The organism is Nocardia sp. NPDC050378, from assembly GCF_040655675.1.
In the GTDB taxonomy this organism is placed as follows: domain Bacteria; phylum Actinomycetota; class Actinomycetes; order Mycobacteriales; family Mycobacteriaceae; genus Nocardia; species Nocardia coubleae.
In genome coordinates, this window is sequence record NZ_JBFAKI010000003.1 from 57,672 (window position 1) to 172,091 (window position 114,420).

105 protein-coding genes, 2 tRNA genes, 2 pseudogenes and 1 riboswitch (1 of these 110 cut by a window edge) are annotated in these 114,420 nt (G+C 68.1%); of the genes and pseudogenes, 69 read left to right on the forward strand and 40 right to left on the reverse strand.

Features of this window, described 5'->3' with window-relative positions; translation table 11 throughout:
• The first annotated feature begins 224 nt into the window (after positions 1–224).
• The 3 genes from AB0I35_RS07965 (at position 225) to AB0I35_RS07975 (ending at position 3,655) form a co-directional block, all read left to right on the forward strand.
• Positions 225–989 carry a sulfite exporter TauE/SafE family protein gene (locus tag AB0I35_RS07965; RefSeq protein WP_357395092.1) on the forward strand — a complete coding sequence of 255 codons (765 nt, stop codon included), beginning with the start codon at positions 225–227 and terminating at the stop codon, positions 987–989.
• 107 nt (positions 990–1,096) lie between these two features.
• Entirely contained in the window at positions 1,097–2,707 is a 1,611-nt protein-coding gene (locus AB0I35_RS07970) for a GMC oxidoreductase (protein ID WP_357395093.1), read from the forward strand.
• 42 nt (positions 2,708–2,749) lie between these two features.
• On the forward strand, positions 2,750–3,655 hold the full coding sequence (locus tag AB0I35_RS07975; protein ID WP_357395094.1) for an ion transporter: 906 nt from the start codon (positions 2,750–2,752) through the stop codon (positions 3,653–3,655).
• On the opposite strand, the gene AB0I35_RS07980 is transcribed toward AB0I35_RS07975, so the two are convergent.
• The 3 genes from AB0I35_RS07980 to AB0I35_RS07990 form a co-directional block, all read right to left on the reverse strand.
• The gene (locus AB0I35_RS07980) at positions 3,642–4,844 is read right to left on the reverse strand and encodes a low temperature requirement protein A (RefSeq protein ID WP_357395095.1); all 1,203 of its coding nucleotides are present in this window, start codon (positions 4,842–4,844) and stop codon (positions 3,642–3,644) included. The two genes, AB0I35_RS07975 and AB0I35_RS07980, sit on opposite strands and share 14 nt — an antisense overlap.
• A 40-nt stretch (positions 4,845–4,884) precedes the next feature.
• Complete coding sequence (locus AB0I35_RS07985) at positions 4,885–5,343, reverse strand: SRPBCC family protein (protein ID WP_357395097.1); 459 nt, start codon at positions 5,341–5,343, stop codon at positions 4,885–4,887.
• Between the two features lie 98 nt (positions 5,344–5,441).
• Positions 5,442–6,014 (reverse strand): TetR/AcrR family transcriptional regulator, encoded by a 573-nt coding sequence (locus AB0I35_RS07990; protein ID WP_067494545.1) that lies wholly within the window; start codon positions 6,012–6,014, stop codon positions 5,442–5,444.
• Between the two features lie 72 nt (positions 6,015–6,086).
• Between AB0I35_RS07990 and AB0I35_RS07995 the strand changes: the two genes are divergently transcribed.
• From AB0I35_RS07995 to AB0I35_RS08005, 3 genes are all read left to right on the forward strand, one after another.
• On the forward strand, positions 6,087–6,659 hold the full coding sequence (locus AB0I35_RS07995) for a dihydrofolate reductase family protein (RefSeq protein ID WP_357395098.1): 573 nt from the start codon (positions 6,087–6,089) through the stop codon (positions 6,657–6,659).
• 136 nt (positions 6,660–6,795) lie between these two features.
• Complete coding sequence (locus AB0I35_RS08000) at positions 6,796–8,061, forward strand: aspartate kinase (protein ID WP_067494539.1); 1,266 nt, start codon at positions 6,796–6,798, stop codon at positions 8,059–8,061.
• Positions 8,062–8,063: 2 nt separating this feature from the next.
• On the forward strand, positions 8,064–9,098 hold the full coding sequence (locus AB0I35_RS08005; RefSeq protein ID WP_357395100.1) for an aspartate-semialdehyde dehydrogenase: 1,035 nt from the start codon (positions 8,064–8,066) through the stop codon (positions 9,096–9,098).
• A gap of 47 nt (positions 9,099–9,145) precedes the next feature.
• Here AB0I35_RS08005 and AB0I35_RS08010 read toward each other — a convergent pair whose 3' ends face one another.
• Positions 9,146–10,486 carry a serine hydrolase gene (locus tag AB0I35_RS08010; protein ID WP_357395101.1) on the reverse strand — a complete coding sequence of 447 codons (1,341 nt, stop codon included), beginning with the start codon at positions 10,484–10,486 and terminating at the stop codon, positions 9,146–9,148.
• A 49-nt stretch (positions 10,487–10,535) separates the two neighbouring features.
• Positions 10,536–11,774: an amino acid permease gene (locus AB0I35_RS08015; protein WP_357395102.1), complete on the reverse strand. Its 1,239-nt coding sequence runs from the start codon at positions 11,772–11,774 to the stop codon at positions 10,536–10,538.
• 710 nt (positions 11,775–12,484) lie between these two features.
• Here AB0I35_RS08015 and AB0I35_RS08020 point away from each other — a divergent pair.
• Positions 12,485–13,147, forward strand: coding sequence for an arsenate reductase ArsC (locus tag AB0I35_RS08020; RefSeq protein ID WP_067640448.1), 663 nt, complete (start codon positions 12,485–12,487; stop codon positions 13,145–13,147).
• On the opposite strand, the gene atzF is transcribed toward AB0I35_RS08020, so the two are convergent.
• The gene (gene atzF / locus AB0I35_RS08025) at positions 13,104–14,789 is read right to left on the reverse strand and encodes an allophanate hydrolase (RefSeq protein ID WP_357395103.1); all 1,686 of its coding nucleotides are present in this window, start codon (positions 14,787–14,789) and stop codon (positions 13,104–13,106) included. The genes AB0I35_RS08020 and atzF overlap by 44 nt on opposite strands.
• Before the next feature lie 8 nt (positions 14,790–14,797).
• Positions 14,798–15,490 (reverse strand): GntR family transcriptional regulator, encoded by a 693-nt coding sequence (locus AB0I35_RS08030; RefSeq protein WP_357395104.1) that lies wholly within the window; start codon positions 15,488–15,490, stop codon positions 14,798–14,800.
• A gap of 182 nt (positions 15,491–15,672) precedes the next feature.
• Here AB0I35_RS08030 and AB0I35_RS08035 point away from each other — a divergent pair, with 182 nt between their 5' ends.
• Entirely contained in the window at positions 15,673–15,798 is a 126-nt protein-coding gene (locus AB0I35_RS08035; protein WP_357395105.1) for a hypothetical protein, read from the forward strand.
• 45 nt (positions 15,799–15,843) lie between these two features.
• Here the strand turns inward: AB0I35_RS08035 and AB0I35_RS08040 are convergent, their stop codons facing one another.
• Positions 15,844–16,338, reverse strand: a complete 495-nt coding sequence (locus AB0I35_RS08040; protein ID WP_357395106.1) for a hypothetical protein — start codon at positions 16,336–16,338, stop codon at positions 15,844–15,846.
• A 243-nt stretch (positions 16,339–16,581) separates the two neighbouring features.
• On the opposite strand from AB0I35_RS08040, the gene AB0I35_RS08045 reads away from it, so the two are divergent.
• Entirely contained in the window at positions 16,582–16,902 is a 321-nt protein-coding gene (locus AB0I35_RS08045) for a hypothetical protein (protein WP_357395107.1), read from the forward strand.
• 94 nt (positions 16,903–16,996) lie between these two features.
• Here the strand turns inward: AB0I35_RS08045 and AB0I35_RS08050 are convergent.
• The 3 genes from AB0I35_RS08050 to AB0I35_RS08060 all read right to left on the reverse strand — a co-directional run bounded on the left by AB0I35_RS08050 (position 16,997) and on the right by AB0I35_RS08060 (position 19,452).
• Positions 16,997–17,070 (reverse strand) — tRNA-Pro (locus tag AB0I35_RS08050).
• 66 nt (positions 17,071–17,136) lie between these two features.
• Complete coding sequence (locus AB0I35_RS08055) at positions 17,137–18,135, reverse strand: hypothetical protein (protein WP_357395108.1); 999 nt, start codon at positions 18,133–18,135, stop codon at positions 17,137–17,139.
• A gap of 354 nt (positions 18,136–18,489) precedes the next feature.
• On the reverse strand, positions 18,490–19,452 hold the full coding sequence (locus tag AB0I35_RS08060; RefSeq protein ID WP_357395109.1) for a metallophosphoesterase: 963 nt from the start codon (positions 19,450–19,452) through the stop codon (positions 18,490–18,492).
• Between the two features lie 133 nt (positions 19,453–19,585).
• On the opposite strand from AB0I35_RS08060, the gene AB0I35_RS08065 reads away from it, so the two are divergent.
• Complete coding sequence (locus AB0I35_RS08065; RefSeq protein WP_067494932.1) at positions 19,586–20,050, forward strand: GatB/YqeY domain-containing protein; 465 nt, start codon at positions 19,586–19,588, stop codon at positions 20,048–20,050.
• A gap of 52 nt (positions 20,051–20,102) precedes the next feature.
• Here AB0I35_RS08065 and AB0I35_RS08070 read toward each other — a convergent pair whose 3' ends face one another.
• Positions 20,103–22,481 carry a transglycosylase domain-containing protein gene (locus tag AB0I35_RS08070; protein ID WP_357395110.1) on the reverse strand — a complete coding sequence of 793 codons (2,379 nt, stop codon included), beginning with the start codon at positions 22,479–22,481 and terminating at the stop codon, positions 20,103–20,105.
• A gap of 371 nt (positions 22,482–22,852) precedes the next feature.
• Between AB0I35_RS08070 and AB0I35_RS08075 the strand changes: the two genes are divergently transcribed.
• The gene (locus tag AB0I35_RS08075; RefSeq protein WP_019044565.1) at positions 22,853–23,176 is read left to right on the forward strand and encodes a WhiB family transcriptional regulator; all 324 of its coding nucleotides are present in this window, start codon (positions 22,853–22,855) and stop codon (positions 23,174–23,176) included.
• Between the two features lie 99 nt (positions 23,177–23,275).
• Here the strand turns inward: AB0I35_RS08075 and AB0I35_RS08080 are convergent, their stop codons facing one another.
• Both AB0I35_RS08080 and AB0I35_RS08085 read right to left on the reverse strand, forming a co-directional pair.
• The gene (locus AB0I35_RS08080) at positions 23,276–24,406 is read right to left on the reverse strand and encodes an ArsA family ATPase (protein WP_357395111.1); all 1,131 of its coding nucleotides are present in this window, start codon (positions 24,404–24,406) and stop codon (positions 23,276–23,278) included.
• Positions 24,403–25,440: an ArsA-related P-loop ATPase gene (locus tag AB0I35_RS08085; RefSeq protein ID WP_357395112.1), complete on the reverse strand. Its 1,038-nt coding sequence runs from the start codon at positions 25,438–25,440 to the stop codon at positions 24,403–24,405. Before AB0I35_RS08085 ends, AB0I35_RS08080 begins: the two co-directional genes overlap by 4 nt.
• A 59-nt stretch (positions 25,441–25,499) precedes the next feature.
• Between AB0I35_RS08085 and AB0I35_RS08090 the strand changes: the two genes are divergently transcribed.
• Genes AB0I35_RS08090 through AB0I35_RS08100 form a run of 3 tightly spaced genes read left to right on the forward strand, consistent with a single transcriptional unit; the run spans position 25,500 to position 26,929 of the window.
• Positions 25,500–25,661: a DUF4177 domain-containing protein gene (locus AB0I35_RS08090; protein WP_110038224.1), complete on the forward strand. Its 162-nt coding sequence runs from the start codon at positions 25,500–25,502 to the stop codon at positions 25,659–25,661.
• 2 nt (positions 25,662–25,663) lie between these two features.
• Entirely contained in the window at positions 25,664–26,125 is a 462-nt protein-coding gene (locus AB0I35_RS08095) for a RidA family protein (protein WP_067494498.1), read from the forward strand.
• A 9-nt stretch (positions 26,126–26,134) separates the two neighbouring features.
• A complete protein-coding gene (locus AB0I35_RS08100; protein WP_357395113.1) occupies positions 26,135–26,929 on the forward strand; it encodes an MBL fold metallo-hydrolase in 795 nt (264 codons plus the stop codon).
• A 187-nt stretch (positions 26,930–27,116) separates the two neighbouring features.
• On the opposite strand, the gene AB0I35_RS08105 is transcribed toward AB0I35_RS08100, so the two are convergent.
• Positions 27,117–27,791 carry a Crp/Fnr family transcriptional regulator gene (locus tag AB0I35_RS08105; protein WP_040703546.1) on the reverse strand — a complete coding sequence of 225 codons (675 nt, stop codon included), beginning with the start codon at positions 27,789–27,791 and terminating at the stop codon, positions 27,117–27,119.
• 155 nt (positions 27,792–27,946) lie between these two features.
• Entirely contained in the window at positions 27,947–28,174 is a 228-nt protein-coding gene (locus AB0I35_RS08110) for a hypothetical protein (protein WP_084457709.1), read from the reverse strand.
• A 249-nt stretch (positions 28,175–28,423) separates the two neighbouring features.
• Here AB0I35_RS08110 and nth point away from each other — a divergent pair, with 249 nt between their 5' ends.
• The 4 genes from nth (at position 28,424) to AB0I35_RS08130 (ending at position 31,766) form a co-directional block, all read left to right on the forward strand.
• Entirely contained in the window at positions 28,424–29,104 is a 681-nt protein-coding gene (gene nth, locus AB0I35_RS08115; RefSeq protein WP_157101786.1) for an endonuclease III, read from the forward strand.
• Positions 29,101–29,745: a TlpA disulfide reductase family protein gene (locus AB0I35_RS08120; RefSeq protein WP_357395114.1), complete on the forward strand. Its 645-nt coding sequence runs from the start codon at positions 29,101–29,103 to the stop codon at positions 29,743–29,745. The genes nth and AB0I35_RS08120 overlap by 4 nt, the downstream gene beginning before the upstream one ends.
• Before the next feature lie 58 nt (positions 29,746–29,803).
• Entirely contained in the window at positions 29,804–30,505 is a 702-nt protein-coding gene (locus AB0I35_RS08125; RefSeq protein WP_357395454.1) for a CoA pyrophosphatase, read from the forward strand.
• Positions 30,506–30,572: 67 nt separating this feature from the next.
• Positions 30,573–31,766 carry a MarP family serine protease gene (locus tag AB0I35_RS08130; RefSeq protein WP_357395116.1) on the forward strand — a complete coding sequence of 398 codons (1,194 nt, stop codon included), beginning with the start codon at positions 30,573–30,575 and terminating at the stop codon, positions 31,764–31,766.
• A gap of 444 nt (positions 31,767–32,210) precedes the next feature.
• Here the strand turns inward: AB0I35_RS08130 and AB0I35_RS08135 are convergent, their stop codons facing one another.
• The 3 genes from AB0I35_RS08135 to acs all read right to left on the reverse strand — a co-directional run bounded on the left by AB0I35_RS08135 (position 32,211) and on the right by acs (position 35,849).
• On the reverse strand, positions 32,211–33,197 hold the full coding sequence (locus tag AB0I35_RS08135) for an alpha/beta hydrolase (protein ID WP_357395117.1): 987 nt from the start codon (positions 33,195–33,197) through the stop codon (positions 32,211–32,213).
• Between the two features lie 60 nt (positions 33,198–33,257).
• Positions 33,258–33,743 carry a phage holin family protein gene (locus AB0I35_RS08140; RefSeq protein WP_357395118.1) on the reverse strand — a complete coding sequence of 162 codons (486 nt, stop codon included), beginning with the start codon at positions 33,741–33,743 and terminating at the stop codon, positions 33,258–33,260.
• Positions 33,744–33,896: 153 nt separating this feature from the next.
• Positions 33,897–35,849 carry an acetate--CoA ligase gene (acs, locus tag AB0I35_RS08145; RefSeq protein WP_357395119.1) on the reverse strand — a complete coding sequence of 651 codons (1,953 nt, stop codon included), beginning with the start codon at positions 35,847–35,849 and terminating at the stop codon, positions 33,897–33,899.
• 331 nt (positions 35,850–36,180) lie between these two features.
• Here acs and AB0I35_RS08150 point away from each other — a divergent pair, with 331 nt between their 5' ends.
• The 6 genes from AB0I35_RS08150 to AB0I35_RS08175 all read left to right on the forward strand — a co-directional run bounded on the left by AB0I35_RS08150 (position 36,181) and on the right by AB0I35_RS08175 (position 42,446).
• Complete coding sequence (locus AB0I35_RS08150; RefSeq protein WP_357395120.1) at positions 36,181–37,806, forward strand: ABC transporter substrate-binding protein; 1,626 nt, start codon at positions 36,181–36,183, stop codon at positions 37,804–37,806.
• Between the two features lie 60 nt (positions 37,807–37,866).
• Complete coding sequence (locus tag AB0I35_RS08155) at positions 37,867–38,793, forward strand: ABC transporter permease (protein ID WP_067495936.1); 927 nt, start codon at positions 37,867–37,869, stop codon at positions 38,791–38,793.
• Positions 38,786–39,715, forward strand: coding sequence for an ABC transporter permease (locus AB0I35_RS08160; protein ID WP_225281427.1), 930 nt, complete (start codon positions 38,786–38,788; stop codon positions 39,713–39,715). The genes AB0I35_RS08155 and AB0I35_RS08160 overlap by 8 nt, the downstream gene beginning before the upstream one ends.
• On the forward strand, positions 39,712–41,379 hold the full coding sequence (locus AB0I35_RS08165) for an ABC transporter ATP-binding protein (RefSeq protein ID WP_357395121.1): 1,668 nt from the start codon (positions 39,712–39,714) through the stop codon (positions 41,377–41,379). The genes AB0I35_RS08160 and AB0I35_RS08165 overlap by 4 nt, the downstream gene beginning before the upstream one ends.
• 144 nt (positions 41,380–41,523) lie before the next feature.
• A complete protein-coding gene (locus AB0I35_RS08170) occupies positions 41,524–41,688 on the forward strand; it encodes a hypothetical protein (RefSeq protein ID WP_157104681.1) in 165 nt (54 codons plus the stop codon).
• 11 nt (positions 41,689–41,699) lie between these two features.
• Complete coding sequence (locus AB0I35_RS08175; protein ID WP_357395122.1) at positions 41,700–42,446, forward strand: oxidoreductase; 747 nt, start codon at positions 41,700–41,702, stop codon at positions 42,444–42,446.
• Positions 42,447–42,879: 433 nt separating this feature from the next.
• Here AB0I35_RS08175 and AB0I35_RS08180 read toward each other — a convergent pair whose 3' ends face one another.
• Entirely contained in the window at positions 42,880–43,740 is an 861-nt protein-coding gene (locus tag AB0I35_RS08180; protein ID WP_067495865.1) for an HAD-IB family hydrolase, read from the reverse strand.
• Between the two features lie 370 nt (positions 43,741–44,110).
• Here AB0I35_RS08180 and ssd point away from each other — a divergent pair, with 370 nt between their 5' ends.
• The 7 genes from ssd to AB0I35_RS08215 all read left to right on the forward strand — a co-directional run bounded on the left by ssd (position 44,111) and on the right by AB0I35_RS08215 (position 49,237).
• The gene (ssd, locus tag AB0I35_RS08185) at positions 44,111–45,196 is read left to right on the forward strand and encodes a septum site-determining protein Ssd (protein WP_357395123.1); all 1,086 of its coding nucleotides are present in this window, start codon (positions 44,111–44,113) and stop codon (positions 45,194–45,196) included.
• Positions 45,196–46,377, forward strand: a complete 1,182-nt coding sequence (locus tag AB0I35_RS08190; protein ID WP_357395124.1) for a TadA family conjugal transfer-associated ATPase — start codon at positions 45,196–45,198, stop codon at positions 46,375–46,377. The genes ssd and AB0I35_RS08190 overlap by 1 nt, the downstream gene beginning before the upstream one ends.
• Positions 46,378–46,632: 255 nt before the next feature.
• Positions 46,633–47,289 carry a type II secretion system F family protein gene (locus tag AB0I35_RS08195; RefSeq protein WP_357395125.1) on the forward strand — a complete coding sequence of 219 codons (657 nt, stop codon included), beginning with the start codon at positions 46,633–46,635 and terminating at the stop codon, positions 47,287–47,289.
• A 132-nt stretch (positions 47,290–47,421) separates the two neighbouring features.
• The gene (locus AB0I35_RS08200) at positions 47,422–48,045 is read left to right on the forward strand and encodes a type II secretion system F family protein (protein ID WP_357395126.1); all 624 of its coding nucleotides are present in this window, start codon (positions 47,422–47,424) and stop codon (positions 48,043–48,045) included.
• Positions 48,046–48,117: 72 nt separating this feature from the next.
• Positions 48,118–48,327: a DUF4244 domain-containing protein gene (locus tag AB0I35_RS08205; RefSeq protein ID WP_357395127.1), complete on the forward strand. Its 210-nt coding sequence runs from the start codon at positions 48,118–48,120 to the stop codon at positions 48,325–48,327.
• A 41-nt stretch (positions 48,328–48,368) separates the two neighbouring features.
• Positions 48,369–48,683 carry a TadE family type IV pilus minor pilin gene (locus AB0I35_RS08210; protein WP_357395128.1) on the forward strand — a complete coding sequence of 105 codons (315 nt, stop codon included), beginning with the start codon at positions 48,369–48,371 and terminating at the stop codon, positions 48,681–48,683.
• An 80-nt stretch (positions 48,684–48,763) separates the two neighbouring features.
• Positions 48,764–49,237, forward strand: coding sequence for an Rv3654c family TadE-like protein (locus AB0I35_RS08215; protein ID WP_357395129.1), 474 nt, complete (start codon positions 48,764–48,766; stop codon positions 49,235–49,237).
• 297 nt (positions 49,238–49,534) lie between these two features.
• Here the strand turns inward: AB0I35_RS08215 and AB0I35_RS08220 are convergent, their stop codons facing one another.
• The gene (locus AB0I35_RS08220) at positions 49,535–51,925 is read right to left on the reverse strand and encodes a DEAD/DEAH box helicase (protein WP_357395130.1); all 2,391 of its coding nucleotides are present in this window, start codon (positions 51,923–51,925) and stop codon (positions 49,535–49,537) included.
• 434 nt (positions 51,926–52,359) lie between these two features.
• Here AB0I35_RS08220 and AB0I35_RS08225 point away from each other — a divergent pair, with 434 nt between their 5' ends.
• From AB0I35_RS08225 to AB0I35_RS08250, 6 genes are all read left to right on the forward strand, one after another.
• On the forward strand, positions 52,360–52,566 hold the full coding sequence (locus AB0I35_RS08225) for a cold-shock protein (RefSeq protein ID WP_019044597.1): 207 nt from the start codon (positions 52,360–52,362) through the stop codon (positions 52,564–52,566).
• A 322-nt stretch (positions 52,567–52,888) separates the two neighbouring features.
• Positions 52,889–55,768 carry a type I DNA topoisomerase gene (gene topA / locus AB0I35_RS08230; protein WP_357395456.1) on the forward strand — a complete coding sequence of 960 codons (2,880 nt, stop codon included), beginning with the start codon at positions 52,889–52,891 and terminating at the stop codon, positions 55,766–55,768.
• A 320-nt stretch (positions 55,769–56,088) separates the two neighbouring features.
• Positions 56,089–57,288 carry a DNA polymerase III subunit delta' gene (locus AB0I35_RS08235; protein ID WP_357395131.1) on the forward strand — a complete coding sequence of 400 codons (1,200 nt, stop codon included), beginning with the start codon at positions 56,089–56,091 and terminating at the stop codon, positions 57,286–57,288.
• Between the two features lie 57 nt (positions 57,289–57,345).
• A tRNA-Thr gene (locus AB0I35_RS08240) sits at positions 57,346–57,418 on the forward strand.
• A 311-nt stretch (positions 57,419–57,729) separates the two neighbouring features.
• Complete coding sequence (locus tag AB0I35_RS08245; protein ID WP_357395132.1) at positions 57,730–58,062, forward strand: hypothetical protein; 333 nt, start codon at positions 57,730–57,732, stop codon at positions 58,060–58,062.
• Between the two features lie 870 nt (positions 58,063–58,932).
• Positions 58,933–59,301 (forward strand): hypothetical protein, encoded by a 369-nt coding sequence (locus AB0I35_RS08250; RefSeq protein WP_357395133.1) that lies wholly within the window; start codon positions 58,933–58,935, stop codon positions 59,299–59,301.
• Between the two features lie 110 nt (positions 59,302–59,411).
• Here AB0I35_RS08250 and AB0I35_RS08255 read toward each other — a convergent pair whose 3' ends face one another.
• A complete protein-coding gene (locus AB0I35_RS08255; protein WP_357395134.1) occupies positions 59,412–60,497 on the reverse strand; it encodes an alpha/beta hydrolase in 1,086 nt (361 codons plus the stop codon).
• 190 nt (positions 60,498–60,687) lie between these two features.
• Here AB0I35_RS08255 and AB0I35_RS08260 point away from each other — a divergent pair, with 190 nt between their 5' ends.
• Both AB0I35_RS08260 and AB0I35_RS08265 read left to right on the forward strand, forming a co-directional pair.
• Positions 60,688–61,143, forward strand: a complete 456-nt coding sequence (locus tag AB0I35_RS08260) for a DUF2752 domain-containing protein (protein ID WP_357395135.1) — start codon at positions 60,688–60,690, stop codon at positions 61,141–61,143.
• Positions 61,144–61,181: 38 nt separating this feature from the next.
• Complete coding sequence (locus AB0I35_RS08265; RefSeq protein WP_067495829.1) at positions 61,182–61,367, forward strand: hypothetical protein; 186 nt, start codon at positions 61,182–61,184, stop codon at positions 61,365–61,367.
• Here the strand turns inward: AB0I35_RS08265 and AB0I35_RS08270 are convergent.
• The 3 genes from AB0I35_RS08270 to AB0I35_RS08280 form a co-directional block, all read right to left on the reverse strand.
• Complete coding sequence (locus tag AB0I35_RS08270; RefSeq protein WP_357395457.1) at positions 61,352–62,683, reverse strand: M1 family metallopeptidase; 1,332 nt, start codon at positions 62,681–62,683, stop codon at positions 61,352–61,354. The two genes, AB0I35_RS08265 and AB0I35_RS08270, sit on opposite strands and share 16 nt — an antisense overlap.
• A complete protein-coding gene (locus AB0I35_RS08275; protein WP_357395136.1) occupies positions 62,683–66,564 on the reverse strand; it encodes a Pls/PosA family non-ribosomal peptide synthetase in 3,882 nt (1,293 codons plus the stop codon). Before AB0I35_RS08275 ends, AB0I35_RS08270 begins: the two co-directional genes overlap by 1 nt.
• Before the next feature lie 129 nt (positions 66,565–66,693).
• Positions 66,694–67,131 (reverse strand): MarR family transcriptional regulator, encoded by a 438-nt coding sequence (locus AB0I35_RS08280; RefSeq protein WP_357395137.1) that lies wholly within the window; start codon positions 67,129–67,131, stop codon positions 66,694–66,696.
• A gap of 171 nt (positions 67,132–67,302) precedes the next feature.
• Positions 67,303–67,417, forward strand: a riboswitch (SAM riboswitch).
• Positions 67,418–67,458: 41 nt separating this feature from the next.
• Here AB0I35_RS08280 and AB0I35_RS08285 point away from each other — a divergent pair.
• The gene (locus AB0I35_RS08285; protein ID WP_357395138.1) at positions 67,459–68,772 is read left to right on the forward strand and encodes an aminotransferase class V-fold PLP-dependent enzyme; all 1,314 of its coding nucleotides are present in this window, start codon (positions 67,459–67,461) and stop codon (positions 68,770–68,772) included.
• An 11-nt stretch (positions 68,773–68,783) separates the two neighbouring features.
• Here the strand turns inward: AB0I35_RS08285 and AB0I35_RS08290 are convergent, their stop codons facing one another.
• The 4 genes from AB0I35_RS08290 to AB0I35_RS08305 all read right to left on the reverse strand — a co-directional run bounded on the left by AB0I35_RS08290 (position 68,784) and on the right by AB0I35_RS08305 (position 70,462).
• Positions 68,784–69,053 carry a Txe/YoeB family addiction module toxin gene (locus AB0I35_RS08290; RefSeq protein WP_357395139.1) on the reverse strand — a complete coding sequence of 90 codons (270 nt, stop codon included), beginning with the start codon at positions 69,051–69,053 and terminating at the stop codon, positions 68,784–68,786.
• Positions 69,046–69,303, reverse strand: a complete 258-nt coding sequence (locus AB0I35_RS08295) for a type II toxin-antitoxin system Phd/YefM family antitoxin (RefSeq protein ID WP_357395140.1) — start codon at positions 69,301–69,303, stop codon at positions 69,046–69,048. Before AB0I35_RS08295 ends, AB0I35_RS08290 begins: the two co-directional genes overlap by 8 nt.
• Positions 69,304–69,370: 67 nt before the next feature.
• The gene (locus tag AB0I35_RS08300) at positions 69,371–69,913 is read right to left on the reverse strand and encodes a flavin reductase family protein (protein ID WP_357395141.1); all 543 of its coding nucleotides are present in this window, start codon (positions 69,911–69,913) and stop codon (positions 69,371–69,373) included.
• 72 nt (positions 69,914–69,985) lie between these two features.
• Positions 69,986–70,462 (reverse strand): YbaK/EbsC family protein, encoded by a 477-nt coding sequence (locus AB0I35_RS08305; protein WP_357395142.1) that lies wholly within the window; start codon positions 70,460–70,462, stop codon positions 69,986–69,988.
• A 119-nt stretch (positions 70,463–70,581) separates the two neighbouring features.
• On the opposite strand from AB0I35_RS08305, the gene AB0I35_RS08310 reads away from it, so the two are divergent.
• The 4 genes from AB0I35_RS08310 to AB0I35_RS08325 all read left to right on the forward strand — a co-directional run bounded on the left by AB0I35_RS08310 (position 70,582) and on the right by AB0I35_RS08325 (position 74,023).
• Positions 70,582–71,403, forward strand: coding sequence for a crotonase/enoyl-CoA hydratase family protein (locus tag AB0I35_RS08310; protein WP_357395143.1), 822 nt, complete (start codon positions 70,582–70,584; stop codon positions 71,401–71,403).
• Between the two features lie 89 nt (positions 71,404–71,492).
• Positions 71,493–71,978, forward strand: a complete 486-nt coding sequence (locus AB0I35_RS08315) for a MarR family winged helix-turn-helix transcriptional regulator (protein WP_357395144.1) — start codon at positions 71,493–71,495, stop codon at positions 71,976–71,978.
• The gene (locus AB0I35_RS08320; RefSeq protein ID WP_357395145.1) at positions 71,975–73,702 is read left to right on the forward strand and encodes a DHA2 family efflux MFS transporter permease subunit; all 1,728 of its coding nucleotides are present in this window, start codon (positions 71,975–71,977) and stop codon (positions 73,700–73,702) included. Before AB0I35_RS08315 ends, AB0I35_RS08320 begins: the two co-directional genes overlap by 4 nt.
• A 90-nt stretch (positions 73,703–73,792) precedes the next feature.
• Positions 73,793–74,023: a hypothetical protein gene (locus tag AB0I35_RS08325; RefSeq protein ID WP_067495806.1), complete on the forward strand. Its 231-nt coding sequence runs from the start codon at positions 73,793–73,795 to the stop codon at positions 74,021–74,023.
• 64 nt (positions 74,024–74,087) lie between these two features.
• Here AB0I35_RS08325 and AB0I35_RS08330 read toward each other — a convergent pair whose 3' ends face one another.
• Positions 74,088–74,576, reverse strand: a complete 489-nt coding sequence (locus tag AB0I35_RS08330; protein ID WP_357395146.1) for an inorganic diphosphatase — start codon at positions 74,574–74,576, stop codon at positions 74,088–74,090.
• 157 nt (positions 74,577–74,733) lie between these two features.
• On the opposite strand from AB0I35_RS08330, the gene dacB reads away from it, so the two are divergent.
• The 5 genes and pseudogenes from dacB (at position 74,734) to hpt (ending at position 79,214) form a co-directional block, all read left to right on the forward strand.
• Complete coding sequence (dacB, locus tag AB0I35_RS08335; protein WP_357395147.1) at positions 74,734–76,191, forward strand: D-alanyl-D-alanine carboxypeptidase/D-alanyl-D-alanine-endopeptidase; 1,458 nt, start codon at positions 74,734–74,736, stop codon at positions 76,189–76,191.
• Between the two features lie 12 nt (positions 76,192–76,203).
• Positions 76,204–77,262: a zinc-dependent metalloprotease gene (locus tag AB0I35_RS08340; RefSeq protein ID WP_357395148.1), complete on the forward strand. Its 1,059-nt coding sequence runs from the start codon at positions 76,204–76,206 to the stop codon at positions 77,260–77,262.
• Between the two features lie 129 nt (positions 77,263–77,391).
• A pseudogene (gene tilS / locus AB0I35_RS08345) lies at positions 77,392–78,099 on the forward strand (tRNA lysidine(34) synthetase TilS); the annotation flags it as partial.
• Between the two features lie 75 nt (positions 78,100–78,174).
• Complete coding sequence (locus tag AB0I35_RS08350) at positions 78,175–78,615, forward strand: TilS substrate-binding domain-containing protein (protein WP_357395458.1); 441 nt, start codon at positions 78,175–78,177, stop codon at positions 78,613–78,615.
• 47 nt (positions 78,616–78,662) lie between these two features.
• Positions 78,663–79,214, forward strand: coding sequence for a hypoxanthine phosphoribosyltransferase (gene hpt, locus AB0I35_RS08355; protein ID WP_067495798.1), 552 nt, complete (start codon positions 78,663–78,665; stop codon positions 79,212–79,214).
• On the opposite strand, the gene AB0I35_RS08360 is transcribed toward hpt, so the two are convergent.
• On the reverse strand, positions 79,205–81,037 hold the full coding sequence (locus AB0I35_RS08360) for a serine/threonine-protein kinase (protein ID WP_357395149.1): 1,833 nt from the start codon (positions 81,035–81,037) through the stop codon (positions 79,205–79,207). The two genes, hpt and AB0I35_RS08360, sit on opposite strands and share 10 nt — an antisense overlap.
• A 32-nt stretch (positions 81,038–81,069) precedes the next feature.
• Complete coding sequence (locus tag AB0I35_RS08365) at positions 81,070–83,478, reverse strand: protein kinase (RefSeq protein WP_357395150.1); 2,409 nt, start codon at positions 83,476–83,478, stop codon at positions 81,070–81,072.
• Positions 83,479–83,701: 223 nt separating this feature from the next.
• Between AB0I35_RS08365 and AB0I35_RS08370 the strand changes: the two genes are divergently transcribed.
• Complete coding sequence (locus tag AB0I35_RS08370; protein WP_357395459.1) at positions 83,702–85,051, forward strand: amidase family protein; 1,350 nt, start codon at positions 83,702–83,704, stop codon at positions 85,049–85,051.
• On the opposite strand, the gene AB0I35_RS08375 is transcribed toward AB0I35_RS08370, so the two are convergent.
• The 3 genes from AB0I35_RS08375 to AB0I35_RS08385 form a co-directional block, all read right to left on the reverse strand.
• Positions 85,048–85,944 (reverse strand): LysR substrate-binding domain-containing protein, encoded by an 897-nt coding sequence (locus AB0I35_RS08375; protein WP_357395151.1) that lies wholly within the window; start codon positions 85,942–85,944, stop codon positions 85,048–85,050. The two genes, AB0I35_RS08370 and AB0I35_RS08375, sit on opposite strands and share 4 nt — an antisense overlap.
• Positions 85,945–86,267: 323 nt before the next feature.
• A complete protein-coding gene (locus tag AB0I35_RS08380) occupies positions 86,268–87,809 on the reverse strand; it encodes an aldehyde dehydrogenase family protein (protein ID WP_357395152.1) in 1,542 nt (513 codons plus the stop codon).
• Between the two features lie 113 nt (positions 87,810–87,922).
• Positions 87,923–88,195, reverse strand: coding sequence for a DUF2277 domain-containing protein (locus AB0I35_RS08385; RefSeq protein ID WP_067495790.1), 273 nt, complete (start codon positions 88,193–88,195; stop codon positions 87,923–87,925).
• 62 nt (positions 88,196–88,257) lie between these two features.
• Between AB0I35_RS08385 and AB0I35_RS08390 the strand changes: the two genes are divergently transcribed.
• Positions 88,258–89,115 carry a DUF1266 domain-containing protein gene (locus AB0I35_RS08390; RefSeq protein ID WP_067495788.1) on the forward strand — a complete coding sequence of 286 codons (858 nt, stop codon included), beginning with the start codon at positions 88,258–88,260 and terminating at the stop codon, positions 89,113–89,115.
• Positions 89,116–89,120: 5 nt separating this feature from the next.
• Here AB0I35_RS08390 and AB0I35_RS08395 read toward each other — a convergent pair whose 3' ends face one another.
• Positions 89,121–90,101 (reverse strand): hypothetical protein, encoded by a 981-nt coding sequence (locus tag AB0I35_RS08395; protein ID WP_357395153.1) that lies wholly within the window; start codon positions 90,099–90,101, stop codon positions 89,121–89,123.
• Between the two features lie 226 nt (positions 90,102–90,327).
• Here AB0I35_RS08395 and ftsH point away from each other — a divergent pair, with 226 nt between their 5' ends.
• From ftsH to AB0I35_RS08470, 15 genes are all read left to right on the forward strand, one after another.
• Positions 90,328–92,685 carry an ATP-dependent zinc metalloprotease FtsH gene (gene ftsH / locus AB0I35_RS08400; protein ID WP_357395154.1) on the forward strand — a complete coding sequence of 786 codons (2,358 nt, stop codon included), beginning with the start codon at positions 90,328–90,330 and terminating at the stop codon, positions 92,683–92,685.
• 417 nt (positions 92,686–93,102) lie between these two features.
• On the forward strand, positions 93,103–93,693 hold the full coding sequence (folE, locus tag AB0I35_RS08405; protein WP_067495894.1) for a GTP cyclohydrolase I FolE: 591 nt from the start codon (positions 93,103–93,105) through the stop codon (positions 93,691–93,693).
• Positions 93,690–94,559 carry a dihydropteroate synthase gene (gene folP, locus AB0I35_RS08410; protein WP_357395155.1) on the forward strand — a complete coding sequence of 290 codons (870 nt, stop codon included), beginning with the start codon at positions 93,690–93,692 and terminating at the stop codon, positions 94,557–94,559. The genes folE and folP overlap by 4 nt, the downstream gene beginning before the upstream one ends.
• Complete coding sequence (gene folB / locus AB0I35_RS08415) at positions 94,556–94,978, forward strand: dihydroneopterin aldolase (RefSeq protein WP_357395156.1); 423 nt, start codon at positions 94,556–94,558, stop codon at positions 94,976–94,978. Before folP ends, folB begins: the two co-directional genes overlap by 4 nt.
• Complete coding sequence (gene folK, locus AB0I35_RS08420) at positions 94,975–95,508, forward strand: 2-amino-4-hydroxy-6-hydroxymethyldihydropteridine diphosphokinase (RefSeq protein ID WP_357395157.1); 534 nt, start codon at positions 94,975–94,977, stop codon at positions 95,506–95,508. The genes folB and folK overlap by 4 nt, the downstream gene beginning before the upstream one ends.
• Positions 95,502–95,975 (forward strand): DUF3180 domain-containing protein, encoded by a 474-nt coding sequence (locus AB0I35_RS08425; RefSeq protein ID WP_357395158.1) that lies wholly within the window; start codon positions 95,502–95,504, stop codon positions 95,973–95,975. Before folK ends, AB0I35_RS08425 begins: the two co-directional genes overlap by 7 nt.
• Positions 95,976–96,043: 68 nt before the next feature.
• On the forward strand, positions 96,044–97,174 hold the full coding sequence (locus AB0I35_RS08430) for a DUF6779 domain-containing protein (protein WP_357395159.1): 1,131 nt from the start codon (positions 96,044–96,046) through the stop codon (positions 97,172–97,174).
• A 301-nt stretch (positions 97,175–97,475) separates the two neighbouring features.
• Positions 97,476–98,429, forward strand: a complete 954-nt coding sequence (locus AB0I35_RS08435; protein ID WP_357395160.1) for a DUF2520 domain-containing protein — start codon at positions 97,476–97,478, stop codon at positions 98,427–98,429.
• Positions 98,429–99,385 (forward strand): pantoate--beta-alanine ligase, encoded by a 957-nt coding sequence (gene panC / locus AB0I35_RS08440; RefSeq protein WP_357395161.1) that lies wholly within the window; start codon positions 98,429–98,431, stop codon positions 99,383–99,385. Before AB0I35_RS08435 ends, panC begins: the two co-directional genes overlap by 1 nt.
• A 14-nt stretch (positions 99,386–99,399) precedes the next feature.
• Positions 99,400–99,819: an aspartate 1-decarboxylase gene (gene panD, locus AB0I35_RS08445; protein ID WP_067640553.1), complete on the forward strand. Its 420-nt coding sequence runs from the start codon at positions 99,400–99,402 to the stop codon at positions 99,817–99,819.
• 19 nt (positions 99,820–99,838) lie between these two features.
• Complete coding sequence (locus AB0I35_RS08450) at positions 99,839–100,621, forward strand: type III pantothenate kinase (protein WP_357395162.1); 783 nt, start codon at positions 99,839–99,841, stop codon at positions 100,619–100,621.
• 154 nt (positions 100,622–100,775) lie between these two features.
• A complete protein-coding gene (locus tag AB0I35_RS08455; RefSeq protein ID WP_357395163.1) occupies positions 100,776–101,366 on the forward strand; it encodes a cysteine dioxygenase family protein in 591 nt (196 codons plus the stop codon).
• Positions 101,366–101,797, forward strand: coding sequence for a rhodanese-like domain-containing protein (locus tag AB0I35_RS08460; RefSeq protein ID WP_357395164.1), 432 nt, complete (start codon positions 101,366–101,368; stop codon positions 101,795–101,797). Before AB0I35_RS08455 ends, AB0I35_RS08460 begins: the two co-directional genes overlap by 1 nt.
• A 118-nt stretch (positions 101,798–101,915) precedes the next feature.
• Positions 101,916–103,382 (forward strand): lysine--tRNA ligase, encoded by a 1,467-nt coding sequence (gene lysS / locus AB0I35_RS08465; RefSeq protein WP_357395460.1) that lies wholly within the window; start codon positions 101,916–101,918, stop codon positions 103,380–103,382.
• 115 nt (positions 103,383–103,497) lie between these two features.
• On the forward strand, positions 103,498–103,860 hold the full coding sequence (locus tag AB0I35_RS08470) for an Lsr2 family protein (RefSeq protein ID WP_067495754.1): 363 nt from the start codon (positions 103,498–103,500) through the stop codon (positions 103,858–103,860).
• Positions 103,861–104,043: 183 nt separating this feature from the next.
• On the opposite strand, the gene AB0I35_RS08475 is transcribed toward AB0I35_RS08470, so the two are convergent.
• From AB0I35_RS08475 to AB0I35_RS08485, 3 genes are all read right to left on the reverse strand, one after another.
• On the reverse strand, positions 104,044–104,562 hold the full coding sequence (locus AB0I35_RS08475) for a DUF2771 family protein (protein ID WP_357395165.1): 519 nt from the start codon (positions 104,560–104,562) through the stop codon (positions 104,044–104,046).
• The gene (locus tag AB0I35_RS08480) at positions 104,559–106,343 is read right to left on the reverse strand and encodes an MFS transporter (protein WP_357395166.1); all 1,785 of its coding nucleotides are present in this window, start codon (positions 106,341–106,343) and stop codon (positions 104,559–104,561) included. The genes AB0I35_RS08475 and AB0I35_RS08480 overlap by 4 nt, the downstream gene beginning before the upstream one ends.
• 67 nt (positions 106,344–106,410) lie before the next feature.
• Positions 106,411–107,187 (reverse strand): glutaminyl-peptide cyclotransferase, encoded by a 777-nt coding sequence (locus AB0I35_RS08485; RefSeq protein ID WP_357395167.1) that lies wholly within the window; start codon positions 107,185–107,187, stop codon positions 106,411–106,413.
• An 8-nt stretch (positions 107,188–107,195) separates the two neighbouring features.
• On the opposite strand from AB0I35_RS08485, the pseudogene AB0I35_RS08490 reads away from it, so the two are divergent.
• Together AB0I35_RS08490 and AB0I35_RS08495 are read left to right on the forward strand one after the other, a co-directional pair.
• A pseudogene (locus tag AB0I35_RS08490) lies at positions 107,196–107,945 on the forward strand (DUF3027 domain-containing protein); the annotation flags it as partial.
• A gap of 836 nt (positions 107,946–108,781) precedes the next feature.
• The gene (locus AB0I35_RS08495; RefSeq protein ID WP_357395461.1) at positions 108,782–111,784 is read left to right on the forward strand and encodes an ATP-binding protein; all 3,003 of its coding nucleotides are present in this window, start codon (positions 108,782–108,784) and stop codon (positions 111,782–111,784) included.
• Here AB0I35_RS08495 and AB0I35_RS08500 read toward each other — a convergent pair.
• The gene (locus AB0I35_RS08500; protein WP_357395168.1) at positions 111,781–112,407 is read right to left on the reverse strand and encodes a TetR family transcriptional regulator; all 627 of its coding nucleotides are present in this window, start codon (positions 112,405–112,407) and stop codon (positions 111,781–111,783) included. The two genes, AB0I35_RS08495 and AB0I35_RS08500, sit on opposite strands and share 4 nt — an antisense overlap.
• Before the next feature lie 119 nt (positions 112,408–112,526).
• On the opposite strand from AB0I35_RS08500, the gene AB0I35_RS08505 reads away from it, so the two are divergent.
• On the forward strand, positions 112,527–114,420 hold the 5' portion of the coding sequence (locus AB0I35_RS08505; protein WP_357395169.1) for a neutral/alkaline ceramidase. Its footprint extends 140 nt past the window's final position; 1,894 of the gene's 2,034 nt are visible here — the first part of the coding sequence; it begins with the start codon at positions 112,527–112,529; its stop codon lies beyond the right edge, outside the window.

The following is a 114,420-nucleotide window of genomic DNA, read 5'->3' on the forward strand; positions in this document are numbered from 1 at the left end:
AACCCCGCGACGGGAGCCGGTCCGTATCAGAACCCGTCGCGGCGGCCGAGAAGAAGTGCCCGCTGCATGATTCCCCGAGCTTACCGTGTGTGAAGGCGCGCTGGTAAGCGGCCTGCGGAATTGGGTACGCCGATATCTACCGCACCGTCCGACCGGTACGGTTTCCAGGGACAGCAACGCTTGTACGTGCCCGGCGCACGACGAGACGTCCCAAAGGAATTCGCATGACTTGGTTCGAGCAACTGGCCGTCTTCGTGGCCGGAATCGCGGCGGGTGGCATCAACACCATCGTCGGGTCCGGCACACTCATCACCTTCCCCGCGCTGTTGGCCTTCGGTTTGCCACCGGTGACGGCGAACGTCTCCAACACCATCGGTCTGGTCCCCGGCTCGGTGAGCGGGGTGATCGGCTACCGCCGCGAACTGGTCGGCCAGCGCGAGCGGCTGCTGCAACTCGGCACCGCCTCGCTGCTCGGCGGCATCACCGGCGCGGTACTGCTGCTGACCACGCCCGAGGCGGCGTTCAAGGCGGTGGTCCCGGTGCTCATCATCGCGGCCCTGATCCTGGTGATCGTGCAGCCGCGCCTGGCGGCCTGGGTGAAACGTCGCCGCGGCGAGGACACCCCGGCACCCGCGCACGGGGGGCCGATCCTGCTCGTCGCGGTGTTCGGCACCGGCATCTACGGCGGCTACTTCGGCGCGGCCCAGGGCGTCCTTCTCGTCGGGCTGCTCGGTGTGTTCGTGCACGAGGACATCCAGCGGCTCAACGCGGTGAAGAACGTGCTCGCGCTGATCGTGAACGCGGTGTCGGCGGTGATCTTCATCGTGATCGCCGACGTGAACTGGCAGGCGGTGGCGCTGATCGCGGTCGGCTCGATCATCGGCGGTCAGCTCGGTGCGAAGGTCGGCCGCAAGTTGCCGCCGAATGTGCTGCGCGCGGTGATCGTCGTCGTCGGTTCCATCGCGGTCGTCCGCCTGCTGACGACCTGACGTGGGCGCCTACTGGTGATCGGTGACAAATCCGGCCACTAGCGGGGCCGATTCCGAAGTTGCGCGGTATTCTGCGCTCGGCCATGCGTGATGAGGGAGGTGGCCTGGTGCACAGACGTGCCTTCTTCAAGGCGGCGGGACTGGCGACGCTCGCCGGGACTGTCGGATCGACCCTGACGGGTACGTCCGCGCACGCCGACCCGCGATCGGCGATGTTCGAAGCGTGGGTTCCCGAGATCTTCACCCCGGTTCCGGACGCGCCCGCGCACACCAGCGCCATCGTCATCGGCTCCGGCTTCGGCGCGGCCGTCACCGCGTTGCGCCTGGCCGAGGCGGGCATCGACAACACCGTGCTCGAGCGCGGTTCGCGCTGGCCCAACGACCCGTGGCGCGAGATCTTCACCGGCGACGACCTGCCCGACGGGCGCGGGTTCTGGCACCGCACCAGCTTCACCGGGGTCACCAAGGTGCCGATGAGTTTCGGCGCCTTCGGTGGTGTCCTCGACGTCACCGAGTACGCGGGTATCGATGTGTGGCGGGCGGCGGCCGTCGGCGGTGGTTCGGTGATCTTCACCGGCGCGATGGTCGCTCCCGAGCGCAGGCTCTTCGACCAGGTCTTCGGCGGTGTCGTCGACTACGGCGAGCTGGAACGGGTGTACTTCCCGAGGGTGCGCCAGATGCTGCGTCTCGACCCGATGCCCGGTGACATCTACCAGTCCCAGCCGTTCACGCACTCCCGCGCCTGGGACGACCAGGTGCGCGCGGCCGGGTACCAGCCGGTGCCCAACGACTCGATCTTCACCTGGGACGTGCTGCGCGCCGAGCTGGCAGGCGGCTCGCGTCCGTCGGCCACCGTCGCCCGGTCCAACCTGGGCAATTCCAACGGCGCCAAGTTCGACCTGAACCAGAACTACCTGCGCTACGCCGAGCAGACCGGCCGTTCCCGGGTGTACTCGGGTCACCGGGTGGACAGCATCGCCCAGGAACCCGGCGGCAAGTTCGTGGTCACCGTGACGAAACTGGCCCCGACCGGCGCGCAGCTCGGTACCCGCACCCTGACCTGCGACAAGTTGTTCCTCGGCGCCGGTTCCGTCGGCACCTCCGAACTGCTGGTTCGCGCCCAGGCCACCGGCGCGCTGCCCAACCTCAACGAGCACATCGGCGACGGCTGGGGCACCAACGGTGACGTGGTCCTGGCCCGCGGCGCCAGCGGCCTGGCCGGTTTCGGTCAGGGCGTGCCGAGCGCGAGCCGCATCTACGACGAGTCGACCATGCCGCTGACGCTCGAGAACTGGTACATCCCCGGCATCCCCTTCGAAACCGGCGCGCTCGCCTCACTCGGCATGGTGCTCGACCCGACCCGCGCCCGCTTCGGTTACCACCCCGCCACCGGCGGCGTCGGCCTGACGTGGCCCGCGGCCGCCCAGGACGCGGTGGTGCACGCGGCACGCGCGGTCGACCGCCGGATCGCCGACCGGGCCGGCGCGCTGGCCGAATACGGCGCCCTCGGCTACGACGCCAACGCCGAGTTCACCGCACACCCGCTGGGCGGCGCCGTGCTCGGCAAGGCCACCGACGCGTACGGTCGGGTGCACGGACACCCTGGGCTGTACGTGATGGACGGTGCCGCGATTCCCGGCAGCACCGCGACCGTCAACCCGTCGCTGACCATCACGGCGCTGGCCGAACGCAATATCGAGGCGATCCTGCGCGGCTGACACGCGCCGAAGCCCACTCGGACGGCGCCGCAACCAATTAGCGTGGGCAAAGTACTGGCCGCCGACCGGGCGGGCCGAGTAGCGGCGTCAGCCGCCGGAACCACAGGAGCGGTCGAGTTGGCGTCACCGGGGATCGAACCGGTCGAGGTACAGGACGTGCGGACCAAAACACCGTCGCTGCGCCTCGACATCTTCATGCTCGTCCTGGCGGTCGTGTCGGTGGTGCTGGTCGCCTGGATCACCTTCTTCCCGGTGTCGGGCACGACCTATCACGCGATCGTGGTGACCGACTGGACCATCTGCGGCATCTTCGCGATCGAGTTCCTGTGGCGCTGGCGGCGAGCGGGCTGGCCGTGGACGTTCCCGTTCGTGTACTGGTACGAAGTGCTCGGCATGATCCCGGTGACCAGCCCGATCTTCCGTGGCTTCCGGTTGCTGCGGATCGTGGTGATCCTGATCCGGCTCGGCCGGGTGGCCGACCGGGCGTTCGGTGAGCGGGTGACGGCCAAGATCGTCAATCGGTTCGTCGGCACCATCGTCGACGTGATCCGCCGCCCGATGACCGTCGCGATCCTCGACGAGGTCTCCAATGTGCTGCGCGCGGGCCACTACACCAAGAACATCGCGGCCGCGCTCGAGGAGAACCACGCCGAGATCGACCAGCTCATCGTCGATCTCATCAAGAACGATCCGCAGACCGGCAAGCTGCGCTATGTGCCGTTCCACGACGACATCATCCGGCTCGTCGCCGACACCGTGTACCGCATGCTCAACCAGCTGCTCGACGATCCGCGCACCGACGAACTGGTCGCCGACATGCTGCGCGAGAACCTCGACCAGATCAACGAGGCCGTGCGCGCCGGCGTGCGGGTGCCGCCCTCACAGCGCGGCGCGACACCGGCCGAACACGGTGTGCGCCATCATCTCTCGCAGATCAAGCGTGCCTGATCTCGTCGCGCCTGCGCGCATAGTGCACCGTCTCCCAGATCACCGGCGCGGCGAGGACCGCGCACAGCAGGCCGAGGGAGACGAGTGCGGGCAGCTGCGCGGCGACCGGGATCAAGGCGAACAGTAGGGCCGCCACCAGCACTCGGGCGGTCGAGAACTGCCGCACCGCGGCGTATTTCGCGCCGACGACCGCCAGCAGGAACACGGCAGGTCCGGCATAGAGCGCGCCGAGCGGAATGCCGTACAGCGGATCGGTGAGTTGATGGTGCGAGGAGTCGCCCACGTAGTACAGCACCTTCTTCAGCCCCAGCGAGAGCGCGATGACACCGGCGATCATCGGAAAGTGCCCGTAGGTGTAGCTGAACTGGGCGATCTTGATTTGCGCCGAACCCTTCGCGTTCGCCAGCCCCTCTTCCATCGAGATGGCCGCCACGTCGAAGTACAGCCACCACAGCAGACCCGACACCGTCAGCCCGAGCATCGAGGCCACCGTGATCGGCCACGAGATCGGCAACCCGGCCACGCCGATACCGATGGACACGATCGACTCACCCAGCGCGACGATGACGATCAGCCCGTACCGTTCGGCGAAATGCTTGGCCGAGTTGATCCGCCAATCGGTGCCGGCCACCGCCGTCCAGGCCATGTCGCCGACGATCGCGGCGAGCCACAGCAGCATCTGCGCGAGACCGGAGGTGGTCGCGGCGATCACCAGCAGTGCGGTGCCGACCGTGATCGACCCGAGCGCCCAGCGCAGCAACTGCCCGCGCAGCTTGGGGTCGTCGCGGCTCACCGTCCAGAAGATGACGACATGCACCAACCGCACGACCAGGTAGGCGATGGCGAAGACGAGCGGTCCGTACCAGCCGCCGGGCAGGTCGACGAACGCCTCGGGAATGGTGAGCGCGGCCAGGAACGCCCCACCCATCGCAATGAAGATCCCCACTCGGGCGATGCCCTCGTCGGCGCGCACCACGTTGCCCAGCCACGAATAGGCGATCCACAACCACCACATGAGCGCGAGCACCAGCAGGGCGCGCAGCATGTTCGCGGCCGAGGTGTTGTCGGCGGCCAGGTCGGTGACCATCGTGAACGCGAAGACGATCACCAGGTCGAAGAACAGCTCGAGCTGGGTGACCGAGCTGCCCTCGGTCACGGGCTGGAATCTGGCCCGTGGTTTTCCGATCATGGGCCTATCGTGTCACCTCGGAGCCGAGGCGGCGCGCTACTCAGCCGACGGCGTAACCCTCGTTCTCCGGGAATCGCTCGGCGAAGTCGATGAAGTTCGCGACCGCTTCCTCGTTCTGCTTACGCAAGGTGCGGTTGAACAGGATGCCGGGGATGGGTAGCGGATAGCGCAGCTCGACGTGCAGATCGACCTCGGTGGCCTCGCCCCCTTCGAACAGCTCGAACGAGCCGCCACCCTTGGAACCGCGACTGCTGTCGACGACCTCCCAGGACACCCGGTTCGGTTCCCAGTGATACTCCAGCACCTGGGTGTCGGAATCACCCATGAAGTGGGCGGTGACGAACACCCGCCGCGGTCTGCCTTCGGCATCGGGCGGGCCCATCCGCACATCGCTGTAGGACGGCGACCACTCCGCTAGGCGATCGACTGCCAGGAGGGCATCCATGACCTGGTCGATATGAGCATCAACGGTGAAACGGATGTCGATCTTCGAGCGCATCTTGCCTGTCCTCCGAACCCCCGCTGTCTCTCGCGCCCGATTGTGCACAGTTGTACCAGTGATCGTCAACACGTCTATGGTCTGGACAAACGACCGGGTCAGCCGCGAATTGCCCGCTCGACGGCGATTTCGATCAGCTGTGAACTCTGTTGCTCGGTGAACACCCCTGGGAGGGTGAGGTGTTCGAGGATCAGCCAGTTCAGCGCCAGGTACAGCAGTAGTACGGAAGCTTCGTCGCCCGGCTGACCCGACGCCAGGTGATTGCGGACATTGAATTCCAGATCCGCGCCGACCCGCTCGGTGAGCACCTTGCGCAGCTCCGGACGACGGGTCGCTTCGAGACGTAATTCGAGCAGCGCGAGGTAGGCGGTGCGGTGCGATTCGAGCCTGCCGACGACCTCTTTCATCAACGCGGTGATGTTCTCGACCGTTTTGGGGCCCTCGCTGACCAGGGCGAGCGTCTCCTCGGTCGGTTGGACCACCTCGTAGAAGCGGCTGCCCGCCTGGGTGAGCAGTTCGTCGCGGTTGGCGAAGTAGTTGGAGGCGGTTCCGGCGGGCACGTTCGCCTGCTTGTCGACGGCGCGGAAGGTGAGGCCGCGGGCGCCCTCGGCGGCGAGTACCTCGATGGCGGCGTCGAGCAGGGCTTGTCGACGTTCGGGATTCTTTCGCACTTGACACCACTCTGTCTGTAGTACTACGTTTTAACCACTTCACACATAGTACAACAACTGAGGCGGTACCCCATGCGAAAGCTCGTCTACTACATCGGCGTCTCCCTCGACGGCTACATCGCAGGTCCCGGCGGTGAGGTCGACTTCTATCCGACGCCACCCGAGTACGTGGAGTGGATGATGAACGAGTTCCCCGACTCCATCCCCACCCACTTGCGCGCCCACTTCGGCATGGACCCCGAGCTACCGGCGAAGCACTGGGACACCGTGCTGATGGGGCGCGGCACCTATGTACTGCCGGAGGGGCACATCGAGAGCCCGTTCTCGCATTTGAAGCAGTACGTCGTCTCGTCCTCGCTCGATCAGGGCGAGCATTCCGGTGTCGAGATCTTCTCCGGCGATCCCGTCGAGCTGGTGCGCGAGCTGAAGAAGGAGGACGGCGGGGACATCTGGCTGTGCGGCGGCGGCAAGCTGGCCGGTCAGCTCATCGACGAGATCGATGAAATGGTCGTCAAGAGCTACCCGGTGATCGCGGGCTCCGGAGTTCCGGTGTTCACCGGCGTCTTCAAACCGACAAACTTCCGTCCTGTCCGGCGCCGGGAATTCGGCAACGGCACGCAGGTCACCTGGTTCGAACGGGCCTGATCGCCGAGATCGTGCACAGGTGACGAGCCTGTGTCGTTTTGCACAGGTCAGGGAGGTAGCGGCAGATCACGGGACCGGCGGCCGGTACTCTAGGTCCCTGATACCGAACTGATACCCGATCGCGAAGGACCTTGCTGTGGCTCTCGTTGTTCAGAAGTACGGAGGATCCTCGGTGGCCACCGCCGAGCGGATCCGGCGCGTCGCTGAACGGATCGTGGAGACCAAGAAGCAGGGCCACGACGTGGTCGTGGTCTGCTCGGCGATGGGTGACACCACCGACGAACTCCTCGATCTCGCCGAGCAGGTGGCCCCCGCGCCACCCGCTCGCGAGATGGACATGCTGCTCACCTCCGGTGAGCGCATCTCGAACGCGTTGGTGGCCATGGCCATTCACACCCTCGGCGCCGAGGCGCGCTCGTTCACCGGCTCGCAGGCCGGTGTCATCACCACGGGCGCGCACGGCAACGCCAAGATCATCGACGTCACCCCCGGCCGGCTGCAGGAAGCCCTCGACGAAGGCCAGATCGTGCTGGTCGCAGGCTTCCAGGGCGTGAGCCAGGACAGCAAAGACGTCACCACCCTTGGCCGCGGTGGTTCCGACACCACCGCCGTCGCCCTGGCCGCGGCGCTGAAAGCCGATGTCTGCGAGATCTACACCGACGTCGACGGCATCTTCAGCGCCGACCCGCGCATCGTCAAAGACGCGCAGAAGCTCGACAACATCTCCTACGAGGAAATGCTCGAGATGGCGGCCTGCGGCTCGAAGGTGCTCATGTTGCGCTGCGTCGAGTACGCGCGCCGCTACAACGTGCCCGTTCATGTCCGGTCGTCCTACACCGACAAGATCGGCACCACTGTTTTCGGATCGATGGAGGACATTCCCGTGGAGCAGGCAATCCTGACCGGCGTCGCGCACGACCGCAGCGAAGCCAAGGTGACCGTCGTGGCACTGCCGGACGAGCCGGGCTACGCGGCCAAGGTGTTCCGCGCGGTCGCCGACGCCGAGATCAACATCGACATGGTGCTGCAGAACATCTCCAAGGTCGACACGGGCAAGACCGACATCACCTTCACCCTGCCCAAGACCGACGGCGCGCGTGCGGTGGAGATGCTCACCAAGCGTCAGGACGAGATCGGTTTCGCGCAGGTCCTCTACGACGACCACATCGGCAAGGTGTCCCTGGTCGGTGCGGGCATGAAGTCGCACCCGGGCGTCACCGCGACCTTCTGTGAGGCGCTGGCCAATGCGGGCGTCAACATCGATCTGATCTCCACCTCGGAGATCCGGATCTCGGTGCTCGTGCGCGACACCGAACTCGACGAGGCCGTGCAGGTGCTGCACAAGGCCTTCGATCTCGGCGGCGACGAAGACGCTGTCGTCCACGGCGGAACGGGGCGCTGATCATGGGTGTACGTGTAGGTGTTGTCGGCGCGACCGGTCAGGTCGGCGCCGTCATGCGCAAACTGCTCGAGGAGCGCGACTTCCCGGCCGACGAGGTGCGCTTCTTCGCCTCCGCGCGCTCGGCCGGTAAGACGCTGCCGTGGCGCGGCGGCGAGATCGTCGTCGAAGACACCGAGACCGCCGATCCGTCGGGTCTCGACATCGCGCTGTTCTCCGCCGGGGCGACCATGTCGCGGGTGCAGGCGCCGCGCTTCGCCGCCGCCGGTGTCACCGTCATCGACAACTCGTCGGCCTGGCGCAAGGATCCCGATGTGCCGCTGGTGGTCTCGGAGGTCAACCCCGAAGTCACCCGCTCGCTGCCCAAGGGCATCATCGCCAACCCGAACTGCACGACCATGGCCGCGATGCCGGTGCTCAAGCCGCTGCACGACGTGGCGGGGCTGCAGCGTCTGATCGTGTCGTCGTACCAGGCGGTGTCGGGTTCCGGGCTGGCCGGTGTCGAGGAGCTCGCCTCGCAGGTGCGCGCGGTGGCCGCCGACGCCGAGAAGCTGGTGCACGACGGTTCGGCCGTCGACTTCCCCGCCCCGAACAAGTACGTCGCGCCCATCGCCTTCGACGTGATCCCGCTCGCGGGCGCGCTCGTCGACGACGGCTCGGGTGAGACCGACGAAGACCAGAAGCTGCGCAACGAGAGCCGCAAGATCCTCGGCCTGCCCGACCTGCTGGTGAGCGGCACCTGTGTGCGCGTGCCGGTGTTCACCGGGCACTCGCTGTCGATCAACGCCGAATTCGCCGAACCGATTTCGGTGCGGCAGGCGCAGGAGTTGCTGGCGAAGGCACCGGGCGTGCGGTTGGTCGACGTGCCGACTCCGCTGGCTGCCGCGGGTCAGGACGATTCGCTCGTCGGTCGCATTCGTCAGGATCCGGGTGTGCCGAACGGCCGGGGCCTCGCCCTGTTCATCTCGGGCGACAACCTGCGAAAGGGCGCCGCGCTCAACACGATTCAGATCGCGGAAGTGTTGCTGAACAACCGCTGACAGGTACTTTCCGAAGCCGGGTCACCCTGCGGGGTGGCCCGGCTTTGTCAGCGGATGCCCGGGGTACGCGGGTCGTTGCCTACGCAGGCGAGGATGGCGCAGCCAGGGGGGATGCTGGCGAAGGGGGCGGCAAGGGGTTGGTTGAGGCAGTTGAAGACTGTGCAGCCGGGGTAGGCGCCGGGACCGATGCCGAAGACGGCCAGCAGGATTTCGGCGTCTACCAGGGATTTCGGGTCGAAGTTCAGGGGTGGTTCGACGTAGGGGGCGGGCGTCGGGACGGGGGCGTCGGTGACGGCGGCGAAGAGGCGGCGGAAGAATTCGTGGGGGAGTTCCTCGGCGTGGGCGAGGATGCCGCTCGGGCCGTAGGCGGAGATGTTGCCGAAGGCGCCGGTCCACATCACCATCATGTCCAGCTCGGGCAGGAAGAAGACGTTCTGCAGGGCCAGGCCCGACATGAAAAACGTGTTGTCCGGCAGGAATTCGGGTGACTCGTTGCACCCGGCGCCCACCCAGAAAAGGTAGCCGTAGCAGGGGTTCTGTTTCGACGGCGTGCGCGCTCTGCGCAGATAGTCGGCCGAGATCACCTGCTCGGCGCCCCAGCGGCCGTCGTTGGCGACGAGCAGGCCCACCTTGGCGAGGTCGTCGGGCGGCAGCATCAGGTGGGCGTAGCCGTAGGTGTGCCCGGAACGGTCACGTGCCCAGTAGTAGTCGGTGGCGGGGATGCCGAGCGGGTCGAACAGCTCGCGCTGCGCGAACTGCTGCAGCGGTTCGCCGACCGCCAATTCGATGACATAGGACAGCAAGTCGACATTGCGCTGGCTGTAGCTGAACGCCGTGCCCGGCGGGTTCGCCAGCGGGACGGCCAGCGCCTGCACCGCACTGTTCGGGTCGACGGGCACCACGGCGGTGATGCCCTCGGTGAGCACACCGACCTTCATCCCGGAGGTTTCGGTCAGCAGGTGTTCCACGGTGATCGACCGGTGCGTCGCATCGCCGAGACCAGGTGGCAGGTAGCGGTCGATAGGGGCGTCGATGGCGAGTTTTCCCTCGTCCGAAGCGATTCCGGCGAGCATGGACGTCACCGATTTGGTGACACTCCAGATGTTCCACGCCACCTTCCCCGTCTCGTGATTGCGCAGGCCCTCGCCGACGAGGCAGTTGTGCCGGAACACCTGCACATTGAGCCGGTTGCGGGTGGCCGCGAACTGCAGTGCCTCCGTGAGTTTCGCCGAATCGAGGCCGACCGCTTCGGGTTCGGCGCGTTCCAGGTCGCGGGCAGAGGTCACCTCGCAAGTGGTCGACGGTGCGCTCTGGGCGGGGGCGACGAACAGCGTCGCCGATACCAGCGCCGTGACGAATACCCCTGCGAGAACACCCCTGATTCGCATAATTCGAGGTTAGTTCGCTCGCGGCGCCGTAACCCGTAAAGCGAGGCCCCTAACCCGCGGGTATGTTCCGCCGCACTCCGTATACCGCCGCGCCGAGGCCGAGAACCGCGAGTCCGGCCAGCACCGAGCCGATCGGCAGCGAGAAGCCGACCACCACACAGCCGAGCGCGCCGACGACCGGAACCCACCGCGCCGGACGGTTTTCGGCGCTGCTCAGGGTCGCGGCCGAGAGGTTGGCGACGAGGTAGTAGGCGAGGACCGCGAACGAGGAGAATCCGATGGCGGCGCGCAGGTCGACGGTCGCCGCGAGCACGGCGACCACCACACCGACGGCGAGTTCGGCGTGGTGTGGCACCGAATAGCGCGGATGGACGGCGGCCAAGGTGGCGGGCAGGTGCCCGTCACGCGCCATCGCCAGCGTGGTGCGCGAGACGCCGAGGATCAACGCCATCAGCGAACCGGCCGCCGCGAGCACCGCGCCCACCCGCACCACCGGCGCCAGCCACCCGGCGCCTGCGGCCTCGACGACCCGGGCGAGCGGGTCGTGAGCGGCGGCCAGTCCGCCGGAACCGAGCGTCAGCAGGGCGGCCACCGCGACCAGCGTGTACACCGCGAAGGCACCGGCGAGTGCCAGCATGATCGCACGCGGAATGGTTCGTTGTGGGTCGCGCACTTCCTCGCCGAGGGTCGCGATGCGCGCGTATCCGGCGAAGGCGAAGAACAGCAGCCCGGCCGCCTGCAGCACGCCGTACGGGCCGATCTCGTCATCGAGAACGATTGCCGCCGAATGATCTCCACTCACCCCGGCCACCACGACAGCCGCGAGCACGGCGAGTACCGACCCCACGATCACCCGCGTGGCCAGCGCGGACTTCTGCACCCCCACGTAGTTGATGCCCGTGATGACGACCACCGCCGCCACCGCGACCACGTGCGCGTGTTCGGGCCACGCGTAGCTGCCGACCGTCAACGCCATCGCCGCGCACGAGGCGGTCTTCCCGACCACGAACCCCCAGCCGGCCAGGTACCCCCAGAACGGACCGAGCCGCTCCCGTCCGTACACGTACGTCCCACCCGACACGGGATAGAGCGCGGCCAGCCGGGCCGAGGACTGGGCATTGCAATAGGCGACGACGGCCGCGATGCCCAAGGCGAGCAGCATCCACGACCCGGCCGCACCGGCGGCGGGACCGAGCGCGGCGAACACCCCGGCACCGATCATGGCGCCGAGCCCGATCACCACACAGTCGCGCAGACCGAGACCCCGCGTCAGCTCCATGGACCCCATCGTCGAGCATCGCGATCACCGGCGCGACCCGAGAAACGACGAACGCCGCCAGGTCGATGAGGGTGACCTGGCGGCGTTCGCGAGTCGAGCGGATCGCGTGGGGCGATCCGGTCTCCGGTGTCGACGCCCCACAAGCGCCTCTCGGCGAGTGGTCGCTCGTAGCGACAAAGGGGTGAGGCCCGGGGCTGTTCGGACGCCGACAGTGGTGTTCAACCGGTGAGCCCCGCGGACTATTCCGGGATCCGGGTGGTGACGCTGCTCACTGCCCGAGCAGGTCGGGGCGCGGAGCTGTCCGGCTCCGCGCCGTTGTGCGGTGTCAGAAGTTGCTGAACCAGTACAGCAGGCTCGCCAGCAACCAGACGATCATCGTCTCCATCGTCGTACTCCATCTCTTCGGTCCTTCCATTCTCGCCGAGAACCGACAAGTTGTTCTTAAGAACCTCTAGAGACCCAGGTCGCATTCTTTTCTCGGGCACCGGGAGCAACCGGGTCCGGCAGGTCTCGAGGGGTGATCAGCCGGACCCGGCGGTGTAGCCGGAGGGTGGCTCTTCCAGACGCTGAAGACGAACTGCCGACGGTAACCACACCGAGGACTACAACCGAAGCCGCTTCCGATGGGGTGTCACAGGAGGATATCGGCCGGGCCGGTCGACGAGGGGTGAGCGGCCCGGTCGTTTGCGTTACGTGGAGCGTGCGGTAAGGGTTGAGGAGTGGTCGACATAACCGAGCACTCCGATGCCCTTGATCGTGCCGAAGAACGGTTGCGTGAAGAGTTCGCGACAATGTTCGATCCGGCGACGATCCACCAGTTCCTCCATAGTTCCTACGAGGATTTCGCGGCGCGAGCGACGGTGACGTTGTATCTGCCGTTGCTGGCCGAGCGGTTCGCCGCCCAGCGCCTGAACGCCGTCGCCAAGATCGAAGGCAAGGTGGCCAAGCCGCGGCCGACCGTGCTGTTCCTGTGTACACACAACGCCGGCCGTTCCCAGATGGCGCTCGGCTACTTCGAGGCGCTCGCCCTGAACCGTGCCGTGGCCTGGTCGGGCGGATCGGTGCCCGGCGGGCAGCTCAATCCGGCGGCGGTCGCCGCGATGGCCGAGGTGGGGATCGACATCTCCCGCGAATACCCCAAGCCGTGGACCGACGAGATCATCCGCGCCGCCGACGTGATCGTCACCATGGGCTGCGGTGACACCTGCCCGCTGGTTCCCGGCGTGCGCTACGAGGAATGGATCATCGAGGACCCCGCCGGTCTCGAGGTGGAGCAGGTACGACCCATCCGCGACGATATCGGCCGCCGCGTGACCGGTCTGCTCGCCGAACTCGGGATCAGTGTTCCCGCAGATACCGTGGCCAAGATCCATAGCGCGTGATGTCGGTGGCTGCCACGGCGGCGTCATAGGTGCAGGCGAAGCCCACAACTGTTGTGCCGCCGGACAATTCGATACTCGTCAGCGCCATGGGTGCGGGTAGGTCGGCGAGGAAGCGGCCGAGTGCGCCGGGGGAGAGCAGGAACAGTTCGCCTGCGATGGGGGCGCCGAGGCCGTCGCCGTGGCGGACCAGGCCCGGTTTCGGCGGGGTCGTGTCCATGGCAGTGAGGCGGTAGGCGTCGCTGGTCGTGATCTCGCCTGCGAAGCGGGCGCCCAGGTCTTCCAGTTGCCGGTGCAGGGGCTGGCCGCGCAGGTGGGCGCCGAAAACCGCCAGCGGCACACCGGTTTTCACCAGCAGGGGTGCTGGGGTGCCGGTGACGAGTGCGGCGAGGTCGACGGCGATCTGGTCGGCGAAGGTGGGGACAACCACCATCACGCCGAAGGGTAGGCCGTCGGCTGTCGTGGCGCCGGGGACGGCGACGGCGGCGAGGTCGAGGAGGTTGCAGAAGTTGGTGTAGGTGCCGAGGCGGCGGTTGATCGTCAGCGGATCGGCCTGCACTGCCGCGATGGTTGGGTGTTCAGTGGTTGTCGGCAGGAGCAGACCGTCGTAGTCGGCGAGGAGGGCTTTGGCCTGTGCGCGGGCGTTCGCGAGGGTGTCGAGGTCTGTGGCGAAGGTATGGGCATCCAGATGCTTTGCCGCGCTGATGATTCCGGCGACGGTCTTGTCGAGCCCCTTCGCACCTTTGTCGACGAATTCACCGACCGCCGCATAGCGTTCGGCGACGACGGCGCCGTCGTAGAGGAGGCGGGCGGCGTCGAGTAGGGGGGTGATGTCCACCTCGGTGATCTGGACGCCCTGATCGCTCAGGGCCGCAACTGTTTCGGCGAAAGCGGCGCGGTATTCGACGCTCAGCGGGCTGAGGTCGTGGGGGATGGCAAGTTTTCGGGTGCCCGCCAGGGGGACATCCGCGGGCCAGGTACGGCTGCGTGGGTCGCGCGCGTCCGGGCCCGCCATGATCGCGGCGGCCGTGACGGCGAGGTCGAGCGTGCCGGCGAAGACGGTGACGGCGTCGTAGTCGGCGCAGGCCGGAACCACACCGTGGGCCGGGATGATGCCCAGGCTGGCCTTGATCCCGACAATGCCGTGGAAGGCGGCCGGGACACGCCCCGAACCGGCCGTATCGGTGCCGATCGCGATATCGGCGATGCCAAGGGCGACCGCTACGGCGGAACCGGAACTCGAACCGCCGGAGACCATTTCGGGATGTCGGGCGTGGCGGACCGCGCCGTACGGGCTGCGGGTGCCGACGAGGCCGGTGGCGAACTGATCGAGGTTGGTTTTGCCGAGGATCAGTGCGCCCGCGTCTGTCAATCGCTGCACAGCCGAGGCGGTTTCGGTCGGCGTATAGGCGAACTCGGGGCACGCGGCGGTGGTCGGCAGGCCCGCGACATCGACATTGTCCTTCACCGCGAGGAGCAGGCCCGCCAACGGAAGTTCGGCGCCGTCGACGAGCCTTCGCTCCAATTCGCGTGCCTCGGTGTCGAGTTCGCTCTGCGGGCGCAAAGTGATCCAGACTTCCGGCCTGTCGACCTCGGCGATCCGCTGATAGGCGGCGGCGACCCGGGTGGTGGGGGATTCGGGCATCGGTTCCTCTATTCGCTCATGGACATGGCGGCGATCGCCCGCGAGATCCGCTCGAGCACGACATCGAGCGAAGCACCGATGTGGGTGTGCAGCAGCCGATGTGCGCGGGGGAGGTCCCGCGCGAACACGGCGTCGAGGATGCCCAGATGTTCGCTGATCGTCGTCTCGATCCGGTTGTTGATCATGAAGTCGTACATCCGCACATGCCGGATCCGGGAGTTCACCGCCACCAGCGCGCGCACCAGCTCCGCATTGCCCGCCGCCGTCAGCAGGGCGACATGGAATTCCTCGTCGACCACGACGAACCCCGGTTCCTTGGCGGGCGGGTCGGCCCGCAAGGCCAGCCAGCGCTGCTGTTCGGCCCGCAAGCCCTCCTCGTCGTGGGTGATCTGCGGGTTGTCCATGATCCGGGTCATCCCACCGAGTTCGAGGGTGAGCCGCAGCTCGTACAGATCGCGAATCCGAGCGACACTCGGCCGCACCGGACTGAACCCGAACTCCTCCCGCTGGAGCAATCCGTCCGAGCACAGCATCGTCAACGCTTCCCGCACAGGCGTCCGCGACATCGCGAACCGCGCCGAAAGCTTCGGTTCGGTGAGCCGTTCCCCGAACCGGATATCGCCGTTCATCAACTCACCACGCAAGGTGGAATACACTACGTCACGTAGGGATTCCCCCGCAGTACCCACCCTTGTCGACATGCCTGTATACGCTAGGCACCCCGAATTTCTATCAAGTGACAGAAAGTAAGCACCACGTTATCCCTTCCTCACACCTCACCACCCGCCCCACCCCACCGAGAGCACTTCTCAACCACCCCTCAACACTCGGGCGCCCCCTACCGACACACACCGAGCGCACCCTTCTCTACAGAGGAGGGCCCATGAACAACTCGACCGCGATCCTGGCACTCATCCTGTGCCTGCTCGCCATCACCGCCATCACGGTCTGGTGGCCCAACCCCGCCGACCGCCGAGGTCGCGGCGATGCTGATTCACCACCCCCGTAACCGACGCGGATCCCGCGACGGCCGCAACCGATGGGGCGCGGCCGCTCACGAGAACCCCTGTATCTCCAGGTACCAGATCGTTTGGTCACCGCCGATGCCCTTGGTGACCATGGACGTCGGGCTCACGGTGGAATCGGGAGTGGCGTAAGACCGCCGCTCGACAATCGGGCCTCGTTCGCTGTCGTCATAGGCAAGAACGACTTTGCCATCACGTACGAAGACCTGCGTTGTCGAGTCGGAGTGAGTGTGCAGCCCGGTCCATTTTGCGCCGTCCGTCCCCAGTGCTCGATTCAGTTCGTCACTCGTATTCGGGGAACTGAAGCTGTACATGCGGTCCCATGGGCCGATCTCGGCTCCGGACGATGCGACGACGTCGCCCAACCGGGCAGTACCCCTTTCCGCCAACAGTCGATTGAACGCTGCTGTCAACGCGGGGTTCCCATCCTGAACGGTGATCTGGTCACCACTCGACAGAGAACCGCATGCCACGACCGGGGCGGAGGCTGCTGTGACAACGACGGCCAGCAATGCGACGCTCATTCGTTTCCGAGTATCCACCGATATCCTCGAGATTCCGATATTGGCCAAGCGGAGGTCACTTGGGCGAAGGCTTGTTGTCCGGGATCAGTGAGCCGGGCAGGCTCGGCTGTTCATCGATTCGCGCGGTAGGTGGTGTGTACCCGAACAACAATGACATCGACCCGATCACCGAGCGAATGAGTGCCGTGCGGCGTGCACTGCTCACTGACCGGTTCACCGAGTCTCGGTACGGTGTCGCGGTCGATGTCCGAGCCGGATGGACCGCTCGAAGCGGTCCGCATCGATAACAGCGTCACGCCCTACGGGGCCGAGCTCGGCAAGCTCATCACAACCCTTGTGCACGATGCCTTGGACAAGGCTCGTGGGAATGTGCGTGATCGCCTCGATGAACTGACTGCGGACCCACGCATAGCCGCGGCAGTCGAGTCGATCGAAATCGCTGCCGAACAGCCCGCACCTAAACCGGCACGGATGCCTGCGCAGGAGCGTATTCCTGAAGACGACCTCACCGAGGAAGAGCTCATCGAGCTCGACGAGCAGCGCAACCGCGGGTGGTTTCGTTAGCCGTCTCGGAAAGAGGGCAACCCGGCTGCGGACATGCAAAAAGCCTCTGACCAGGAAACCAGGTCAGAGGCTTTTTGGTGTCTCAACCAACACGTCGGGGTGACAGGATTTGAACCTGCGACCTCTTCGTCCCGAACGAAGCGCGCTACCAAGCTGCGCCACACCCCGTGAGGCGAACCTGAAGTAGCTTACAACGTGGGGGTGTGAAACGTTAAATTGGCTGGTCAGGTGGGGTTAGAGGGCGCGGATGGAGCTGAAGATGCGTTTGGCGGTCGCGGGGTCTATGGCGTCGGGGACGCCGGTGTCGGCGATCATGACCATGACGAAGCTGCCGTCTTTGGTGCCCTTGAAGGCGTAGGTGTAGATGGAGAAGGTGGGGGCGCAGCCGGGTTTGGGGCTGGGGACGGTGCCGGTGGTTTCGGTGAACATGCCGGTGGTTGTGCCGTCGATCGAGGTGAGAGGTTCGGCGGGGCGGGGCGTGCCGGTGGCGCCACCGTAGGCGAGGCGGGCCGCCTTGGTGCCGAGTTCGGTGCCTGCCGCGGCGTGGTCGGTCTGTTTGGAGCCGGTGAGCAGGGACATGGTCCGGGTGGAGCCGGGGCAGTAGTCGCGGCCGTCGGTGGCGTAGCCCTTGCCGATCACCGTGTCGCCGGGCGGTTCGCCGACACCGCCGATGGTTGTCTCGGTCGCGACCTTCCAGCCGGGTGGGACGTCGTAGGCGGCGCCGCGGTCGGGGGCGGCGACGACCTGGTAGCCCTCGATGAGCGGGGTCTTGCCGGCTGCCGCACCCGTCGGCGAGGGGGTGGTGGACTTCGGCTTGGTCGACGACGGGGCCGGTGAGGTGGTCAGGGCGCTGACCATCGATGGGGTGCTGGTGCCTGCCGTCGAGGCTGCCTCGTCGCCGGACAACGCGACGGCCGTGATCGCGACTCCGCCCAGCAGCAGCGCCGCCACACCCGCAGCCACCCAAACCCAAGCCTTTCCACCGGATTTCGGCCCGCCGGGAAGGGGCTGCCCGTAAGGCTGCACCCCGTAATGCTCGAGCGGCGGAACCTCACCGTACTTCTGCACGGGCTGCTGCCCCCACGAGCCGGCCTGTCCCGCACCGTAATTCCACTGCGCGTTCGGCTGCACCCCGAATCCCGGTGCGCCCCATTGCGACTGCGCGGGCGGCTGCCCGGGGCCCCAATGCTGCCCGCCGGGCCCTGCTTGGTTCTGGCCCGGGTTGCCGGGCACTGCCCATGGAGTCGGCTGCCCGCCCGCCCCCGCCTGGTTCGGAAACGGCTGTCCCTGACTGCCGGACCCCGCCCACTGCCCTTGGCTCGCCTGTGTGGCGGGTCCTGCCTGGTTCGGCAGAGCGCCAGAATCCTGCCAGACCTGCGGCCCCGCTGGATTCCACGGCGTCGGATCCGGCAGCCCGGGCGGCGGCCCGGACCCGTCCCACCGCAGAGTCGGCGGAAGACCCGTGCCGCCAGGCGTCCACACCGCCGTGGGATCGGCTGGTCGCGCGTTGGGATCGCCGGACAGGTTCGGATCGTCGGATGCACTCACGGCCGCCCCCTCGAGACAAGAATCGTTCGGGGGACGACCTTAGCGGGCGACGGCCTCCGAGGCCGAGATGCCGTGTCCCGCATCGGCGGCCGGACGCTTCGGGGGCGCACCGACCAGTGTGAGCAGGGTGGCTTCGGGGCGACAGCAGAAGCGGTAGGGCGCCCAGGGGGAGGTGCCGATGCCGGCGGACACGTGCAGCTGAGTGTGCGCACCCCACTGCGACGGACCCTTCACCCGCGACTTGTCGATCCCGCAGTTGGTGACCAGCGCGCCGTAACCGGGCACGACCAGCTGACCGCCGTGGGTGTGACCGGCGAGCACCAGGTCGTAACCGTCCTCGGCGAAACGGTCGAGCACGCGGGGCTCGGGGGAGTGAGTGAGGCCGATGCTCAACTGCGCCAACTGGTTCGGCGCGCCTGCCACGGTGTCGTAGCGGTCGCGCTGCAGGTGCGGGTCGTCGACGCCCGCGGTGGCGATGCGGATGCCGGCGACTTCGAGGTCGCGGCGGGTGTGGGTGAGGTCGAGCCAGCCGCGTTCGGTGAACGCGGCGCGCAGATCCTGCCAGGGCAGCGGGTCACCGTAGACGCGGCGGTGGTCCTTGTCGAAATACTTCAGCGGATTCTTCGGAACCGGCGCGAAATAGTCGTTGGAACCGAACACGAACAAGCCGGGACGGGCCAGCAGCGCACCGAGGGATTGCACAACGGCGGGCACGGCCTTGGGGTGGGAAAGATTGTCACCGGTATTCACGACCAGGTCGGGTTCGAGGCGGTCGAGTTCGCGCAGCCACTGCTGTTTGAGTTGCTGACCCGGCATCATGTGCAGGTCGCTGAGGTGCAGAATGCGCAGGGTCGGCGACCCGGGTGCGAGCACCGGCATCGTGGCCTCACGCAGGACGAACGCGTTCCGTTCGATCAGAGTGGCGTAACCGATGCCTGCGACGGCGGCCCCGGCGGCTCCCAACGCGGTTCGGCGGACAGCGGTCGTCGAGATAACGGGCATTTGCCCAGCATAGGTGACCTCCTCCCGGATCGGCGCGTGTGTTTCCGCACAAGAGTCGCCGAATTCACCCGGATGTATCTGTCGGTGTCGAAATGTGATGGGAGTTTTCGGGTGTTCGGGCTACCGTGACCCCATGTCGGAACTGAAAGCACAGCTGCGCGCGGATATGACTTCCGCGATGAAAGCCAAGGACAAACTGCGTCTGTCGACCCTGCGGATGCTGCTCGCCGCGATCCAGAACGCCGAGGTCTCCGGAACGCAGGCGCGCGAACTGTCCGATACCGATGTGGTGGCCGTCCTGCAGAAGGAAGCCAAGAAGCGCAACGAGTCGGCGACGGTCTACGAGCAGAACGGCCGTGGTGAACTGGCCGCGAACGAGCGCGCCGAGGAAGCGATCATCGAGGAGTACCTGCCCACGCAGCTGACCGAGGCGGAGCTGGCCGAGGTGGCCGATACCGCCATCGCCCAGGTCGCCGAGGAACTCGGCGAGCGGCCCGGAATGCGGCAGATGGGTCAGGTCATGAAGGCCGCGACGGCGCTGGCGAACGGCCGGGCCGACGGCTCGCGGCTGTCGGCGGCGGTCAAGTCGCGCCTGTAGAACCGAACGACAAGGGCCGCCGTCCGGACTGGACGGCGGCCCTTGTCGTGTTCTAACGCGGCACCGGGATCGGGATCGGTGGCAGACGCGGAATCTGCGGCAGACCCGGGATGGCCGGCGGCGGCGCGGCGGGCGGCGGCGTGGTCGGCACCGGCACCCGGACCGACCCGTCGCTGATGTAGATCGTGACGACCGAACCCGGGATGGCCGAACCGTTCGGCGAGCTACCCATCACCGTGCCCTTGGGCTGCGAGCCGGGGCTGGTCACCGCCGACACCTGGAAACCGGCGCCGACCAGGATCGAGGTGGCCTCGCCCTGCGACTTGCCCGCCACATCCGGCACCTGGGAGTTGTTCGCGCCGCGCACGTACTTGTCGTCCAGCGGCGGCAGGGCGGGCGGCGGGAACCGGTCCATCACCGGCTTGATGGCGCCGAACCAGGTGCGGGCGGGCTCGTTACCACCGAACAGGCCGTTGGCGTCGCTCGCGCCGCAGTTGCGCAGGGGGAACGAGCAGATCTCGCCGGGGGTCGGGCTGTCGCCGTACACGTAGACCGACGACGCCAGCGAGTTGGTGAAACCGAGGAAGGCCGAGGAACGGTGGCTTTCGGTGGTTCCGGTCTTGCCCGACATCGGCGCGTTCCAGCCGTTGGCCCGGGCCGCCGCGGCGGCGGTACCGGAGATGTCGTCCTTGCTCATGGCGTTGGCGAGGGTGTTGGCCAGACCGGGGTCGACCACCTGCTCGCAGGCCTGCTGGGTGAGCGGCACGGTCTTGCCATACCGGTCGATCACCTCGCGGATCGGCGAGGGCGGGCACCACTTGCCGCCCGAGGCGAGCGTGGCGGCCACGTTCGACAGTTCGAGCGGGTTGATCGCGAACGGGCCGAGGGTGAACGAACCCATGTTGTTGTTCTTGATGTGGTCGGCCAGGCTCGTGTTGCCGTGCCCGGAGGTGCCGGGCTGGGTGTAGGCGCGCATGCCGAGGCGCACGGCCATGTCGACCGCGGCGGAGACGCCGACGTCCTGGATCATCTTGACGAACGTGGTGTTCGGCGAGGTGGCCAGCGCATCGGTGACCGACATCGAACCCGGGTAGTTGCCCGCGTTCTTCACACACCAGGAGTCGGCGGGGCAGCCGGGCGAGTTGCTGTAACCCATGCCCTTGGCCGCGTATACGCTCGGCACGTCGACCTGGGCGTTGATGCCGAGGCCCTTCTCCATGGCGGCGGCGGTGGTGAACAGCTTGAAGATCGAGCCCGCGCCGTCACCGGCCAGCGAGTACGGCTGGCCGAGCAGCGTCTCGTTGGCGTCGCGGTTGAGCCCGTAGGTACGGCTCGACGCCATCGCCAGCACATGGTGGGCGTCCTGACCGGGGGAGACCACCGACATGACCTCGGCGATGTTCTCGAGATCCGGCGGTGCGTGCTCGGTGACCGACCGCTTCACCGATTCCTGCAGCACCGGGTCGAGGGTGGTCCTGATCAGGTAGCCGCCCTTGTCGATCTGTTCGCGGCTGATGCCCGACTCGGCCAGGTACTGCAGGGCGTAATCGCAGAAGAAACCCTTGTCCTGGGCGGCGATGCAGCCACGCGGCAGACCCTTGGGCTCGGGCAGCACGCCGAGTGGTTCGGCCTTGGCCTTGCGGAACTCCTCGGCCCGGCTCGGGATGTTCTGGATGAGCGTGTCGAGCACGGTGTTGCGGCGGTCGGTGACGCCTTGGACGTTGGTGTAGGGGTTCAGCTTCGAGCTGGACTGCACCATGCCCGCCAGCATCGCCGACTGGGTGATGTTCAGGTCGGCCGCGTCGACACCGAAGTAGGTCTGAGCGGCGTCCTGGATGCCGTAGGAACCGTTGCCGAAGGGCACCAGGTTCAGATAGCGGGTGAGGATCTCGTCCTTGGACAGCTCGCGGTCGAGGGTGAGCGCCATCCGGATCTCGCGCAGCTTGCGCGCGGGGGTGGTCTCGATGGCGGCGCGGCGTTCGGCGTCGGTCTTGGCGACGACGAGCAGGTTGAAGTTCTTCACGTACTGCTGATCCAGCGTCGAGGCGCCCTGCTGCACCTCACCGGAGGACGTGTTGGTCAGGAACGCGCGCAGCGTGCCCTGCCAGTCGACGCCCTTGTGGTCGGCGAAGCGCTTGTCCTCGATGGACACGATCGCCAGCTTCATGTTGTTCGAGATCCGATCGCTCGGCACCTCGAACCGTCTCTGCTCGTAGAGCCAGGCGATGGGTGTCCCGCTGGCGTCGACCATCGTCGACACCGCCGGGACGGTGCCCTCCACCAGCTCGGCTGACACGTTGTCGACGGCATCGGCGGCCCGGTTGGAGATGAACCCGAACCCACCGGCCAAGGGGAACAACAGCCCGGCGACTAGCACGGCGGCCAGCGCGCAGCTGCCGGCCAGCCTCGCAAGCGTTTGAGTGATCGGCACCGGTCCAGACTAAAGGGTGGCGTGTCGAGGGACACGGTCTGCTGGCCGACGTCAGTTGTCCGCCCGGTGCCAGGGGGGTTGCTCGGGCGTGTCAACAAAATGATCACATCGGCGTGTCGCGACCGGGCACGCCGGTGAACAGCGCCGCTGCCGCGTCGACACGCGATTTGAATGGACGCCCGTACCAAAAAATCGGCGGCCGGTCTTGCGTAACGGCCATACCTTTACCTAGATTGAGAACCCAGTGTGATAGAGCTAACACTCAAAGTGGAATGTGGTGCGGAACGCAGCGGTAGTTGGGTTGCTGTGATCCGCGCTCGCGATTCTGGAGCGCCGCACAACGGTGTTCGGACTGCAAAGGGGCACATCAAATGCACATCACAACCCCCATCGCTCGACTGGATGTAGAGCAGGCCGAGGCAAGGATCGCTTGGGTTGCCCAGGCGCGATGCAAGGAAGTGGACCCGGATCAGCTCTTCGTGCGCGGTGCGGCGCAGCGCAAGGCGGCCACGATCTGCCGTCATTGCCCGGTATTGATGCAGTGTGGCGCCGATGCCCTCGACAATCGGGTGGAGTTCGGCGTGTGGGGCGGCATGACCGAACGCCAGCGACGAGCGTTGCTCAAGCAGCACCCCGATGTGACCTCCTGGGCCGACTTCTTCCAGGCTCAGCGACAGCACCAAGTGGCCATCTGACAGAGCGAATACCACAACGGCGCCGAGACCGCTGGGTTTGCGGGATCGGCGCCGTTGGCGGGTACTACCGCCGAAGCAAGCGATAGCCGATATGTCTGATTAGGACGCGGCCTTGCCGGTCAGCTGATCGCCGACCGCACGCAAGGCGGTGAGGTCGGAGACCTCGAACGGCAGCGCGGTCACGGACACGATCCGGACCTTGGGATGCGCCCCGGTGAACCGGTGCAGCAGCCGTTGCTCCCGTTTGGCGGTGGCCACCCGCTCGGCATGGATACGCAACACCGACGCGGTGAGCGGGTCGGTGTCGGCGAGCTGATCGGCGGCGGTGAGCGCGTGATCGCCGGACAGGCTCGTCAGCACGGGATGCGTGCGGTTGAGCACCAGACCGGCCAGCGGCATCTGCTCGGTCGACAACCGGTCGACGAAGAACGACGCCTCCCGCAGCGCGTCCGGCTCGGCCGCGGCGACGACGAGGAAGTGGGTGCCCGGCTTGGCCAGCATCGCGAAGGTGCGTTCGGCCCGGTCCTGGAAACCGCCGAACAGCGACTCCAGCGACTGCAGGAACGTCGAGGCGTCCTTGAGCATCTGCCCGCCGACGATCGTGGACACCCCGCGCATGGCCAGGCTCATCGCTCCCGTGACGAACCGGCCGACACCGCGACCCGGCGCCATGATGAGCCGGATCATCTTCCCGTTGAGGAACGTGCCGAGCCGTTTGGGCGCGTCGAGGAAGTCGAGGGCGTTGCGCGAGGGCGGGGTGTCGACCACGATCAGGTCCCACTCCTTGCGCGCGGCCAGCTGCCCCAGCTTCTCCATCGCCATGTATTCCTGCGTGCCACCGAACGACGACGCCACCGTCTGATAGATCGGGTTGGCGAAGATCTGCTCGGCCTTCTCGGGGCTGGTGTGCTCGAGCACCATGTCGTCGAAGGTGCGGCGCATGTTCAGCATCATCGCGTGCAGTTCGCCCGGCACGTCGGGGCCCAGCTCCACGCGCTGCGGTGAGTTGTCGAGTTCGGCGACGCCGAGCGACTGGGCGAGCCTGCGCGCCGGGTCGATCGTGAGCACCACGACCTTGCGGCCCGACTCCGCCGCGCGCAACGCGATCGAGGCGGCGGTCGTGGTCTTGCCGACGCCGCCGGAACCGCAGCACACGATGACCTTGGCCTGCGGGTCGGCGATGATCTCGGCGACATCGAGGGGAGGCGGGGTGGTCACACGGTCGTTCATCGCACTCCCTGCGCGGATAGCTGTTCGGCCAGTTCGTAGAGCCCGCCGAGATCCATGCCGTCGCTCAGCGCGGGCAGATGCAGCTGGGGGACATCGACCTCGGCCAGTTCGGCGGCGCTCGCGTCCTGGGCGGTGAGCATCGTCGCGTGGTCGGTCGCTTCGGTGATCAGGCCGGCGAAATCGTTGTCGGACAGGGTGATTCCGGCCTTGGTGAGACCGGCGGCGATCGCGGCGGTGTCGAGTTCACCGCGCACGGCGGCGACCCGGTCGGCGGGCGCGAGCTGACCGGCGGCCGCCCGGTTGACGATCACCGTGCCGATGCGCAGATCGTTCGCGGTGAGTTCGGCCACCGCGTCGGCGGTCTCCTGCACCGGCAATGCCTCGAGCAACGTCACCAGGTGGATCATCGTCTGATCCGAATGCAGCAGCTTGGAGACGCCCTCGGCCTGCGAGGCGATCGGGCCGCCCTTGGCGATCTCGGCCATGGCCTGGGTGACGTCGAGGAACGATGCGATCCGCCCGGTCGGCGGCGAATCGACGACGATGTCGTCGTAGACGGGCTTGCCGTCCTTGCCGACGCGCACCGCGCATTCCTTGATCTTGCCCGTGAGGATCACATCGCGCAGACCGGGCGCGATGGTGGTGACGAACTCGATGGCGCCCATCCGGCGCATCGCCCGGCCCGCGAAGCCGAGGTTGTAGAACATGTCGAGGTATTCGAGGAAGGCGTACTCGGTGTCCAGCGCCAGCGCCACCACCTCGCCCCCACCGTCGGCGGTGGCGATCTGGGTTTCGGTGGGCGGCAGCGGTGGCCGGTCGAACAGCTGCGCGATGGACTGGCGGTTCTCGACCTCCACCAGCAGCACCTTGCGTCCCCCTGCGGCCAGGGCGAGGGCGAGCGCGGCCGAAACCGTCGACTTGCCGGTGCCGCCCTTGCCTGTCACGTAATGCAAACGGGCCTTGACCGCGCGCTCTGGCCACCCGGTCGTCGGCTCGGGAACCGAGGAAACCGGCTCTGCTGTTGGTGCTCCCACGTCGCCGAGCCTATAACCCGTTTCGCGGGGATGGTCGGGGTGAGCCCTAAACTCACACCATGAGTGAAGTCACCCTGTGGGAGTACGCGACCGTGCCGCTGTTGACGCACGCGACCAAGCAGATCCTCGATCAGTGGGGCGCCGACGGCTGGGAGCTGGTCACGGTGCTGCCCGGACCGACCGGCGAACAGCACGTCGCCTACCTGAAGCGGCGGAAGTAGTCGTGGCCACCGCGTGGAAGGACGCGCTCGACCGGCTCGGGGTCACCCTGCCGCCGGTCGCCGCCCCCGTCGCGGCCTACATCCCGGCGATCCGCACCGGTTCGCTGGTGTACACCTCCGGTCAGCTGCCCTTCGTCGACGGTGAACTGTCGGCGGTCGGCAAGGTCGGCGCCGAGGTCGATGTGGAGCAGGCCAAGGAGGCCGCGCGGCTGTGCGCGCTCAACGCGCTCGCCGCAGTGCACGATCTGGTCGGGCTCGACCAGGTCGTTCGGATCGTGAAGGTGGTCGGCTTCGTCGCCTCAGCGCCCGGGTTCACCGATCAGCCGATCGTGATCAACGGTGCCTCGGAATTCCTCGGAGAGGTGTTCGGCGAGGCGGGCGTGCACGCGCGCTCGGCCGTCGGCGTCTCCGAACTGCCCAAGAACACGCCCGTCGAGGTGGAACTGATCGTCGAGGTCGGATAGGTAGCCGTCATGGCACTGGAACATCCCGCGTACGGCCAGGTCAGGCAGGTCACGCCGACCGCATCGGTGCTGCTGGCCGAGAACCCGTCCCAGATGACGCTCGACGGGACGAACACCTGGCTGCTACGCGGGCCCGGCAGCGACGACTACGTGGTCGTCGATCCGGGCCCGAAGGACAAGAAACACACCGCCGACATCGTCGCGGCCACCAGTGGGCGCATCGCGCTCACCCTCATCACCCATCACCACCCCGACCACACCGGCGGCATCGATCACCTGGTGAAAGCCACCGGGACACCGGTACGGGCGGTGGAGCCGAAGTACCTGCGCGGCACCGAGACTCCGCTGGCCGACGGTGAGGTCATCGAGGCGGCGGGGCTGCGGATCACCGTGCTCGCGACGCCGGGCCACACCGGCGACTCGGTGAGTTTCCTGCTCGACGACGCGGTCGTCACCGGCGACACGGTGCTCGGCAAGGGCACGACGGTGCTCGAGTCGTCGGGCGGTGCGCTGGCCGCGTTCCTGTCGTCACTCGAGCTGCTGCTCGAGCGTGGTGCCGGCAAGGCGCTGCTGCCCGCGCACGGTCCGGATCATCCGGACGCCGAACCGGTGGTGCGCTACTACCTGAACCATCGCCGCGAACGGCTCGACCAGGTGCGGGCGGCACTGGCCGAATTGGGTTCCGACGCGGGTGCTCTCGCGGTGGTCCGCAAGGTGTACGCCGATGTGGACAAACGCCTGTGGCCCGCGGCGCGCAGTTCGGTGCGGGCTCAACTGGAGTACCTGCGGGCCGAACAAGGCTGACCGCTTCCGATCGCAGGCCGAAAGGCGCCTGCGATCGGAAAGCGTTCCGAAAACGACGGCACAACAGATCTCGCAAGCACATGGGTAACTCATAGGGCACGGGCTGACCCCGCCACCCACTGAGTCCGGCCGCCCGCACCATCTCCCCGCGCGTGAATCTGGCCGAAATCGCGGGGAGGCGGAACAGTCAGCGCGCGCGACGCGCCAGGCGCTCCGAATCCGAGATCAGCACGCTCTTGCCCTCGAGACGCAGCCAACCGCGATGTGCGAAGTCGGCGAGCGCCTTGTTGACGGTTTCGCGCGAGGCGCCGACCAGCTGGGCGATCTCTTCCTGGGTCAGGTCGTGCGTCACGCGCAGCGCACCGGCCTCCTGCGTGCCGAAACGCTGTGCGAGCTGCAGCAGCGCCTTGGCCACACGGCCGGGCACGTCGGTGAAGATGAGGTCGGCGAGGTTGTTGTTGGTGCGGCGAAGGCGTCGGGCAAGCACGCGCAGCAGCTGCTCAGCGATCTCGGGGCGCTGATCGATCCACGACTTGAGTGCGTCGCGGTCCATCGTGACCGCGCGGACCTCGGTGACCGTGGTTGCGGTCGAGGTACGCGGACCCGGGTCGAAGATCGACAGTTCACCGAACATGTCGGACGGACCCATGATGGTCAGCAGGTTTTCCCGGCCGTCGGGGGAACGTCGGCCGATCTTCACCTTGCCCGTCGTGATGATGTACAGCCGATCGCCGGGTTCGCCCTCGTTGAAGATGACGTGGCCGCGCGGAAAATCTACGGGCTGCAGCTGCTTGGCGAGCGCGGCCACCGCGGTGGGCTCGACGCCTTGGAAGATGCCTGCTCTGGCGAGGGCCTCGTCCACGAATGTGCTCCTTATGGGATATGGCTTGCGAACCTGGTCGAGCGAATCGACCAACAGCGCAGTCTACGCGGCATTACGGCAGCACAGTGACAGACACCACGTAAAGAGTGGATTGCGCGAGCCGCGGCACTGTGTCCGAGAGGATGGGGAGGTGTTCAGCTGGCCCGGGCGACATCCATGTCCGGGGTCCGTGTGCGGCGCTTGCGCACCCGCGCGACCGCGGCGGGAAGCCCGAGCTTGGTCAGTTCTTTCACTTCGGCGTTGCTGGCGTTGTCCAGGTACTGCTGAACCTCTTCATCGGGTTCGAGAAGTTTGCGGAGCCGATTCTCGACCCGCTCCATCCCCAGCGCGAACAGCATCAACAGCACTGGGAAGAGCACCACAGCGAGTCCTTGCATGACAGGCAGTAAACACGGTCCAGGTCTCAGATGGAACACAGGTGCCCAACTCGGTCGCGCAATGTTGTCGGACCGGTTCCGTATGGTGGTGCGGTGCCCGTTTCCCCCGCAACCGCCGCCGCAGGCGACGCCGTTCCGGTGCCGGTGACCACCGGGATCACGGCGGCCCGCAAACGCAAGAATCGCGCTATAGCTGCGGAAACGCGGATCGGAACGGTCCGTCGTGCCCGCCGGATGAACCGCACGCTCGCCGAGGCTTTCCCGGACGCGCACTGCGAGCTCGACTTCACGACTCCACTGGAATTGGCGGTCGCGACGATCCTGTCGGCCCAGTGCACCGACGTCCGGGTGAACCTCACCACTCCCGCGCTGTTCGCCAAGTACCGCACCGCCCGCGACTATGCCGAGGCCAACCGCGTGGAGCTGGAGGAATTCATCCGGCCCACCGGCTTCTACCGCAACAAGACCAGCGCGCTGATGGGTCTGGGCCAGGCCCTGGTCGAGCAATACGACGGTGAATTGCCTCACACCCTCGACCAATTGGTGAAGCTGCCCGGCATCGGGCGCAAGACGGCCAATGTCATCCTCGGCAATGCCTTCGATGTGCCGGGTATCACGGTCGACACCCATTTCGGCAGGTTGGTGCGCCGCTGGGGCTGGACTGCGGAGGAAGACCCGGTGAAGGTCGAGCACGCGGTCGGCGAGCTGTTCGAGCGCAAGGACTGGACGATGCTCTCGCACCGGGTGATCTTCCACGGCCGCCGCGTGTGCCATGCGCGCAAACCGGCCTGCGGCGCGTGTGTGCTGTCCAACGACTGCCCCTCCTTCGGTGCCGGACCCACCGATCCCGCCGTGGCCGCCGAGTTGGTGAAGGGGCCCGAGCGCGATCACCTGCTGGAAATGGCCGGGCTGTGAGCGAGGCGTCCCCGCTCGCCCGCCCCGGCGTTCGCTGGGTGCTCGCCGCACTGATTCTCGTCGTCGCGGCGACGGTCGCCCTGTGGCCGCGCGAGGATTCCGGCTCCACCGAAACTCGCAAAACTTCGCAACAGGAGTCGGGCGTGTCGGCCGCCGAACGTGCCGCCGCCGGTTTGACAGCCTGTCCCGTCGCCGCCCCTGGCACGCCGGGTTCGGGACCGCTGGCCGGGCTCACCGTCGGCTGCCTCGCCGACGGGACCCGAGCCGACCTGGCCGCCGCCCTCGCGGGCAAGCCCGCACTTCTCAATCTCTGGGCCTACTGGTGTGGTCCGTGTGCCATCGAGCTTCCTCACCTGCAGGAATTCGCGCAGCGGGCGGGTTCGGCGCTCACCGTCCTCACCGTGCACAGCGATCCAGACGAGGCGAAGGCGCTGGCCCGGCTCGCCGGTCTCGGCATCACCTTGCCCGGCGTTTCCGACCCGGCGGCCGCGGTGCGCGGCGCGGTCGGCGCGCCGCCGGTACTCCCGGTTTCGGTGTTGCTGCGCGCTGATGGCAGCGTGGCGAGTGTGGAGGTGCGAACCTTCGCCGACGTGACCGACATCGCCGATACGGTCGCCGCGAAGCTCGGTATCACGGTATGACAGACAGCGTTGTGTGGTGGCAGGCGAAGAGGATGACAGCGTGAACGGTGTGGCGAGACTGGACGACTCCGGGATTCCGGCCTGGCTCCACCCGGCGACGAGGCACGGCGGCCCCGACGCCGACGACACCCTCGCCACCTCGCGCGCCCTGCGCCGCGCCATGTCGGTCACCGGCAAACCGAGGCGAGCGGCGGTACTCGTGCTGTTCGGCGGCTCCGCCGACGGCGGCCCCGGCGCCCCACCCGCCGACGCCGAGGTGTTGCTCACCCAGCGCGCTTCGACCATGCGTCAGCACCGCGGCCAGGTCGCCTTCCCCGGCGGCGCCGAGGACCCCGGCGATGACGGCCCGGTCGGCACCGCCCTGCGCGAAGCCGTGGAGGAGACCGGCCTCGACCCGTCGGGTGTGCAGCCCTTCGCGACCCTGCCCACCCTGTTCGTACCGCCGTCGAAGTTCGACGTCACCCCCGTGCTGGCCTGGTGGCGGGAGCCGAGCGAGGTGCGGGTCGTCGATCAGGGCGAAACCGAACGGGTGGTCCGGGTGCCCCTGAGCGAATTACTCGATCCCGCACACAGATTCATGGTGCGTGGCAGTCTCGGCTACCAGAGTCCCGCCTTCCAGGTCGACGGCATGCTGGTGTGGGGGCTCACCGGCGGTATCCTCGCCGGCATCATCAAAACTGCTGGGTGGGAACGAGACTGGGATCGGGGCGACGTGCGTGATCTGGAGAGCTCGCTGGCTGCGGTCGGAATGACCCTGTGAGCGCGCGGCACATCGGCACAGCCGCCATCGCGGTCATGTGCGAGCCGAGCGTCTGCGAGGCACAAGCATGAGTGCCTCGGTGTGGCTCGATATCGCAGTGGTGCTGATCGCGCTGGTCGCGGCGTCCACGGGGTGGCGGCAAGGGGCGGTGGCCTCGGCGCTGGCGTTCTTCGGCGTCGCGCTCGGTGCCGTCGCGGGCATTCTGATCGCACCGCATATCCTCAAGCACCTCAGTGAGGGTCGCAGCCGGGTTCTCGGCGGCATCCTGCTGATCGTGCTGCTGGTGATCGTCGGTGAGGTCGCGGGCATGGTTCTCGGCCGGGCCGCCCGCTCCGGTATCCGGCATCCGTTCGCGCGCAGCGTCGACAGCGGTGTCGGCGCGGTGCTGCAGGCGCTCACGGTGCTCGTCGCCGCCTGGTTGATGGCATTGCCCCTGGCCACGGCCTCCCAACCAGGTGTAGCTGCCGCGATCAACGGTTCCCGAGTGCTCGCCGACGTGAACGCCGTTGCCCCCGCCTGGTTGCGCAAGCTGCCCAACGAGTTCTCCAAACTCCTCAACACCTCTGGGCTTCCCGACGTCATCGGACCGTTCGGCCGCGCGCCCATCGCCGCTGTCGAACCCCCCGACCCGAGCGTTCTGGCCAGCCCCGTCGCCGCGTCGTTGCAGCCGAGTGTGCTGCGCATTCGTGGTGTCGCCCCGAGCTGCCAGCGTGCGCTGGAAGGTTCCGGCTTCGTCGTGGCGCCGGAGCGCGTGATGACGAACGCCCACGTTGTCGCCGGCACTACGAGCGTGTCGGTCGATACCGCACGCGGACCGCTCGACGCCAACGTTGTGCTGTTCGACCCGTCCAAGGACATCGCGGTCCTAGCGGTTCCCGGCCTGACTTCGCCGGTGATTCCGCTGGCTCCCACACCGGCGGCGTCCGGCGAGAGCGCGATTGTGCTCGGTTACCCCGGCGGTGGGCCGTACACCGCCAGCGCGGCCCGCGTCCGCGAAACCTTGGACCTGACCGGACCGACGATTCATCGCGACGGAACCGTCGAACGCGAGGTCTACACAGTTCGCGGCCAGGTCCGCGCGGGCAACTCGGGCGGCCCCCTTGTCGACACCGATGGCCAGGTACTGGGCGTCGTCTTCGGTGCCGCCGTGACCGACGACGACACAGGCTATGTGCTGACCCTCGACGAGGTCGCCTCGGAGCTGGCAGCTGCCGGCGTCAGCAATGCAGCGGTCGACACAGGAGCCTGCGTATTGAGCTGAGGCGGACACCGGAAACCCGCTAGGTGGAGCCTCTGAGTGATGCGCACCCCGGGCGGAATTCCCAGCAGTCCGCCATGACAGCATTCCCAGCCCCGCCCGTCCCGACCTCGAGGAGGGACCGCCGCGAAGCGGCGCAGCGGCCCGGCCGCGAGTTAGGCGCCGTTGCGCATGCGCGCATGCGCGAGCAACGGCGCATAACTCGCGGCCCTCCAGGGGCCGCGCTCGAGCGCGCCAGCGCTCCAAAACACAGCCCAACACCTCCTTGGTGCACAAAACACCGAGGCCGTGCCGCGTGGCTGGGTGTGCGGTAGGCGCCGGCCTGGGAGTAGTGACGCACGGTTCGAAGCGCGTAGCGGCGCCCTCGAGTGGTCGGTATAGCTGGGGTTCGACAAGCAGCTTACGACTGGCACCACTCGGCTGAAAGCCCCCCGTCACCAGACAACCTCAGGGCGACACCAAGTCATCCTTCGGAGCATCATTGGCACCGTTCTGCTCATGCCAATACGCGGTAAGCACCTCATTGACCTTGCCCGGATTCTCCTGATGGGCGTAATGGCCCGCATTCGGAATGGTCACCAGGGCCCGACGCGGGGAGAGCTCCTGATCCCGCTCGATGGTTGACGCCAACAGATACTGGTCATTCGCACCGCGCAGTCCGAGGACAGGTATGTCGATCGGATCCCGCATAGTCGCCATGAACCGCTTGCCGTCAGGCCGCCATTGGCTCCGAAAGGCCCATCGCTGATACTCCAGCGCGCTGTGGGCGGCGCCGGGTATGCGAATAGCGGTCCGCATCCGTGACGCGGTCTCGGTGAATTCGGCGGTGCGTGACCAGGATTCGCCGACCCGCTCGCGTAGTAACCGCTCCACCTCGGCCCCGCCCCGCCGCGTGAGGAGGTTCTCGGGGTATCGGGGCAACTGGTAGCGCAGGAATTGGGGCAGCCAGGCCGCGCGCTGTGCGGGGTCGCGCAGGACGGCACTCTTCAACGCGGCGGGATGCGGCGAGCTCACCAGCGCGATGGACCGAACCAGCCGGGGATGCAGGACCGCGGTGGCCCAGCAGACCAGGCCGCCGTCGGCGTGGCCGACGAGGGTCGCTTCGGTGTGGCCGAGCGCGCGGATGAGTCCGGCGATGTCACCGGCGAGGGTCCACCCGTCGTAGCCGCGGGGCGGTTTGTCCGTGTCGCCGTATCCGCGCAGGTCGACGGCGACGGTCCGGTACCCGTGGTCGGCGATTCCGGTGAGCTGATGACGCCATGACCACCAGAAGTCGGCGAATCCGTGCAACAGCAGCACCAGCGGCGCGTCGGCGCGCATCGTGGCGTCGGCTTCGACGACATGGAAGCGGATCCCGTTGGCGTGCACGTCCCGGTGGGTCCAGGGGCCGTCGTAACGGACGGTGGACGGATCCGGGAATGAGTTGGACGACACGCCGATCGAGCCTAGTGGGCGGGTCCGGTCGTGGCGACCGGGCCCGCCGGGTGGGAACCGTCAGTTCTTGGACTTCTCCAGCGACGGGGTGTGCTCGCGGTGCGCGAGTGCGTGCGGCAGCACCTCGGCGCTCTGCTTGAGCGAGCCGATCGTCTTCTCCGGCGCCTTCAGCTTCTTCACCTTGCGATACCCGAGGAAAGCCAGCAGCGCGGTGGCGAGCACCATCAGCGTGAAGACGATGAGGAACGCCGCCCACCGGTACAGCCACACATCGAGCAGTTCGGCGAGGAAGAAGAAAAAGAAGAACGAGCTGAACAGCAGGATCGTCAGCGCGAGGATGAAGAAGACGCTGCCGGTGAGGCCCTTCTTGACCTCGCCGGTGACCTCGGCCTTGGCCAGCGCGACCTCGGCGCGCACGAGCGTGGACAGCTGCTCGGTGGCGTCGCGGACTAGGCTGCCGATGCTGGCCGATCCGGGCGGATTGGCGTCGGTCAACGGGATGGAAGTGACCGTCCGACCGTCATTTCCGCCTTGGGTGTAACTCACTTCGTCGACCCTTCTCCCTGTGGTAACTGGTCCGCATCGCGGCGCGCGGTGTGCACACGTCTTGGCGCAACACTAGCGCCGATCCGATCAGCGATGCTGCCCTGGAGGTGACCGACACGGCTATCGCCGCAACCGTAGCGTGCCGGTCCCCGATCAGTTGCCGCCGGTACGGATGGCCTCGAAGACGGCGGGGTCGACGAGGGTCGAGGTGTCGCCGAGTTCGCGTCCTTCGGCGACGTCGCGCAGGAGTCGGCGCATGATTTTGCCGCTGCGGGTTTTGGGGAGTTCGGGGACGATGTGGATTTCGCGGGGTTTGGCGATGGGGCTGATCTGTTTGGATACTTCGGCTTTGAGGGTGTCGACGAGGGTGTCGTCGGGTGTGGTGGATCCGGTGAGGATGACGAAGGCGACGATGCCTTGGCCGGTGGTGGGGTCGGTGGCGCCGACGACGGCGGCTTCGGCGACGTTGGGGTGGCCGACGAGGGCGGATTCGACTTCGGCGGTGGAGATGCGGTGGCCGGAGACGTTCATGACGTCGTCGACGCGGCCGAGGACCCAGAGGTCGCCGTCGGTGTCGAGTTTGGCGCCGTCACCGGCGAAGTACCAGCCCTGCTCGGCGTAGCGCTCCCAGTAGGTGGACCGGTAGCGGTCCATATCGCCCCAGATACCGCGCAGCATCGATGGCCACGGCTTGTCGAGCACCAGGTACCCATTGGCCTCGGTTTCGCCGAGCTGAACCGCCTTGCCTTCTTCGTCCACGACCTTCGCCGAGATACCGGGCAGGGGGCGCATGGCGGCGCCGGGCTTGGCGTGAGTGACGCCGGGCAGTGGCGAGATCATGATGGCGCCGGTTTCGGTCTGCCACCAGGTGTCCACGATGGGGGTCTTGTCGGCACCGAACACTTCCCGGTACCAGCGCCACGCTTCGGGGTTGATCGGTTCGCCGACCGAACCCAGCAGACGCAGTGACGACAGATCGTGAGCGTCGGGAATTTCGCGGCCCCACTTCATGAACGTGCGGATCAGTGTCGGGGCGGTGTAGTAGATGGTGACACCGTATTTTTCGATGATTTCGAAGTGGCGGTGCTCGTTCGGTGAGTTCGGGGTGCCTTCGTAGACGACCTGGGTGGCGCGGTTGGCCAGCGGTCCGTAGACGATGTAGCTGTGTCCGGTGACCCATCCGATGTCGGCGGTGCACCAGTAGACGTCGTGTCCGGCCTTGTGATCGAAGACGTTGTGGTGGGTGTAGGCGGTTTGGGTGAGGTATCCGCCGCTGGTGTGCAGGATCCCCTTCGGCTTCCCGGTGGTCCCGGAGGTGTAGAGGATGAACAGCGGATGCTCGGCCGGGAACGGCTGGGCCTCGTGTGCGGGCGAAGCGGCGGACACGGTTTCGTGCCACCACAGGTCGCGTCCGTCGGTCCACGGCACCTCGGTCCCCACGCGGCGCACCACCAGCACATGCTCCACCGACGACGGCACATCGCCCTTGGCGGCCAGCGCCTCGTCGACAGCCTCCTTCAGCGGCGCGGGCTTACCTCGCCGCCACTGCCCGTCGGTCGTGATGACCAGCCGCGCCTGCGCGTCGTCGACCCGCTGACGCAGCGCGCTGGGCGAGAACCCGGCGAACACCACCGAATGGGTGAGTCCCAGCCGCGCACACGCCAGCATCGCCACGATCGCCTCGGGCACCATCGGCATGTAGATCGCGACCCGGTCGCCGGCGACCAGCCCGAGCTCGGTCAGGTAGTTGGCCGCCCGCGAAACCTCCTCGAGCAGTTCCCGATAGGTGATCGCACGCGAATCGCCGGGTTCGCCTTCCCAGTGGACGGCTACCTGGTCGCCGTGGCCGTCGAGAACATGGCGGTCGACGCAGTTGTAACTAATGTTCAGCTCGCCGTCGGCGAACCAGCGCGCCACGGGTGCGTCGTCCCAGTCCAGGACCTGTGTGAAGGGTGTGTGCCAGTGCAGGCGACGCGCCTGTTCGGCCCAGAAGCCCTCGCGGTCGGCGTCGGCCCGCTCGTAGAGTTCGGCACCGGCATTGGCGGCAGCCGCGAACTCGGCGCTCGGCGGATACGAATCCTGATGTCCTGCAGCGGTTTCGGTCATGTCGATGTCAGCCTCACATGCCTGGTGCGGTCGGGTCGGTCGCCAGGGCGCAGCCGTGGCACCTCGACAGTAACGAACGTGTCCGCCCCCTTGTGAGCGTTGCGTGAGCTCGGTTTCCGAGACGTTCAGTGGGCTTGATTCATCCGGTGAGTTCGCGGACAGGGCAGGCGATCCCGGGCTATCGTTTTAGATCGACCGTTCAGCTGATGGTTCCGAGAATTGTTCATTTTTTTCTGTCGAACAGGAAGGGTTCGGCAATCTTTTCCGCGTATTCGACATGTAACCGTAGGGATACATGTGACGCGGAAGATGATTGCGCCCCCTTCATGTCATGGAAGCGAACCGGGAGAGATCGTTGAGATTCATCAGAGCGACCGCGCTGATCGCGGCGGGACTTGTGGCCACAAGCCTCAGTCTCACCGCGTGCTCGTCCGATGACAGTGCCGATGCCGCCATCGTCACCACCAATGCGGGAGAGCCACAGAATCCCCTGGTACCGACCAATACCAACGAGAACATGGGCGGCCGCGTGGTCGACCGTTTGTTCGCGGGCCTGAAGTACTACGACGCCAACGGCGAAGCGCGGGACGAGATGGCCGAGAAGATCGAGACCACCGACCGCAAATCGTATCGCATCACCATCAAGCCGAACTGGAAATTCACCGACGGCACCACAGTCACCGCCAAGTCGTTCGTCGACGCCTGGAATTACGGTGCGCTCGGCACCAACGCGCAGTTGCAGGGCTACGCGTTCAGCCAGATCGCCGGGTTCGACGAAGTGAATGCCGAACAGCCCAAGGCACAGACCATGTCCGGTCTGAAGGTGGTCGACGACCGTACCTTCACCGTCGAACTGAAGTCGCCGTCGATCGACTTCGAGAGCGCCCTCGGTTACGCGCCGTTCTATCCGCTGCCCGAGGTGGCGTTCAAGGACATGAAGGCGTTCGGTGAGAAGCCGGTCGGCAACGGCCCCTACGCTTTCGAATCCTGGGAACACAACGTCAAGATCGATTTGAAGCCCAACCCGGATTACCCGGGCGGTAGGCCCGCCAAGAACAAGGGCCTGCGCTTCGTGATGTACCAGTCCTACGAGACGGCCTACGCCGATCTGCAGGCAGGCAACCTCGACGCGCTCGACACTATTCCCGACAGCGCCCTGAGCACCTACAAGAGCGATCTCGGCGACCGCGCGATCACCAAGCCGACCGCGCAGAACCAGCACATCGGCATCCAGTCCAATGTCCCGCATTTCGCGGGTGAGGAGGGCGTGCTGCGCCGCAAGGCCATTTCCATGGCGATCAACCGGCCGCAGATCATCGAGAAGATCTTCAACGGCTTGCGTAACCCCGCACGCGATTTCACCGCGTCGACGCTGCCCGGTTTCAACGCGAACCTCCCGGGCGCCGAGGTGTTCGAGTACAACCCGGAGGAGGCCAAGAAGCTGTGGGCCCAGGCCGACGCCATGTCGCCGTGGGCGGGCTCGCGCTACACCATCACCTACAACTCCGACGGCGGCCACCAGGCCTGGATCGAAGCGGTGGCCAACAGCGTGAAGAACACTCTCGACATCGACGCCGTGGCCAATCCGGTGCCGACGTTCAAGGACGTGCGTGACGCGGTGAACGCCGAAACCATCGGCACCGCTTTCCGTTACGGCTGGCAGGGTGACTACCCCACGATGATGCAGTTCCTCGGGTCGAACTACTACAGCTACTCCGAGACCAACAACGTCAACTACAACAACCCCGAGGTGGACCGCCTCTTCGACGCCGCCATGGCCGCGGCGACGAAGGAGGAGTCCTACAAACTCATCGGGCAGGCACAGGCGATCCTGATCCGGGATATGGCCGATATCCCGGTCTTCGATTACATCGCCGCCGCGGGCCGCTCCGACCGGGTCACCAAGGCCGAACTCGCCTGGAACGGCCTGTTCGACTTCGAGAACATCGAGAAGTAACCACTCGCCGCCGGGCCGGGTCACGAAAAGTGGCTCGGCCCGGCAGTTTTCGGAGGAACGATGACTTGGTACATACTCCGGCGCCTGCTCCAGATGATCCCGGTCTTCCTCGGCGCCACTCTGTTGATCTATGCGATGGTCTTCCTGATTCCCGGCGACCCGATCAAGGCGCTGGCCGGTGAAAAGGCGCTGACCCCGGCTGCCGAGGCGGCATTGCGCGCCCGCTACCACCTCGATCAGCCGTTCATCATGCAATACCTGCATTACCTGCAGGGCATTCTCACCCTCGACTTCGGTACCTCGTTCTCCGGCAGGCCGGTGCGCGAGGAACTCGAACGCGCCTTCCCGATCACCATCAAACTGGCGTTTCTCGCCGTGCTGATCGAAGGCTTCTTCGGCATCCTGTTCGGGTTGATCGCCGGTTTGCGCAAGGGCAAACTGTTCGATTCGACGATGCTGATCGCGAGTCTGGTGATCATCGCGCTTCCGGTGTTCGTCGTCGGCTATCTCGCGCAGTTCCTGCTCGGTGTGAAATGGGGCATCGCGCCGGTGACCGTCACCGGCAACGCCAGTATCGGTGAACTGATCGTCCCGGCTTTCGTGCTCGGCTCGCTCTCGTTCGCCTATGTCCTTCGCCTGACGCGAAACTCCGTGGCGGAGAACAAATCCGCCGACTACGTGCGCACGGCAACGGCCAAAGGTCTCGGCCGCCGTCGCGTGGTCACGGTCCATATTCTGCGCAATTCGATGATTCCGGTCGTCACCTTTCTCGGTGCCGATTTCGGTGCGCTGATGGCGGGCGCCATCGTCACCGAGGGCATCTTCAACATCCCCGGTGTCGGCGGAACCATGTATCAGGCGATCATCCGCGGTGAGCCGCCGACGGTCGTGTCGTTCGTGACGGTGCTCGTTGTGCTGTTCCTGCTGATGAACCTGGTCATCGACCTGCTCTATGCCGCGCTCGACCCGAGGATCCGCTATGCCTGACAAGCAACCGCATTTCGTGGCCCCCGCCGACGAGGTGGAGGTGCTGGCCACCGACCGTGTGCTCGACGCGGGCACCCCGACCAGCATCTGGGGCGATGCGTGGCGGCGGCTGCGGCGCAACCCGGTGTTCCTCGTGGCCGTCGTGCTGATCGTGCTCGTGCTGCTGGTCGTGGTGTGGCCGTCGTTGTTCACCAGCCAGGACCCGCGCCATTGCCTCGGTGAGTTCGGAATGGACGGGCCGCGCCCCGGTCACCCGTTCGGTTTCGACAAGCAGGGCTGCGACATCTACGCGCGCACCATCTACGGCGCCCGTGCCTCGGTGACCGTCGGTGTCGGCTCGGCGCTGCTGTTCCTGGTGGTCGGCGGGGTGCTCGGCGCGCTGTCCGGGTTCTACGGCGGCCTGCTCGACACCGTCGTCTCGCGCATTGCCGAGATCTTCTACGCCATTCCGATGGTGCTCGCCGCCATCGTGCTGCTGCAGCTGCTGCGTCCGGCCGGGATCGGCACGGTGATCGCGATCCTCGTGGCGTTCACCTGGCCGCAGGCCGCGCGCATCGCCCGCGGCGCGGTGATCGAGGCCAAGAACAGCGAATACGTCACGGCGGCGAAGGCGCTCGGTGTGTCGCGGTTCGGCACGCTGATGCGGCACGTGCTGCCGAACGCGGCGAGCCCGCTCATCGTCGTCGCGACCATCTGGCTCGGCGTCTTCATCGTCACCGAGGCCACGCTGTCCTACCTCGGTGTCGGTCTGCCGCCCGACATCGTGGCCTGGGGCGCCGACATCTCCCGTGCCAAGTCCGAGATCCGTACCTCGCCGATCCTGTTCTACCCGGCGACCGCGCTGGCCATCACGGTGCTGAGCTTCATCATGCTCGGCGACGCGGTGCGCGACGCGCTCGATCCGAAGGAGCGCACCCGATGACCACCGAACCCCTGCTCGAAATCCGCGATCTCGAGGTGAGTTTCACCTCCGACGGCAAGCCGGTGCCCGCTGTGCGCGGGGTGAATCTGACCGTCTACCCCGGGCAGACCGTCGCCATCGTCGGTGAGTCCGGGTCGGGCAAGTCGACGACCGCGCACGCGATCATCGATCTGCTACCCGGCAGCGGCAAGGTGACCGGCGGGTCCATCCGGTTCGAGGGCAAGGACCTGACCAAGGCCTCGGCCAAGGAGATCGTCGCCGTCCGTGGCAACGGGATCGGCCTGGTTCCCCAGGACCCGATGTCGAACCTGAACCCGGTGTGGAAGATCGGTTTCCAGATCCGGGAGACCCTGGAGGCCAACGGCATCGCCAAGGGCGCGGCCGCGCGCGAACGGGCGGTGGAACTGCTCACCGAGGCCGGGATGACGGATGCCGAGCGGCGGGTGAATCAGTACCCGCACGAGTTCTCCGGCGGTATGCGCCAGCGCGCGCTCATCGCGATCGGGCTGTCGTGCAGGCCGAAACTGCTCATCGCCGACGAACCGACCTCGGCGCTCGACGTCACCGTGCAACGCCAGATCCTCGGCCACCTCGAAGAGCTCACCACCGAGCTGGGGACGGCCGTGCTGCTCATCACCCACGACCTCGGCCTGGCCGCCGAACGCGCCGAACACCTCGTGGTGATGTATCGCGGGCGGGTGGTGGAATCCGGTCCGGCCCTGCAGATCCTGCGCGACCCACAGCATGCCTACACCAAGAAGCTGGTGAATTCGGCGCCCTCGCTGGCGGCGCAGCGGATGTCGTCGTCGCGGCAGCGGGCGAAGGTGCGCGACCGTGCCGTCGAGGTAGCCGCCACCGAGGCGCTGCCCGACACCGTGCTCGACGTGCGGAACCTCACCAAGACGTTCAAGATTCGCGGCAAACGACCGTGGCAGTCGACGGCTTTCACCGCCGTCGACGACGTGAGTTTCCGCGTGGAACGCGGTACGACCACCGCGATCGTCGGTGAGTCCGGCTCGGGCAAGTCGACCATCGCGCAGATGGTGCTCGGGTTGCTCGAGCCGACGGCAGGCTCGGTGGTGTTCGACGGTCAGCAGGTGTCGTCGCTGGACAGCAAGGGCGCCTTCGCCTTCCGCCGTCGCGTGCAACCGATCTTCCAGAACCCCTACGGTTCCCTCGACCCGATGTACTCCATCTTCCGCACCGTCGAAGAACCCCTGCGGGTGCACAAGATCGGTACCGCCGCCGAACGCGAGAAGGTGGTGCGCGACCTGCTCGACAAGGTGTCGCTGCCGTCGTCGGTGCTGCGGCGCTATCCCAACGAGTTGTCCGGCGGGCAGCGTCAGCGGGTCGCGATCGCCAGGGCGCTCGCGTTGTCGCCGGAACTGGTCGTCTGCGACGAGGCGGTGTCCGCGCTCGACGTGCTGGTGCAGGCGCAGATCCTCACGCTGCTCAACGACCTGCAAGCCGAGCTGGGCTTGACGTACCTGTTCATCACCCACGATCTGGCCGTCGTCCGGCAGATCGCGGACAACGTGCTGGTCATGCGAGCCGGGAAGGTCGTCGAATCGGCCACGACCGATGAGGTGTTCGCCACCCCGCGGGAGGAGTACACGCGGGATCTGCTCGAGGCGATCCCGGGGCGGGAGTTGTTGGCTGGGTAACGAGAGCGTTGGCCGTGGCTGTCGCTGGGTCGCGGGGACGGGCTGGCGGGAGCTCGTGAAACGGCAGCGTCAGCGCAGCTCAGCGGCGTATCGTCGACTTGTCCGAGGTGGTGCGACGTAGCTCGCTGAGGTGGGGAGGCGCCGGTGGATCGAATCGATGCGGAGCGGCAGGCCGAGCTGGAGGCGCGTCGGCGCCGGGCCAAGACCCCAGCGGCGAAGCGGCTCGCGGAGGTGCTGTGGCCCGACCGGGTCTGGCCGAGGGCGGGCGGGTTGCATGTGGCCGTCGGGGACGGTGCGCTGGAACGGTAGCCTCGTATGTCGTGACTGATCCGCTGCAGCCCCTGGTCGACCTGCCCGGCGTGCGTGAGGCCGCCGACAAGGCGCGCGACGCGCTCGCCGCGGTGCACCGGCACAAGTCCAACCGACGCGGCTGGGCGACCACCGCCGCCGAGGCCGCCGTCCGCGCGGCGCGTTCGTCCGCCGCCATCGAGGGCGCGAGCACCGATCTGCCCGCCGACGGCAAGGTCAGCGACCCGGTGCTGGCCGGTGCGCTGCGGGTGGGGCAGGCGCTCGACGGTGACGCGCTCACCAACCTGGTCGGCACCTGGCGCCGCGCCCCGCTGCAAGCGCTGGCCCGGCTGCATCTGCTCGCCGCCGCCGACCTCGTCACCGATCAGCAGGAACTCGGCAGGCCACGCCCGGTACCCGGGGTGGCGGAGCGGCTGGACCTGCTGGCGCAGACCGTGCAGACCAGCAAAGCACCCGCGCCGGTGATCGCCGCCGTCGTGCACGGCGAGCTGATGACACTTCGCCCGTTCGGCACCGCCGACGGTGTGGTCGCCCGCGCGGCGTCGCGACTGGTCGCGGTGTCGACCGGGCTCGATCCCCGCAGCCTCGGCGTTCCTGAGGTGTTCTGGCTGCGTCGCAGGCAGGCCTACCTCGATGCGGCCGCCGGCTTCGGCATGGGCACGCCGGAGGCTGTCGGCGGATGGGTGCTGTTCTGTGCGGGTGCGCTCGAAGACGGTGCGCGAGAGGCCAACTCGATCGCCGACGCGGCGGCGGGCTGACCTTCCCCACACATCGAAACGGGCGGCGTGCCGATTGCTCGACTTCGCCGCCCGCTAGCACGGAACACCTGGTTACCAAGCGTGCTGGGGTGGGTTGTGTTCGGTGGCCTCGGCGATCATCCGAACCCCGCCGGTTCATCCCCGCAACCTGTGCGAGGCTCTCGCCGACGACTGCCCGAATTTCGCAGGCCCACAACTCTGCTGCCCTTGTCGCGGCGCGCTCCGCGTGGGTGCCTGGCGTCCGTGCTGGGAAGGGTGGGATGGGAGGCGAAACCTTCTCTTCCGGTCCCGTCTTGGCCTTCCGTCCTTCCGTGACTCCATTCTTACACTGTGACCGCGCTCACTTCAAGCGTTTCTGTGGCATTACCGAATCCGCTTGTTTTCGGCGTGTCAGCCGGCGATCCGTGCTTGCGGGTCAAGCCCGCGTCGCAGGTCAGCGGCGTTTACGCAGCAGCCGGTAGCTGATCGCGCCCGCCAGGACGGCGCTGAGCCCGACCGCCGCCGTCGCCGCAACCGTGGTGCTCGACGGCGCCTGGAACCGCGACCACAGCGACACCGGATTGGAGAAGGTGAGCACCGGCCAGCCGCGTGCGACGGCCTCCTTGCGCAGCGCGCGGTCGGGGTTCACAGCGGTCGGGTGGCCGACCGCGCTCAGCATCGGCAGGTCGGTCGCCGAGTCGGAGTAGGCGTAGCACCGGGACAGGTCGTAACCCTCTGCGGCGGCCAGCTTTTCGATCGCGGCCACCTTTCCCTCTCCGTAGCAGTAGAACTCGATCTCGCCGGTGTATTTTCCGTCCTCGACGACCATCCGCGTCGCCTCGGTGTGGGAGGCGCCGAGCGCCTCGGCTATCGGCCCGACCATCTCCTCGCCGGACGCCGAAACGATCACCACATCGTGGCCGCGGATCTTGTGATCGGCGATCAGGTCGGCGGCCTCGGCGTAGATCAGGGGGTCGACCAACTCGTGAAGTGTCTCGGCCACAATGGATTTCACCTGTTGCACATCCCAGCCCGCGCACATGTTGGCCAGGTTTGCCCGCATTCGTTCCATCTGGTCGTGATCGGCACCCGACAGCAGGAACAAAAAGTGCGCGTAGCTGCTCTCCAGTACGGCTCTGCGGTTGATCAGCCCCTGTGCGTAGAAGGGTTTGCTGAACACGAACGCGCTCGATTTCGCGATCACCGTTTTGTCGAGATCGAAGAACGCGGCCACCCGCCCGCCGGCCGTCGGCGCACGGCCCGAGGAATCGAGTCTTGTGTCCGTAGGCGGAGTCTGGCGGCGATCGGCGGTCACGACAACAGGATAGGCACGCGCACCGACGGGTGGGGTATCCGCCCGCTCAGGCAACTGTTCGGCGTTTGCCCCGCGGACGCCGGAGGGCGCGAATCGCCGAAGAATGTCGGCCGACGCTACTTGCGCCGTCGGCGGGTTATGGGTGTAGTATTGCTGACACCTGGACATGGTCCAGGCGCGTTCAGCCCGACCCCCCGGGGCTGAACCCGACGGCCCCAGCCTCCTCCCCCCCGGCTGGGGCCGTCCTCTATTTTCAGGACGATTACTTTCATCCGGCAGCGTATTCGGAAGTTGTCCACACCCCGCGAGTTATCCACAATCGCCGTTCGAGGGGTGTCGGCCGAGGTCCTCCGCGAGCACGCTGAACCGCATGAACCTCGCCCCCGCCTCCGCTCCGATCTCGCCCGCCCTCGTGCTCGTGCGCGACGAACGGCTGCGCGCCGAGGTGCGCCGCGTGGCCGCGGCCGCCGAGCGGGTCACCGACGAACGGCACATGCCTGTCGGCAGGCACGCCTGGGCGGGGGCGGGGCTGGTGATCCTCGACACCGATGCCGCGATCGCCGCCGCCGCGGCGGGCTGTCCGCGGCGGGCGGGGATCGTGCTCGTCACCGAAGGTGAACCGGCCGTTGCCGACTGGCAGGCCGCCACCGCCGTCGGTGCCGAACGCGTCGTCGGGCTGCCGGGTGCGGCGGTCGCGCTGGTCGAGCAGTTCGCCGAGCATGCCGAGGCGCGCACCGGAGAGGGGGTGGTCGTCGCGGTGGCGGGTGCGGGTGGGGGAGCCGGCGCGTCGACGCTCGCCGCCGCGACGGCCTTACGCGGTGCGGCGCTGCGAGTGCGGCGCGACGCGGTGCTCATCGACGGTGCGCCCCTGGACGGCGGCATCGACCTCGTGCTCGGGATGGAGAACGTCGCCGGGCTGCGCTGGCCCGACCTGGTGATCGAGGACGGACGGGTTTCCGCCGCCGCACTGCACAACGCGCTGCCCGCCGCCTGTCCCGGGTTGGCTGTGCTCTCCTGTGGGCGCGCGGGTCCGCCCGCCGAGCTGGCGCCCGCGGCGGTGCGTGCGGTGATCGAATCCGGGAGGTCCGCAGGTGATCTGGTCGTCTGCGATGTGTCGGGGGAGCGCGGTGCGGCGGCCGACGTGATGGTCGATGCCGCCGATCTCGTCGTTCTCGTCGTGCCCGCCCGGTTGCGTTCGGTAGCCGCCGCCGAGGTGGTGTCGGCGTACCTGGGTGAGCGAAACCCGAACCGGGGCCTGGTGGTTCGTGGCCCGGCACCGGGCGGCTTGCGCGGCGCGGAGGTGGCCGAGGTGCTGGGGCTGCCCTTGCTCGCGGCCGTGCGTGGACAAGCCGGGCTGGCCGCGCGGCTCGAACGCGGCGGGCTCAGCGTGCGCAGGCGCGGTCCGCTGCGCGATGCGGCCGACGCGGTTCTCGCCATGGTCGGGGCTGAGGTGTGATGACGACATTCGTCACCGTCGACCTGCTCGAGCGGGTCCGCGAACGCCTCGCCGAACACGCGGGCGCACCCGATGCCGCCCAACTCGCCGCCGCGATCCGGGCCGAAGCGGGCGGTGTCCTCGCCGATACCGACCTGCTGCGCGCCCTGCGTCTGCTGCAGACCGAGATGACCGGCGCCGGCCTGCTCGAACCACTGCTGCACGATCCGCGCGTGGCCGATGTCCTGGTCACCGGTCCGGATGCGGTGTGGATAGATCGCGGCCACGGCCTCGAGCGCACCGACGTGCGTTTCGCCGATGAAGCGGCCGTGCGCAGGCTCGCCCAGCGTCTCGCCCTGGCGGCGGGTCGCAGGCTCGACGACGCCCAGCCGTGGGTCGACGGCAAGCTCACCGGCACCGAGGCAACCCTCGGCGACGCGTTCGGCGTGCGGCTGCATGCTGTCCTCGCGCCTGTCGCCCACGACGGCACCTGCCTGTCGCTGCGCGTCCTGCGCCCGGCCACCCAGGGCCTCGATGCCCTCGCGGCCGCCGGCTCGCTACCTGCCGCGGCCCGTGCGCTTCTCGGCGATATCGTGCGCGCCCGCCTCGCGTTCCTCGTGGTCGGCGGAACCGGTGCGGGAAAAACGACCTTGTTGTCCGCGCTGCTGGCGGCCGTGGATCCCGCCGAGCGGATCGTCTGCGTGGAAGACGCCGCGGAACTGGCACCCGTACATCCGCATGTGGTTCGCCTGGTGGCGCGCACGGCCAATGTGGAAGGGGTCGGCGCGGTCACCGTTCGCGATCTGGTCCGCCAAGCGCTGCGGATGCGCCCCGACCGGATCGTCGTCGGTGAGGTCCGCGGCGCGGAGGTCGTCGATCTGCTGACCGCCCTCAACACCGGCCACGACGGCGGCGCGGGTACGGTCCACGCGAACTCGCCCCAGGAAGTCCCCGCCCGACTGGAAGCCCTTGCTGCCCTGGGTGGAATGGACCGCGCCGCCCTGCACAGCCAGCTGGCCGCCGCGGTCCAGGTCGTCCTCCACGTCCACCGGCGCGCCGACGGCACCCGAGGACTCCGGGAAATAGGAATTCTCCAGCGCGACACCGACTCCATCCACATCACCCCCGCCTGGCGTTCCGATTCGGCCCCGACCCCGGGCGCTGCGGAACTGGCCCGGCTCCTGGAATCGAGGCTCGGATGAGTGAGGCAGGTACGCGTATGCGCCTCCGTCGACGGGCGAGGGATCTTCAACCGATGTGGGCGTCTGTGGACAAAAGCTGCTTGTCGAAGGTGTTGTCGCGAAACGTGAATGGAGGTGAGAGAGATGGGCGTCGGATTGCTCTGTTGTGCGGTCGCGGTGCTTGTGCTTCCCGTTTCGGGAGGGCAGCGGAGGTTCGCGCGGCTGTTCGGGGTGGGGCAGCGGAGCCGGTCGCCGCGTGTGCCTGTGGAGTGGTGTGTGGGAATCCTGGTGGGGTGTGCGGCTTTCGGCTTCGGAGTCGGAACGGGGTTGGCCGCACTCATGCTCGGTGTGACTGTGGCTGTGCGCAATCGGCGCGGACGGGCTGAGCGGGAGCGTCGGCAGGAATGCGCGCATCTGCTGGCCGGGTTGGAAGCTGTAGTCGGTGAGCTGCGGGTCGGAGCTCATCCGAGCGCGGCGGCGGAATCGGCTGCGGGCGAGTCGCGGGGTGAAGCGGCGCGCGTGCTCGCGATCAGCGCGGGTAGAAGCCGTCTCGGTGGTTCGGGCGCCGATGGATGGGTGCATCCGGATTCCGTTGTCGCCGAGGAGTTGTCGCGGATAGCGACCGCCTGGCGCGTCGCCGAGCAACACGGCCTGGCGCTGGCCGAACTCCTTTTCGCCGCCCGCACCGACCTCCTCGCCCGTACCCGCTTTCGCGACCGCACCGAATCCGCGCTCGCGGGCGCTCGAGCCTCTGCCACGGTGCTCGCCGGACTCCCGATCGTGGGGATAGGACTCGGCCAGCTGATGGGCGCCGCACCCCTGTCGGTCCTCTTCGCCTCTTCCGCAGGTGAATTCCTCCTCCCCCTCGGCACCGCCTTGGCCTGCTGTGGATTGCTGTGGACGGATGTCATCACCCGAAGGGGGACGGCATGAGCGTTCCACGGAGTCTCGGGTCAGTGCCGACTTGTGAACTGCTGTGGAGGCCGGCCCACCAGGGGTCGCGGACCGCGCACAGGGCTGTGGATGGGTGTGGACGGTCGCCGATGTCGAGTGAAAGGGGTCGTTGTGCAGCGTGATTTCGGTGCGCCGCTACCGCTCGCGGTGCTGATTCTGGCTGTCGCACTGCTGGTGTTGCCCGGGAGGGTGGCAGTCAGTCGGCGATTGCGAGCTCTCGGGCCTGCGGCGGCACTGGCTCCGGTGCGGGTGACGGCGAAGGCGGACCCGCTGGGGTCGGCTTCGGCATTCGATCTACTCGCCGCGTGCCTGCGAGCCGGGCTGCCGATGGCGGCAGCCGCACGAGCCAGCGCTCCCACCGCACCACCGGTCTTACGCGCGGCTCTGCTGCGGGCCGCCGACCTACTGGCGCTCGGCGCCGACGCCACCACGGCGTGGGAGCGCGCCGCCGCCGACGCGGCCGGTTCCGCGGGAGCCGACGAAGTCGAGTCGCTGGCGCGGATGGCGCGACGCTCGGCCCGGTCGGGCGCATCGCTGGCCACCGCCGTCGCCGAATTGGCAACGCAGCGACGCGAAAAAGTGGAGGACGCCGCCGTGGCACGCGCCGAACGTGCGGGCGTGCTGATCGGCGGACCACTCGGTCTCTGCTTCCTGCCCGCCTTCGTCTGCCTCGGGATCGTCCCGGTCGTAGTCGGTTTGGCGGGCCGGGTCCTCGGCAACGGCGGCCTGCCGTGAACGCCCGTCAGACGGGCCACGAAACGTCACCGGGCGGATCGTCCGCGCGGTGGGAGATGAGAGGGGATCACGATGACGCACGTACGCACCGTCTGCCAGGAGGTCCGAGCCCGCTTCACCCGGCTGTTGTTCGACGACGCCGGGATGTCGACGGCGGAATATGCGATCGGAACCATTGCCGCGGCCGCCTTCGGCGCCGTGCTCTACGCGGTGGTCACGGGGGACAACATCGTCAACGCGCTGACATCGATCATCGACAAGGCACTCAACACAAGCGTGTAAATCGCTGTCGCGCTGTCGGTCTCGCCGACGATACGGGAGCGGTGACGGTCGAGGCCGCCATCGCCCTCGCCGCCCTCGTATGCGCGGTCGCCCTCTGCGTCGGCGCACTGCTCGCGGCGTCGACCCAGGTGCGCTGTGTCGATGCCGCCCGCGAAACCGCGCGCCTGGCCGCACGTGGTGACACCACCCACGCCATCGCCGCAGGCCGTACGGTCGCCCCACCCGGAGCCACCGTCGAACTCCGCAACGACGGCGACCGTGTCATCGCCACAGTCGCCGCAACCACCCCACTGCTCCCCGGCCTGCACCTGCGAGCCGAAGCGGTAGCCGTCATCGAACCCGGAATCCAGCCATGAGCACACCGATCCCTCCTCGGGACACGCCGCCACCTATCGACCACGCGGCCTGTCTTTCCTCCCCACGTGTCTCAGGACTGATGCGCACCGCACTCGCCCAGGCACTGCGTCACCCGATCGGCGAGGAACCGTACAACCGTCGAGCCGGACCCCGGTATGGCTCGACCTCCCGCAACCGGCGGTGGTACCGGTCCGCAGCTTCGGGACGCGACCAGGGAGGTGCGACGGTCTTCGCGTGCGTGGCGTTGGCAGGGCTGATCTGTTCGACCTTGATGGTGGGGCAGGTGGGTGCCGTGGTGGTGGCACGGCACCGGGTTCAGGCGGCGGCCGATCTGGGGGCGCTGGCCGCTGCGGGTGCTTTGGCGGAAGGGGCGGAGGCGGGATGCGCCGAGGCGGGCGATGTCGCGCGGCGGATGGGGTCACGCGTGTCACGGTGCGAGGTGGCGCAGTGGGATGCCGTGGTGACTGTCGAACGGCAGGTGGGGCTCGGAGTGTTCGGTGTGCGGTCCGTGGTCGCCGCGGCGCGGGCCGGGCCGGTCGAGGAGAGCGGGTGATGCCACGCGTTCACACAGGTCGGCGTGCTTCCGTGCTGAACTAACTCGAATTTACCGGAACGAACCGCCAGCCATTTCCAGCGCTTTTATTGAAGGCGCCGCGAAAAAAATGAAACAAATGACGATGAACACCATCGATGCCTGATTGGCAATGTGTCAGTTAATGGAAGGAGATTCCTTTTTATTCTACCGACGAGTAACACCCAGGCCGTTAGTACTGGTCAGGGCAAATCCGGACAACTGACCAGTGAACTTTCAGTGGGGTGTAGCGACGGTCACGTTGTCGCGACGGCGGCATCACGCCGTGGCGGAGCCGTCGGTATGGCCCGCGAGTTCACCGAGAACCGCCACCAGCAGGCGCTCGGCGGCTGCCTTGTCGAGCGGATTGTTGCCGTTGCCGCACTTAGGCGATTGCACGCAGGACGGACAGCCCTCGTGGCACCCACAGCCGCGGATCGCGTCGAGGGTTGCCGACAACCATGCGCTGAGCTGGGCGAATCCACGTTCGGCGAAGCCCGCGCCACCCGGCTGTCCGTCGTAGACGAACACCGTCGGCGCGCCGGTATCGGGATGCTCGGCGATGGAGACGCCGCCGATATCCCAGCGGTCACACCCCGCCACCAGCGGCAACATCCCGATGGCCGCGTGCTCGGCGGCATGCAGGGCGCCGGGAAGCTGGTCATCGGAGATGCCCGCGGCGGCGAGCAGCCGCGGCGTCACGGTGTAGAGGACGGCTTTGGTGTGCAGGGTCTGCGCGGGCAGGTCGAGTTCCACCTGGTCGAGCACCTCTCCGGTCACCAGCGTGCGCAGGTAGCCGACGACCTGGTTGGTCACCGCGACCTGCGCTGATGCCGTCGTGACCGCACCGAGTACCCGCTGCTCGAGCACCGTTTCGATGCTGATCGAGGTGAGCTGTCTGGCGCTGGTAGTGAAACCGGGATCCACCTCGTTGACGAACGCGACGCCACCGTCGAGGTCGAGTTCGTCGACCAGGTAGGTCTCGCCCTGATGCAGGTGCACGGCACCGTCGTGCAGCGTCGCCGGTGCCCGGCCGGCGTCGGCGGTGCCGAGCAACCGCCCGCTCTCGGCGTCGACGATCGCGATGGGCGTGCCAAGTCCGCCGCGCACGTCGACGGCGTCGTGGGGGTGACTCTGCGCCGTCACATGCCAGCGCGCGGGCAGGCGCCCGGATCCGGGCCTGCGCCTGATCAGGCCCTGTTCGGCCAGGTCGGCGAGCACGTCGGCGGCCCGGAGTTCGGTTACCTCGGCATCGGTGAGCGGCAGTTCCAGTGCGGCGCACAGCAGTTGCGGACCGAGGATGTACGGGTTGTACGGGTCGGTGATCGTCGCCTCGATCGGGCGGTCGAGGAGGGCTTCCGGGTGATTCACGAGATAGGTGTCGAGGGGATCGTCGGTCGCGACGAGCACCACCAGCGAACCCTGTCTACGCCTTCCCGCCCGGCCCGCCTGCTGCCAGAAGGACGCGACCGTGCCCGGAAAACCGGCGATGACGACGGCGTCGAGACCGGCGATGTCGACACCGAGCTCGAGCGCGTTGGTGCTCGCCACGCCGAGCAGATCGCCGCGCGACAACGCCTGCTCGAGTTCCCGCCTGTCTTCGGCCAGGTAGCCCGCGCGATACGCGGCGATGTGTTCTCGCAGCTCAGGAGCGGTGTCCGCGAGCACTCGACGCGCCTCTAGCGCGATCAGTTCGGCTCCGCGCCGGGAACGCACGAAGGTCAGTGTCCGCGCCCCTTCGGCCACCAGGCTCGCCATGATCTTGGCGGCCTCGCTCGTCGCGGTACGCCGAACAGGCGCCCCGTTCTCCCCGGTCACCGCGGTACTCAACGGCGGTTCCCACAGCGCGACGGTGCGCGCGCCGCACGGCGAACCGTCCTCGGTGACGGCGGTGACCGGCGCCCCGACCAGCCTGCTCGCCGACTCGGCCGGATCGGCGCTGGTGGCCGAGCACAGGATGAACACCGGATCGGCGCCGTAGAACCGCGCGAGTCTTCGCAACCTGCGCAGCACCAGCGCGACATGCGACCCGAACACCCCTCGGTAGGCGTGGCATTCGTCGACCACCACGTAACGCAGGTTGCGCAACACCCGTGACCAGCGCTGATGCGACCGAAGCACCCCCACGTGCAGCATGTCGGGATTGGTGAAGATCCAGCGCGCATTGGCCCGAACCCACTGCCTGACCTCGGCGGGAGTGTCACCGTCGTAGCTCGCCGGATGGGCCTCGCGCAGCGGGTTGTCGTGGATCAGCGAGCCGACGGCCCGCAACTGATCAGCACCCAAAGCCTTCGTCGGAGACAGGTACAGGGCGGTCGCGCGCGGGTCGTCGCGCAGGGCGGTGAGGACCGGTAACTGGTAGCCGAGGGACTTACCGGAGGCGGTTCCGGTGCTCACGACGACGTGTTCGCCAGCGGCGGCGAGCTCGGCGGTGCGCGTCTGATGCGCCCACGGCCGCTCGATTCCCTGTGCACTCAGCGCGCTGACCAGCTCCGACGGCACCCAATCCGGCCAGACCGTCGTGCGGGCGGGCCGCGCGGGCAGCTCCGCGACATGGGTCAGCGGACCAGTGCTCGATGCCGCATCGAGCAGGACACGATTCAGCAACGATCGGCCGTAGCTTTCGACCGCGGACGACGCGCGGACCTCGGTCCGCTCTGTCGGATTCATCCGGTTGCCCTCTCATGCGACATCGGAAGTGTGAAACGTGTGTGTGCGCCGAGGGCTACCTGGGTTTTCGTAACCCAATAGCGACCTGGGTCACAGGAGGTTTGCTGGAAGCTCACCCGGTTATCCCTAAGCAAACAGACTGAAAGTACGGATACACCCAATCGTCCCCTTACCTGCGCATTCGCAAGATCAAGAATTTTGCAAATTGTCGGTAACTCGACTGTTGAATTGCTCGGAGACATGGTTCACTGGGTCTCGGTCGCAAGCTTCTGTGTTCGAGGTACGGATCCAAAGTCCAACCATCAGCAGGATCGATGTTGCGAACGCCGTGCTCAGGTTTTCCTTGCAGGGGGATCCAACAGTACAGCGGTCTCAACGGACCCGGTGGACGAACCCAGTTGTCCGCCGTTCCGGTAAGAAAGAGAAGGAACAGAATGGCACAGGGAACTGTGAAGTGGTTCAACGCGGAGAAGGGGTTCGGCTTCATCGCGCCCGAGGACGGCTCCGCTGACGTCTTCGTCCACTACTCGGAGATCCAGGGCACGGGCTTCCGTACCCTCGAGGAAAACCAGAAGGTCGAGTTCGAGGTCGGCCAGGGCACCAAGGGCCCGCAGGCCACCGGCGTTCGCGCGCTCTCCTGAGCTGCGAAACACAACTACGCCCGTCCCCCACCCCCGTGCGCGGAGGTGGGGGACGAGCCATTTCCGGGTACGATCGGCCAGAACGGCAGACCCGGAACACGCGAGCACGCGCACCTGAAAACCCCGGCGCCAGCCGCCGACGGCGCTTCTTCCCATGGGCGCAGGGTATAAACGTCACTGGTGGCGATGTCGAACGTCGCGCCGTCTGCCCCAGCCGCGCTCCGAGCGGACCTCCCGAGGCGCGGATCTAGAAGGAAGGTGTTCGCCGGTGGCAACACGAGACCGCAGTTCAGCCGACCAGGGGCGACCCCTGCGTCGTCTCGTGATCGTCGAGTCCCCGACGAAGGCCCGCAAGATCGCGCCTTATCTCGGCCGCAACTACACCGTCGAAGCCTCCGTCGGCCACATCCGCGACCTTCCCCGCGGCGCCGCCGACGTGCCAGCCAAATACAAGGGCCAGCCCTGGGCTCGCCTCGGTGTCGACGTCGATCACGACTTCGAACCGATCTACGTCGTCAGCCCCGACAAGAAGGCCAAGGTCGCCGAACTGAAGGGCTTGCTGGCCGACGCCGACGAGCTCTACCTCGCCACCGACCCCGACCGCGAGGGCGAGGCCATCGCCTGGCACCTGCTCGAGACGCTCAAGCCGAAGGTCCCGGTGCGCCGGATGGTCTTCCACGAGATCACCGAGCCCGCCATCCTGGCGGCCGCCGCCGACACCCGCGACCTCGACAACGACCTGGTCGACGCGCAGGAAACCCGCCGCATCCTCGACCGCCTCTACGGCTACGAGGTCAGCCCGGTGCTGTGGAAGAAGGTCATGCCGCGCCTGTCGGCCGGTCGCGTGCAGTCGGTGGCCACTCGCGTGATCGTGCAGCGTGAGCGTGAGCGCATCGCGTTCCGCTCCGCCGAGTACTGGGACATCGCCGCCAAGCTCGACGCGGGCCCCGACGAGAAGTCCGACTCCACCAACCCGCGTACCTTCGGCGCCCGCTTGGTGCAGGTCGAGGGCGCGCGCGTGGCGTCGGGCCGCGATTTCGGCTCCGACGGTCAGCTCAAGTCCGCCTCCGGTGTCGTGGTGCTTGACGAGGCGTACGCGCGCCGGCTCGCCGAGTCGCTCGACGGTGTCGACCTGGTGGTCAGCTCGGCCGAGGCCAAGCCGTACACGCGCAAGCCGTATCCGCCGTTCATGACCTCGACATTGCAGCAGGAAGCGGGCCGCAAGCTGCGGTTCACCTCCGAGCGCACCATGCGCGTGGCGCAGCGGCTGTACGAAAACGGCTACATCACCTATATGCGAACCGACTCGACCACGCTGTCGGAGTCGGCGATCGCCGCGGCCCGCTCGCAGGCCACCCAGCTCTACGGCGCGGAATACGTGTCGCCGACGCCCCGCCAGTACAACCGCAAGGTCAAGAACGCGCAGGAGGCACACGAGGCGATCCGTCCGTCGGGTGACACCTTCATGACGCCGGGCCAGCTCGCGTCGAAGGTCGACCAGGACGAATTCCGCCTCTACGAGCTGATCTGGCAGCGCACCGTCGCCTCCCAGATGGCCGATGCGCGCGGCACCACGCTCACCCTCCGTATCACCGGCACCGCGCGCTCCGGTGAGGAGTGCGTGTTCTCGTCCTCGGGCCGCACCATCACCTTCCCCGGTTTCCTCAAGGCTTATGTCGAGAGTGTCGACGAGGAGGCGGGCGGCCAGTCCGACGACGCCGAGTCGCGTCTGCCCGCGCTCGAGGAGGGCCAGGCGGTCACCGCCGTCGAGCTCAACCCCGACGGGCACAGCACCAACCCGCCCGCGCGCTATACCGAGGCCTCGCTGATCAAGACGCTCGAGGAACTCGGCATCGGCCGCCCCTCGACGTACTCCTCGATCATCAAGACGATCCTCGATCGCGGGTACGTGTACAAGCGCGGCAGTGCGCTCGTGCCGTCGTGGGTGGCCTTCGCGGTGATCGGTCTGCTCGAGGCGTACTTCGGCAGGCTCGTCGACTTCGACTTCACCGCCGCCATGGAAGACGACCTCGACGCCATCGCCGGTGGGCGCGAGCAGCGCGGAAACTGGTTGTCCAGCTTCTACTTCGGTGGCGAGAACGGCGCCGAGGGTTCGGTCGCGCGTTCGGGTGGCCTCAAGAAGATGGTCTCCGTGCAGCTCGACGACATCGACGCGCGCGAAGTGAACTCGATCAAGATGTTCGTCGACGACGAGGGCCGCGATGTAGTGGTCCGCGTCGGCCGGTTCGGGCCGTATCTGGAGCGCATGGTCGTCAATCCCGATGACCCGGACGGTGATCCGATCTCGCAGCGCGCCAACCTGCCCGACGATCTGCCGCCCGACGAGCTGACTCCCGAGGTCGCCGAGAAACTGTTCTCGACGCCGCAGGAGGGTCGTTCCCTCGGCATCGACCCGGCCACCGGGCACGAAATCGTCGCCAAGGAAGGACGTTTCGGGCCGTACGTCACCGAGATCCTGCCGGAACCGCCCGCACCGGACCCGGCCGCCGCGCCTGCCAAGAAGACGACGAAGAAGGCCGCGGAGGTCAAACCGCGCACCGGGTCGCTGTTCAAGTCGATGGATCTGTCGACGATCACGCTCGACGACGCGTTGAAGCTGCTGTCGCTGCCGCGCGTGGTCGGTAACGACCCCACCTCCGGCGAGGAGATCACGGCACAGAACGGCCGCTACGGCCCATATCTGAAGAAGGGCACCGACTCCCGTTCGCTGGCGTCGGAAGAGCAGTTGTTCACCGTCACCTTGGACGAGGCGCTCAAGCTCTACGCCGAACCCAAGCGGCGTGGGCGGCAGGCGGCGAGCGCGGCACCGCTGCGTGAACTCGGCAAGGATTCGGCCACCGACCGGCCCATGGTCATCAAGGACGGCCGTTTCGGTCCCTACGTCACCGACGGCGAGACGAACGCCAGCCTGCGCAAGGGCGATGAGGTCGAGTCGATCACCGACGAACGCGCCTCCGAGCTGCTGGCGGACCGGCGTGCGCGTGGGCCGGTGAAGAAGAAGGCGACGGCGAAGAAGGCGGCCAAGAAGGCACCTGCCAAGAAGACGGCGGCCAAGTCGACGGCGACCAAGACGGCTGCCAAGAAGACCACCGCCAAGAAGACGACCGCGAAGAAGACGGTTGCGAAGAAGGCACCGGCCAAGAAGGCGGCAGCGAAAAGCGGTGGGGCAAGCGAAGACTGATCCCCGGTCCGCTCGAGGCAGCGCACCATCGCATTCCGGCGCAACGGATCCTGCGCTCAGCGAGCGCAGCTGACGCAGTTCGGCCGAATCAGTCGGTCCGTGCGACCGCACGAGGTTGCAAGGTGGTGCTGCGCCCGGGTGCGGCTGCTGAACCGGGCGAATGGAGGCGCTGGGCTGAACGGCGGCGACTCGTCGATCGCATCGTGCATCTCGGTGCGGCCGGAGGCGTCCAGACCCGATCGGATCCCTATCGGCCGGCGTGCGGGGGAGCTGCCACCGCCCTCGAGAGTTGTCGGTGCGCGCGGCTAGGGTGTGAGGCTGTGGCAGGAGTCTTCGATCGACTGGTCGGCCAGGACGTGGTCGAGACCGAGCTGACCGCTGCCGCCACGGCGGCGCGGGCCGGTGTTGTCACCGGTGCGATGACGCATTCCTGGCTGTTCACCGGACCACCGGGATCAGGCCGTTCGATCGCCGCGCTGTGCTTCGCGGCGGCCTTGCAGTGCACCCACCCGGACACCGTCGGCTGCGGCAAGTGCCACGCGTGCACAACCACGATGGCCGGAACGCACGGTGACGTGCGGAGGGTCGTCCCCGAGGGTTTGAGCATCAGCACCAAGGAGATGCGCGAGATCGTGCAGGTCGCCTCGCGGCGTCCGAGTACCGGCCGATGGCAGGTGGTCGTGGTCGAGGACGCCGACCGGCTCACCGAGGCGGCGGGCAACGTGCTGCTCAAAGTGGTGGAGGAACCGCCGGACCGCACCGTCTTCCTGCTGTGCGCGCCCTCGGTCGACCCAGAGGACATCTCCGTCACGCTGCGTTCGCGGTGCAGGCATGTGCACCTGGTCACGCCGTCGGTGCCGTCCATCGCGCAGGTGCTGAAAGAGCGCGACGGGCTCGACGCGAAAACCGCCGACTGGGCCGCGTCGGTGAGCGGCGGGCACGTCGGCCGGGCGCGCCGCCTGGCCACCGACGACGATGCCCGCAAACGCCGCCAACGTGCCCTCGCCCTGGTCAAAGCCACCGAACGGCCGGGCGCCGCCTACACCGCCGCCGACGAACTGGTGAAGTCGGCCGACGACGAAGCCAAACAGATGAGCTCCGAACGCGACGACCGCGAACGCGACGAACTCGCCACCGCCCTCGGCGCGGGCGGCACCGGCAAGGGCGCGGCCTCGGCCACTCGCGGCTCGGCGGGCGTGCTGAAGGAACTGGAGCGCCGCCAGAAATCCCGCGCCACCCGCACCGGCCGCGACGCCCTCGACCGCGCCCTCATCGACGTAGCGGGCATGTACCGCGACGCCCTCGCCCTCCGCTTCGCCGGCCGAGGCGCTTCCATCACCTTCACCCACCCCGACATGGCCGACGAGATCACCGAACTCGCCGCCTCGGTCCGCCCCGAGGGTCTCCTCCGCAGCATCGACGCCGTCCTAGCCTGCCGCGAAGCCCTGGACCTCAACGTCAAACCCCGCTTCGCCGTAGCCGCCATGGTCGCCACCCTCATCGCCGCCCGCTCCACCTGACCACCCGTTTTCGCGATCCAGCCCCACTCGCGATAGACTCTCGTCGCCGAAAGGCACGCCGCCTTAGCTCAGTCGGTAGAGCGCTTCACTCGTAATGAAAAGGTCGGGGGTTCGATTCCCCCAGGCGGCTCCGAGGTCAATGGCCCTTTCCGGTAATCCGGGAAGGGCCATTGTGGCTCCTGACGACACCATCCCGACAGCAGCGTCGCACATGAGTGGCGCAGATCATGAAGACGGATCGGACGAACACCAGACATCTTCACCAGCTCGGCGGGGGCACGATTGACGTTGCGAGGCTCCAACGGCGTGCTACGAAGCGGGTCGCCAACGATGCCGACCACAGGCCGGGATCTCCCACCCAGCGAATTACCGAACGAATCTCGGGCTACGGCGATAGTGAACCGACCAGTGACCGTCACCCGCTGGCCTAAGGTCTTCTCGGTGCCCAAGATGACGTTGTCCAACCCCCACTCGGATCAGGCGCTCGTGGTCTGGCTCGAACCGTGGGGGAGGGATTACTGGATGAACCCCGGAGATGAGTTCACCTTCGATTTCGATGATGCCGACTACGCCGAGCATGTGATCGGCAAGGACAACGGGGACTTCATGGTGGAGTGGCTGGACGACGGCCTCCTCCTCTGGCCTTCGTCGCGTTCCGGCAGCACCGTTCGCGACAAGTCAGGCACCGAGCTCGATTGTGGTCACCAGCGCCCGGCGCACATAGATCAGGCTTGGCGAGATGCCGAGAACTTCCGCAACCGCGATCGGGCCTAGTAGCAAACTTCCCCAGCCGGTGAACTGCTGAACGGAATCCGCGGTGAGGTCGGTGGTATCTCCCCACTATTTGGAGGGGCGCAGCGCTCCATATCCCGGCTGACAGGGTCGTGCGCGGTTGTCGGCCCGTGCTTACGACCAGGCGCCATCGCTTGCCAGGGCCACGGCGGCGCACCATCCGCTTTCGACGGCACCTAGCTGTAGCAGTCGGACTCATCGCAGTAGTCGACCGCGGCGGATTCGGCGGACAGCGAATCGAAGCCCATGCACGGACCGTATGCCCGGTCGATTCCAAGATGGCGATGGCTCCGTATCGGGTGCTTTCCGTCTGGGCGAGAGCGGCAAACGCGACCGTCGGCGTAGCGGCGACCAGCGCTATGGCAATGGGTCGAACACGGTGTGTTGCGGGAGAATTCACGTGATCAGCCTGCCGTTGGGGGGCTTAACGACCCGTTCGAATCTTCTTGGTTTCGCGGGTCGCGGCGGTGGCCGTTCTATGACTATGTCGGTGGTCTCGCAAAGGTCGATGGCCTGTCGGGTCGGCGAGTGCGTCGAGTCGGCGCGTCTCGCTCGACACCAATAGGTGATGTAGAAGCCGGAGACGTCGCGGCGTTGGTAACGCATTGCCCGCGGCAGCTCGGCTGCGCGCTCTCACCGAGTTGCCAGTACCTGGCGTCTGCCACGAGTCGGAGCCGCACGCCTGTTGGTGACAACAGCGGGGGTAGGGATCATCGGCACGGTCGCGCAGGTGCTGTATGTGGCGTCGGCGTGGGTCCGATGGAAGCTGTACTGGGGACTGCTGTTGCCTTGATGTGTAACAACGCTAACGATATGCCCGACTGCTATATAACGAGCCAAGGGAGATTCCATATGAGGAAATCAGTGGTCGCGGCAGTTCGCCTCACAGCCGCCGCAGCGTCGGTGGTGGGGTTCTCGGCTGTTGTCGGTTCCGGTGTCGCGCACGCGGGCCCACAGGACTGCGTGGTCACTCGCGACCTGGTCGGCGCTTCGGTCAGCTGTCATGACACCGGTGCGCCCGCGAGTCGCGAGTACAGCCTGATCGTCGAGTGCTGGGGGCTGGCCGGCATCCCGAATGCCTTCCCGCTCATGGGAATCGGTCCCTACCAGGGCTCATGGAGCGGCGCGATCAGTCCGACCGGGCAGGGTGCGGCATCCTGCATCGGGCCCTACAGCATCGGCACGGCGACCAACGCTTACGTGGTGGTCTACCGCGAGTGAACTCGGCACCGACCGACACGGAAAGGCCCTCGACCACATGGTCGAGGGCCTTTTCCGGGTGGCCCCCTGAGCCGGTCGCCGTTGACCGTGCTCAGGAAGTTCGGGGTCGGTCAGCGGGCGGCCTTGCGGGCGCGCGTCGACCGGGAGTGGGCGCTGAGCAGGACACGGCGCAGGGCGGTGTCGAAGGCATCGGTGTCTTCGATGTTGCTGAGGTGACCGTGCGGCAGGACGTGGAAGTCGGTCAGGTGGCCGGAGCGGCGCAGCACCTCGACCATGGGCCGTGACATGCGCGGCGGGAGGAGGCGGTCCTGGGCGCTGGCGATCACCGTGGTGGGGACCGTCAGGTTGGCGGTGCCCGCGGTGAGGTCCATGTCGGCCATGGCCGCGGCGTGCCGGGCGCGCGCGAGCGGACGACACGAGCGGATGATGCCGATCGCGAAGTCGATCTCGTCGGCGGTCGCCGCCGGGGTGAGGATGCGGTAGCGGAACACCTGCTCGGTGAGCCAGCCGCCCGGAATCGGGACCGGCGTGAACAGCACGGTTTCGCTGATCTGCTGCGGCATCCGGATCGGCGCGCCGAGGATGGTCACGGGGGTGGTGGCCACGGTGAGCTGCTTGTTGAGCAGCGGCAGCAGGTCGGTTTCGGCGCGGATGTCGGAGTTGGCGGTGTTGGCCAGCAGCACGGCGGCGGCTCGCTCGGTGACCTGCTCGGGGTGATGCTTGGCCCAGGCCTGGATGGTCAGGCCGCCCATGCTGTGACCGGCGAGTACGGCCTGTTCGCCGGGGCGCAGGGTCGCTTCGAGGACGGTGGCGAGGTCGTCGGCGAGGGTGTGCTCGCTGGGGGCAGCGGTGCCGAGTGTCGATTCGCCGTGGCCGCGCTGGTCGTAGGCGACCACGCGGTAGTTGTCGGCGAAGGCGCTGATCTGCGGGTTCCAGTACTCGATGCTGCACGCCCAGCCGTGGATGAGCACCAGCGGCGGTGCGGTGTCGTCGCCGTAGACGTGCACCCGGAGTTCGGCTCCGTCGGCGGTGGTGACCGGGACGACCCGGTGCGGGGCGGCGGGGGCGTTGAGTTTCGCGGTGGCGAAACTGCGGGTACGCAGCCCGGCACGGAACTGGGCGGTCAGTGCGCCGGACTCGAAACTCGAGACCGTGGAACGCGCTGCCGCGAGCGTCATCATCGACTTCGCAAGCATATCGGCACTCCTTTGTGTCGTAGGCCACCGTACAGTGCGAGCTTGCGTGCTAGCTAGTGTTAGCGGGTCAGAGTGTCCCATTTGTTGCCGAGTGGGTATCAACACCCGCTTACCTTGTGAAATCGTCCGAAGCGGCCGGGGAATTACAGGCGTGGTGGCGGCCTCCACCGGGCGCCGTTACCGTAAGAGGGTGGACAACGCGCACGTCGCGACCGGGATTTCCGGCGCAGCCGACACCCCGGCGCCGCCCTGGCGGCGGTTCGCGCCGCCGCTGATCGCCGCCGGTATCGGGATCGGCACCCTGGCTCTGCTGCATTTCCGCGACCCGCACGTGGAGGGTTCCTACGGCCTGTGCCCGGTGTACGCGATGTTCGGGGTGTACTGCCCCGGCTGCGGCGGGATGCGCGCGATGCACAACCTCACCGACGGCCGCATCATCGATTCCCTGCACAGCAACCTGCTCGCGCTGCCGCTGACCCTCGCGTTCGCGGCCTTCGTCATCGACTGGTTCCTGCGCGCCGGACGCGGGCAAGGCTGGCGGTTACCCGGCTTGAGCCCGGTGACGGTGTGGGCGTTCTTCGGCCTGCTCATCGGGTATTCGGTGCTGCGCAACACCCCGTGGGGAACCTGGCTCACGCCCGTCTGAGGCTGGCGTGCGCACGGGTCGACGGGCAATCTGGAACTATGCGCGATTCACTGAAGGACCGGGTCCGGCAGAAGTTGCAGCGTCATCTCGCCGAGGACGGGCCCGATCCCGAGCAGGACGACAACCGCCACATTTCGGTGGCCGACGATCTGGAAGCACTCGAGATGGTGCCCGCCGACGACCCGCTCGTCGAAGAATTGGCCCAGCGCTACTTGGTGTTCTGAGGCAGCTGCGGCAACGGCTTGGTGCCCAGCCACACCGCGAACAGCCCGCGCAGCGGGGCGACGCTGTAATGACCCGCGAGGTCGACGAAGTCCTCGGTGGTCACCGACGAATGCCGATAGCGCGCGGTCCATTCGCGGATGAGCTGGAAGAACAGGTGGTCGCGCAGTTCCAGGCGCAGGGCGTGCAGGGTGAGGGCGCCGCGCTTGTAGACGCGGTCGTCGAACATGTCCGCCGGGCCGGGATCGCCGACGATGATGTCCTGCGGTTGGCGGGCCAGGTTCGTATGCGCGGCGCGTGCCAGCTGATCGGCGCCCGGCCCACCCGAGGCCTCCGACCAGAGCCACTCGGCGTAACAGGCGAAGCCTTCGTGCAGCCAGATGTCGCGCCACTGCCGCAGGGTCAGGCTGTTGCCGAACCACTGGTGTGCCAGTTCGTGGGCGACGAGCCGCTCGGCGCCGCGCCTGCCGTCGCAGTGATTGGCGCCGAAGATGGAGATGCCCTGCGCCTCGATCGGGATGTCGAGGTCGTCGTCGGTGACGACCACGCTGTAGTTCTCGAACGGGTACGGCCCGAACTTCTCGGTGAACAACGCCATCATCTGCGGCTGACGCGCGAAGTCGTGCTCGAAGTTCGCGCGTAGCCGCGGCGGGACGATCGCCTGCATCGGCACCGGCTCGCCGGGACTGCCCACGCGGTACTTGCGGTAGTTGCCGATCTGGATGGTCGCCAGGTAGCTGGCCATCGGCTCGGGTGCCTCGTACACCCAGGTGGTCTGGCTCGCCTTGGCCTGCTTACGCATCAGGGTGCCGTTGGCCAGCGCGTAGTAGGGGCTGTCGGTGGTGATCGAAATGCGGTAGGACGCTTTGGAACTCGGATGGTCGTCGCAGGGGAACCACGACGCCGCGCCGTTGGGCTGGCTGGCCACCAGTGAGCCCTCGGTGAGTTCCTCCCAGCCCACCTCGCCCCACGGTCCGCGCACCGGTTTCGGCGTGCCCGAATAGTGCACGGCGATCTCGAGCACCCCGCCCGCCGGGATCTTCTGCTGCGGGGTGACGGCCAGCTTGCCGCGCTGATGACTGAACTTCACCGACTTGGACCCGTTGACGAACACCTTCGACACCCCGAGCGCGGGGGACAGGTCGAGGGTGAACGACGAACGAACCTCGGTGGTGACCGCGATGATCACCGCGCGCCCGGCCAGCCGATTGCTGGCCGGTTTGTAGCTCAGTTCCAGCTCGTAGCGCGACACCCGGTAGCCGCGGTTGCCGTTCTGCGGGAGGTAGGCGTCGATCGGGTCCTCGTAGAACGAGCGCATCAACTGGCCCAGGGCGTGATGGGGTTGCCCCACCAGCGGGTCGATGGGGGGACCACGTCGCCGCGCATGACGAGCGAGGCCGGTCCGATGGTGGCGCCGGCGCCGATGTGGGCGGCGGGCAGGGCGACGCAGTGCGGGCCGAGGGTCGCGCCGGCGTCGAGGGTCACCGTGTCCATGGCCATGATGCGGTCGTGGAACAGGTGGGTCTGCACCACGCAGCCGCGTTCCACGGTCGCGCCGTCACCGAGTGTCACCAGGTCTGCCTCCGGAAGCCAATAGGATTCGCACCATACCCCTCGGCCGATCTTGGCACCGAGTCCGCGCAACCACAGATTCATCACCGGGGTACCCGTGGCGGCCCGGGCGAACCAGGGTGCGGCGACGGTCTCGACGAAGGCGTCCGACACCTCGTTACGCCACACGAACGAGCTCCACAGCGGATGCTCCACCGCCCGGATCCGGCCTACCAGAAGCCATTTCGCGGCGACCGCGATGACGCCCGCCACCGCGCCGGCAACCATCAGCACCAGCCCGGACAGCAGCGCGGCCACCAGATAGTCGCTGTGCTGGGCGATCAGGGCCAGGGTGAACAGCACGCCGAGGCCGATGGCGAAGGTCACCATCACCGGGATCAGCCGGCAGGTCTCCACGAACGCGCGGGCGAGTTTCAACCGCAGCGGCGGGTCGAAAGTGCGGGAGGTGTCGGAGGATTCGGCCGCACGACGCAACCGCACGGGCGGGCTGCCCAGCCACGACGACCCGGCCTTCGCCTTGCTCGGCGCCGCCGACAGCACCGCGACGAGCCCGTTCTTCGGCACCCGGCGACCGGGTGCGGTCATCCCGGAATTGCCGAGGAAGGCGCGCTTTCCGACCTTGGCCTCGCCGATGCGCAACCAGCCGCCGCCGAGTTCGTAACTGCCGATCATGGTGTCGTCGGCCAGAAACGCGCCGTCGGCGACCACGGTGAACTTGGGCAGCAACAACACCGTCGAGGCCTCGACGTTCTTGCCGATCCGCGCGCCGAGCAGCCGCAACCAGATCGGGGTGAGCAGGCTGGCGTACAGCGGGAACAGGAAGGTGCGCGCCGAGTCGAGCAGGCGTTCGGTGGCCCACACCTGCCAGCCCGTGCGGCTGCGCACCGGGTGGTAACCCTCGCGCAGGCCGATACCGAGCAGGCGGACCGCGATCACCGTCGCCACCGCGTACACACCCAGGCTGAGCAGGGTGGCGACCGGCAGGATCGCGAAGCCGCGCAGGGCGGCGGCGCCGATGGTCGTCTCCTCGCGGACCCACCAGGCGATGAACGTGCCGCCGACGGCGAGGCCGAGCACCGGCATCGCGGCGAGCGCCATCGACGACAGGCCGAAGACGATCAGCCAGTGTCTGGCGCGCTCGGGGGAGTGGTCGGGCCAGCGGCGTGGTGCCTTACCGGTCTTCGCCGCCGGTGAGCCCGCCCATTCCTGTTCGCCCTTGACCTTGCCGGATACGGCCGAACCGGGCGCGATCTCGGCCCGCTTACCGATCTTGGTTCCGGGCAGCAGGATCGATCTGGCGCCGATCACCGCGCCGTCGCCGATGGTGATGGCGCCGATGTGCACGCGGTCGCCGTCGACCCAGTAACCGGACAGGTCGACCTCGGGTTCCACGCTCGCGCCGTCACCGAGTTCGAGCATGCCGGTGACCGGCGGCAGGGAGTGCAGGTCGACGCCCTTGCCGATCTTGGCGCCGAGCGCCCGTGCGAACGGCACCATCAACGGCGCGCCCGAAAGACTCTCGGCACCACTGGCTTCCGAGAGCCGCACGGCCGCCCACAGACGAAGATGCACCCACGAACCGCGCGGGTAGGTGCCGGGTCGCACCCCGGCGAGCAGCACGCGGGCGCCCGCAACGCACAGTGTCATCCGGCCGATCGGCGAGATGAACAGCACGAAGGCCAGCACGATCCACCACCACGACAACCGGGGCAACCACGGCAGCGAACCGGACCAGCCCGCGATCGCCGACACCACCGCCAGCCAAGTGACCCACTGCAAGCCGGTGAGCGTGGTGAGCGGGACGGTGGCCAGTACCTGGGTGAGCTGAGCACGCAGGGGAGTCGGTTCCACCACCCGCGCGTCGACGGCGGCCACAGGGGCGCTGCCGTCGAGGAACTGCACCAGCGAACCCAGGCGCGGATGATCGTAGAGATCGGCAACGGTGACATGCGGATACCGCTCGCGCAGCGCGCCGACCAGCTGGGCGGCCGAGAGCGAACCGCCGCCCACATCGAAGAAGTCGGTGTCCAGATCGGTGACCTCGGCGCCGAGAATGGCGTCCCACAGTCCCGCGACCCAGGCGGCGGTGCCGCTCAGCCCGTGGTCGGCGGTGTCGTCGGTGCTCGGCAGCGGCCACGGCAGCGCGTCGCGGTCGACCTTGCCGGAGGTGCGCGTCGGCAGGTCGGTCACTACCGCGAGGCGCGGGACAAGTGGGGCCGGAAGTTGTTCGGCCAATATCTTTCTGGCCTGTTTGGCGTCGAAGTCCGGTCCGGCGCCGGTGAGGTAGCCGACGAGGATCTTGTTGCCCGCCTTGGTTGTCCGAATCGCGGCGGCCGCGCCGCTCACGCCGGGCAGATGCTGCAAGGCGTTGTCGATCTCGCCGAGTTCGATGCGGCGGCCACCGATCTTGATCTGATCGTCGGCGCGACCGAGGAAGACCAGGCCCTCTGGGTCGTTGCGCACGAGATCGCCACTGCGATAAGCGCGTTCCCAACCGAGCGACGGCAGCGGGGCGTACTTCTCGGCGTCCTTGGCCGGGTCGAGATAGCGGGCCAGGCCGACACCGCCGATCACGAGTTCACCGGTTTCGCCCGTCGGTACCGGGTTGCCCTGTGGGTCCACGACGGTGAGGTCCCAGCCGTCGAGCGGCAGACCGATGCGCACCGGCATTTCGCCGGTGAGCAGCGCCGCGCACGCGACGACCGTCGCCTCGGTCGGCCCGTAGGTGTTCCACACTTCGCGGTCGGCGCCCGCCAGACGTTCGGCCAGCTCCGGCGGCACTGCCTCGCCGCCGAAGATCAGCAGCCGCACCGATTCCAGCGCGTCCGAGGGCCAGGTGGCGGCCAGTGTCGGCACCGTGGAGACGACGCTGATCTCGCGGCGCATCAACCACGGCCCGAGGTCGGCGCCGGTGCGGACCAGATCGCGCGGGGCGGGAACGAGGCAGGCGCCGTTGCGCCAAGCCAGCCACATCTCCTCACAGGAGGCGTCGAACGCCACCGACAGGCCGGCCAGCACGCGGTCGCCGGGGCCGATCGGGGCGTCGCGCAGGAACAACCGGGCCTCGGCGTCGACAAACGCGGCGGCGTTGCGGTGGGTTACCGCAACACCTTTCGGGGTGCCCGTGGAACCGGAGGTGAAGATGATCCAGGCGTCGCCGGCGGGGGACGGCAGAGTGTGCGGATCGCTGTGACCGTTGCCCGCGACGGCGGTGTCGGACTCGATGCCCGCGGCGGTCGCGATCGCGCTCACCCGCGCCTCACCGAAGACGAGGCGGGCGCGTTCCTCCGGGTCGTCGGCGTCGACGGGCACGTAGGCGGCACCGCAGTAGAGCACCGCGAGAATGGTGACGTACAGCGCCGCGCTGCCCGAGGGCATCCGCACGCCCACCCGGTCGCCCGGGCGGACCCCGGCCTCGGCGAGCTCGGTCATCCTGGCCTCGATCGCGGCGATCAGTTCCAGGTAGCTGAGCACGGTCGTGCCGTCGTCGATGGCGGGCGCGTCGGGGTGGGCGAGGGCGGTGCTGGTGAGGATGTCGACCAGGGTGCGTGGCGGCGCGGCCAGATCGGCGCGCAGCAGCGGATCGTGCCGCCGGTTCGCCGGGCCCTCGGTGCGTGGCTCGAGCATCGTGCTCAGTCCACCTCTCATCGGTTGACCCCCATCGGTGTCTGTTGTTTCACGGTCGGGTTACCGGAGGGCAAACGGGATGGTCACCAGTTGCCAACGGTACCGGGAGTTGTCGTGCGCGCCCGGTAGCTACGGGGCGGGCGCCGCGGATGTCTCGCCGAGCGCGGAGAGCGCGAGCCGGTGCAGGGTGGCCTGTTCGTCGGCGTCGAGCCGGGCCAGGACGCGAGCGGTGGCCTCGGCGATCAGCTTGTCGGTGCGCTTGCACTGCTTGCGGCCCGCGTCGGTGATGCGCAGCCGGTATTTGCGGCGATCCTTGCCGTCGCGGGTGCGTTCGACCAGGCCCGCGCCCTCCAGCGCGTCGATCAGGCGGACCACCTCGCTGCGGTCGATGCCGAGCGACTCGCCGACCTTCTTCTGGGTGAGGTCGGCGTTCTCCCCGATGAAGGTGAGCACCCAGTGGTCCCGCAGTGGGATGTCGATCGCGGCGTGCATGGCCTTGGTGAGCCGACCGAGCGCGTACACCGGGTAGCGCGTCAGGCCGCGTTCGGAGTTCGTGGTCGAGGGCATGGCGGCCACTCTAACAAATAGTGGGGGAACTCAATCATTTGGGGTGTCCATGATCGGGAGTGCCGCTTGTTCGCGCATGGGCAATTCGGGGGCAATCGGGACGTGCTGGCGAGCAACATCTTTCGATCGGTGGTTGACAGCGGCCCGGATCGTCTGCCAATCTCGATGCCAGGTCACGAGTACCAGCGACAAGCCCCGGCTAGCTGGTCGGCAACCCTCCTCCGCGGTGGGGTGCTCCGGGTGACGACCAGGCCGACGTCCGAGGTGGACGCGGCAAGCGCGGACTCTCTCTACGTGGTGAGTCCCTGAGCCGACGGGATATTCGTCATGACCGCTGTAATCGACCCCACCTGTGCCCTCGCCGCCGTTTCCGGTGCCGACCTGCGCGTTCCCCTCGTCCAGGGCGGAACGAGCACCTACGCCAACTTCGACTACGCGGCGAGCGCACCCGCATTGCGCCAGGTCACCGACCGGATTTCGCAACTGCTGCCGTACTACGCCAGCGTGCACCGCGGCGCCGGGTACGCCTCGCGGATCTCCACCGAGTGCTACGAGGCCTCACGCGGCTCGGTCGCCCGGTTCCTCGACGCCGACGACGACCAGGTCGTCGTGTTCACCCGCAACACCACCGACTCGCTGAACCTGCTCGCCGGCTGCGTGCCGGGGGAGACGGTGGTGCTCGACATCGAACACCACGCCAACTTCCTGCCGTGGACGCGCAACGGGCGAAGGGTGGTCCGGGCCGCCGCGACGCTCGAGGAGACCATTCAGCGGATCGTCGCCGAATTGTGCAGCAGGCCTGCGGCTTTGCTCGCCGTCACCGGCGCGTCGAATGTGACCGGTGAGGTGCTGCCGCTGGAGCGGCTGGCCCACATCGCGCATCTGTGTGGTGCGCGGATTCTCGTCGACGCCGCCCAGCTCGCGCCGCATCGGCGGATCTCCCTGCGCGAGAGCGGGATCGATTACCTGGCATTCTCCGGGCACAAGCTGTACGCGCCGTTCGGATCCGGGGTGCTCGTCGGCAGGCGCGACTGGCTCGACACGGCCGAACCGTACCTGGCCGGTGGTGGCGCGGTGCGCAATGTCGGTGTGGCGGAGGCGGAGTGGGCGCCCGCGCCGCAACGCCACGAAGCCGGCTCGCCCAATGTTCTCGGCGCGGCCGCCATCGCCGCCGCCTGCGACGCGCTCGCCGCCCTCGACCCCGACGAACTGGTCGCCCACGAGCGTGCCCTCGCCGACCGCCTGCGCGACGGCCTGGCCGCCGTCCCCGGCGTGAACCCCGTCCGGATCTGGTCCGACAGCCCCGACTCCGTCGGCATCGTCGCCTTCACCGTCGACGGCTACACCCCCGGCCACGTCGCCGCCTACCTCTCCGCCGAACACGCCATCGGCCTGCGCGACGGCCGCTTCTGCGCCCACCCGCTCCTGACCGGCCTCGGCCTCGACGCCGCCCTCCGAGCCAGCATCGGCCTCGGCACCACCCCCGCCGACATCGACCGCCTGATCACCGCCCTCACCACCCTGGTAACCACCGGCCCCACCTGGACCTACGCCCCCATCAACGGCCACTGGAACCCCACCCCCGAAACCCGCCCCCTCACCCCCGACCCCACCGGCGCCACCCCCTGCCTCATCGGCTGAACGCTCGGCGGCTACTCGTCGTAGTGGCCGCCGACAGCGATGACGACGATCTCGGAATCGGTGACGTAGTAGATCATCCGGTGTTCTCGGGTGATGCGGCGCGACCAGTTGCCGGCGAGGTGATGCTTCAACGGCTCAGGTTTGCCGATCCCCGCGAACGGATCGGCCAAAACGGCGGTGATGACCTTGTTCGCTGCTTTGAGGACGGTACGGTCACGCGCAAGCCATGAGGTATAGGTCTCCCACCCGTAGGCGCTGAATGCCAGCTTGCGGTCAGGCATCAGGATCGATCAGCTCATGGGTTTCGAACTTGCCTTCACGTGCGTCACGAGCGGATTCGAGCAGTCGCACACCGCCGTGCGTGGCAAGTACGTACAGGGTCTCCTGAATCGAGTTCCAATCGGACTCGGCGACTATGACCGCGTTCTCTCCGGACTTTGTAACGACCGTGACGGTGTCGTGGTCGTCGTTGACCTGCTGTACCAGCTTGAACAGGTTCTGGCGGGCGGTGGAGATAGGTAGTGCAGTCATCGGGAACCTCGCTCGGTAGTTGTACAAAATATTGTACGACCACCGCGCTTGTGTTGTCGATCGACTGTCAGGTGTCGAGGGGGGTGGGGCGGTGGTATCTGCCGTTGTAATACAGCAGGGGGGCGGCGGAGGGGGAGTCGGCTGATTCGTCGTGGACTCGGGTTACCAGGCCTACCGCGAGGGTGTGGTCGCCCAGGTCGATGAGTTGGTGGATGGTGGTGCGGAGCCAGATGGGGGTGCCGTGCAGGATCGGTTCGCCGGTGTCGAGGGTGGTCCAGAGGGCTCGGTCGGTGAAGCGGTCGGCGGCGGAGCGGGAGAAGCGGTGGGCCAGGTGGTGCTGGTGTTCGCCGAGGAAATGGATGACCACCGACTCCGCGGAGCGCAGCGCCTCGATGCTCGACGAGGTGTGCGCGATATTGAACGACACCAGCGGGGGTTCCAGCGACAGCGAGGCGAACGAGGTCGCGGTGAAACCCACCGGACCGGCGTCGGCGCCGATCGTCACCACCGTGACGCCCGCCGGATAGTGCCGCATCGACGCCCGATACTGCTCGGCGGTGATCCCACTCAGGTCGTCGGGAACCACTAGATCGGCCGGAGTTCGTCGCATATCGCCCACAGCCCCAAACTACGCCCGACGTCCTGGCCCGCCTATGGACAGGCTCACGGCGAGAAAAACCCCTCAATCGATGTCAACGGGCAATCCCGCGGTGATGCGGATGAGTTCGCGGTAGCTGGTGCGGAAAACGGTGGTGGGGTGGCCGCCCGCGGCCCAGATTTCGCGGTGGGCGGCCAGGGCGGTGTCGACCCAGGTGGGCAGGTTGGTCGGGTGGCCGACGGGGGCGGTGCCGGTGATGGGCTGGCCGGTGACGCGTTCGGCGAGGGCGGTGGGGCAGGGGGTGAGTTCTCCTTCGAGGCGCGGGCCGGTGCGGTGCAGGTCCACCTGGTGATGGGCGGCGACCAGCAGCAGGACCGGGTCGTTGTCGAGGAGGAACAGCTGGGCGGTGGTGATGGCGCTGGGGTGGGCGCCGAAGGCGCGGGCGGCATCGATGGCGCTGGTGGTCGGCGTGTCGGGGGAGACGATGACGCCGTGGTGGCCGCGCGCGATGAGCGTGTCGGCCACCCGGCACGCGACCATCGGCAAGGACGACCTGCGCATGTCATCCAGAGTAGGACGGCCGATCGAATTATGCCGGGAGAGTGAGTTTTTCGGGTTGCCGTGAATTCGCTCCCGACGTCGGACACGGTCTGATCACCCGATGGGGCCATAATCAGCGCATGAGTGAATGGAAGGCCTTCGCCGTCGAGATCGCCGACAATATCGCCCAGGTCACCCTGACCGGGCCCGGCAAGGGCAATGCGATGGGACCGGATTTCTGGCGCGAACTGCCGGAGATCTTCGCCGAGCTGGACGCCGATCCGCAGGTGCGCGCCGTGGTGCTCACCGGGTCGGGCAAGCACTTCTCCTACGGCCTCGACCTGGCCGCGATGGGCGGCACGCTCGGCCCGGTGCTGGCCGACGGCGCCAAGGCGGCCCAGCGCACCGAGTTCCTCAAGGAGGTCCGGCGCATGCAGGACTCCGTCACCTCGGTGGCCACCTGTGTCAAGCCGGTGATCGCGGCGGTGTCGGGGTGGTGCATCGGTGGCGGGCTCGACCTGATCGCGGCCGCCGATATCCGTCTGGCCAGCGCCGACGCCAAGTTCAGCCTGCGTGAGGCGAAGGTGGCGATCGTGGCCGACATCGGTTCGCTGCAGCGCCTGCCGGGCATCATCGGTGAGGGTAACCTGCGCGAATTGGCTTACACCGCAAAGGATATCGACGCGGCCCGGGCCGAGCGGATCGGTCTGGTGAACGAGGTGTTCGCCGATCAGGAAGCGGTGCTCGCGGCGGCGCACGCGATGGCGCGCGAGATCGCCGACAATCCGCCGCTGGTGGTGCAGGGCATCAAGGATGTGCTCGAGCACCGGACCGCGCCGGGTGTGGCCGACGGCCTGCGCTACGTGTCGGCGTGGAACGCGGCGTTCCTGCCGTCGCACGACCTCACCGAGGCGATGACGGCGGTCTTCCAGAAGCGCGCCCCGCAGTTCAAGGGCGAGTAAAGCCGGCCTGAAGGGTTGCTCCGGCAACCGGTCTGCCTACATACTTGCATCACACAACTAATTGACTGCTGCAAGTAAAGGGTGATGCGGTGACCGAGTTCGACCCGGCGATCGACACGATCGCCGTCCAGCTCGTGCGCCTGCACCGGCTGCGCGACCGGGCCCTGGCGCAGATGAAGGACCGCTCCGGCATCGAGCCGGCGGGCTTCGTCGTGCTGTTCCGGCTGGTGTGCGACGGACCGATGCGCTCAGGGGCGCTGGCCGAGGCGGTGAACTCGGATGCCTCGACGGTGAGCAGGCAGGTCGCCCAGTTGGTGGAACGCGGGCTCGTGGTCCGCACGGCCGACCCCGACGACGGGCGCGCCACCGTGCTGCGGGCCACCGACTACGGCCGCGAGACCGCCGATCGCATCCGCAACCGCCGTCGTGAGTCGATCACCATCGTCACCGAGGACTGGACGCAGGACGACCGCGAACGCTTCGCCGACCTGCTCACCCGCTTTGTGGCGGACTACGACCGGGCGCGCCCCCTGCTGCAATCCTTCAACGCCGACGTATCGGAGAACGACTCGTGACGACCGTGGCCACGGAGGAATCGCCCGCCGGTTTCACCCACCGCCAGATTCTGACCATCCTGTCCGGGTTGATGCTCGGCATGCTGCTGGCGTCGCTGGACCAGACGATCGTGTCGACCTCCATCCGCACCATCGCCGACGACCTGCACGGCTACTCGCTGCAGGCCTGGGCGACAACGGCATACCTCATCACCGCGACGATCAGCACGCCGCTCTACGGCAAGCTCTCCGACATGTTCGGCCGTAAGCCGTTCTTCCTCACCGCGATCGGATTGTTCATCGTCGGTTCGCTGCTGTGCACGCTGGCGCAGTCGATGTATCAGCTCGCCGCGTTCCGCGCCTTCCAGGGTCTCGGCGCGGGCGGCTTGATGTCGCTGGCGCTCGCCATCATGGGCGACATCATCGGACCGCGCGAACGCGCCCGCTACCAGGGCTACTTCCTTGCCGTGTTCGGTATTTCGAGTGTGCTCGGCCCGGTGCTCGGCGGTCTGCTCGCCGGGCAGGACACCATTCTCGGCATCACCGGGTGGCGCTGGGTGTTCCTGGTGAACGTGCCGCTCGGCCTGCTCGCGCTGGTCGTCGTGACGCGGGTGCTGCACCTGCCGCGCAAGCCGCACGCCACCCACCGCATCGACTTCGCCGGCGCGCTCGTGCTCGCGGTCGGCCTGGTCCCGCTGCTGATCGTGGCCGAACAGGGGCGCGAGTGGGGATGGGGCAGTACCGGTTCGGTGATCTGTTACGTGATCGGCGCGCTCGGACTGATCGGGTTCGTCGCGATCGAGAAGTACATGGGTGACGCGGCGCTGATCCCGCTGCGCATCTTCGACAATGTCACCTTCACCCTCGGCGTCGTCATCTCGTTCGTCGTCGGCGCGGCGATGTTCGGTGGAATGCTGCTGCTGCCGCAGTACCTGCAGGTGGTGCGCGGTGCGGGTCCCACGGAGGCGGGACTGCAGATGCTGCCGATGGTGCTCGGGCTGATGCTCGGTTCCATCCTCTCGGGCCGGTTGATCTCCAAAACCGGCAGCTACCGGGCCTTCCCGGTGATCGGCGCGGCCACGCTCACCCTCGGCCTGTTCCTGCTGCACCTGCTCGACGCGCACAGCCCGCTGTGGCTGGCGATGATCTTCATGGCGGTCGCCGGTTTCGGCCTCGGCAATCTGATGCAGCCGCTCACCCTCGCGTTGCAGAACGCGTTGCCGCCCAAGGACATGGGGGTGTCCACCGCCGCCGCCACATTCTTCCGGCAGATCGGTGGCACCCTCGGCGCCGCGGTGTTCCTCTCGGTCCTGTTCACCCTGCTCACCCCGAACATCACCGACGAACTGCGGCAGGCTTCGACCGATCCGGCCTACCAGCAGGCCGTGGTCGAGGGCGCGCGCAGCACAAATCCGGCCGACGCGGCACTGTCGCAGGGTCTGCTCGCCCAGGACACCTCGGCGGCCGGAAAGGTATTGCAGGACAGCTCGATCATCCAGCAGCTCGACCCGCAGCTGGCCGAACCGTTCCAGGTGGGCTTCGCCGACTCGATGTCGACGGTGTTCCTGTTCGCCACCGGCGTGGCGTTGCTGGCGCTGCTGCTGGTGCTGTTCTGGAAGGAAGTGCCGCTGCGGATGTCGGGTGGCCTGCAATCGGCGGGCGACGCGAAAGCCGCCGACGGGGTCGGCGCGCTGGTCGACACCACCGCGCAAGTCACCAGGGGTGGGGAAGGTGAAGCGACCTAGGTGGGCCCGAAAGGCCCCCTAGGGGTGGCTGTTTCGGTGGTCGAACAGCCATAACGTTCCTGATGTCGCAACGAACATCAGGAGAACGACATGCGTATCAAGACCACCATCGCCGCCGCACTGCTGGCCCTGGCTACCGTCGCCGGGGTGTCGACGGTCACCGCGGGCACCGCCGCCGCGGCAGCGCCGGAGGGCACGTACTACGGCACCTACTACGAGCTCTACCAGTGCCGCGCCGACGGCGAGTCGTCCTACACCGGCGGGTACTACTGGCAGTGCGTGGAGACCTGGGAAGGCTGGGATCTGTACATCTGGTACTGATCCGGACACGAAAAACGGGAAGTCCAATCCCCTTCGGACTTCCCGTTTTTCGGCGTCTATCGGCTCAGTGGCCGGATTCCTTCAGCCGGGCGAAGGCCTCGTCGATGATCTTGACGGCCTCGGCGCGGTCGAGCCACTCCGAACCCTTCACGAACTTGCCGGGCTCGAGATCCTTGTAGCGCTCGAAGAAGTGCTTGATCGCGGCCAGCTCGAACTCCGGGACGTCGGTGATGTCCTGGATGTAGTCCCAGCGCGGGTCGCCCGCGGGCACACACAGGATCTTGTCGTCGCCACCGGCCTCGTCGGTCATCCGGTACACCGCGACGGGGCGGGCCTCGACGATGACACCGGGGAACACCGATTCCGGCAGCAGCACCAGCGCGTCCAGCGGATCGCCGTCCTCACCGAGGGTGTTCTCGATGAAGCCGTAGTCGGCCGGGTAGGCCATGGAGGTGTACAGGTACCGGTCGAGCTTCACCCGGCCGCTCTCGTGATCGACCTCGTACTTGTTCCGAGAACCCTTGGGAATCTCGATGGTGACGTCGAACTCCACGCCATCTCCTTGCTCGTTCGAGTGCTTGTGTGCCGAATCGCCAGATCGTTCTGGGGAACCGTTGCGCAACGAGGATAGTGTGGTGTGCCAGAACACCGGTGCGGCAGGCGGCTCAGCGCGGCCGGGCGTCGGGCGGGCTAGAGGAGAAACGACGGTCGTGATCGGTCCAAGCGAACAGAATCCCGGATGGCAGGAGCCGCGACGTCGCCGGTCGGGGTGGATCTGGGTGTCGGCGGTGGTCGTCGCGCTGCTGGTGATCGGTGGCGGATTCGCGGCGATCGCCCGTCCGTGGACGCCGGAATTCCGGCACGGCGGGCTCACCGTCGCCGACGCGCCGTCGGCCGCCACACCGACCACCGCCATCGCCCCGGCCAGGTCGGACGCACCCGCGCCGACGGTCGGCGGGATCGCCGCCGCGCTCGCGCAGGTGACCAGTAGCCCCGATCTCGGCGCGTTCGCGGGTCAGGTCACCGATCCGACCAGCGGAACCGTGCTCTGGAGCCAGGAGCCGACCAAGGCGATGATCCCGTCGTCGACGGCCAAGATCATGCTGGTCGCGGCCGCGCTGCTGACCCTGCCCGACGATCAACGAGTGGCCACCCGGGTCGTCGCCGGAGCGCCGGGGGAGCTGGTGCTCGTCGGCGCCGGTGATCCGACGCTCACCACCCGCGCCGACGGCGGCTACTACACCGACGGTCCGCGCATCGCCGACCTCGCCGCGCAGATCAAGGCGGCGGGCAGGCAGGCGAGCGCGATCGTCGTCGACACCTCCGCCTACACCGGTCCGACCATGGCGGCCGGCTGGGACCCGATCGACATCCCCGAGGGCTCGATCACCCCCATCGAACCGGTGATGCTCGATGGTGGGCGGTTCGACCCGTCGGCCGACTACTCCCCGCGCACCTCGACCCCCGCACTCGACGCGGGCCGCGCCCTGGCCGCCGAACTCGGCATCGACCCGGCCGCCGTGCGCGTCGGCCAGGCCGCGAGCAACGGTGCCGAGATCGCGAAGGTCGAGTCGGCGCCGCTGCGGATCCGCTTGCACGACATGATGATCGATTCCGACAACGTCCTAGCCGAGACCATCGGGCGCGAACTCGCCGTCGCCACCGGACGCGAGGCCTCCTTCGCCGGTGCCACCGCGGCAACCGCCGCCGCGCTCACCACCGCCGGCTTCGATGTGAGCGGCCTGCACCTGGCCGACAACAGCGGCCTGTCCGTCGACGACCGGGTGCCGCCGCGGCTGCTCGACACCATCGTCGCCACCGCCGCCAAGCCCACCGGTGACGCCGCCGTCGTGCCCGCCGGTACCCAGGCCAGGCCCGAGAACGATCCGCGTGCTTCGGCTCTGGCGCCGCTGCTCGACGACCTGCCCGTCGCGGGCGGAACCGGGACGCTCGCGCCTCGCTTCGTCACCCAGAACCGGCAAGGAGCGGGCTGGGTGCGGGCCAAGACCGGAACTCTGAGCGTGGCAAGCGCGTTGGTGGGGTATGTGCTCGACCGGGACGGGCGGGTACTGACCTTCGCACTCATGTCCAACGACCGGCTGCCGGAGGTCAGCAGACCCGCGCTCGACGCGGTGGCGGGTGCCCTGCGCAACTGTGGATGTTCCTGAGAGCGGGTGGCGATGAGCGAGGACAAGACCGGGCGCAAGAATCCCGGATTCAGTGCGGTCGTCGACTGGCGGCTGGCCGCGAGAACCGGGGCGCTGCTCGCGCCACCGGGACCACGCACCTCGCGCGAGACCGCCGAACAGGTCGTCGCCGAACTGGCCTCGGCCTCGATCCTCGCCGAGATGCCGGTGCGCGAGGTGAGCGGGCTGCTCGACGACCGGCCGGTGCCCGAGGCGCGGATCGTCGACCGGCCCGGCTGGATCGCGGCGGCCGCCGACTCGATGTCGGTGCTCACCGGCACCGGCGCGGGCAAAGGCCCGTTCGCGGGGAAACCGGCGGGCGTGCAGGCCGGGACCATGCTGGCGTTCCTGTCCACCGCGATCCTCGGCCAATACGACCCCTTCACCGGTGCGGACGGCACATTGCTGCTGGTCGCGCCCAATATTCTCGGCGTCGAACGTGCCCTCGGGGTGGACTCCAGCGATTTCCGGCTGTGGGTGTGCCTGCACGAGGTGACCCACCGGGTGCAGTTCTCCTCGGCGCCCTGGCTCGCCGGATACATGCGGACCAATGTCGACATCCTCAGCGAGGTCGGCGAGGAACCGATGAGCGAGATGCTCACCCGGCTCGTCGGCGAACTGCGCGCCCGCCGCAACGGTGACCTCACCGACGACCCCAACGCCAAGGGCATCGTCGGCCTGCTGCGCGCGGCCCAGGCGCCACCGCAGCGCGAGGCGCTGGACAGGTTGCTCATGCTCGGTACCTTGCTCGAAGGGCATGCCGACCACGTGATGGACGCCGTCGGCCCCTCGGTGGTGCCGAGCGTGGCACACATCCGGGCCGCGTTCGATCGGCGCAGGCAGAAGCCGTCCAACCCGATCCAGCGGATCCTGCGGGCGCTGCTCGGCGTGGACGCCAAGGTGGCGCAATACGTGCGGGGCAAGAAGTTCGTGGACGCGGTGGTCGAACGGGTGGGCGTCACGGAGTTCAACACGATCTGGACGAATGCGGACACGCTGCCGCGGCTGGACGAGGTCGATGCGCCGCAGCGGTGGATCGACCGCGTGCTGTAGAGGTCCGCGGCGCAGGCATCAGCCTGAGGCTGAGTAGCCTGCCGGTATGACTTGCGCGACCGGTAGCGGCACTGGGTCGTGTCGTCGGGATGGTCTTGCGTGGTGGGCACAGCGACAGGCTGGTCGGTGATGGCGCCGAAGCTGCCCGAGACCTCGGCTGTGCTCGCGGTTCGGCGTGCGGTGCGGGAGTGGGTCGTTGCCAGGGGCGGGCGGGGGCCGGTCGTTGTCGGATTGTCCGGCGGGGTCGATTCGCTGGCGTTGGTCGCAGCCGCGGTCGTCGAGTGCGGGGCGGTGACCGCTGTTGTCGTGGATCACCGGTTGCAGGAGGGGTCGGGTGAGGTTGCTCGGCGTGCTGCCGAGCAGGCGCTCGCGCTCGGGTGCTCCGCGGCTCGGGTGGTAGCGGTGGAGGTCGGGCGTGCCGGTGGCGTCGAGGCGGCGGCTCGGGCGGCTCGGTATGCGGCGCTGGAATCGGTGCGGGACGGGCGGCCGGTGCTGCTCGGGCACACCCTCGACGATCAGGCCGAGACCGTGTTGCTCGGGTTGGCGCGCGGCTCGGGCGGCCGGTCCATTCAGGGGATGGTGGCGTGGAACGAGCCCTGGGGGCGGCCGTTGCTCGGGGTGCGGCGGGCCCAGACCGAGCAGGTGTGTGCCGACCTGGGGATCGAGGCTTGGCGCGATCCACACAACGACAACCCGGCCTACACGCGAGTGCGGGTGCGCAACGAGGTGTTGCCGCTGCTCGAAGAGGTGCTCGGAGGCGGTGTCGCGCGGGCGTTGGCTCGCACCGCCGACCAGTTACGTGCCGACGGTGCAGTCCTCGACGGCCTGGCAGATGAACTCGCGCGTGCTGCTCTGCTGCCGGTTCACCGCCGAGACGCGACCTCGACCGGCAGGGGCCCGAACGTGCGGCCGATGGCGGCGGCCGGGCCTGCGCCGCCTGCGCGGGCAGACCCCGGCAGCGATGAGATCGATCAACCGGGGGCTCGCGAGGCGCCCGCGTGGGCCGAATCCGAGGGTGGGACCCAGTGGCCCGCGCCCTCGGCGGGGCCGGAGTGGGTAGGTGTCGAGCAGGGCAGTGGCCCCGGCGACACCGAACGCACCGCCCTCTCGATCGAGATCCTGACCACTGCCCCCGCACCCTTACGTCGCCGGGCGATCCGCGCCTGGCTGGCCGAACAGGGCGTCCGGGGCCTGATGAACGCCCACTTACAGGCGATCGACGAGCTGGTGGGCAACTGGCGCGGCCAGGGTGGGGTGGCCATCGGGGGCGGGAGCAGGGCCCACCGGTTGGTCGTGGTGCGCGAACATGGCACGCTGACCGTGCGCGCCCAGCCGCGTTTCGATGCCACATAATGGATCGGTCGAGCCGGGACCGACACCACGAAGGGATACCCACTTCCGTGTACGGAGACGACATCGCGTCGGTGCTGATCACCGAAGACGAGATCAAGGCAAAGATCGAAGAGCTCGCCGAACTCGTCGCCAAGCGATACCCGCCGGATTCCCCCGAAGGCGACCTGCTGCTGATCTGCGTCCTCAAGGGCGCGATCTTCTTCGTGACCGACTTCGCCAGGGCCCTGCCCATCCCCACCCAGCTCGAATTCATGGCCGTGTCGTCCTACGGGTCGTCCACCTCGTCCTCGGGCGTCGTGCGCATCATGAAGGATCTGGACAAGGACATCGCGGGCCGCAACGTCCTCATCGTGGAGGACATCATCGACTCGGGCCTGACCCTGTCGTGGCTCAAGCGCAATCTGGCCACCCGCAACCCGGCCTCGCTGGAAGTGGTGACCCTGCTGCGCAAGCCCGACGCCTTACGCACCCCCGTCGACGTGGCCCACGTGGGCTTCGACATCCCCAACGAGTTCGTCGTCGGCTACGGCCTCGACTACGCCGAGCGCTACCGCGACCTGCCCTACATCGGCACCCTGAATCCCGCCGTCTACTCCTGAGCCGAGCCCACGCGCAGTAGCGCGCGGATATCGGTCTCGATCACCCGGAACACCAGCAGCGCCCCGACGAAACCGAGCACCCCGCCCGCGCACACCGTGCGCAGCGGGGTGAGCGTCGCGAGCAGGTCGTCGACCGGCAGGAACGTCGCGCCCGCGATGGTGAGCAGCGGAATCGACGCGGCCACCACCAGGTACCGGTGGCAGCGGGCACGCAGGCCCGACAGCGCCGCGTGGTCGGCGCGCAGGTCCTGGCCGTGGTGCAGGAGCAGCGGATACACGCAGCGCACCAGGTACAGGGTGACGAGGAAGAACGGGTAGGTCATCGCCACCGCGGCGCACAGGCAGGCGACCAGCAGCAGGTGGACCGCCGTGCGCATCGGCGGGTCGTCTACCAGGTTCAGCAGGATCGCCAACCCGGCCGAGCCCGCGATCCACAGCACGAAGGCCACGGCGACCGCCCAGTCGGCCAGGCGCAGGCAATCGCGGCCGGTGCGCGCGAGCACGGCCGGCTCGATCGGTCTGCCCGCGCGCAGTCGGCGGGGCACGGTGAGCAGCCGTCTGCCCAGATAGATCATCGTGGCGGCGCCCGCGGTGAAGAAGACCGCGTTCATGGTGATCGCATAGGTCCGCCGGATGGGTTGGACCGTGGGGTCGAGTCCGTGGAGCAGGGACATGTTGAGTCCGCGGTTGTAGTAGGCAGCCAGCAGATTCGGGATGAGGATCGCCAGGGCGAGTACGGGAAACAGGCACGGCTGCAAGCGGTTTCGCCAGCTGCGCGGTGGGGGATCGACGAGTTCGCGGGCGTGGGGGTCGAGGCAGAGGTCGAATTGCGCGACCAGGAGGTCGGCGTCCGACCAGCGATTCCCGCGTTCGGGCGACAGGCAGGTGAGCAGAATTCGGCGCAACGCGGCCGGGCAATCGGCGGGCAGTTCGCCGACCACCGCACCGTGACGGCGGTCGAGCGCCGCGGCCGGGTCGTCGTCGACGTCATCGAAAGGTTTTGTCCCCGTGAGCAATTCCCATAGCAACACCCCGAGGGAGAAGATGTCGGCGCGGGTGTCGAGGTCGGCGGGATCGCGCCCGAAGTAGCAGGCTTCGAGCTGCTCGGGCGACATGTAGGCCGGCGAGCCACCGAAGTAGGACGCGGCGGACACCTCGGTGGCCGAGTGACTGAAACTGATGTTGAAATCGGCCAGCTTGGGCACGCCTTCGGCGCTGAGCAGCACGTTGGCCGGCTTCACGTCGCGATGCAGCACGCCACGTGCGGCGGCGTAGCTCAGCGCGGCCGCGAGTCTGCTGCCCAGCCACGCGACGGTCTCGGGCCAGGTCAGCGCGGCGATCTCACCGCGCACCGCCGAGTCGGCCGGGCGGATCTCACCCTTTTCCTCCATGGCCGCGTCGACGGCGTCGAGCAACAGGGCACTGGTGCGTTCGGCGGGTGGGGTGGCGCGCACCCAGCGCAGTACGCCGAGCAGGGTGCCGCCGGGCAGGAACTGCATGTACAGCAGGCGAAGCGGGGTCGAGCCGTCGATGACCTGCTGGTCGAAGACGCGCACGATGTAGTCGTGGTCGAGTTGGGCGAGGGTCTGCGGTTCGGTACCGCTGTCGGCGGAGATCTTCACCGCGACCAGCCGCTGCATCGACCGCTGTCTGGCCAGGAACACCCGCGCGAACGCGCCAGCGCCCAATTCGGTGAGCAATTCGAAATCGCCGAGCCGCGTGCCGACCTCGATCCGGTCGAGCGCACGGCAGTCGGCCGGATGCATGGTCGCGCTGTGGACCGGCGATGGCCGGGTCGCCTCCGCGGTGCGGGTGGAGCTCACGGCTGGGCATACGCACGCGGGCACGTGATGGTTCAGCTGACCACCCGTTCCAGGGCGCGCAGGTCGGCCTCGAGCGCGCGGAACAGCAGGTACGAGCCGATGAAGGCGATGATGCCACCCACGCACAGCACCCGGACCGCGACGATCACCGAGGGGATGTCGGTGGGCGGCAGGAAGGTCAGCCCGGCCACCGCGAGCAGCGGCACCGAGGCGGCCACGGCCAGATACCAGGTGCAGCGGCGGCTCAACCCGCGCAGCCAGGCGCTGTCGTCGGCGCTGATCTCACCGTGGCGCAGGAACACCGGGTAGAGGCAGCGGATCAGGTAGAAGGTGACGAGAAAGAACGGGTACGCCACCGCGATAGCCCCGCACACCAGCAGCGATGCGAGGAAGTGCACCACCGCCCGCCCCGGCACATTGCCGGTGGCCAGTTGCAGCGCGATGGGGAAGGTGACCCCGGCCAGCGCCCACAGCGAGAAGGCGACGACCACGGCTTGGTCGCCGAACCGGACGGTGTCGTGTCTGGCCCGGCGCAGGGTGGCCGGGTCGTAGCGTCTGCCCTTGCGTAATCCGCCGGGCACACCCAGCAGGAAACGGGCCAGATAGATCAGCAGCGCCGCGCCCGCGGGGAAGAACACCAGGTTCACCCCGGCCGTGATGATGATGAACGTCTGCTGCGCCGACTCACCGAGCCGGCTCACCACCAGCGTTTGATTGTGCTGAATGTTGTACCAGGAGGCCAGGGCGTTGGGAATGCCGATGGCCAGCACCAGAACCAGCAGCGGCCAGCGCCGCAACCGGATCCGCCAGCTGTTAGGCGGTGGGTCGACCAGGTCACGAGCGCGGTCGTCCAGGCACAGGTCGAACTGTTTGGCCAGCGTCGCGCCGTCGGCCCAGCGGCCCGCCCGATCGGGCGTCAGACAGGTGAGCAGGACGCGGCGCAGCGCCGAGGGGCAGTTCGGCGGCACCCGCTCCATCGCGGCCGGGTCGACGCCGGAACTGCGCCGCTCGAGCATGGCCTCGAGGGTGGTCTCGTCGCCTCGGCCCTCGGCTTCGGCGGTGGAGTCGTCGAACGGTTTCGCCCCGGTGAGCAACTCCCACAGCACCACGCCGAGGGAGTAGATGTCGGCTCGGGTGTCGAGGTCGGCGGCACTGCGGCCGCGCCCGGGATGACAGGCCTCCAGCTGCTCCGGCGACATATACGACAGCGACCCACCGAAGTAGGCGACCGGACTCGTGCCCTCGACCGACCGGCTGAAACTGATGTTGAAATCGGCCAGCTTGGGCACGCCCTCGGCGGTGAGCAGCACATTCGCCGGTTTCACGTCGCGGTGCAGCACACCGTGCGCGGCGGCGTAGTCGAGCGCCTCGGCCAGCCTGCGCCCCAACCAGGCGACGGTTTCGGGCCAGCTCAGCGCGGCGATCTCGGTGCGCACACTGGAATCGGTAGGGCGGATCTCGCCTTTTTCCTCCATCGCCGCGTCGACCGCCTCGAGCAGCAGTTTGCCGCTCCGCTCGGCGGGCGCGGTCGCGCGAACCCAGCGCAACAGGCCGAGCAGCGTGCCGCCCGGCAGGAACTGCATGTACAGCAGCCGCAACCGGCGCGCGCCCGTGGGCTCGGGATCCGCGTCGAGCAACTGCTGATCGAACACGCGGACGATGTAGTCGTGGTCGAGCTGGGCGAGCGTCTGCGGTTCCGTGCCGCGATCGGCGGAGATCTTCACCGCGACCAGCCGCTGCATCGACCGCTGCCGCGCCAGGAACACCCGCGCGAACGCACCCGTCCCCAGCCCGGTGAGCAACTCGAAGTCGCCGATCCGCTGACCGATCTCGATCCGGTCGAGCGCGACGAACGCGCCGGGCACCGAATCGGGCGCCGTGGCGGCCGAGGTCGCTGTCGCGGCCGCGGTCGCTGTCGCGGTGAGATCGAAGTTCGGCACCTGAGTACTACGGGTCTGCTCGGGTGGCTGGTTCACCGTCGCGTCGGGGTCGACGGCGCGGTGGGTGCTCTGGTCGAGGTCGTCGGCGTTGAGCAGGGCGCGCAGGCTGGGGGCCTGGTGCGGGTATTCACGCAGGCAGTCGCGCGGATCCACCCGCTCACCGCTGTGCCTGCGGATCACGAACTCCTCGAACACCAGCCCGGCGGGCAGCGCCTCGGGCTCGAGCTCGGGAAATTCCGCGCAGTACTCGGCGAGCCGCTTGCGGGCGATGGTTTCGGCGGCGTGATGCAACCACCGCTGACGCAGATCCACCCGGATCAACTCGTGCAACGCCTGCCTGCGCAACGTGCGCGCATCGGGGAGGAACTCGGCGATATCGGGCGGTTCGCCGTCGACCGTGCCCCAGGCGGCGGCGAATGCCTCGACCATGTCGGCGCGCACGTTCAGATACCGACCGGTACTCGCGTCGGGTTGTTCACCGCTTGCGGTGCTATCACTCATCAGCCGACCTAAGGTTCGCGCGGATCGGTACGAATTTCCTTCCGCCACACCCGACGTCATCGTGCCCCGAGCCGTACCCGAAATGATAACTTGCGCCTGGAGAGCTGATCACCCGATTTTCGACGACCATGCGACGGGGGCGAATCCGCACATGCACGATGACCTCACAGCGGTAGCATGGGAGTCCGTCGACGACGACGGCGTGACGGACGCTGAGGTGGCGATGAACTCCTCCCACCAACCCGCCGACGACTTCCCGATCGGCGGCCCGGCCGCAGCCCTGGCCGCGCGGGTGCGAGCGGGCACGATCACGCCCGCCGACGCGGTGACCGACGCACTCACCCGCATCTCGTCGGAGAACCACAAGATCAACGCCTTCACCGTCGTGCGGTCCGAGCAGGCGCGCGCGGAGGCACTCGAACTCAGCGCCCGACCCGACTTGGACGAGCTGCCGCTGGCCGGGGTGCCGGTCGCGGTGAAGCAGAACATCGCCGTCGCGGGGGAGCCCACCACGGCCGGTTCGGCCGCCACGACCGCCGAGGCGGAACCGGCCGATCACCCGGTCGTCGCGAGACTGCGCGCGGCGGGCGCGATCGTCGTCGGGCTGACCGCGATGCCCGAGCTCGGTCTGTGGGCCACCACCGACGCCGACGGGCGCGTCACCCGTAACCCGCGCGATGTGGGCCGCACGCCGGGTGGTTCCTCCGGCGGCGCGGCCGCGGCCGTCGCGGCGGGCCTGGTCCCCATCGCGCACGGCAACGACGGGCTCGGCTCGATCCGGGTGCCCGCCGCCGCCTGCGGTGTCTTCGGCATCAAACCCGGTCGCGACGTGGTTCCCGCCGGAATCGGCGCCGACTCCTGGTCGGGCATGGCCGAGAACGGCATCCTCGCGACCACCGTCTCCGACGCCGCCCTGGCCCTCTCGGTCCTGGCCGACCGCAGCGACCTGGCCGACCTACGGCCACCGCAGCGACTACGTATCGGACTGGCCGTGGCTCCGCCGTCGCGACTGGTCCGGGTTGATCGGCACTGGACGGCGGCGGCGCGCACCGCGGGTGCGCGCGCGGCAGCGGCCGGGCACCTCGTGGAGCCCGTCGAACTGCCCTACGGCGACGCGGCGCTGGCGATGCTGCTGCGCTGGCCGACAGCGGGATTGGCCGACGCCGAGCGACTGGCCGACCCCGACCGGCTCCAACCACGCACCCGCAGGCACCTGGCGCTCGGCCGGTTCATCCGCCGCCTGCGCCTGGTCCGGGCGAGCCAGGCCGACCGGGCCGAAGCCAGGCTGCTCGACTTCTTCGAGAACTTCGACGTGGTGATCACCCCGACGCTGGCCGCCCCGCCGCCCAAGGCGCGGCAGTGGAGCAGGCGCGGCTGGGCCGCCAATGTCGTGTCCTCGGTGCGCTACGCACCGTTCACCGGCGTGTGGAATCTGGTCGGCTGGCCGGCTGCGTCACTGCCGATGGGCATCCATCCCGAGGCGCACACCCCGCTCGCCGCGCAATTGGCAGGCCCACCCGGCACCGAGGCCACCCTGCTCGGCCTGGCCGCCCAACTCGAACTGACGAACTAGACCGCGATCGGCTGCGGTGCCTGCGCGGGCTCGGAGAAACCACCGTCGACAGCGCGACCGGCGAATTCCAGAATCGTCGGGCGGGTGTCGTCGGCGCGCCAGGCGACGGCCAGCTCGCACGGCGAAAGACCGGCGACCGGCCGCGCGGTGAGACCGGGCCAGCGGTACATCGGCACATTGTTCTCGGCCAGCAGGCACACACCGAGGCCGAGGCTCACGGCCTCGAGCTTGTCCTCGGGGGTGGCGGCTTCGGCGCCGATCTTGGCCGCGCGGCCACCGCGCGCGTCGTTGCCGAGCCAGAAATCGCGCACCGCGCCTGCTTCGGTCGGCAGGGCGACGAACGGTTCGTCGAGCAGATCGGCGAAGTCGATGGTGTCGTGCTCGGCCAGGGCGTGGTTCTCGGGCAGCAGCACCCAGCGTGGTTCGGTGCGCAGTACCTGCCAGCGGTAGCGGTTCGGGTCGGGTAGCGGCAGCCACACCAGGGCCAGGTCGGCCTGGCGGCCCGCGAGGCCGCTCGACGGATCGTTCCAGGACGCCGCGTGCAGCGCCAGCCGGTGTCCGCTCGCGCTTTCCAGATCGTTGAGCAGGCCGCGACCGAGCGCGGACTGGATGCCGACGCGCAGCACCTCGCCTGCTTCCTGGAGGGACACGTTGGTCACCTCCCACAGCTCGAGGATCTTGCGGGCGCCCTCGAGCAGTTCCTTACCGGCGACGGTGAGGGCGACGCTGCGCTGATTGCGGTCGAACAGGACCACGTCGAGCTGGCGTTCGAGCTGGCGGATCTGGCGGGAAAGCGTCGGCTGGGCAATATGCAGCCGCTGAGCGGCGTTGGTGAAATGCAGTTCCTCAGCGACGGCGACGAAATACCGCAGATCGCGCAAATGCGGGTCCATAGCACCTTGCTATCAGAATCGGTCGGGAAAATCTAGCCAAAACGGGCAGAGAAGTTCGCGAAAGCGGGTCAAAACAGTCACCAGGTCGGTATCTCACAGCATATGGCCTGGCATGGTGCAACGCACCACCGAGTCCGATCGAATTTCGCCGACGATCGATGTGAGCGGCCCCATTGCGCCACCTGGGCGTTTGACCAGGGCAAATGCGTCGCTTTTCACAGCGGGATCGACGCTTCGCGTGCTGTCGCGGGGCCTTGCGGCGGCGCGCTGACCACGCAGAACCGGCGAATTAGTGACATTGCTCACAATAGGGTTTGCGGAAGCTACTTGCCGCCCTTGAGACGCCACACCTTGGCGAGGTCCACTCGCCGCAGCCCACGCGCACCGGCCAACCGCATCGCCGCCACCGCCACGACGAGTTTGTTCATGTCGTAGGGGAACCAGAACAATTCCTTGGACATCGTCGGCAGCTTCGGCGCCGTGATCGCCTGGGCACGGCAGTACTTGCGAATCCCGGCCGCGCCACCCCAGCGCGCGCCGACGCCCGACTTGCCCCAGCCGCCCATCGGCATGGCGAAGTTGAACAGGTTGGCGAACACGTCGTTGATGTTCACCGCGCCCGCGTTCAACCGGCGCGCCACCCGTTCGCCACGCGCCTTGTCGCCCGTCCATACCGACGCCGAGAGGCCGTAGATCGAATCGTTGGCGAGCCGTACCGCCTCGTCCTCGTCGGCCACCTTCATCACCGGAAGGGTCGGCCCGAAGGTCTCCTCGGCGACACACGACATCGAATGATCGACGTCCACAAGCACTGTCGGCTCGAAGAAGGTGCCGACGCCGGTCGGTTTACCGCCGGTGGTCACCCGTGCGCCCGCCGCGACGGCCTCGTTCACGTGACGTTCCACGATGCGCAGCTGGTTCTCGTTGGCCAGCGCACCGACGTCGTTGCGGGACTCACGGTCGTCGGCGCCTTGGCGCAGCGCCGCGACGGCAGCCGTCAGCTTCTCGACGAATTCGTCGTATACCGGTGCCTCGACATACACCCGCTCCACCGAAATGCACACCTGACCGGCGTTGAACATGCCGCCGAAGGCGATGCCGTGTGCCGCGCGGTCCAGGTCGGCGTCGGCCAGGACGATCGCCGGGTCCTTGCCGCCGAGCTCGAGGCTGTAGGGCACCATCCGGTCGGCGCAGGCCTGCGCGATCTTGCGGCCGGTCGCGGTGGAACCGGTGAACTGGATGTAGTCGGCGTTGTCGACCACGGCCGCTCCGGTCGAGCCCGCGCCGGTCACCACCTTGAACACCGGCGGCGCGCCGATCTCGGCCCAGCCGCGCGCCAGCTCGACCGCGGACAGCGGCGTCACCTCCGACGGCTTGAGAATCACGGCGGCACCGGCGGCCAGCGCCGGGAACACGTCGATCGCGGGCATCGCGAGCGGGAAGTTCCACGGCGTGATGACACCGACCACCTGGTACGGCCGATAGGTGACGGTAAGGGCCTTGACCCTGGCCAGCGGGCTGTGCGGCGACGGATGATCGTCGCCGAGGAACTTGGCGGCCCGGCGGGCGTAATAACCGGCCAGATCGACCGCGAAGGCCGGATCGATCAGTGCGTCCACGCGCGGTTTGGCGGTCTCGGACTGCAGCACGTCGGCCAGGTGTTCGGTGTTGTCGATCAACCAGTCCTGCAGCTTCAGCAGCCACTCCTTGCGCCCGCTGGGCCCGATGGCCTCCCATTCGGGCTGGTAGAGGCGCAGTTCGCGGACGGCGGCCGCGACGTCGTCCGGGTCGGTGACGGGCACCGTTCCCACGGATTCGCCCGTTGCCGGATTGCGGACGTCGATCACCTGGTCGGTCTGTGTCACGGTCGTGCTCCCCACTGCGTTGTGTGAATCACAACCAGCCTGGCACGGTCCGGCCCGTACGTCACGGGTTATCCGCGCACCGGTTCCCCGGTGCGCGCGAATCGTCCTCAGGTCTACCCGGTCTCGGACACCTCGGCATCGCGTGCCGCGATCCGGCGCAACGGTGGTTCCGTCGGCGGCGGCACGCGGCGGTCGGGGAGTTCGGCGAGCAGGGTGGTCGTGGCCGCGGCGATGGCGGCGACGGCCTTGTCGACCGCGGGTTTGGTGGTGCTGCTCAGCCCGGAGATGCCGCCGACTTTGCGCACATATTGCAAGGCGGCAGCGTAGATCTCCTGCTCGGTGGCGGCAGGCTCCAGACCACGCAAGACGGTGATATTTCTACACATGACAGAACAATAGACCTGTGGGGCACATCACTGCAGGACAAGAAGACACTAGACTCGGCCGCATGCCTGCTCGGGGAGTACCAGCGCTGACCACCTTTCCCTACCCGGAACTCGACGAGCGCGAGGAAGACCACTGGTCGGGGGCGGGCGTCAGCGACGACGAGCTGCGCGCCCTGGCACTGGGTGCCTTCTATTCGACCCGCTGGGACGCCTTCCACGACGCCATGCTGCTCGGTCCCGAACGCGAGCACCCCCTCGGTGACCGGCGTGAACTCGCCATCGACACGCTCACCGGCGCATGGGGAATCACCGACGGCAACGAGGCGCGCGCCTCGATGGAACAGCTTCTCGAAGGCATGCACGCGCCCCTGTACGCGCTGGTGCATCCGCTGGTGATGGCGTCCGTCAATGCCAGTGAACGCGACCGTTTCGGCGAACGCGCCGACCGGCACCGCGCCTTCCTGCGCCAGGTCGGTTCGTTCCGCGGGATGGACAACCCGGAGGCGCTGGTCCGCGACTACGACATCTGGGCCCAGGCCATCAAGATCGGTTTCACCGAGCACCTGGCCCGCCCCCTGCCCAACGACATCCACGCCTGGGATCTGGCGCGCGTGGTCGCGGTGGCACGAATGGCGTTCACGGCCGGGTACCTCGAGGCCGATGTGGCGTGGGAATACGTCATGCGCGCGTTGCCGCCCGCCCAGCGCCGCTACCGCAACTGGCGCCAGTTCGGCGACGCCTATCTAGCGGGCTGGACCTACTGGCAGGCCACCGAGGATCTGGCCGAACTCAAGAACGGCGGCGTCGACCGGCGGATGGAACTGCTGCGGCTGTGGACCCGCCCGACCAGCCCCTGGCGGCGCATCGAACTCAACGAGTCCGAACCCAAGACCGAGGCGCCGGCCGAAGAACCCAGTTGACCGGCCTACAGGCTGCGTAAGATCCCGCGGCCGTAGCGCTGGAACTGGGTGTCGTCGACCATGCCGAGCGAATGCCGCTCCACCAGCAGCTCCCATTCGCTGTAGAGCTGGGTGACGCCGGGATCGGCGGGCCCCGGCGCGCCGTCGGCCGCCTGTCTGCGCACGGCGAAGTTCACCGCGCAGGTCACGCGTTCGATGTCGGCCCGATCGACACCCGCGAAATGCAGGGTGCGATTGCCGTCGCTGACGTCCATCCCCGAGCCGCCGTGCCTGGTGTCGACCTCACCGGGCGCCGCATGACTCTCGACGGTCCTGGCGCCCAGAATCGCGGGAACGGGCAGTTCGTGGGCATAACGATCGCCGCCGATGCCGACGAACAGCAACCGGTCGGTCGTCGCCGCGAGCAGCCCGGCGCCCGAACCCGCGGGCGGCGAGGCGATGGCGATCGCGGTCTCGAGCACGTATTCGTCGGAGGTGACGTACCGGTGCAGCGCGTTGATCGCCGAGCGGGCGTCCTTGCGCGGCGCCATCCGGCGCACGGCGCGGTCCACATCGGCGCGGGCCGGCCCGGACTTGCCCCACTCGGGAGCGGGCGGGGTGAGATCGGGCGCGGCGATATCGATGCGCTGGGTGGCCATGATCTGGTCGTTGATCCGGTCGACGATGCCGAGTGCGGTCGGCACGTCGTGTTCGGCGATCAGCACCGGCAGCGGAGTGCGGTCGGCGGGCACACCGGTGAGTACGGCGGTGGGATAACGCAGGTAGATCTCGATCACCACCGCGTCGTCGGCGCGGCGGTTCAGCCGGACTTTGAGCAGGTCGGCGATGGGAACGTCGAGTACCCGTTCGCCGTCGGTACCCGGCCGCAGGACGGTGAGCCGCCCGTCGCCGTGGCGCAGAATCGCTGTGGGTGTTCGTAGCTCGACGATGTCCGTACCCCCTGCGCTGTAGTTGTGTCCTCGCCCACGATAAGACGGGCATGACATGATTGTGGCCACTTGCAACAACCCGGACGGGGTACTCGGGAACCTCTCCCGTTCCCCGGCCGTTTACCAGTGCAGCTGCACCAGCAGCCGAACTGCGCGATGTATCGACTAGACCGTACGCGGTAACGTGGCATGTCCGCATCCGAATCCCGCCGATCTCGACAGCTTCGCTAGGCACACCCCGGAGAAATAACCGGAAAGGACTGGGCCGTCCGGCCGACGCTCTATGAACCGCAAGACAGTGTTTCGCACCTTGGCGATCATCTCGGGCATCATGCTCATGATCTGGCTGTTCAGCTATCTCGGCGATGACACGCGCGGCTGGGAGAGTGTCGACACCTCCGTGGCGCTCAGTCAGCTGGAGAACAAGGAAAACGTCAAGAACGTCCAGATCGATGACAAGGAGCAGCAGCTCCGCGTCGAACTGAACAACGGCAACGACGCGACCAAGGGCAACGCCAAGATCGTCGCCAAGTACCCCGGCGGCGGCGAGACCTCCGCCAAGATCCTCGACGCGGTCCAGAAGTCGGGCGCGCCCTACGACACGGTGGTCAAGCAGGAGAGCTGGCTGTCGCAGCTGCTGCTGTTCATCGTGCCGATGGTGCTGCTGGTCGGCCTGTTCATCTTCGTGATGTCGCGCATGCAGGGCGGTGGTCGCGGCGGCATGATGGGCTTCGGTAAGTCCAAGGCCAAGCTGCTGTCCAAGGACATGCCCAAGACCACGTTCAAGGACGTGGCCGGTGCCGACGAGGCCGTCGAAGAGCTGTACGAGATCAAGGACTTCCTGCAGAATCCGGCCCGCTACCAGGCGCTCGGCGCGAAGATCCCGAAGGGCGTCCTGCTCTACGGTCCGCCCGGCACCGGTAAGACGCTGCTGGCCCGCGCGGTCGCGGGTGAGGCCGGGGTGCCGTTCTTCACCATCTCCGGTTCGGACTTCGTCGAGATGTTCGTCGGTGTCGGTGCCTCGAGGGTGCGTGACCTGTTCGAGCAGGCCAAGCAGAACAGTCCCTGCATCATCTTCGTCGACGAGATCGACGCGGTCGGCCGCCAGCGCGGCGCGGGCCTCGGCGGCGGTCACGACGAACGTGAGCAGACCCTCAACCAGTTGCTGGTCGAGATGGACGGCTTCGGCGACCGGTCCAACATCATTCTGATCGCGGCGACCAACCGCCCCGACATCCTCGATCCCGCGCTGCTTCGCCCCGGTCGTTTCGACCGGCAGATCCCGGTCGGCAACCCCGACCTGGCCGGTCGTCGCGCGATCCTTCGGGTGCACTCGGCGGGCAAGCCGATCGCGCAGGACGCCGACCTCGAGGGTCTGGCCAAGCGCACCGTCGGTATGTCGGGCGCCGATCTGGCCAACGTCATCAACGAGGCCGCGCTGCTCACCGCCCGCGAGAACGGGTCGGTCATCACCGGCGAATCGCTCGAGGAGTCGGTCGACCGCGTGATCGGTGGTCCGCGTCGCAAGAGCCGCATCATCAGCGAGCACGAGAAGAAGATCACCGCCTACCACGAGGGCGGGCACACGCTCGCCGCGTGGGCGATGCCCGATATCGAGCCGGTCTACAAGGTCACCATCCTGGCGCGCGGCCGCACCGGCGGCCACGCCATGACGGTGCCCGAGGACGACAAGGGTCTGATGACCCGCTCGGAGATGATCTCGCGACTGGTCTTCGCGATGGGTGGCCGCGCGGCCGAGGAACTGGTGTTCCACGAGCCCACGACCGGCGCGTCGTCGGACATCGACCAGGCGACCAAGATCGCGCGCGGCATGGTCACCGAGTACGGCATGAGCGCCCGCCTCGGTGCGGTGCGCTACGGCCAGGAGCAGGGCGACCCGTTCCTCGGCCGCTCGATGGGCGTGCAGGCCGACTACTCGCACGAGGTGGCCCGCGAGATCGACGAGGAGGTGCGCAACCTGATCGAGGCCGCGCACACCGAGGCGTGGTCGATCCTGAGCGAGTACCGCGAGCAGCTCGACGCGCTGGCCACGGCCCTGCTGGAACGCGAAACCCTGCACCGCAAGGACCTCGAGGAGGTCCTCGCCGGTGTCGAGAAGCGTCCACGCATCACCGCGTTCAACGATTTCGGTGAGCGCCTGCCCTCGGACAAGCCGCCGGTGAAGACTCCGGGTGAGCTGGCTCTCGAGCGTGGTGAGCCCTGGCCGCCGGTGCAGCCTGCCCCGGTTCCGGTGCCCAACGGCGCCCCGCCGCAGCAGCCCAACGGCTACCCGGGCCAGCAGCCTTACGGTCAGCCCGCCCCGCCCGCCGCCGGATACCCGCTGCCCAACGCGCCGACCCAGGCGTTCCCGCGTCCGACGGGTACGCACGGTTCGCGTCCGGACTACGGCGCCCCGGCCGGTTGGTCGGCGCCCGGCTGGCCGCCGCGCGAGGAACAGCAGCAGCCGCAGGGCCAGGGTGGCTGGTCACAGCCGCCCCAGCAGCAGGCCCCCCAGCACCAGCCGCGCCACGGCAGCGAGTTCCAGCCGTGGGGCGAGCAGCCGACCGCACCGCCGCAGCAGCCACCTGCGCGCGACGCGGACCCGGACACCAACGAATGGAACGGCCCGAACGGCCGTTGACGGATCTCCGTCGCGCCCGCCCGGTCGGTGCGCCGCCTGGAACAACACCGGGCGGCGCCCTGATCGGGCACGCGGGTTTCGCGGCTCGTGCGTACGGCGCGTCGCCGATCGGATACACGGGCATCGCCCTTCGAGGGCACGTGTCGTGGACGCGAACCATCGACACCGGGCCGAGCTGCCGCCGTCGGCCACGCGCCAACTACGCTGGGATGTTCGAGCCGGATCGATTCGGCTCTGGTTGCCGTTCGAGCCGGGACTTTCCGGCTCTGGCGGCCCGACCACTGCCGGATCGGCCCGGCAGCGTTATGCCCCGGAGGTGTGGAGAAGTTGTCGGCCAATAGGAAAGTCGCTGAGCCGGCCGGGAACGGTTCGGGGTTCGACCCGGCCGGTGAGCTCGGCGAGACGAGCCCGGCCGAGCTGACGGCGCTGGCGACGGGCCGCCCGTTCGACCAGCAGCGCGCCGAGAACGCGGTGCGCGAACTGCTGCTCGCGGTCGGCGAAGATCCCGACCGCCCCGGCCTGCTCGACACCCCGGCCCGCGTGGCGCGCGCCTACCGCGAGATGTTCGCCGGGCTCTACACCGAGCCCGACGAGGTGCTGGCCACCACCTTCGACGAGGGCCACCAGGAACTCGTGCTCGTGCGTGACATCCCCATGTTCTCCACCTGTGAGCATCACCTGGTGTCGTTCCACGGCGTCGCGCACGTCGGCTACATCCCCGGCCCGCACGGCCGGGTGACGGGCCTGTCGAAGCTGGCGCGCGTGGTCGACCTCTACGCCAAGCGCCCCCAGGTGCAGGAACGCCTCACCAGCCAGGTCGCCGACGCGGTGATGCGCAGGCTCGACCCGCGCGGCGCGATCGTGGTGATCGAGGCCGAACACCTGTGCATGGCGATGCGCGGTATCCGCAAGCCCGGCGCGAGCACCACCACCTCGGCGGTGCGTGGCCTCCTACAGACCAATGCCGCCTCGCGATCCGAGGCGCTGGACCTGATCCTGCGCAAATGAACCAGCCCCTCGTGACCGCGCGGGGCGGCCGCTCATGTGTGGTCATGGGCGTGGTGAACGTGACCGCCGATTCGTTCTCCGACGGCGGTCGCTATCTCGATCCCGAACTCGCGATCGCGCACGGTGTCGCCCTGTACGAGGCGGGCGCCGACATCGTGGATGTGGGTGGTGAGTCCACCCGGCCCGGCGCGGACCGCGTCGACCCGGCGACCGAGGCCGCGCGGGTGGCGCCGGTGATCCGCGGCTTGGTCGCGGCGGGTGTGCCGACCAGCGTCGACACCATGCGCGCCGAGGTGGCCGAGGCGGCGCTGGCCGCCGGTGTCGCCGTCGTCAACGACGTGTCCGGCGGGCGAGCCGACCCGGACATGGTCCGGGTGGTCGCCGACGCGGGCGTGCCGTGGATCCTCATGCACTGGCGTGCGGGCGCCGACTACCGCCACACCGGCCCGGCCGACCACTACGACGACGTGGTCGCCGAGGTGCGCGCCGAACTGCGCGCCCAGGTGGACCTGGCCGTGGCCGCGGGCATCGCCGCCGACCGGCTGATCCTCGATCCCGGCCTGGGTTTCGCCAAGAACGCCGACCACAACTGGGCCCTGCTCGGTGCCCTACCGGAGCTGGTCGCCGACGGTCTGCCCATCCTGATCGGCGCGTCCCGCAAACGTTTCCTCGGCGCCCTGCTCGCCGACGAATCCGGCCCGCGACCGCCCGACGGACGCGAGGTCGCCACCGCGACCGTGTCGGCGCTCGCCGCGACCCACGGCGCCTGGGGCGTGCGCGTCCACGACGTACGCGCTTCGCTGGACGCCGTCACCGTTGTCGATGCGTGGCAGCGCGCCACCGCCGTCCGAGGAGCCGCCCGATGAACTCACCGCTGCTGCCCCCGCCCGCCGACCGGCCCGCGTCCTCGCGCATAGAACTGCGCGGGCTCAGCGTGTTCGGCAGGCACGGCGTGTTCGATTTCGAGCGCCGCGATGGTCAGGAGTTCGTCGTCGACCTTACCGTGTGGGTCGATTTCGCGGCCGCCGCGGCCTCCGACGATCTGGCCGACACCGTCGACTACGGCGCCCTCGCCGAACGCGCCGTGCGCATCGTCGCGGGTCCGCCGCGCGATCTCATCGAAACGGTCGTCTCCGAGATCGCCGACGACGTGATGACCGACCCGCGGATCGAAGCGGTCGAAGCGGTGCTGCACAAGCCGTCGGCTCCGATCCCGCACACGTTCACCGATGTGCGCGTGGTGGCCACCCGCTACCGCACCGCGGTGCCGGAGCCGCGCCGATGACCCGTGCGGTGCTCTCGATCGGCGCCAATCTTGGCGACCGGCTCGCCAATCTGCGCAGCGTGCTCGACGCGCTGGGGGAGCGCACCCGCGCGGTGTCACCGGTGTACACCACGGCACCGTGGGGCGGGGTGGAGCAGGACGACTACCTGAATGCCGTTGTGGTGGCCGAGGACCCGTTCTTCGACGACTACGACTGGTTGCGTTTCGGGCAGCGGCTCGAGCAGGCGGCGGGCCGGGTGCGTGAGGTGCGCTGGGGCGCCCGGACGCTCGACGTCGACATCGTGCAGTGCGTCGACGGCGGCGAAACCGTTGTGCGCGACAGCGATCCGACGCTGATCCTGCCCCACCCCGAGGCGCACCACCGGGCGTTCGTGCTGGTTCCGTGGCTGGACGTCGAGCCCGACGCTCGGCTCTACGTCGACGGCGCCGAGGTGCCCGTCGCCGACCTGCTCGCCGCCGTCGATCCCGCCGAGCGCGCGGGTGTGATCCGCACCGACCTGGTCCTGCGCGAAGGCGCCCGCCCGTGCTGAAACCGACCCGGCTGCTCGACCTCGCCCTGAATGTCGTGCTGGCCGCGGCCATCGCCTGGACCGCGACCCGCTTCGCCTATTCGACCTTCCCGTCCATCTCGGTGCCGGCCGGAGCCTCGCTGCTGCCGGTGGCCGGGATCGAGGCGGCGCTCGGGTTCGTCGTCAAGAACCGGATCGCCGAGCAGCGCATCGGCGACGGACCGGGTGAACTGCATCCGATCAATGTGGCGCGGGCGGCCGCGCTGGCCAAGGCGTCGTTGCAGGTCGGTTCGCTGGCGGCGGGAGTGTGGCTCGGCTTCCTGCTGTGGGTCTTCCCACAGAGCGGCACGGTGACGGCGGCGGCGGCGGATTCACCGGGCGCGGTGGTCGGTCTGCTCGCCGGTTCGGCCCTGGTTGCCGCGGCTTTGTGGCTCGAATACTGCTGCCGCGCGCCCGACGAGCCGCCGGACGAACCGGCAACCACCTAGCAACTTGCGAATGGAATCACCCCCGTTGTCGGTGTGCCGACCAGCTGTTTCCGGCTACCCTGGCCACCATGGTTTCACCCTCCCGTAGCACCACGCCCCGTCGACGGCGGGACGACGCGGGAAAGCTCTTCATCGGCGCCCTTCTTCTCCTCGGCCTGACAGCCAGCGTTTTCCTCGTCTTCAGCGACAATGTGCAATTCGTTCGGATCGGCCTGGTAGCGGCGCTGTGGGCGGCCGTGATCGGTGCCCTCGCGGCCACGCGTTATCGCAAGGACGCGGCCGTCGACAAGGCCAAGGTGCGCGATCTGCAGACGGTGTACGAGCTGCAGCTCGAGCGGGAGATCAACGCCCGCCGCGAATACGAGATGGGTGTCGAGGCCCGGGTGCGCGCCGAAGTGGGCGCCGACGCCTCGGAGATCGCGGCCCTGCGCGCGGAGCTCACGCTGCTTCGCCAGAACCTGCAGGTGCTGTTCGAGGGCGCTCTGCCCGAGGATCAGCCTGCCCTGCAGGCCGACGCGGTCCGTATCGACGCCCTGCCGAGCGGCGGATCGGCCCACGGCGATTTCGACGCCTTCGACGAGGCGGAGCCCGAGATCGACGATAGCCACGAGGCTGCCGCCGCCGCGTGGTTCGGCCCCTGGCAGCAACCGCCCAGCGCCCTGAAGCCGGTTTTCATGCAGCCGGTCTCGGCCAATTTCGCCGACCCCTACGACGACCCCGTCACCGCCGAGACCTCGGCCGTGCAGCTCGACGAATACGCCGAGTCCCAGCAGCCGGCCCCCGAGCCCGAACCGGCCAAGTCGTCGTCGGCCAAAACCCCGCCCCCGCGCCTGTCGGCCCCCCACACCCGCAAGGTCGACAACGACGGCCGCCTCCTCGACCCCGAGCCCTCGACCCCCACGTCGCCGAACGGCGCGGACCCGTCGTCGACCCCGTCCACCGCCCCGTCGGCCACCCCGGCACCCACCGGCTCACTCACCCCCGAGCCCGCGACCGAACAGCCCGTCACGGCCACCACCACCGAATCCGGCTTCGAAGCCCCCCCGAACTCCGGCCCGGCCCCGGCCCCCGAACCCACACCGGCCACCCCCACCGTCGGCACCAGCTCCCGTCGCCGCCGTCGCGCCGAATCCGAAGGCACCCGCCTCTCGGTAGCCGACATCATGGCCAACCTCCAGTCCGAGTCCACCCGCTCCTGACCGCCTCCCCGGGAATTCAGGCCAGACTCAGGCGCGTGCGGATACGCGTCGGCGGCCAGACGAAATACGTGGTCGCCTGAGCCCGTACCCGGTGAGTTACCCATGTGCGCGCCGGAGTAGGTGATCGCGCTCGCCTACGTAAGCCGCGTCGTACCTGAGCCGATCTGATTTTCCGGGGAGCCGGGTGAGCCGGTGGGCTAGATCACGGCAGGGGGCGTGGCGAGGTGGGCGTAGGGGCCGTTATTCTCGACCCGTACGTCTGGTACCCGCACAGCGGGACTGGAACGCAATCGAGAGGACAATGTTGACCTCGAGAAGTGTCGATTCTGATGGCGCTGACTCAGGTGTCGATCCAGCGCCCGCACGGCTGACGGTGGGAATCGTCTCGGCGGGACGGGTGGGTTCGGCGCTCGGTGTGGCGCTCGAGCGAGCCGGGCATGTGGTGTTCGGTGTCGCCGCGATTTCCGATGCCTCCGTGCACCGGGCGCGCACCCGGCTGCCCGATTCGCGGATCCTGCCGGTGGAGCAGGTGGCCCAGCGCAGCGAGTTGTTGCTGCTCGCGGTGCCCGATGCCGAGCTGACCGGGTTGGTTCGTGGTCTGGCCTCGGCCGGTGTGGTCCGGCCGGGCACGATCGTCGCGCATACCTCCGGTGCCAACGGTGTCGGTGTGCTCGCCCCGCTCACCGAACAGGGCGCCTTGGGCCTGGCGATTCATCCGGCGATGACCTTCACCGGTCACGACGAGGACATCGCCCGCCTCGCCAATGCCTGTTTCGGTATCACCGCCGCCGACGAGGTCGGTTACGCCATCGCCCAGGCGCTGGTGATCGAGATGGGCGGCGAGCCGGTGCGGATCGAGGAGGACCAGCGCACGCTGTATCACGCGGCCCTCGCGCACGGCAGCAATCACCTGGTCACGCTCATCGTCGACGCGGTTTCGGCACTGCGCGAAGCGATGTCGGGTCCGGGCCTGCTCGGTCAGCCGGTGGTCGACGAGCAGCCGGGGGGCCTGCCCGAACGCCTCATCGGTCCGCTGGTCTCCGCCGCCCTCGACAACGCGCTGCGCCGTGGTCAGGCCGCGCTCACCGGCCCGGTCGCCCGGGGCGACGTGGACGCGGTCGCCGCACACCTGAATGCCGTCGAGTCGTTCGACGAACGGCTGGCCGCGTCGTATCGCGCCATGTCGTTGCGCACGGCCGAACTCGCCAGGACCAATCCCGCTCTGCTCGAGCTGCTCGCCGAGAAAGGCCACTGATGGAACCCCGAGAAGTGCATCACCACCAGGGCGGCGCGCGGGCGACCGGCGCGTTCAAGCCCGGCGCGCTCACCGTGCACCACAGCCCCGAGGTGCTGTCCACGGTGGCCAAGGCGTTGCGCGGCGCGGGCCGCAGCATCGGTTTCGTGCCGACCATGGGCGCCCTGCACGAGGGCCACCTGCAGCTGGTTCGGCAGGCGCGGCTGACCAATCAGATCGTGATCGTGTCGATCTTCGTCAACCCGCTGCAATTCGGTGCGGGCGAGGATCTCGACGCCTACCCGCGCACGCTCGACGCCGACCTCGCACTGCTCGCGGCCGAGGGCGTCGATCTGGTGTTCGCGCCGTCGGCCAACGAGATGTACCCCGACGGCCCGCGCACCACCGTGCAGCCGGGCCCGCTCGGCGCCGAGCTCGAAGGCGGCAGCAGGCCGACGCATTTCGCGGGCATGCTCACCGTCGTCGCGAAACTGCTGCAGCTCACCCACGCCTCGGAGGCGTACTTCGGGGAGAAGGACTACCAGCAGCTCACCTTGATCCGCCAGATGGTCCGCGACCTGAACTTCGACGCGAAGATCGTCGCCTACCCGACGGTCCGCGAACCCGACGGTCTCGCCCTGTCCTCGCGCAACCGCTATCTCGATGCGGCGCAACGGGAATCGGCGCTTGCCCTGTCGGCCGCACTGGCCGCGGGCAGGCACGCCGCGGGTCTCGGCCCCGAGGGTGTCCTCGCCGCCGCCCGCGCCGTCCTCGACTCGGCCGACGGTGTCGAGGTCGACTACCTCGAACTGCGCGACTCGCTCCTCGGCCCCGCCCCGGAATCGGGCAACGCCCGCCTGCTCGTCGCCGCCAAGGTCGGCAGCACCCGCCTGATCGACAACGCACCCCTTGTTCTCGGCGCCCAGATCGACGGGCACCCCGACGCGAACTCCCTGCCTGCACCGCAGGCGTACTGAGAAAGGCGAAGCCGATGCTGCGCACCATGATGACCTCGAAGATCCACCGTGCCACCGTGACCCACGCCGACCTGCACTACGTGGGTTCGGTGACCGTCGACCAGGACCTGCTCGACGCCGCGGGCCTGCTCGAGGGTGAGCAGGTGTGCATCGTCGACATCGACAACGGCGCCCGCCTCGAAACCTATGTGATCGCGGGCGAACGCGGTTCGGGTGTGATCGGGATCAACGGCGCCGCAGCACATCTCGTGCACCCCGGCGACCTGGTCATCCTCATCGCCTATGGCCAGCTCGACGAGGCCGAGCTGCGCGAGTACGCGCCGAAGGTGGTCTTCGTCGACGACCGCAACCGGCCCGTCGAGCTCGGCGCCGATCCCGCGCACGCGCCCGAGGGTTCCGGGCTCACCTCGCCGCGTTCCCTGTCGATCGCCTGATCGCGGCGGGGGGTCGGACATGCTGCTGACGATCGACGTCCGCAACACCGCTATCGAACTCGGTTTGTTCTCCGGTCTCGGCGAGCACTCGAAGCTGGTGCGGCACTGGCGCATTCACACGAATCCGCTGCTCACCGCCGACGAGTTCGCGATGCAGGTGCGCGGTCTGGTCGGTGCCGAGCTCGACCAGGTGGTCGGTGTCTCGGCGTTGTCGACGGTGCCGCCGGTGCTGCGGGAACTGCGCATCATGCTCGCCCGCTATTGGTCGCATGTGCCGAATGTGGTCGTGGAACCCGGTGTGCGGACCGGCATTCCACTGCTGGTCGACAATCCCAAGGAGGTCGGCGCCGACCGTATCGTCAACTGCCTCGCCGCGTTCCGCCGGTTCGGCGGTCCGGCGATCGTCGTCGACTTCGGCACCGCCACCTGTGTCGATCTGGTCTCGGCCAAGGGCGAGTTCCTCGGTGGCGTGATCGCGCCGGGTGTCGAGGTGTCGACGGAGGCACTGGTCGAACGCAGTGCGTTGCGTCGCGTCGAACTGGCCAGGCCGCGCTCGGTGCTCGGCAAGAACACGATGGAGTGCATTCAATCCGGTGCGGTTTTCGGTTTCGCCGGTCTGGTCGACGGATTGATCGACCGCATTCGCGACGAATTCGACGCGTTCGCCGGCACCGATGTCACCGTGGTCGCCACCGGGACGGGCGCGCCGCTGATCGTGCCGGAATCGGAAACGATCGACCAGCACGAACCGCATCTCACCCTCACCGGGCTGCGCCACGTCTACGAGCGCAACAAGAAGTGATTCAGGTCATTGGCCCGTCCACGCGGGAGCCTGCTAAGCTCGCTCCCGTGTCTTTCCGTGTGAGCACCCAGGAGTGTTGTCGAGGCTGACCTGCCTCGACCGTTCGAGGCTGACGTTTTCCCTCGACCGATTCTCACCTCCTGGAGATGCGCTCATGCGTTCTTCCGTTCTTTCCCTTTCCTCGGCCCGCGACGAATACTCCGCGACTCCGCCGCTGGACCGCGCGGTCGCCTCGGCCCTGCCCACCCGGCTGCGCCCCGCCGATTTGCTGCGACTCACCGACGAGGGCGCCGAAGACGTCCTGGCAGGCCGCTATGACCATCTGCTGCCCGCCGACGGCCTCTGGCCGACCGAGCAGCGCTGGGCCACCCGCCTGATCGCCGACGACGAGGTCGATGTCTGGCTCATCAGCTGGACCCCGGGGAAATCCACCGAATTGCACGACCACGCCGGTTCGCTCGGCGCGCTCACCGTGCTCAGCGGCGCGCTGTCGGAATTTCGCTGGAATGGCACCGAGTTACGCGAACGCACCCTCGCCGCGGGCGATCAGGCATCGTTTCCGATCGGCTGGGTCCACGATGTGGTCCGCGCCGCCGACGTGACGGCGGGCCCGCTCGATCCCACCCTCAGCGTGCACGCGTATTCGCCGCCGCTGACCGCCATGTCTTATTACGAGGTGACCGGCCACGGCACCCTGCGACGCACCCAAACCGTCCTCACCGACCAGCCCGAAGGTGATCTGTGATGAGCCGTTTGTCGATTGACCAGATGCTCGACAACGCGCGCGCCAAGCTGCGCAGGCTGTATGTCTACGACGTCCCCGCCGCACTGGCCCGAGGCGCCATTCTGGTCGACGTCCGCCCGGCCGCGCAGCGCGTTCGGGAGGGTGCTCTGCCGGGCGCGCTGGTGATCGAGCGCAATGTGCTGGAATGGCGGCTGGATCCCACGTCGTCGGCGCGGTTGTCGCTCGCGCGCGACCACGATGTGGAGTGGATCATTTTCTGCTCGGAGGGCTATACGTCCAGTTTGGCCGCGGCCTCGCTTCAGGAACTCGGATTGCACCGCGCGACCGATCTGATCGGCGGTTATCAGGCGCTGAAGTCGGCGGGCATGCTCACCGTGGGCGTCGGGGTGCCGCACTTCGCCCGGGAAGTGGAGTCGCTGGCTTCGTTGTAACGGGCGGCGCACTCGTCCTTTCCGGTGCACGCTACTGTTATCGAATGTGAGCACCCCTAACTCCGCCGAGACCGGCCGCGCCGTCAGTTCCGCCGTGGACAGCGATGTCCCCGAGCAGATGCGGATTCGCCGGGACAAGCGTGAACGGCTGCTCGCCGGCGGTGGTGACGCCTATCCGGTGGTCGTGCCGCGCACGCACACGCTGGCCGAAATCCGTTCCGCCTACCCGGATCTCGAACCCGATACCCGAACCGGTCTGCAGGTCGGTGTCGCCGGCCGCGTCATTTTCGTCCGCAATACCGGCAAGTTGTGCTTCGCCACCCTGCAGGAGGGCGACGGAACCAAACTGCAGGCGATGATCAGCCTCAATGGTGTGGGCGCCGACGCGCTCGCCGCCTGGAAGTCCGATGTCGACCTCGGCGATTTCGTGTTCGTGCACGGTGAGGTCATCTCCTCGCGCACGGGTGAATTGAGCGTGATGGCCGACTCGTGGTCGATGGCGGCCAAGTCGCTTCGCCCGCTGCCGGTGGCCCACAAGGAAATGAACGAGGAATCGCGCGTCCGTCAGCGCTACGTCGACCTGATCGTGCGCCCCGAGGCCAGGGAAATGGCCCGGACCCGCGTGAACGTGGTCCGCGCGCTGCGTACGGCGCTCGAGCGCCGCGGCTTCCTCGAGGTCGAGACCCCGATGCTGCAGACCATCCACGGCGGTGCCGCCGCGCGCCCGTTCGTCACCCATTCCAATGCCCTCGACATGGACCTGTTCCTGCGTATCGCGCCGGAACTGTTCCTCAAGCGCTGCGTGGTCGGCGGCCTGGAGAAGGTCTTCGAGATCAACCGGAACTTCCGCAACGAAGGCGCCGACTCCACCCATTCGCCCGAGTTCGCGATGCTGGAAACCTATGAGGCCTACGGCACCTACGACGACTCGGCGACGATGATCCGGGAATTGGTCCAGGAAGTCGCACAAGAGGCATTCGGCACCCTCGTGGTGACTCTTGCCGACGGTACTGAATATGATCTGAGTGGCGAGTGGACGACGGTCGAGATGTATCCGTCGCTGTCGGAGTCGATCGGTGTGGAGGTCACTCCGGAAACGACTGTCGAGGAATTGCTGGCACTCGCCGAACGGGTCGGTCTGGAAATTCCGTCAGGCAAGGGCTACGGCCACGGGAAACTGGTCGAAGAACTCTGGGAACACGTCTATGGCGACAAGCTCTACGCGCCGACTTTCGTTCGCGACTTCCCCGTGGAGACCTCACCGCTGACCCGTCAGCATCGCAGCAAGGCGGGCGTTACGGAGAAGTGGGACCTCTATGTTCGCGGCTTCGAGTTGGCCACGGGCTATTCGGAGTTGGTCGATCCCGTCATCCAGCGGGAACGGTTCGTCGACCAGGCGCGCCTCGGCGCGGCGGGCGATGACGAGGCGATGGTGCTCGACGAAGACTTCCTCACCGCGATGGAACACGGCATGCCGCCGACCACCGGAACGGGTATGGGAATCGATCGCTTGTTGATGGCACTCACGGGTTTGGGAATCCGGGAAACGATCCTGTTCCCCATTGTGCGCCCGAGTAGTCGCTGACCTGTGAATTCGCGGGGCGAAGGCCTCGTGTTGGAAATTTCGCATTTCGGGGTATTCTTGCCTCGGGTATTCGGCCTGGAGGCAGGCTTGACGATTTCGAGAGGACGTTCATCTCATGGCAAAGAAGGTCACCGTTAGCCTGATCGACGATGTCGACGGTGAGTCCATCGCGGACGAAACCATCGAGTTCGCTATCGATGGGGTGTCGTACGAGATCGATCTGTCGGAGGCAAATGCGGCGCGCCTGCGCGAAGGCCTGGACGAGTGGGTCGCCAACGCGCGTCGCGTGAGTGGCCGTCGCCGGACCAAGGCCGCCGGTACGCCGGCACCGCAGGGCAAGAGCCGCGTTTCCATGGACCGCGAGCAGAGCGCCGCAATTCGTGAATGGGCCCGTCGTAAGGGTCACAAGGTCTCCGCGCGCGGCCGTATCTCGGCCGACATCACCGAGGCCTACAACAAAGAGGTCGGCAAGAGCTGAAATATTGGAGCGCTGGCGCGCTCGAGTCGGCGGCCCCTGCGGTCCCGACGATCAGGCACCGTTGCTTGCTCCTTCGTCGCCTACGCAACGGCGCCTGATCGCCGGGACGGCCGCGAACCGCCGCTGCGCGGCGGACCCTCCTCGAGGTCGGGTCGTGGTGGTTCGGAAGCGGGGATCTTGCCCTCAGGGCTGCGGTGTGCCGACGCGCCAGAGGCCGTGCACGTCGTACATCTCCTGGCCGGTGGCCGGGTCGGTGTAGACGATCGGGAGCCGCACCTCGAAACCCGCCAGGCGCAACTCGGGCTCGGGCTGGGTGTCGAGGCTCAGGAAGTGCGTCTTCGACGGGTAGTCGATGAAGCTCACGATCCGTTCGATCTGCTCGCCGTTGGGGCGCTCGTACACGGTGACGACGATCCACGGCGCCTCGGCGACGCTGGTCGGCAACGACACCTGCACCGGCTTACCCGAGGTGGCCGGGATGTAGTAGGTCGACTCGTCGTTGACGCACTCCCCGTTCGACAGCTCGCAATACCCGTACGGCTCGACGACGACGGACTCGCCGTTGGCGAACACGGTGAGTTCGGGATAGTGCTTGGGCGCCTTGGACACGGCGTAGGCCACCACGCCTGCGGTCACCGCGGCCAGGGCCAGCAGGCCCACCGCGACCAGCGCGAAGATCGTGCGGACGTTGGGCTTGCTCACCAGTGCGGGTCTCCTGTTTCGCGGGGATGGGTCGGAACTTCCTGCTCGGCGTGCTGTGGGCGGTTACCGCCGAAGCCCGGCAGCAGGGTGTGCCCGGTATAGCTGACGAAGGTCTGCGCGAGCCCGGCAACCAGGATCACGCTGATCACCGCGAAACCCTTCCAGAACTCGGTCGGCAGCAGCACACCGGCCGCCCCGCCGATCACCCAACTCAGCTGCAGAACGGTCTCCGACCGGCCGAAACCCGAGGCGATCGACTCGGGTGGCAGGTCGTCCTGGATGGCCGCGTCGAGCGACACCTTGGCCAGCGCGCTGGCCGCTGACGCGACGAGCGCGGCCACCGCGGCGCCGAACAGATTGCCGGTGAACACCGCGAACAGCGCGACCGCCACACACGCCGCGGTGCAGCCGAGCACCACCAGCGCGGGCCTGCCGAGCTGCAATCGCGCGCCGGTGGCGTTGCCACCGAAATTGCCGAAACCGGCCGCCACCCCGACGAGACCGAGCATGGCCGCCTGCTCGGTCGGACTGCCACCGGAGCCCTTGGCGACGAAGGCGATGTAGAAGGTCAGGAACCCGGTGAGCACCCGGATGGAACTGTTGCCCCACAGTCCGGTGACCACCGCGCGGCCGAGCGGTTGCCTGCGTTTCCTGGCGGGCACAGCCGATTCCTTACCCGGTTCGAGCACCTCGGTGCGCGCGTCGGCGCCGTGGTAGGTCAGCGTGGCGGGCACCTCACCCTCGGTGACCTCCACCCACGACGGGATCCGCAAGCTCAGGTAGGCGCCCGCGATCGCGATGCCAGTGGCGAACACCAGCGCACCCGTCGAGCCGGCGGCGAGCGCGGCGAGCGCGGCCAGCGCACCCGCCCCGATCGTGCCGCCGACCAGGCCGAACACCGTCAGCCGCGAATTCGTACGGACCAGGTCGATGTCCGGTGGCAGCACGCGCGGCGTCACCGCGCTCTTGAGTACCGCGAACGACTTCGAGCCGACCATCATGCACAGGGCCAGCGGATACAGCCCCCACGTGTCGATATTGAAGATCAGCAGCACCGCGAACAGCGCCCGCAACCCGAAGGTCGTGGCCAGCGCCAGCCTGCGTCCGCGTTGCAGCCGGTCGAGCAGCGGCCCGATCAGCGGGGCGATCACCGCGAACGGCGCGATGGTGATGAGCAGATACAGCGCCACCTTGGTTTTCGACTCGGCGGTCGCGCTCGCGAAGAACAACGTGTTGGCCAGGGCAACGGCGATCGCGGCGTCGAGCGCGAAGTTGGCCATCGTGGCGTAGGTGAGGGCGGTCAGCCCCGATTGGTCGGCGCCGTCGGCCTTGGCCGCACGCTGGAAGGTGGCGATTCCCCGCTCGGTGAGTTCGCGGCTGCGCATCGCGGCCACGCGGGTGACCGTCAGTTTGCGCGGCACCCGCTGTTTGGGCGATTCGTGGGTGGGTTCGTCGGCGCGGGGGAGCGGGCGGGTTCCTGCCGGCCCGCCGACTGGGTCGGGGTGTGGGTGGCTGCCTGCCGGTGTGTCGGGGCGCGGGGGACCGGCGCCGTTGCGTTTCCGGCTCGCCAACGGCATGGTGGCGCCGGGGTCGGGATCACGCCCGAACCGGCCACGCGAGCGAACCGGCGCGGTCGGTGGCTCGATGTGCGGGAAGACCTTGCGCGGCGTGGACGGGGGCGGGTAATGCCCGAAGCCGGGGTGCCGACCGGGTGGTCCACCCGAGGCACTGCCGTCCCGGCGACCACGGTCAGGACCGGATGGATCGCGGGGAGTAGTCACAGCCCAATTCTGTCGTACTCGGGCTTTCGGCGTTCACTCGCGGGCGAGCAGTGTCGGCCACACCCGCTCATCGGGGCACGAAGCGCACCTCGAACAGGTGCGGCCAGTACTTGCCGGTGAGCAGGAACCGGTCGGTGCCCGGCAGGTGAGCGATGCCGTTGAGGACGTCGGTGCGCTGCCGTTCGGTGGCGGTGAGCAGGCCGCTCGCGTCGATGACCGCGGTGATGTGGCCCGTGTTCGGGTCGATGCGCAGGATGTCGTCGGTGGGGAAGTTGTTGGCGTAGACAGTGCCGTCGGGTGCGCAGTCGAGTTCGTTCGGTTTCGGGTCGTCGATGCCCCGCAGGGTCACCGACCCGGTTTCGGCGAAGGTCAGCGGATCGCGGAAAGTGAGTGTCGGGGTGCCGTCACTCATGACGAGGCGGCCCGGTTGAGCGCACAGCCCCCAGCCCTCGCCCTCGTAGGTGGCGCGGCCGGTTTCGGCGAGGGTGTGCGGGTCGCGGGCGAAGGCGACGCCGTCGCGCCAGGTCAGTTGCCAGACGATGTCGCCCGCCCGGGTGAGTCCCTCGCCGAACATCCGGCCGGGCAGCTCGACGCGCGCCCGCTCCACACCCGAGACCTGGTCGGTGACGCGGACGTTCGACACGCCCCACATGCCGGTGCCTTCGTAGCGCGATTTGTCGACCACCTCGAGCCCCTGGGTGAACGCCGACGGATCGTGCGGTGACGAGCCGATCACCTCCACCCGCCAGCGCGGCGGACCGGACTGATCCTGGCCCCCGCAGGAGCTCACGCCGAGCACGCTGACCAGCACTGCGACGGCCAACGAACTCCGATTGCACTTCATACGGCAAAATGTATGCCGTGAGCGCAGTATCTGTTTCGGAGTCCGGCGTGCGTCCTGTTCTGGCCCAGGCGGCCGAGGTCGCACTTCGTGCGCTCGTCGAGCTGGAACCCGACGGGGTCGGAGCCCATCTGGGGGTGACCGCCGAGGACGACTCGTCGGCTACCCACCGGTTCGAGGCGACCCTGCCCGGCTACCGGGGTTGGCAGTGGGCCGTCGTGGTGGCCGCGCCGCCCGGTGCCGACCACGCGACCGTCAGCGAATCGGCCCTGTTGCCCGGCCCCGACGCCCTGATCGCCCCCGAGTTCGTCCCGTGGGAGCAGCGCGTGCGCCCCGGCGATCTCGGCCCCGGCGACCTGCTCGCCCCGCCCGCCGACGATCCGCGTCTGGTCCCCGGTTACGTCGCCACCGGCGATCCGGTGATCGACGAGGTGGCCCGCGAGGTCGGCCTCGGCCGCACCCAGGTGCTCAGCCTCGAGGGGCGCCTCGAAGCCGCCCAGCGCTGGTACAGCGAATACGGCCCCGACACCGAGATGGCCAAGGCCGCCCCCTCCACCTGCGGCCTGTGCGGCTTCTTCCTGCCCCTGGCCGGCGCCCTGCGCGAAACCTTCGGCGTGTGCGCCAACGCGATGGGCGCCGACGGCCACGTCGTCCACGTCGAATACGGCTGCGGCGCCCACTCCGACGTCGTCGCCCCCGCCGGCAACGGCTCCCCCCGCTACGAGGCCTTCGACGACCACGCCGTCGACTACATCGACATCACCCCGCAGGAAACCGCCGAAGCCGAAGCGGTCGACGCGGCGGCCGCCGCCCGCAAGGCCCGCGCCGAAGGCGAGCTCCCGGAGTCCCCGGAAGAGGTCATCGCCGCCGAAGTCGACACCGACCTCGCCGCTTTCGCACCGCTCGTCGGCCTCGCGTCGGTACCGGCGACCACCGACCCGGCCGAGGCGTCGAGCAACCCTGAATCCGTCCCGGACGCAGCGGTTTCCCCTGCGGCAGCCGAACCGACCACGGAGGCGGCCGAGTCGACCTCGATCGTGGCCGCCGCTGAGGCGACCGGTACCGCCGACGCGGGAGTGTCGACTGCCGCTGACGTCGTCACCGAAGCCGGTGCCGCCGACCGGGCCGACGATGCTGCTGCGCCGACGGAGCCGGTCACCGAGGCCGATGTCGCTGATACTCACAACGAGGACGTCGCCCGGCCCCAGGATGCTCCCGTAACCAATTCCGCTGCGGCCGAAGGTGTTTCGACTGAAGCGGTTGCCGATGCGCCCACCGGGAATGTCGAGGCGGATTCCTCGAATGGCGCCGACGCCGGTGTAGATACCTCGGCCGACGCCGCTGCGGCGAATGTCGAATCGGCTGCCGAGTCGGATAGCGGTGCGGCGCAGGAGTCTTCGGCTGTCGGAGCTGTGCACCGATCCGAGTCGGCCGTGGCGGAGGGTTCGAGCGTGGAGACTGATGACGCCGAGGCTGATTCGTCGGGAGGTGCCGACGCGGGCGCGGCGGATTCGGTCGCCGATGCTGCTTCTGCCGAGGGTGATTCCGGTGTGACGCACGTCGTGGGCGCCGGGGAGCGCGGATCGTCGGTGGGGCGCTGAACGCTGGGGCGGACCCGTTCGGTACCGCGGGGCTGCGGGCCGGAGTTCTTGCCGCGTGGCGGGATTCGCCGACGCGGTTGCGCGAGGACAGTGCCGGTGAGGCCGATCTGGTCGCCGCGGGCTACCGGGATCGGGTGCTCACCGAGCTGGCGCAGAACGCGGCCGATGCGGCGGTGCAGGGCGGTGTGCCCGGTGAGCTGACGGTGCGGATCGTGGACCGGCGGTTGCATGTCGCCAATACCGGTGCACCGCTCAGTGTTTCGGGTGTGCACGCACTCACGGCACTGCGTGCCTCGGGCAAGGACGACGGTGCGCAGGTCGGCCGGTTCGGTGTCGGCTTCACCGCGGTGCGCTCCGTGGGTGACGAAGTGGAGATCCGCTCCACCACGGGTTCCATCCGCTTCTCCCGCACCGCCACCCTGAACGCCCTGCACGACAACGGCATCACCCGCCCCGAAGACCTCACCCCACCGGCCCTGCGCCTGGCCTGGCCCATCCCCACCACCCCACCCTCGGGCGCCGACACCGAAGTCGTCGTCCACCTCCGCGACGACATCGACCCCACCGCCCTCCTCGCCTCGATGCGTGCCGAGGCCCCCGACCTCCTCCTCGAACTCCCCGCCCTCCACCGAATCCGCATAGCCGACAGCGAATTCACCAGCACGACCTCATCGCTACACCACAGCGTGAAGTCGGGGTCCGAGCAGAAGAGTCACGTGGGCCCTCCGGTGGGCACCCTCACCCAGCTGACCATCACCGGCCCCGACGGCACCCGACACTGGTGGCAGTACCGCACCGCCCGTGCGCGCTGGTTGCTCCCGCTGACCAACGGTCGCCCGGTCGCCGCCGCGCCGGATGTCCTGCGCGCGCCCACCCGTTCCGACGAGGAACTGTCACTCCCGGCGATCCTCGTAGCCGACATCGCCATGCAACCCGACCGCCGCAGGCTCCTTCCCGGCGCTCGCCTGCACGAGATTTCCTCGGGATATGCCGATTTCGCCCGCGCCTTACCGCCGAAGGACCGACTCGTCCTCGTCCCGACCCCTGCGTTCGCCCGCAGCGAGGCCGACGCCGTGCTCCGCGAAGCGATCATCACCGAACTCCGCACGAACCCGTGGCTCCCGGTCTGCCCGACCCGCGACCGCTCAGACCACGAATTCGATTCGAGCCAAGAGGAATTCCACGCCCTCACCGGGCCGAATTTCGAGTCCGCTGATCGCCACAACTCAACTGCCGGAGTCGACCAGGACGCCTTTGGTGAGGGCATCGTCACCGCCGATGTATCCGCCCTCGACGACTCGTCCGTCGGTACCGCGCGGCACCCCGGCACCTTCGAGCTCGCCGAACCCACCCGCTCGGCAAGTGTCGAAATCCCCACTCGCGCCTCCGTATTCCCTGACTTGACGCCGGAACTGGCCGCAATCCTCGCCGACCTCACCGGCCCCCTGGTCATCCCGGAACTCTCGACCCGCTCCGCGCAGGAAAAGCTGACAGTTCTCGACGTCCACCGCCTTTCGTCGGCGGCCCTGGCCGACCTCACCACCGGCCTCGACCGAGACCCGCACTGGTGGCGCACTTTCTACTCCACGCTGGAACCCTTCGTCACCGATTCGGGGACAGCCGAGGAGTTCGGTGCACTGGCCGTCCCCCTGGCCGACGGTCGCCTCGTCACCGGCCCGCGCACCGTCGTCCTCGACGACCAGCTCACCGTCGCCGTCCCGGTCCACTGGGCCCGCCTGGTACACCCGGACGCCACCCACCCGCTGCTGGCCCGCCTCGGCGCCCGCAGCGCCTCGGCCACCGACCTGCTCACCGATCCCGGCTTGCGCGACCTCCTCGAACACGACCCGGCCGACCCGGACACCGTCAGCGCGGTCCTGCAACTGGCCCAGTTCGTGAGCACCGACGAGCTTCCCGACTGGCTCGGCCTGCTCGAACTGCCCGACGACACGGGCGAATCGCGTCCGGCCGACGAACTCCTCCTCCCCGGCGCACCGCTGGCCGAGGTACTGATCGACGACTCGCCCTTCGGTACGGTCGCCGAGGCGACGGTCGCCGAGTTCGGCGAGCAGGCTTTGCGCGCGATCGGTGTGGGCTGGGACTTCGCTGTCCTCACCGACCCCGACCCGCTCGGTCCCGATCACGACCTGGACGACGAATCCGCCTGGTGGAACAGCCTTCCCGAAGACCCACGCGAACTCGTCGCCGTCCGCGATCTCGACCTGGTCGACGACACCCGCTGGCCGCGGGCCCTGCGCACCCTGCTCGCGGAACCACGCACCCGTGCCCTCCTCGCCGACCGCGACGGTTACACCACCTGGTGGCTGCACCGCCACGCCCACATCGACGGCATCCCCCTCGGCCGCTACCGTCACCCGGACGACACCGAATTCGCTGGTCTGCTCCCACCTTTCACAGCCGCCGACCCCGACGCCCTACGCCAGGTCCTCGTCCGCGCCGACGTGATGACCCCCGAGCTGGCCGAGGAACTCCTCGACGCCCTGGCCGACCCGTCGAAAAACCCGACCTCCGACACGGTTTCGCGTACTCATGCCCGCCTGGCCGCCGCCGTCGCGTCCGGCGCGCTCGACCCGCGTGAACTCGACCTCCCCGACCAGGTCAGGACGCTGGCGGGAACAGTGGTCGACGCCGAGACGGCCATGGTCCTCGATCGGCCCTGCTTCGGCCTCGTCATCCCGGCCGAGCGCCTGGTGGTAGGCGACCCGGAACATGCCGAGGCCCTCGCCACCCTGCTCGACCTGCCACTGGTGTCGGACCAGGTGAGCGCCGAGGTGCTCGGTGCGGGCAGGCAGAGTGACTGGGCCACGGAACCGCTCGGCGTGGTGCTGCGGCAGCTGTGGTCACCGCCGCACACCACCGGCGCCCTCGTGCTGCACGAAGTCCTCGAGGTATTCCTGCGCGGCGAGTTCTCGGGCACGGTCCGGGTGCCGTGGTGGGACGCCGACGGCACCGTGCACGCGCAGGTGCCGCGCGGTTAGTTCGCGTGCGCGGTGACCATCTCGGCGAGCAGGTCGAGCTGGGCCTGCACCGCGTCGCTGTCGTCGTCGACGAGCCAGCGCAGCACGATGCCATCGATGACGCTGAGGATGAAGCGGCTCAGCTGGGGCAGCGGGATGTTCCAGTCGCAGCCGGTGGCGTCGCGGCAGTGGTCCATCACGTCGGCGACGGTGCTGTCGTTGAACTTGTACTGTTCCCGGGCGATGGCGAGTTTGGCCGGGGTCGACTCACCCTCGCGCAGCGCGTAAGTGGTGGTCTCGTAGGTGAGCAGCTGACGTTCCGGGGTGGCCTCGATGTTGCGCCACATCAGTTCCAGCCCCTGACGAACCAATTTCTGAAGCGCTTCTTTTCCTGTTCCGGTATCGGCCCAGACAGTTTCATCCGCGTCGACGGAATCGCGTAATTCCATCGAGAGCGCTTTGACCAGCTCGGTCATCAGCGCGTCCTTGTTTTCGAAACAGTAATGCACCACACCGAGCGACACGCCCGCCGCTTGGGCGACATCGCGTGTGGTCACGCCCGCCACGCCCTTTTTCTCGGCGAGACCGATCGCTGCCTCTATCAGGTGGGCTCGTCGTTCTTCGACGCTCAATCGGGAGGACACCTGTGCGAGTTAAGCGCTCACGTCGCGAACAGTCAATTCGCCGAACCGCGCCGAATTCCTGGACAGGCGACCAGTTGTATGGTTGTCTGCGTCACATCACCCGTGAAGGAGCTGTTCGGATGCCTGTGAACCGTCGTACCGTGCTGGCCGCCTCGACGCTGGGGGTGCCCCTCGTCGCGGCGATGGGAGCTCACGGAGCGTCGAAGGCGCACGCCGAATCCGCGCGCGGTGGATTCGAATTCGGGCTCGGTAGCGCCGATCTCACGGGTCCCGCGGCGGAATGCGGCATGATGGGCTACTCACAACTCGAACAGACCACCGCGGGAATTCATCTGCGTCCGCGAGCGCGCGCGTTCGTGATCGAATCGGGCGGAAATCGGGTCGCGTTCGTCGCGGTGGAGAACGGTGCGTTGTTCCAGTCCGTGCACCGTGGTGTGCTGCTCGCGCTGGCGCGCCGATTCGGTGATCGGTATACCGAACGAAATGTCGTCCTCACTTCGACTCACACGCATTCCAGTTGTGGCGGTTCCGCGCACGATTACGCCTATACGCTCGCGACGCTCGGATTTCAGCAACAGGTCTACGACGCCGAAGTCGACGGCATCGTCGAGGCGATCGTCGCCGCCGACGCCGACCTCGCGCCGGGCACGGTGGCGCTCGGCCGCGCCGAATTGCGCGACGCGAGCGTGAACCGTTCGCGGGTGGCTTTCGACCGCAATCCGGCCGAAGACCGCGCGGCTTTCCCGGACGCGATCGATCCGGCGGTCACCGCCCTCGTCTTCCGCCGGGGTGCGAAGGAGGTCGGCGCGCTCACCTGGTTCGCCACCCACAACACGTCGATGACCAACAAGAACCGGCTCATCAGCTCCGACAACAAGGGCTACGCCAGTTACGCCGCCGAGCACCTGGAGCACGGCGTGCGCCATCTCGACGGCGAGCCGTCGTATCTGGCCGCGTTCGTGCAGACCAATGCCGGTGACATGTCCCCGAACCTCGCGCTCGCGCCGGGCATCGGCCCGACCGACGACGAGTTCGACAACACCCGGATCATCGGCGAACGCCAGTACACCGCCTCGCGAGCCGCCGCCGCCCAGGCCGTACCGATCACGAGCGCGATCGATTCGCTGCTGTGCTACGTCGATCTCGCGGCCGTGACGGTCGAGGGCCGCTTCACCCCCGACGGGGCACCACACCGCACCGCACCGGCCGCCGCGGGCCTCTCGCTGGCCGCGGGCAGCGTGGAGGACGGCCCCGGCCTGCCCGGCGGACCCATTCCCGAGGGCGTACGTAACCCGCTGGTGGACTTTCTCGGCGGAATCGACCATCCCCACCCGGCCTGGCTGGCCGACGCGCAGGCGCCCAAGGCGATCTTCGCGCCGCTCGGGTTGATGCCTCCGGTGCCATGGGTGCCGAATGTGGTTCCGCTTCAGCTGATCCGGCTCGGCGACCTCTACGTGGCCGCCGCCGGAGCCGAGTTCACCATCGTCGCAGGCTTGCGCGTGCGGCGAGCGGTCGCACAGGCGCTCGGTGTCGGCGTGGAACAGGTGCTGTTGCAGGGTTATTCGAATGCCTACCACCAATACGTCACCACACCGGAGGAGTACGACGCGCAACAGTACGAAGGCGCGTCAACGCTGTTCGGCCGCTACACGTTGTGCGCGTATGTGCAGGAATTCACCAGGCTGGCGGAGGTTTTCGTGGCGGGCGCGGTTCCGGGTCGCGGTCCCGCACCGCGCGACGTCTCCGCTTTGCAGCCGAATCTCGCCGCCGCGCCGGGTCCGGACGCGACACCGTCCGGCCGGAATTTCGGTGATGTCGTGCGTCAGCCCGGGCGCACCGCTCGCGGCAGCCGGGTGGAGGCCGAATTCGTCTCGGCCCATCCGAAACACAATCCGCGTCGCGGCGGTACCTTCCTCGAGGTGCAGCGCCGAACCGGGAACGGCTGGCTCCGGGTGGCCAACGAGGGGGAGTGGGAGGTGCGATTCCACTGGCGGAAGCAGGACGCGGCGGTCT

Coding starts and splice junctions, on each gene's coding strand:
- AB0I35_RS07965 (WP_357395092.1), top strand. CDS start 225: ATGACTTGGTTCGAGCAACTGGCCGTCTTCGTGGCCGGAATCGCGGCG.
- AB0I35_RS07980 (WP_357395095.1), bottom strand. CDS start 4,844: ATGATCGGAAAACCACGGGCCAGATTCCAGCCCGTGACCGAGGGCAGC.
- AB0I35_RS07985 (WP_357395097.1), bottom strand. CDS start 5,343: ATGCGCTCGAAGATCGACATCCGTTTCACCGTTGATGCTCATATCGAC.
- AB0I35_RS07995 (WP_357395098.1), top strand. CDS start 6,087: ATGCGAAAGCTCGTCTACTACATCGGCGTCTCCCTCGACGGCTACATC.
- AB0I35_RS08005 (WP_357395100.1), top strand. CDS start 8,064: ATGGGTGTACGTGTAGGTGTTGTCGGCGCGACCGGTCAGGTCGGCGCC.
- AB0I35_RS08010 (WP_357395101.1), bottom strand. CDS start 10,486: ATGCGAATCAGGGGTGTTCTCGCAGGGGTATTCGTCACGGCGCTGGTA.
- AB0I35_RS08015 (WP_357395102.1), bottom strand. CDS start 11,774: ATGGGGTCCATGGAGCTGACGCGGGGTCTCGGTCTGCGCGACTGTGTG.
- atzF (WP_357395103.1), bottom strand. CDS start 14,789: ATGCCCGAATCCCCCACCACCCGGGTCGCCGCCGCCTATCAGCGGATC.
- AB0I35_RS08030 (WP_357395104.1), bottom strand. CDS start 15,490: ATGTCGACAAGGGTGGGTACTGCGGGGGAATCCCTACGTGACGTAGTG.
- AB0I35_RS08035 (WP_357395105.1), top strand. CDS start 15,673: ATGAACAACTCGACCGCGATCCTGGCACTCATCCTGTGCCTGCTCGCC.
- AB0I35_RS08040 (WP_357395106.1), bottom strand. CDS start 16,338: ATGAGCGTCGCATTGCTGGCCGTCGTTGTCACAGCAGCCTCCGCCCCG.
- AB0I35_RS08045 (WP_357395107.1), top strand. CDS start 16,582: ATGTCCGAGCCGGATGGACCGCTCGAAGCGGTCCGCATCGATAACAGC.
- AB0I35_RS08060 (WP_357395109.1), bottom strand. CDS start 19,452: ATGCCCGTTATCTCGACGACCGCTGTCCGCCGAACCGCGTTGGGAGCC.
- AB0I35_RS08065 (WP_067494932.1), top strand. CDS start 19,586: ATGTCGGAACTGAAAGCACAGCTGCGCGCGGATATGACTTCCGCGATG.
- AB0I35_RS08075 (WP_019044565.1), top strand. CDS start 22,853: ATGCACATCACAACCCCCATCGCTCGACTGGATGTAGAGCAGGCCGAG.
- AB0I35_RS08080 (WP_357395111.1), bottom strand. CDS start 24,406: ATGAACGACCGTGTGACCACCCCGCCTCCCCTCGATGTCGCCGAGATC.
- AB0I35_RS08090 (WP_110038224.1), top strand. CDS start 25,500: ATGAGTGAAGTCACCCTGTGGGAGTACGCGACCGTGCCGCTGTTGACG.
- AB0I35_RS08100 (WP_357395113.1), top strand. CDS start 26,135: ATGGCACTGGAACATCCCGCGTACGGCCAGGTCAGGCAGGTCACGCCG.
- nth (WP_157101786.1), top strand. CDS start 28,424: ATGAACCGCACGCTCGCCGAGGCTTTCCCGGACGCGCACTGCGAGCTC.
- AB0I35_RS08130 (WP_357395116.1), top strand. CDS start 30,573: ATGAGTGCCTCGGTGTGGCTCGATATCGCAGTGGTGCTGATCGCGCTG.
- acs (WP_357395119.1), bottom strand. CDS start 35,849: ATGACCGAAACCGCTGCAGGACATCAGGATTCGTATCCGCCGAGCGCC.
- AB0I35_RS08150 (WP_357395120.1), top strand. CDS start 36,181: ATGGAAGCGAACCGGGAGAGATCGTTGAGATTCATCAGAGCGACCGCG.
- AB0I35_RS08155 (WP_067495936.1), top strand. CDS start 37,867: ATGACTTGGTACATACTCCGGCGCCTGCTCCAGATGATCCCGGTCTTC.
- AB0I35_RS08160 (WP_225281427.1), top strand. CDS start 38,786: ATGCCTGACAAGCAACCGCATTTCGTGGCCCCCGCCGACGAGGTGGAG.
- AB0I35_RS08165 (WP_357395121.1), top strand. CDS start 39,712: ATGACCACCGAACCCCTGCTCGAAATCCGCGATCTCGAGGTGAGTTTC.
- ssd (WP_357395123.1), top strand. CDS start 44,111: ATGAACCTCGCCCCCGCCTCCGCTCCGATCTCGCCCGCCCTCGTGCTC.
- AB0I35_RS08190 (WP_357395124.1), top strand. CDS start 45,196: ATGACGACATTCGTCACCGTCGACCTGCTCGAGCGGGTCCGCGAACGC.
- AB0I35_RS08205 (WP_357395127.1), top strand. CDS start 48,118: ATGACGCACGTACGCACCGTCTGCCAGGAGGTCCGAGCCCGCTTCACC.
- AB0I35_RS08215 (WP_357395129.1), top strand. CDS start 48,764: ATGCGCACCGCACTCGCCCAGGCACTGCGTCACCCGATCGGCGAGGAA.
- AB0I35_RS08220 (WP_357395130.1), bottom strand. CDS start 51,925: ATGAATCCGACAGAGCGGACCGAGGTCCGCGCGTCGTCCGCGGTCGAA.
- AB0I35_RS08225 (WP_019044597.1), top strand. CDS start 52,360: ATGGCACAGGGAACTGTGAAGTGGTTCAACGCGGAGAAGGGGTTCGGC.
- AB0I35_RS08250 (WP_357395133.1), top strand. CDS start 58,933: ATGAGGAAATCAGTGGTCGCGGCAGTTCGCCTCACAGCCGCCGCAGCG.
- AB0I35_RS08255 (WP_357395134.1), bottom strand. CDS start 60,497: ATGCTTGCGAAGTCGATGATGACGCTCGCGGCAGCGCGTTCCACGGTC.
- AB0I35_RS08265 (WP_067495829.1), top strand. CDS start 61,182: ATGCGCGATTCACTGAAGGACCGGGTCCGGCAGAAGTTGCAGCGTCAT.
- AB0I35_RS08270 (WP_357395457.1), bottom strand. CDS start 62,683: ATGCGCTCGTTCTACGAGGACCCGATCGACGCCTACCTCCCGCAGAAC.
- AB0I35_RS08275 (WP_357395136.1), bottom strand. CDS start 66,564: ATGCTCGAGCCACGCACCGAGGGCCCGGCGAACCGGCGGCACGATCCG.
- AB0I35_RS08280 (WP_357395137.1), bottom strand. CDS start 67,131: ATGCCCTCGACCACGAACTCCGAACGCGGCCTGACGCGCTACCCGGTG.
- AB0I35_RS08285 (WP_357395138.1), top strand. CDS start 67,459: ATGACCGCTGTAATCGACCCCACCTGTGCCCTCGCCGCCGTTTCCGGT.
- AB0I35_RS08290 (WP_357395139.1), bottom strand. CDS start 69,053: ATGCCTGACCGCAAGCTGGCATTCAGCGCCTACGGGTGGGAGACCTAT.
- AB0I35_RS08295 (WP_357395140.1), bottom strand. CDS start 69,303: ATGACTGCACTACCTATCTCCACCGCCCGCCAGAACCTGTTCAAGCTG.
- AB0I35_RS08300 (WP_357395141.1), bottom strand. CDS start 69,913: ATGCGACGAACTCCGGCCGATCTAGTGGTTCCCGACGACCTGAGTGGG.
- AB0I35_RS08305 (WP_357395142.1), bottom strand. CDS start 70,462: ATGCGCAGGTCGTCCTTGCCGATGGTCGCGTGCCGGGTGGCCGACACG.
- AB0I35_RS08310 (WP_357395143.1), top strand. CDS start 70,582: ATGAGTGAATGGAAGGCCTTCGCCGTCGAGATCGCCGACAATATCGCC.
- AB0I35_RS08325 (WP_067495806.1), top strand. CDS start 73,793: ATGCGTATCAAGACCACCATCGCCGCCGCACTGCTGGCCCTGGCTACC.
- AB0I35_RS08340 (WP_357395148.1), top strand. CDS start 76,204: ATGAGCGAGGACAAGACCGGGCGCAAGAATCCCGGATTCAGTGCGGTC.
- AB0I35_RS08350 (WP_357395458.1), top strand. CDS start 78,175: ATGGCGGCGGCCGGGCCTGCGCCGCCTGCGCGGGCAGACCCCGGCAGC.
- AB0I35_RS08365 (WP_357395150.1), bottom strand. CDS start 83,478: ATGAGTGATAGCACCGCAAGCGGTGAACAACCCGACGCGAGTACCGGT.
- AB0I35_RS08370 (WP_357395459.1), top strand. CDS start 83,702: ATGAACTCCTCCCACCAACCCGCCGACGACTTCCCGATCGGCGGCCCG.
- AB0I35_RS08375 (WP_357395151.1), bottom strand. CDS start 85,944: ATGGACCCGCATTTGCGCGATCTGCGGTATTTCGTCGCCGTCGCTGAG.
- AB0I35_RS08385 (WP_067495790.1), bottom strand. CDS start 88,195: ATGTGTAGAAATATCACCGTCTTGCGTGGTCTGGAGCCTGCCGCCACC.
- AB0I35_RS08390 (WP_067495788.1), top strand. CDS start 88,258: ATGCCTGCTCGGGGAGTACCAGCGCTGACCACCTTTCCCTACCCGGAA.
- AB0I35_RS08395 (WP_357395153.1), bottom strand. CDS start 90,101: ATGTCATGCCCGTCTTATCGTGGGCGAGGACACAACTACAGCGCAGGG.
- ftsH (WP_357395154.1), top strand. CDS start 90,328: ATGAACCGCAAGACAGTGTTTCGCACCTTGGCGATCATCTCGGGCATC.
- folP (WP_357395155.1), top strand. CDS start 93,690: ATGAACCAGCCCCTCGTGACCGCGCGGGGCGGCCGCTCATGTGTGGTC.
- folB (WP_357395156.1), top strand. CDS start 94,556: ATGAACTCACCGCTGCTGCCCCCGCCCGCCGACCGGCCCGCGTCCTCG.
- folK (WP_357395157.1), top strand. CDS start 94,975: ATGACCCGTGCGGTGCTCTCGATCGGCGCCAATCTTGGCGACCGGCTC.
- AB0I35_RS08430 (WP_357395159.1), top strand. CDS start 96,044: ATGGTTTCACCCTCCCGTAGCACCACGCCCCGTCGACGGCGGGACGAC.
- AB0I35_RS08435 (WP_357395160.1), top strand. CDS start 97,476: ATGTTGACCTCGAGAAGTGTCGATTCTGATGGCGCTGACTCAGGTGTC.
- panC (WP_357395161.1), top strand. CDS start 98,429: ATGGAACCCCGAGAAGTGCATCACCACCAGGGCGGCGCGCGGGCGACC.
- panD (WP_067640553.1), top strand. CDS start 99,400: ATGCTGCGCACCATGATGACCTCGAAGATCCACCGTGCCACCGTGACC.
- AB0I35_RS08450 (WP_357395162.1), top strand. CDS start 99,839: ATGCTGCTGACGATCGACGTCCGCAACACCGCTATCGAACTCGGTTTG.
- AB0I35_RS08455 (WP_357395163.1), top strand. CDS start 100,776: ATGCGTTCTTCCGTTCTTTCCCTTTCCTCGGCCCGCGACGAATACTCC.
- AB0I35_RS08460 (WP_357395164.1), top strand. CDS start 101,366: ATGAGCCGTTTGTCGATTGACCAGATGCTCGACAACGCGCGCGCCAAG.
- lysS (WP_357395460.1), top strand. CDS start 101,916: ATGCGGATTCGCCGGGACAAGCGTGAACGGCTGCTCGCCGGCGGTGGT.
- AB0I35_RS08470 (WP_067495754.1), top strand. CDS start 103,498: ATGGCAAAGAAGGTCACCGTTAGCCTGATCGACGATGTCGACGGTGAG.
- AB0I35_RS08485 (WP_357395167.1), bottom strand. CDS start 107,187: ATGAAGTGCAATCGGAGTTCGTTGGCCGTCGCAGTGCTGGTCAGCGTG.